This is a genomic window from Propionispora sp. 2/2-37, assembly GCF_001298735.1.
Taxonomy (GTDB): domain Bacteria; phylum Bacillota; class Negativicutes; order Propionisporales; family Propionisporaceae; genus Propionispora.
In genome coordinates, this window is the sequence record NZ_CYSP01000002.1 from 1 (window position 1) to 115,343 (window position 115,343).

Here is a 115,343-nt window from a genome sequence, read left to right on the forward strand (position 1 = left end):
GATTTAGCCTTAAGGGCATGGCCAAGGTGAAGTTAGAATGGGGTCTGCATTGTATAGCCCATAATATGAGGAAATTAGCTGCCGCCAACTCATAGGAGGTGGCCATTTTTTATTTTTACATGAATTCAATCCGAAATTTTGCTAAATACAAAAAGGGACCGTGCTGAAACTCTTACGTTTCAACACGGCCCCTTTAATCGTCATCAAAAATCATAAGGATCTACGCATTCAAAATCATCTGGGGTTAAAAGGTCCTTCTTTTCAAGCATCTCAAAAAAATATCGTATTGTATCTTCTAATGCTTTTTCTATAGTTTCGCCATGACCTACTCCGGCATAAGGGCACCCGTCTTTATCTTTTATTTGGAGATTCGTAAATCCGATAAAAGTACCATTTTGCCTTTCAAAAATTTTCACTTTAAATTTTGAATATGGAGTCTTTACTAGTTCCCCAACATTAAACTCAGCAACGCATTTTTCAATAAAAGCAACACCATCAATTTTGATTTTCTGCCAATCTTCCAATATATTCACCACCCTATCTTTTCCCAAATGATACAATTGTTCCATCAGAAGCTAAATCTATATACCTGCCATTTTTAACATATCTTGTTACTCCAGCTACTGCGCCATCTACAGGAAATGTCTTTGCTCCTCTTAAATTTTGTTTAAAAGCTTCAGCCTTTCTTATATATTGCTCAACATTTTCCGCGCCAACTTCTGCTCCATGCGTGTTATAGTGATAGGCTACAGAGTCCTGCGTAGAACCAAAACTCCCTTGATTCCATGAAGCAACATCTATTCCTTTTTGAGTTAATTCATCAGAAGTCTTCTGCCAACTAGCAGTAATAACCCCCGTACCCGTAGTCGGATTATTCGCCGGATTATCTAATATTGTTCCATTTTTATTATCATTGTTTGAAGTAATTGGAGGAATAGTTGAATCGGGTGAATTAGACTGAATAGGTGGTACAGTTGTTGCGGTTGTTTGACCTCCATTATTAGGAAATACTGTTGTAGTTGTACCTTGACCATAGCTCGTATCTGTACCAGGAGGATAAAGTTGCTTCAATAGCTCTGATTTTTTCGTTTGTAGAATTGTTATATCATTTTCAAGACCCTCTATTATTTTTTGTCGCTCATTGATATCCGTCTGAAGTTGAATTATTTTTTCCTGAAGCTCAGCCGTCTCTGCGGTATCGCTGGCTATTTGGATTTGTAGATCTGCTATCTGTTGTCGCGTATCAGCAATTACTTGTTTAGTATCTCGTATTATATCATTAGCGGATTGTATTGTTACTTCTGTTTTTGATATTTGTATATGAGCTTGTTGAATATAGTTATTAAGTGTATCTATATACTGCTGATTTATCGCAGTTGTTTCTGTAGTTCCTATCCATTTCCCTGCTTCTTCACTCCAGGTAGCTATGTTTTTCCCAGCTTCACCAACTAAAGAAACAGTTCCATCTACTGCTTTTGTCACATTAAAAGCGATCCCAGCAATTACGATTGTAGAAAGAAGTTGAGGATCATTTAGCTTAATGGGTTTACCAAATCCCTGATCATTGTACTTTGTCCCGCTAACTGCAGTAGATCCACCTGCCTGGCCATCTCCATCAACAACTTTAGCGGCTGCCGTACCAATAATATAACTAGCCCATTGCCACATATCCGGGTGGTCCTTAAATTGCTTTTCCAATTCTTTCTGTACTAGCTCATTGACTCCTGCCCCTATAGCTCCTGATGTAAATCCACTGCCTGTAAGTTCAGACATAATACCACCAATCAGGCTATGCAAAGCTACCTTTTCCGGACTGCCATCACCCCAGCCGTTTTTATCACTAAGTTTATGAATTTCCTCAAAGGCTATTTCACCGAATAGGGAAGCTAGCTCTTGCTTTTCCTTAATGGTTTCTTTATCAAATATTTTTCCTAGTGAATTTAATGCATTAGTAGTATCACGACTTAAGCTAGATATGTCCTGATTGGGATTGCTACGAATATCAATCGTACCATTAGAAACAGCTGCTTTTGTCGTACTACTGGAATCTCCCGATGCCGGTGTTCCAATATTAGGAGTTAAACCTTGTTCATTATATTTTTCATTTTTTCTGGTATCCAGATTTACCCCAACGCTGCTGGCGCTGTAATCGGCATGGTTCTCAATGTCCGAGTAAGTCAGCGTATCCGTAGAGAGCTTATTCTTATCCGGCGTAGCCTCGCTGCTAATAACCGCACCCTTCAGGTCGGTATTACCCCCTACGGTGATGTCGAAGCCGCCTTCTCCGGCATAGATGCCGGTTTGTTCGGTGACGCTTTTGTATTCGGAGTCGATGTGGCCCTTGCTGGCGGAAGCGGTGCCGCTGAGGCCTCCGGCGCCGAAGTTGACGGTGCCGCCTGCGGATTTATTGGTTTCTTTGTAGTTGTCTATATCCTGCAGGCTTTCGAGATTGAGGTCGCCTTTAGCATCGACATCGACGGTTTTGCCTTTGACCTGCGCTCCTTTGAGGTTGGTGTCCTGGCCGGATTCGATGGTAACCGTATCGGCTGCGGTGACCTGGGTGTTGGTATGGGTTGCGGTATTACCATTTTCTCTGCCGCTGGACTTACTTCCTTCCACAAAGAAGCCCGGGGCTTGTCCGGCGCTGACGTTGACGCCGATACCGGCCGATTTGCCGCTGGAGGTGGTTTTAGTGCTGGTGGTGTTTTCCGCAGCCGTCAGGTTCACATCGTTGGCCGCGCTGAGATGGATGTTTTGCCCGTCGATGGCGGAGCCGGTGATGTTCAGGTCCCCGCCGCCGATGTGATTACCTGCTGCGTCTTTTTCGCCGGTGGCGGTAATGCTGACGTCACCGCCGGCAGTTACCTGGCTGGGCGTGGCAGTAGCTGCCTCGGCGTTGGTTTCGCTTCGTTTCTTGCTCGTACCCAGGCTGATGCTGACGGACAGGCCGCCATCTTTCTTGGTGCTGCCGTCGGCATTTTTGCCGCGGCTCAGATTGTCCGCCGCTTTGACGGCCTTATAGTCGTAGAGCGCTTTTAAGCGGCTGTCTTCTACTTCACTGGCCCGTTTGGCCGGCTGGTAGACGCCCTGGATATTGTCTATGGCCTGGCCGCCGAGGGCTACGCTGAGGCCGCTTTGTTTGAATTCATAGGTTTCGCGTTCTTTATCGGTATTGTCGGCCGCCTCGATGGTAACGTTCTGACCGGTTATGGTGGTGTCTTTGCCGCTGATGGTGTCGGAAGCGGTGATGGACACGTCTTGGCCGGCACCAATGGTTACCTTACCGCCGGTCGAACCGACAACGCTGCCCACCTGGCTGATGCTGTCCTGGGTATTAGTTCTCTTTTGTTTCTGGCTGCCTATGGTAAATCCTAACCCACCGCCGGAAAAGACGCCGGATTTTTTGACGGATTTTTTGTACTCGCTTTGGCTGGTTTGTTCGGCTGCAGCGATGTCAATATTTTTATCCGCTGTCAGCATGACATCCTGGTCGGCTACAATATTGGATCCGCTGACACTTATGCCTTGTTTGGCACGGATATCGACTTCTTTACCGGAAATGTTGCTGCCTGCTACTTCTTCCCTGGCCTTGTAGTCATAAATCTTGGTTCGTTTTGTTGATAACAATCCGGATTCTTTCTTTTCTTCTTCCAACAGGCTTTCGTGCCGTTCCGTTTCCGAACTTACCGATACATTGTCTTTAGCTTCAAGCCGGATTGTTCCTGCCTCACTAGCCACATTCGATCCCTTGATTTGGATATCGGTTCCGCGGATGTCGATACTTCCGCCGGCTTCTATACTGCTTCCGGCAACGCTTTCATGGTTTTCCTGCCGCCGTCCAAAATAGGTGCCGCCCCGTTTCCCCACTGTTATATCTGATTCGGACAGGTTCTTTTCCGCTGTTAGTTTGACGCCGTGTTCCGCGTCAATCTTGACACTATCTGCGGCTTTTATGGCTGTTCCTTTAACAGCCACACTATCGCTTTTCACCGTTATTTTTTGACCGGTTACTCTGCTGCCTGCATAGGTCTTGTCATAAAGCGACGCACTGGATTTGCGATAGGCAACAGCGACTCGCTTTTCTTGCGAGACACTTTCCAGATCAATTTCGTTTCCGGCCGAAAGGTTCAGCTCTTGTCCGGCACTTAAAACAGCTCCCTGATTTTTTATAGTATCCCGCGCATTGATCCGTACATTTTTATCGGCCACGATGCCGGCGGTATCATTCAGTTTGGTTTGTTCAAGTTCTTTGTAGCGGATTGTACTTGTTTGGCTCTGATTAACGATATTGCCCGCATCCAGTGAGATATCGCCGCCGCTAATCAACCCGCTCCGGTTGGCAATGGTATCCTGGGCCGTCAGGTTTATATCATCCGCCTGAAGTTTTCCGTTGATATTGCTAATGTTTTCAGCCCGAGCCGCCAATGTATGGCCGGCTTTGATGGTTCCAATGTTTTTCAGGCTATCTTGTGCAATTATTTCTACATCATTGCCCGCAATGACAGCTCCCCCGGAGGTAATATCACCTTCCCGCAAGGCAGACAGATATACCTGGGGTACAAGTACCTTTTCGCCATTTACGACTTTTTCCACCAACCAAACCATGTCACTGGTGAGGGCAGCCATTTGTTCCTTGGTCAGGGCAACACCTACAGTAAGATTGTATTCCTGCGCTACTGTGCCCCCATTTCCCATGAGAGCTTTAAATTGTTCAAGATCCGAACCATAATTTTTATCTAAAAGTTTTCTGCCGGTCAACTCTGCTATTTGCTCGGTTACCAGTTTTTGTTCATAGTATCCGTCACCCAGGCGTTTTAATATTTTTTCCGGGTCGGTTTTTACCCGTTCCAGCAGGTAATCACTGGATAGGAAATTTTGGTAATCGGCAAAACGTCCGTCTGTCTCAATTAAATACTTGGCCGCCGGGTCGGTATGGATAGAGAATATTTTACTATTAATAGCACTATTGATACCATTCGCGGTCATTTGGTCCGTAATTTCAAGGGATACTTGTTTTGTCCTGTGCCCTATCGCATCGCCTCCGGCATTATAGGTTTCATTTTCAATGGTGCCGGCATTCAAAGTTACTTTATCACCAGCACTAATAATCCCCAGCCGTGAGGTGTCCGTATCCACTTCGGACCAGTCATAATACGGCAGAGAGGTTGAACCACGTTTCCATTTGCTTCTTCTTAATTTTCTCTTCTTTTTGTATTTCCAGTAATGGGTATCCGTCCCTTTGTCCGTTGTGATTACTGTACCTTGATAACCGGAGTTTTCTATACTGCCCGCCGTTATAGTCATATCTTTTCCGGCAGCTAAAGTACTGTAACGGTTACTGACTTCATCCGCATTTATCGTAATATCTTTATCCGCCACAATCTGCGCTGCCGCCGTCTCTTCCTTGATCTGACCCGTCTTTATTTCTCTGTCAAACCGTCGTGTGGCTTTATAATACCGTTTTTGGTTAAGGTGCGGAATCGGATAGGAAATGTTTTTATGTGCAACGTCCCAATCCGTTTTAAAATCCGCCTTTTCATTCGTCAGCTTTCGGGCCGTTATGTCGATATTGTTTTGGCTTTGGATCTCCGAAGACTGGTTTACAACATTATTGGCCGCCTGCAACGTCATATTGCCGGAACTATATAGTATGGAGTTATCAATGTTCTTTATGTCATTGCTTTTTATATCTGCTGTCCCGCCGGCAGCAATCACTGAGTCATCATTAACGATTTGCTCCTCAGTCCCTAATGTTAAATTTCCCTTGGCAAACAAAGCGGCATCATCTTCATTGCTAATGCTTTTCGCCTGGATATGATAGTCGCCTTCGCTGGACAAAGTTGAACCTTTATTGATGAGCAAATCGCTATGAATATTCGTACTTTTGCTGCTGGAAAGAGCACCACCTTCACTATTCTCCACTGTTGGGGCCGTAATCGTTATATCCTTGTCGCTTTTTATAATGCCTGCTTGATTGTCCACCTTCCCCCGAACGTCAACGGCAATATCTCCCGCGCTGTCAATTAAGCTGTTTGCCTGGTTATATAGCCCGGATCCGGAAATTGACAGATTATCCGTCGTTATAATTCTGCCGTTATTAGTCAAATAGCCGATTGTTGCTATGGATAATTTTTTTGCCCACAGTTCAGATGAGCTATTTAGAAACTGATTGGCGTTAATCATGAGATGATTAGCTGCCGCGGCGTTGATTCCATCGCCCTGAACCCATACGAAACCGTCTAAAGTGGAAAGTGTCGCCTGACTGGTATTGATATAACCGAAACCATTGGCAAAAATCCCGTTGGGATTGGCGATAACAACCCCGGCCTGTTGACCCGCCACTTCCAAAAAACCGTTCAACTTACTGACATTGCCGCCAGAAACTTCATTTAAAATGACTTTTGCACCTAACCCGTTCAGACGATAGTTCTTGTCAATATAACCGCCTAACTGAGTCTTAGTATACTGTGTCGCATTATTTAAAATCAGTCCATCGGGATTTATATTAAAGTCCAGATAAATATTCCGGGAGACGCCCCCCGCTGATGGCGAAGCAATCTGCACCAGCCGGATCCCGCTGGCCGTTTTGTCAATAATCGGCCTATAGCCAACGGGCGCACTTTGATCCGCAGTAATCGGAAGATCGGATTCTTTTTCGACCGGGGTGGATGATGATCTAATCTCCGGAACACCCGGCGAGGAAGGTTGTTTTACTTTATCGGAAGGACCGGCAGGATTCTGTCCTGGTTGCCCGCCGGGCTCCGGCGGAGCAGCAGAAAGGTCTATTTCCTGTCCGTTCACGATTAGTCTTTCCGCGGTTATATCCTCTTTTTCGTAATTAACTTCGTTACCCGACAATACTACGTCCTGCGTGGCACTCAAGGAACCATTGTTTGTCAGTTTTCCTGATGCCGTAATCGCCAGATTGGCAGCTGCACCCGGTATACTAGGCTGCCCTGCCCCTTCTTCATCTTCATCATCCTCTGCATTTTGGGGCGATTCCCCGGCAACTATGTAGCCATGATTCTCTATATTTTTAGCTGAAACGGTCGTGTTTTTCTCAGAAACCAGTTCACCGTTATTGATAATATCATCCGCCGCCGTAATTACCAAATCTTCTTTAGCGAAAATACTCCCCTGGTCGTTCTCCTCGTCTTCGTTTTGGTCCAGGATAATTTTCCCCGCATTGGTTAAAGTGACTTCTTTTTCGCCGTTAATGTCTCCCCGAACATAAACACCCAGCCCTTTTTCCGTGCCAATTAGTTTGATTTTTCCTGCATACATCCCACCTACAGCGCCGACATCCAGTGCGATTTCGGGTTTTGGTCCCGTTGCCTGGGTATCACCAGCAATCTGAAGGGTCTGATAATCAATCTTATTATTGCCGGTAATGACATTGATTTCATCAGCCCAAACTTTCGCGTTGATTTGGGCCGCCCTGGTCAGGATATCCAGCTTGGTAGCCGGAGTGTCCTGACTCAGTCCCTGCCCCTGGATAGCCACATCACCACGGTTTACATTGAAAGAACTCAGGTTACCGTTTTCATCAATATTCGGCGTTCCCGTGACCAGACTGGCCCGGCTGGTATTGATAAAACCAAAGCTATCCCCGGTAATGCCGTTCGGATTGGCGATGATCACGGCTGCCCGGCTGCCGGCCACTTCGAGCATGCCGTTTAAATTGGTACGGTTCGTTCCAGTCACTTCATTGAGTATGATGCTGGCCGCCGTTCCCTGGAAATTGGCATTGGCCTGTATATTGCCGGCCAGCGCGGTATCTACCGGTTGTACTGCATTATTTAAAATAAGTCCGTTGGCGTTTACGTTAAAGTCGGTATACAGGTTATGGGACAGCCCACTGGCATTGGGCGCTGCAATATCCACCACCGGCACATGGTTTACCTCGTTCACTGTCGGCTTATGTCCGGCATCGGCGGCGGGATCTGCCGTAGTATCGGCAAAAACAGTCAGTGACTGAGCCATAAAGCTGACTATTATCAAAATGGAAGTTGCTTTTTTTAATCTCAAACGTAAGGTTGTCTTCATATTTGCACCTCTTATATCCCCATTAGGACCTGAAAACCACAGGCCCGTTTAGCGGTCTTAAATCCGTCCGGTTTTTTTAACGGCCAGCCGACAAACGCGTCATATTGGACGTTTTTCAGACTGCCCCTGATACCGATTGCACTGCCCCACAGTTCCTTGCCCAGCAGATACTCCGTCGACGGTCCCTGTACTCTGCCATAATCTAAGGCCAGGTAGAGTTGATTGTGTTTATCCATGGGCAGCCTTAGTTCATTTTGTACAATCAGACCGTTTTCCGCCGACAGGGTCTGCTCCCCGTCGAAGCCCCTGACTGTATAACGCCCGCCTATGCTGAAGAACTCCGAACCATAGATCAGGTTGTTTGTCCTCTGTCCTCTGATGGTTAGTTCATAGCGGCTCTGTATAGCACCGATTTGCAGCGGGGTATTGATATTAAAATCGATCAGGAACATATTGTACCGGGTGGTCGGCTGTCCGGGCAGATGATCGGTCACCCCGTCCTGCGCGCCAAGCCAGGGCACTCCCTCTTGATACCGCAGCGCGGCGTCCATTACGGTATTGCCGGCATATTGCCTCCGGGTAACGCCTAACCGCAAAGCCGTCGTATCCTGGCGTTGCACCGTGACTTCGGTATCATCGATAAAACTGCGCCGCTTTTTCTTAATCAAGCCGAATTCCATATTGGTTTTCTTGGTTTGATCGCGACTCAACAGATGCGTTACAAGAAACTGATAGTTTTCCGTTTCCCCCGACTGCTGGAACGGCAGCACCGCCGTATGCACCGTTTGATGATAGGAGTAACTGCTTTTACTGAAGGTCAGCGTTTCGTTGCCGGAAGGGATGGAGTAGTAGAAGCTGTTGGCTCTGGTCCCCCGTTTTTCCCCTTCACTGGCGGCATCCTGGTTAAAGGAAATGTTGAAAATATCATTAACAGAGAACAAATTATCGATTTCCAAAGCCGCCGTACTCTGCAGTTTTCCGGTATTCTCCGTGCCGGAATCGTCGATGGAGGCAATGAACTTCCAAGGTTTATTCCGTTTTACAGTTAGAATAATATCGCTCTGACCGGTATTGTCGGCCGGCTGTATCTTGATATCCACGTCTTGCGAGGGAACCCGCTTCATTTGTTCCAGCCCCTGCTCCAGATCACGGATATTCAGCAAGTCGCCGTGACGGACGGAAAAGGCATTTTTCCAGGTTCCCCAGGTATTTTTATCGGCAAACCGGATTTCGCCAATGGTTCCTGCGGCCAGATCAAAAACCAGAGTGCCGCCGGAGATATCCTGTTCTTTCACATACACCCGGGTAGTAACGTAACCTTTATCGACAAGCGCTTCATTAATGCTTTTCGTCAGTAAATTAATTCCCTGCACGCCGATTTTCTGATTCCGGTATTGCTGCAGGTAGTTCTGTACCCAGCCAAATTTTCCGGCATAGACGCCGCGCAACTGTATCGTTTTAATATAAAAGCTGGGAGACTCCTGCGGCAGTTCTATTTTTTTCAGCTTCCGGCTTTCTTTTTTCAGTCGCTCCATGTGCTCCTGTGTACGCTTCCGGTTATCCTCGCTGGCTTCTTTGGCGGCGATGGACTGCTCCTGCTGCCGTAAAAATTCTTCCTGTTTTTTTAAATCATCGGCACTGGGTTCTGCGAACCCGACCTGAGTTGTAACAACACATGCCAACAACAACGTAATTGATTTCTGATAAACTCCCATTGATCCACCCTAAGCGACTATACTATCGAACAATTTTCAAATAAAATTCCAATAACTATAGCTTTTACATTTGATCATATTCACCTTTAGTACTTCCGTCCTATTTGAACGACAAAATTATCTGTTTTTTTACATATTTCTTCGACTTTCTTTCGTATTTTTGTCAGATCGTAGGTTAAACTGTCATATAAGCAAGAAAAAATCCGTCCTTCAGAGGCAGCTTCTGAAAAAACGGATTATTATTATCCCCTTCACAATATCTCAACATACCCTTCGGTTCCATTTACCCGGATATACTGACCGTCTTTAATCAGCTTCGTGGCATTATCAACACCTACGACCGCAGGAAGTCCATATTCCCGCGCAATAACGGCCCCATGGGTCATAAGCCCGCCTACCTCCGTTACCACGCCGCCAACAGAGACGAAAACCGGAGTCCAGCTAGGATCAGTAAAGGCTGTAACCAAAATATCACCATTCTCAAGGTGTGCATCCTCCATCTTTAGGATAACCCGTGCCCGTCCTTCAGCAATACCAACGGAAACCGGTATGCCTGGCAAGGCGTTTTCCGGAATGTGGCCGGAATCGTACTCGCCGGATATAATCTCGCCTTCAGATGTAATTACCCGGGGCGGCGACAGCTTCTCATAGATTTCATAGTCTGCTTTACGCTTGGTTATTATGCTGTAATCCAGATGGTTTGTATTGACTACCTTCTTTAATTCCGCAAAAGACAGATAATAGATATCCTCCTCCTTCCGGATGATGCCTTTTTTCAGGAGCCTGGCGGCTTCTCGCAGCAGAGCCTGCTTGTAAATCCAGTAACGCTGGATGAGCGTGAATTTGGGATATTCCCGAAAACCGGTAAAATTGCGCAAAAGACGTATCATTTTCTTAGTTTTTTGCACCTTTTTGGGGCCGCCGGAGAGCCCGGCCAAACGGGTTAACAGTTCCTGTTCTTTGCGCTTTGCCTCCTGCCGCCCCTGTTCAAATTTAATATTGCTTGCATTGGGGCCGAAGTTTTTCACATTGCTGATAATCATGGGAATGAGGGCGGTCGGATTTTCCCACCACCGCCGCCTGGTAATATCGATTTCGCCGGTACAGCGCATACCGTATTTCTCAAGATATTCCTGCAGAGCGTTACTGACCGTTTCGCCGCCTTCCAGCTTGGCCAAATCCTTAAAAAAGGATTCGTCTCTGGCATGATGAAAATATTCTATTACCGCCGGGTACTCCCGGACAACATCCGCGACATCAAGGAGGTCAAGCCCCATTTCGGATGTGACGTTATTAGGAACCGATTGAGAAAGCGTATCGGCCGCATTTTTTTCCCCCAGCCAGTTTTTCATATTGTTATTGAGCCAGCTCGTTACATATATCCCAAGCATGATCGCGCCAATGCCGCGCGGATCATACATAATTGCCTTTAAGCGTTTATGGTCTTGTTCAATCAGGGAAAACAATTCCTCGCCGGATACGGCGGCAATTCTTTTCTGCAGGTCCTTGATCGATGCCCTGTGCTTGACAATAAGTTTTTGAACAATGGTTGCATCATTTGTAAAATAGAGCTTAATTGTCTGGTAAAAAGCACTCCAGGACAGCGACTCGCTGCCCAGCCGGATGTATCGTTTTCCTCGCGGCAGGGATTTCATAAAGTTTTTATGTTTCATAATGTTCAGGATAGCATTGCGCATCAGCGGGTCGCCCTTGCCCCAGGTCCTGAGTATGATTTCCCGGCCAATGCCTGAAGATAAATCGTAGGTTAGTTCGAAGAACAGCCTGCCTCCGGCACAGTGCAGCGGTATTTTATCAGACAATAATTGGAAGAATGATAACCCCAGCGGTTTAATGGCATCCGTCATCATTTGCTGATGACCGATTGACGTATAGATGCGGTTTTGCCCGTCATTTTCCGGAATAGGGTACAGAGTAGTAATCGGACGGCTTTGCACCATAAAGAAGGCGTCATCGCAAAGGCACCACTCGATATCCTGCGGGCAGGAAAAATACCTTTCAATCCTTCTGCCCATCTGCTCCAGTTGCAAAATCTGTCCATCGGACAGCACCGCCTGATTCTGCCGCTCAGGCTCAACCGTTCTCTCTTCCGTACCGCCTATTTCCAGTGCATAGACGGCCAATTTTTTGGCTGATATCTTCTTGTAGGCAATCCTGCCGTCCCGTACCTTGTACATATCGGCATTCACCAGACCGGACGCCAGCGCCTCGCCAAGCCCGAAACCGGCGTCAATCGATGTTATTTTCCGGTTGCCTGAAACGGGATCAGCTGTAAATAAAATCCCCGCCGCCTGAGGGAAAACCATCCGCTGAACAACGACGGCCAGATACACCTTACGGTGGTCGAAACCATGTTGCAGGCGATAAATTACGGCCCGGTCAGTAAACAAAGATGCCCAGCATTTGCTAATATGCCTGAGAATGGCGTTTATTCCTGTAATATTCAAATAAGTATCCTGCTGTCCGGCAAAGGAAACATTGGGCAAGTCTTCCGCCGTAGCACTGGAACGGACTGCATAGGCATTGCTTTCGCCGAGGTTTGTGTAATGGCGTGCAATTTCTTCTTTTATGTCTGCGGCAACAGGCATTTCTTCAATGCTCCGGCGGATCCTGGCGCTCACTTCGATGACTTCTTTCCAGTCATTCAGTGTAAGCTGTCCCAATCGCGCCAATAATGCATCAAGTTCCGGTTCCTGCTCAATCATTCTTTTATATGCTTCAGTAGTCAGACAAAAGCCTGCCGGAACCTGTATTCCGTCAATCCTGCATAGTTCCCCCAGGTTAGCGCCTTTGCCCCCAACCAGCATCAGCTTGGTTTTATCGATTTCCTGAAAACCAAGTACATAGGAATTCATAACTGCTTTTCCTCCTGCAATTCCTGACTTGATATGTTGAAGCCCTTCCTGAAGACTTTATTCAACAGATAACAAAAGGCTTATGGCAATATGTCATTCTATTTTATGGAAGCTAAATAAAAATATACTACCGGGATAACCATTCGCATTCCATCAGTTAGCATGCTTATCACAAGCAAGCATGCTAAGGCAGGAACCGCAAGGGGGGACAGGATCGCCGGCAAAGGGGTCATAATTACAAGAGCGGCCTAAACCTCCTGCAGACAACAAGAAGTCAGACCGCTCTATAAAAATGAATAAAAAATAAGCAGGCTCTCAGTGTTTGCCTGCCTTCACTCTTTCTGCCGCTCACGAAAAGCCCGGTCCATTTCCCGTTTGGCATCCTTAGCCGCCAGGTCCTGCCGCTTATCGTATAATTTTTTCCCGGTAGCCAGTCCAAGCTCCAGCTTAGCCCTGCCCCGGGTAAAATAGATCTTTATCGGCACCAGCGTATAGCCTTTTTCCTTGGTTTTTCCGATCAGCTTTACGATCTCATACCGGTGCATCAACAGTTTCCGGGTTCGCAGCGGCTCATGATTGAAACGGTTTCCCTGATCGTAGGGACTAATGTGCATGTTATGCAGCATAACCTCTCCATTTTCAATCCGGGCGAACGAATCTTTTAAATTGGCCTTGCCGGCCCGCAGCGATTTAACCTCCGTACCGGTAAGAACCAATCCTGCTTCATAGGTTTCATGGATATGATAATCATGCCGGGCTTTGCGGTTTTCAGTTGCTATTTTTATGCCGCCCTCTTTATTCATTTTGTCACCTCGCATACCGCTATTATGCTTCTCAATTATAGCATATGCCCGCCGGTATATGTTGTATCAGGCAGACTAGGACGGCAATTTTTCCTCTTGTTCCCCAACAATCGCAATTACTTCCTGCGGCGTGGCCGCCGAGCGAAGCGCTGCCAGAAAGGAATCATGGCGGATCATCCGGGCCAGCGTCGATAAGATCTGCAAATTCACATCAACACCGTCAACAGGCACTCCAACCATAAATACCAGATCGGCACCGGCACCATCCACCGCGTTGACATCAATGGGTTTTGACAGCCGCGCTATGGCTACACAGGGATTGGAGACCGCTGCCGACTTGGCATGCGGTATGGCCACGCCATAGCCGACACCGGTAGTTCCCAGGCTTTCCCTGGCCGCCACATCCTCCAGATACTGCTCGGCAATGCTTACCACTCCGGATTGCTGCAGCCTGTCTGCCAGCAGATTCCACGCTTCTTCCTTATTTTTTACATCTAAGTCCAATACGATGCAGTTTTCCAGCAAATGTTCCTTAATCTTCATACGCTTTCCTCCTATACCAATTACTATCGGTAAATCCATATTTTTTCTAGTTTATAGTATATACCAATTACAGTCAACTAAACCCAGTCAGTCGGCAAATGGACTTACGACCTTTAAAGGCACTTCCCATAGTAATAATACTGTGGAAAAAAGCAAAATCCTGCAAAAATATAGTTTTTACAGGATTTTTTGATTTTTCTGCTTTATACGCCGGTATGTGGTTGTGTTTCATTGATTTCCACCGATCCCGGCGGCGACCCGCAATTCCTCCGCATAGGCGTTCAAGCCCGGTTCCCGGATCAGTTTAACCATGTTTTGCAATAACTCTTCCCCTGAACATTCTCAGATTACCTTATACAGTTTCAGCGCCTTATAAATCCCATCTTTGTCCACATCATCCGTTACCGCAAAGGCAGCGGCTTTCAGTTCTTCGGTGGCATTGCCCATCGCGATGCCGTATTTTACCTGCCGCATCATTTCGAGATCATTGCAGGCATCGCCGAAGGCAAAGGTGTCGGCAAAATCAATACCCAGTTTTTCATGCAAAAAACGGACGCCTTTGCCTTTGGTATGTCCGGGCAGATGAATATCCATACGGATGTTTTCCGTTGTGTACACGTCTACCAGCCAATCTTGGGGCAGACAATCCTTGCAGGCTGTCAGCTGTTGTTCGGTCGCAAACATGGCAGTAACCATCCCGGAATGGATCTCCTCCGGCTGCCAGGAAAATAGCCATTCTTCACCGGCTGTTAAAGCCGCTCCGAACAACTCCCTATGACACTGCAGCACAGGATGCTCTGCCGGACTTGACCAGATGCCCAGGCTGCCGTTGAAATTAAACGGCGCATCATATTCCCGGAAAAGCCGCAATAAAAAGGCAATATGCTCGGCTTTAAAGTAATTGTCATATAAGATTTCCTGCCGAAAGGTTATAAAGTTGCCATTGCAGCCGATGAAACCGTCAAAATTAAGTTTCTCCAACGATGCCGGCAGCCTCCCCCGGGCAGAGGCAACCACCGCATAGTGCCCTTTCTCCTGTAACAACCGCACAGCCTCGCAAGTACTGTGCAAGGGCTCATACATGCCTGCCGGCAGATTCAGCATGGTTCCATCAATATCAAAAAACACGATCTTTTTTTCCATGACGGCTTTCTTGTCCTTCCTCATCGAATGTCTCATTCTTTTATATTTGCCCTATATGGTAAAAGTTCCTGCCAGTACCAGAAGTACTAATGCCAGCCGGGGCTCAAATTGCACAGTGCCGCTTCCGGTCCCGCAGCAACCGGGCGGTGTTATGGTGTTTTGCTTTTGTCTGATCACCGCCAGCATGATATAATGGAGCCAAACCAATCCGCATACCGGCAGTGGACAAACCTGCAGAACAAGAGCACTGCCTTACACTAGGAGGTCAATAATGCTTACACGCTGCGCCTGGGTGACTCAGGAAGCCTTATATATTCGCTATCATGATGAAGAATGGGGTCAGCCCTGCTATGATGACCGCAAACTATTTGAAATGCTGATTCTGGAAGGCATGCAGGCCGGACTGAGCTGGATTACCGTTTTGCGCAAGCGGGAAAATTTCCGGGAAGCTTTCGACCATTTCGAAGCATATAACATAGCCCAATATGATGAGGCCGACCTGGAAAGGCTTATGACCAATCCGGGCATCATCCGGAATCGCCTGAAAATCCAGGCAGCCATCCAAAATGCCAAACAGTTTTTGGCCGTGCAGGAGGAATACGGCAGTTTCAGCCAGTTTATCTGGCAGTTTGTCGGCGGCCAGCCCAAAATCAACCATTGGCAGCACATCTCCGAAGTCCCGGCAGCAACCCCGGAATCCGATGCGATGAGCAAGGCACTGCGCAAACGGGGGTTCAAGTTTGTGGGTTCCACCATTTGTTATGCCTTCATGCAAGCAACCGGTATGGTCAACGATCATACCGCCGATTGTTTTTTACATAGCAAATAACCGGACAAGAATAGTTCCCTTTACACATAATAACCCCGTACCATAAACAGTACGGGGTATAATAACAGGTTTATTTCAATATGCCGGCTGCATAACCCAGAATGCCGACGGCAAATAACCCAAAAATAATAACAATCGCATTGACTTTCCGTTTTAGTAAATACATGCAGGCAAATGTCAGCAATAATGGCAATAACCCGGGCATTAACTGATCCAGGATTCCCTGTACGGTAGTTACAACGGTTTTGCCGTCCGGCCCGGTAACGGTGGAGACAACCAGGGGAACGTTAATGCTGGTCCATTTGGAAACAAGCGACCCCATGACAAACAACCCCAGGATGGAGGCACCTTCGGTAATCTTTTGCAGGCGGTTGCCCGACATATCGGAAACAACATCCGTTCCCTTTTCATATCCGTATTGGATGCTGTACCATTTGGTGGCCAAACGCAGTATGTTGAAGGTAACGAAAAATAGCAGCGGCCCTAAGATACTGCCGCCCAGTGCCAGCGAAGCACCTAACGCAGCAGTGACCGGGCGCAGTGTCCCCCAGAAGATGGGGTCGCCGACACCGGCCAGCGGTCCCATTAAGCCGATTTTTACGCCGTTTAGGGTCCCATCATCGATCGGTGCACCGTTGGCCCTTTTTTCCTCCATTGCCGCCGTAATCCCCATAACCGCATTGGCAACGAAAGGCTGGGTATTGAAAAATTCCAAATGCCGTTTCAGTGCCGCTTTTCTTTCTTCACCGTCGTACAATCTTTTGATGATGGGAATCAGCGACACGCAGAAACCCATAGACTGCATTCTTTCAAAATTGAAAGAGGCCAAAAGAAAATTGGAACGGATAAACATATTAAATAAGTCACCTTTAGTTATTTTCTTTTCCGTCATCGTCTCTGTACCTCCTTTTTAAAGTTGATCTAATTCGTCGACCGTATTGTTTGTCTGATGATATTTGGGATGCAATTGCGTATAAAGCAAGGCAAGCACAGTTCCCACTATACCGAACCCGACAAGGTTAAGGCCGGTAAAGGCGGCAAAAACAAAACCTAAGAAAAAGAACGGCATCAGGTGTTTTGCTTCCATCATGTTGATGACCATGGCATACCCGACAACTACGATAAATCCACCGGCAATCTGCAAGCCACGGGTAATGACTTCCGGTATGGAAGCCAGTAAGGCGTCAACTGTATGGGTACCCGCTACGGCCGCCACTAAAGCGGTGGGAACGGCAACCCGGATGGCCTGCAGCATCCAGGCCAGAAAATGGCACATTTCAATGCCCCTTAGATTGCCTTCGGCGGCATATTTATCCGCAAGATGCTGGAAAAAAGTCGTGATTGACCTGACAAAGATGGTAAGCACCTGGCCGGCTGCCGCGATGGGTATAGCAACCGCGATTCCGGCACCAATGGACTGCTTGCCGACAATGACCAGTATGGATGCGATAACGCTGGCAAGAGCCGAATCGGGGGCCATGGAAGCGCCGACATTCATCCAGCCCAATGCCATCAATTCTAAAGTACCGCCTAAAATAATTCCGGTTTTAAGATCCCCTAACACAAGCCCGACCAATGTACACGCAATTAACGGTCTGTGTCCCTGCCCTTCATCCACTACGCTTTCCATGCCCGCATAGGCGGCAACAATGATCAGCAAAATCATTTGAACTTCACTCATGTAAATCCCCCCATATTTATTAATCCCGCCAGGCCAGTATCCTACTCCGTAAACAGTCCCTCAATTTTTTTCATGACATCTTCCCGGGTATCGGCCGCCACTTTTCTCAGTTCCAGCTCGATCCCTCTGGCATGAAGCTTTCTAAACGCTTCTACATCTTCTTTTCCTACCGCTACCGCCCCGGTAATCAGCACTTTTCCCTCCCGGTAGTTCATTCCGCCGACATTAACCGATTTAATATCCACGCCGCCTTCCACCATTCTTAATACATCGGTAGGATTGGTGAACAGGAACAGGGTCTTAAAGTCGCTGTATTTGGGATTTTTATAGGCTTCTATGGCCTTGGCAATCGGCAGAACATAGGCTTTAATGCCCGGCGGAGCCACCTGCAGTACCAATGTTTTTCGCAATGCATCGGCGGCAACTTCATCGCTGCAGGCAATAATTTTATTGCAGCCGACAGCTTTTACCCAGGTTGTCGCCACCTGTCCGTGAATTAACCTGTCATCCACTCGGGCTAAACAAATCTGCATTATAAATCCTCTCCCACATTGATTTCATAATTTGCTTTAAACGATTTTATCGCACTGCTTCCTGCGCCAACTGCAATATCCACTAATTCAGCCAAACCGGAACAGCTTCTTGATCCGTAAATTTCCAAAAGCATTGGCAAATTGACTCCCGATACCACATCCATATTTTGATTTTCTACGGCTATGCGGCTAGCCGCATTATACGGACTGCCTCCGAATAAATCAACCAAAAACAGGACTTCTTCTTTTTCCGTCAGACTAGCTATCGAAGCTTTATACTTCTCTACAAGGTTTTCTGCACTTTCACCCGGCTCAAAGGTTAAATACCGCAAATTTTCCTGTGCCCCGAACATCATTTCCGATGCCCTCACCAACTCTTCTGAAAACTTGCCGTGAGTGCACACGATTAAACCGATCACTCTTCTCACCTCCCCTCGCCCTTTTAAATAAGCAAAATCCATGCCAACTAGCGTATTAACACCTGTTAAGAATTTTCCTAACAAAAGCTGTCGAAATTCCTGGTTTAACTTTGCAGAATACTTGCTATGGAGCAAGGGAAGAATTTTTTTGCGGCAGGCACAAGCGGATCAGAATGAATAGTAATACCATCCGCACCGGAAATCCGGTTTATTTTGATACAAACCGGCAGATTTTGATACACTACACGTCTAAAATTATTCTTTGTTAATACAATAAACACGTAACGGCTTCTGTTTTATCCTTCGATTTGCAATAATTCGCAAATATAATATTTTTCATCTTGGGTTATGCCTATCCTAAGCGCTTTTTCGATACTCTGGCAGGCATGATCCACAATCCGGAAAAGACCTGGGCTAATACGGGTACTGTCCTCCACGTATTTCAGCCCGTCCCGGACAACCATTCGTTCCAGTGCACAGCCCAGGTGCATAATGATCCTGATTTTTTTCGTATTTTCAAATTCGGTATCCAATTCCGTTTCCAGCTTAGTGACGAACTCCAGCAGCATCCCCATGATTTTGGGCGGATTCAAAAAGGTAAGATATTGCTGCAGGTTTTTCGTACATACATCTTTAACAATAACACTTGGCTTAGGCGGCAATACCGTAAATTTCCGTCCCGCCACCATTTGCCGTAAGACCTGTTCTCCCCTGCCGTCCAAAAGCTGCTCCAGGGGAATAAACGGAACGGATGCTTTAGGCCGCTTTATACCAATAACAGCAAATACTTCCTGTTTTTTCTGCAATTCTTTAATCCCCTTATCCAGTTCCCTAACCCCTAAGGTAACCACACGGATAGCCTCCCGGGTAATTTCCGGCAGAATATCTTCGACAAATTCCTGCAGCTTAACGGCGGTGCCGCTGCCGGAAGCGCATACCGTAACAATCACTTTTTCCATGGCGTTGGTTCTGCTGTAAAACTCGTTATTATAACCCCGGAACTCCTGCAGCGAAGCGTATATATCCTCCAGCTCCATGTCAAACACCTTGGATTTCCTAACCGCTTCCAGTACGAGCGGGGTGGAAACCATATCCAGCGTCTTCACCTGGATGCCTGTCCGTTCAATAATGGTCGCTTCAAATTTGAACAAGGAGCCCATATCCACCAAAAGCAGCACGCCCTTGCCTTTATCCATGATTTTGACCTTGTCAATAATGACTTCCAGGATTTCTTTCGGACTTACATCAAGCGGCATATCAACAGCACACAGGAGGGAATCGCCCAAAAGTTTCTGAACAACATCCACCATGCTGCTGGCCGTTCCACCGCCATGAGCGGCTACAACAATACCCACCTGGCCCTGCCGTTCCTCCTCAACCGACTTTAAGAGAATGGCAATATAGGTAACTTCGGCTGCCGGAACGTCCACCTGAAAGGTTTGGCTGATCCGGTTTTTTATTTGCAGTGCCACTTCCAGTTCGTCCTGAATTTGAATGGAATGGTCATTGTAAACGGCATGATTATATTTCTTCTCTTTCATTCTCTTAAAAAATGCGCTTAGATGGAAGCTTAAGGCATACGTAAAGCGCTCGCTGTACTTGCGGTTAAGGTGCTGCTCCGCCAGTTCCTTCATCCTCTCCGCAAACTCCAGTATTTCTCTGTCGATAACCTTTAAAATCCGTTCCCGGTTATCCCGGATAAAGCGGTTATACAGCCTTTTAATACTAATATGCACATCGGTGGTAATGAACTTATCAATATAGTTGTCATCCAGCCCTTCCTGCTTTAACAGGCTTACTTTGTCTTCGATGAGAGTGTATAAATTGAAAGCGGGATCACCGGAATCTTCCAGAAACATTTTGTAACCGTCCGGGCTGATACGCAGCGGCGCCTCCAGTAAATTGCCCAATTCTTCAAATTCCTTATGATTTCTGCCAATCGCAAACAGCCCGTCCTTGATATCCGTGGAAAGCATGCGGAAATCCAGTTCAATACAATCGTTGTTGCTGCTATTGATACTGCCAAGGAATCCCTTGGCACAAGTCAGCTGGATATTTGATTTTAACTGTCCGATATTCCCGTAGGAACCGCTTCCAATCAGTGCCTTCACCACTTCAGGCGATATTTTGATTGGTCTGTTCACACGGTGTGCCTCGTTGGCAAATAGATACTTTATGATATCAATCTTCTCGGCAACCGTCCTTTCCTGCAAGGACGGGATACGGATAATGACGGGTATCCGCCGGATAAAGGTTTTCAGCATATAGGAACTGGGATCTTCTGTGGTAGCACCGATGATCAAAATGCTTGCACTTCTTTTGCGCTCGGTTTCCCCCAGTTTGTTATACGTGCCTGTATCCATAAAATAAAACAGCATTTCCTGCCCCTCCGGCGGAAGACGGTGAATTTCGTCCAAAAACAGGATACCGCCGTGCGCTTTTTCGACCAGTCCCTCCCTATCCTGTTCGGCACCGGTGAAAGCCCCTTTTACATAACCGAAAATATGGGACAGCAAGAGCTGCGGATTACTATAGTAGTCGGCACAGTTAAAAATAATGAAAGGGGACTTATCTGAAAATCGTTTGACAAATTTACCATAGTTGTACATGATCCTGGCAAACAGGGTTTTGCCTACGCCGGTATTTCCCAAAATCAAAGTATGCAGCCCGTCCGGCGGATAAACAATAGCTGCTTTGGCTTGCTCAACCTGATTTTTCAAACTTTTGTCCGCGCCAATAAGATAGTCAAACGGATCATTATTGTCCAGATTATCGAGTAGTTCTTTGATGCTGTCAATTTCAATGCATTGTTCTTTAAGGGAAATATTCAGTTTTTCCTGGACACCTTCCTTATCTAAAAAACGTACCGGACGGCCCTTGATTTTTATAATTTTATCCAGCCGGAACAATTCATTTAGTTCTTTGCTCACGTTATTCCTCAGAATCTTTAGTTCATCCGAAATGGTGTTTGTTTCAAAACTTTTACCGCTCAGAATTTCCTCCGCCGACAACCGCCGCGTATTCTCTTTGACATAAAGGTAAATTCTCTCCATTCTTTTCATATTCATTACCTTCTCCCCTGCCAAATATTGATTGAAAAATATCTCAACATTTTTAATAGCAAAAATCATACCAACATAGTGTATCAAAAAGTTGCCGGCAGCCTATCTTCTGTTTCTCTGTTTCGATACACTCTCAATAAAATTCCAGCTACAGCAGAAGCCAAGCACGGCGTGTGCTTGGCTTCTGTTTGCCTCATATTTAAGAATTTATTTCCCTATTTATTTGTTTTTCTGGATTTTAACATATTTACCAAAAGGGCACTTACCACCGTCCCGGCGGCAATCGCCACAACGTACATAGCCAGATTGCCCACGGCATTGGGAATGGGTAATACGAAGATACCGCCGTGCGGTGCGCGTAAGGTACAGCCAAACATCATGGAAAGAGCTCCCGTAACCGCCGAGCCGGCCATAATGGAAGGGATAACCTTAAAGGGATCGGCCGCGGCAAAGGGAATAGCACCTTCCGTAATAAAGGAAATTCCTAAAACAGCGGCCGCTTTGCCGGCTTCTCTTTCTTCCACCGTATATTTATCTTTAGCCAGATACGTGGCCAAAGCCAGACTTAAAGGAGGTACCATGCCCGCCGCCATGATGGCGGCCATAGGTTCAAACACATTGCTGCCCAAAAGCCCAACCCCGAAAGTATAAGCCGCTTTATTGACCGGACCGCCCATATCAAAAGCCATCATCGCCCCAAGCACCAGTCCCAGCAAGGCCGCATTGGTCGATCCCATCCCCTGCAGTCCCGCAGTCAAAGTGTCCATAATCGCCTTCATCGGCGTGCCGACAACATAGACCATTAACAATCCAACTATCGCACTGGCAAACAAGGGAATAATAAGAACGGGTTTTAAACCTTCCAGCGTTTTCGGCAGTTGGATGGATTTTTTTAAGAATTCGGCAACGTAACCGGCAATAAATCCGGCAATAATTCCGCCTAAAAAACCTGCGCCCAGTTTTGATGCCAGCATCCCGCCGATCAACCCCGGAGCAAGCCCCGGACGGTCGGCGATGGAATAAGAAATAAATCCGGCCAGCACGGGAACCATTAACGCAAAGGCGGCCCCCCCGCCGATATCCATTAGTGCCGCCGCAAGCGTACCTTGTTGTTTAAAGGCTTCAATACCAAAAACAAAGGACAGGGCAATTAACAAACCGCCGGCAACGACTAAAGGCAGCATATAGGACACACCGGTCATAAGATGCTTATACGGGCCGGTCCTCTGTTTAGCTTGCTCCTTCTTGCTATCGGCGACCTGGTCCAGGTAGTTCCCCGGAATTTTTGCCGTCTGCAGAGCGGTTTCGATCACTTCTTTGCCGCTTTTAATGGCGGCTGCGGTCGATGTCGTATATAGCCGCTTACCGGCAAAGCGCTCCGTAGCAATATTAGTATCCGCCGCAATGATAACCACATCAGCATCCCTGATCTCTTCCGCAGTCAATCCATTTTCTACTCCGACCGACCCTGCCGTTTCCACTTTAATGCTGTGTCCCATTTCCTTGGCAGCCTGTGACAATCCCTCCGCAGCCATAAAAGTATGGGCAATACCGGTAGGGCAAGCCGTAACCGCAACAATTTTACTCATGGTATTCTTCCTCCCCATAATCAATATTGTAAAATAGCAACCGGTCTCGTTCTATACTTCCCGTTCGGCAATCACCTCCAAAATTTGCTTGGCATTTCCTGCCGACCGCAGTGCGGTTAAGAAGGCACTATGCATCAGCATACGGGCCAGTTTGGCCAAGGCGTGAAGATGGAGATCCCCTCCGTTGATTGGTGAAGCGATCATGAAAAACAAGTCGGCCTTTGAACCGTCTAACGAGGCAACGTCCACACCGGTTGCCAGCCGGGCCATGGCCAAGGCCGGCGTAACCACCGCCGCTGATTTGGCATGGGGAATGGCTACGCCAAAGCCCACCCCGGTCGTGCCATGGCTTTCCCGTGCCGCAATATCGGCTAAATACTGCCGGACATCACTTACCGCACCGGCAGCTTTCAATTTATCCGTTAAAGCCTGCCATACTTCTTCTTTACTGGCCGCTTCCAATCCTAATACAATACATTCCGGTGCTAAGAGCTCTGTTATTTTCATATAGATTCCTCCTATTCTGCTTATCAGTATTATCTCTTTACTTCCGTGATTTTAACCAGGGACATGATGTGCTCCACATCGCTCATGGTGCAGGCCTGGGTCCCCGGCAGCATGACCGAGGCTACCGCTGTTGCTGTTGCCAGGCGAATGCGTCGTTCCAGCGGCAAACTCTGCGCTTCGCCAAGAACCAGCCCAGCCACCATGGCATCACCTGCCCCCACTGTGCTTTTTACCTCGACATCCGGCGGCTCAGCCAGCCAACTTCCTGCTTTGCTGACGATCATAGCCCCCCGCGCGCCTAAGGAAACCGTAACCTGCTCAATCCCTCCGGCCAGCAGTTCGTCCGCCACCTGCCGGACCTGGTCCACGCTGTCCAGAGAACGGCCAACCATCTGACTCAGCTCATTAATATTCGGTTTAACCGCATACGGCCTGCCTTTAATTCCCTCCTCCAACGCTTTTCCGCTGGAATCCAAAAACACTTTGCAGCCAAAAGTATGCAGCAGATTGATATAGCGGCCGTAAATATCGTCAGGTACTCCCTTGGGCAGACTGCCGGAGAATACAAATAAACCACCCTGTTGTGCAAGTAACCGGATCTCCAGCTCTAATGCCGCCAAATCCTTCGCCTGGCAGGTTACTCCGGGAAAATTGATTTCTGTCACCTCTGCCGTGGATTCATCAACAATTTTCATGTTTACCCGGGTGGACCCATCAACTTTAATAAAATGATCAATAATGCCGGCAGCGGCAAAATAATTTGTAAACGGAACCAGATTATCTTTTCCTAAAAACCCGGTTACCGCCACTTCCTGCCCCAGCGCTTTAATAACCTTAGCCACATTGACTCCCTTACCCGCCGGATCCAGCCGGTTATTTTCCACCCGGTTAAGCTGGCCCACCTGGAAACTCGGAAAATATAATGTGTGATCTACTGCCGCATTTAGTGTAACGGTTAGTACTCTTGTACTCATGCTTATTTCTCCTTTCCTGTGGGAACGACCATTGTACGCACTTGCTCGCCTATCGCAGCAAGTTCCTCCGGGTCCGCTCCATGATCGGTGAGTAATACATCCACTTCTTCTAACTGACAAATCCGGCATAGGCCTTTTATCCCTATTTTCGTGCTGTCAACAACCAGGACCACCTCGGTTCCTGCTTTCAAAAGGTGGCGTTTCGTTTCTGCTTCCGTTAAAAACGGGGTAGTGACCCCGGTCTCGGTACTGACTCCGTTGGCCCCTAAAAACACCTTGTCAAAATGAAGATTCTGCAGGCTGGTATTGGTGATAAAACCTACCAGAGAATGTGTTGTTTTCCGATAGGTACCACCTAAAACCCAGACTTCAACGACCGGATCATCGGTAAATACCTGAGCGATGTCCATACTATTAGTAGCTACAACGACCGGTCTGCCACGCAGCGCTTTAGCGATTTGCAGCGTCGTTGTTCCGGAATCAAGCAGCAGCGCTTCACCATCTTGTACCATGGCGGCAGCCGCTTGAGCAATATCACGCTTTGCATCCAAGCTGCGTATTTCTTTTTCCGTGAAACTAAGCTCCAAACCGGCCCGCGTCGAAATCGCACCTCCGTGGGTTCGTTGGATCAGACCGGAATCTTCCAATTCCTGCAGATCGCGCCGGATGGTCGATTCCGACACGGAAAACTGTTTGCTTAACTCCCCGACTTTAACTGGTCTGCCTGACTGTATCCGTTGTACAATAGCAGCCTTACGTTCTTCTGCAAACATGCTATCTAACTCCTACTCCCTAATGATCGTTTATGAACGTTTTTGCTTATTTGTGTTTATTATATAGATTAGAAGCCGACAAGTCAATAGCAATTGAGCATTTTAACGAAATTTTCTTACTTTTTGCAAAATAACCCGGGCATAAACAAGCAGCTCCTGCCTGATGCACACAGAAGCTGCTTACACTTATCTGTCTTTTGCTTTTCGTTTCATAGCGGGCATTGCTTTTTTTCGTTTTTTATTCCGGGCATAACCCTTGGGTTTTTCGTTTTTCCTGGTCCGGCCCCTCGACTCCTTATCCTTGTCAGGCCGTTTCCTTTCCAGTTTCTTTTGATGCGACAATTCCGCCAAAGCAAAATCAATGGTCCGCCCTTCGGTATTCACCTTGGTCAGCTTGACCTTAACCACATCGCCGATCTGGTATACCTTCCGGGTCCGCTCGCCCAGCAGGGCATACCGTTCCTCCAGATATTGATAGTAGTCGTCATCCATGCTGGAAACATGGACCAGCCCTTCAATCCCGTTATCCAGTTCGACAAATATACCAAACGCCGTGACGCTGCTGATAATGCCGGTAAACTCGTCCCCCACAAATTGTTCCATGTATTCTACTTTTTTTAGATCGACGGTCTCCCGCTCGGCTTCCGCTGCCGCCCGTTCGCGCTCCGAAGAATGAGCGGCGATTTCCGGCAGGACGGCATTCAGTTTTTCTTTGCGTTTGCCGGTAATACGGCCTCCGGCCAGAAAACTTTCCCGCAAAATACGATGAACAATCAGATCCGGGTAGCGCCGGATAGGGGAAGTGAAATGGGTATAAAACTCGGCTGCCAGTCCGAAATGGCTTGCCTGCACGGCATCGTAGCGGGCCTGTTTAAGGGACCGGAGCATAACCGTGCTGATAATGCGCTCCTCCGGCCGTCCGGCAATACGGTTTAATACTTTCTGCAAAGCCATGGGAGTGATTTTATCGGGTTTCCGCAGGCTTTGCCCGAAATTATGCAAGAGCCGGTTCAGCTTGACCATCTTTTCTTCTTCCGGTTCTTCGTGAATACGGTACAGGCTGGGAATATGCCGGAGGTAAAGATGTTCGGCAACCGTTTCGTTCGCTACCAGCATAAATTCTTCAATAATGGATTCCGACAGGGTGCGCACCCGTTTAAGGATATCCAGAGGCCGCCCATTTTCGTCCAGCTTTACCTTAATTTCCGGGAAGTCAAAATCAATAGCCCCCCGGCGCAGCCGCCTGTTTCTTAAGATATGGCACAACTCCCGCATGTCGTTTAAGGCCGGCAGCAGTTCCTGATATTCTTCACATAAGGCCGGTTCCTCGTCGACCAGAATTCGGCGGACAAGGGTATAGGATAAACGTCTTTTTACCCGTATGACACTGGGAAAAATATCATAACTTACTACCTGCCCGCGCGCGTCAATTTCCATTTGTGCCGTCATAGCCAGCCGGTCCTCGCCGGCGTTCAGGCTGCAGATACCGTTTGACAGCCGCTGGGGAAGCATCGGCAGTACCCGGTCGGCCAGATAGACACTGGTGCCGCGTTCCCGGGCCTCCCTGTCAAGCGGCGTATTTTCCCGTACATAGTAGCTGACATCGGCAATATGGACTCCCAGCAGATACCTTCCGTTAGGCAGGCGTTCGATATGGACGCCGTCATCCAGATCCTTGGCATCCTCACCGTCAATCGTAACGATGGGCAACTGCCGTAAATCGCGCCGTCCGTCAATTTCTTCGGCGCTGATAGCCGCCGGTACCTTCCGGGCGGCCTCTTCTACCTCTGGCGGAAACTCCGTCGGCAGGTTATGGCTTTTTATAATCGATAGAATTTCAATGCCGCTGTCTCCCTTATTGCCGAGTACTTCGACGACTTTCCCTTCGGCGCTGCGCTTTTTCTCCGGCCATTTAATAATCTCCACAACAACTTTATTGCCGTTTTTAGCCTCGCCAAAGTCCTTACGGGCAATAAAAATATCACGGGCAACCCGTCCGTCATCGGGTATCAAAAAGCCGTAGCTTTGATTGGCTTCAAACGTACCGACAATGCGGTTATTTGCCCGTTCCAGGATGCGGATGATTTCCCCTTCCCGCCGTTTCCCATCCTGAGGCTGTCCGTGGTTAAGACGGGCAACCACCCGGTCATTGTGCATGGCAGTCAATAAACCGCCGGGGGGAATAAAAACATCCTTGCCGGGTTCGGAAACATCCGGAGCATCAGGGACGACAAAACCAAAGCCTTTACTGCTTAGCGATAAACGGCCAACCACCAGATTCATACGTTCCGGCACGCCGTACTTTCCATAACGGGTACGGATAATCAGCGCCGCCTCCTCCAATTCCCGCAAGGCCTCCCAGAAACCGGACATCTCCTCCCCCTGAAGGTCCATTTCACCGGCCAGTTCTTCCACGGTAAGTGGTTTATAGGCTTCTGTCCGCATAAAGGCAACAATTTTTTCTTTTAAGTCCATTGGCTACCTCTCTCCTATCACCGCCACAGTAGCTTTCCCCTCGGCGGTAACGGTTCCATCCGTTAGTGTGATCTTTCCGGTCATTTCATATAGGTTGCCCCGCTTACGGGCGATACATCCGCTGATGGTAAGCGCCTGACCAATAGGCGTCGGCTGGCGGTAACGCACTTCCAGTCTGGCGGTTACCGCATTTAGGCCTTTACTGTACAAGTAGCGAACCATCGTCTCATCCAGTAAGGTGCTGATGATCCCGCCATGCAGTATACCGTTATAACTTTGATGTTCTCTTCCGGCAGTAAACTCACTGATATAAGTATCTTTCTCTTCCCGGAAGGTCATTTTTAAGCCGATCGGATTCTTCTCCCCGCAGGCAAAGCACCAGCTATCTTCGCTATTCCGGCAATCCTCCATTATTATCACCTCAACCCTCTTTTGCTAAAAAGCCGGCCACTTTTTTAAAGACCTGCTCTTTTTCCACATCCAGCGTAATGATATGTCCCGACTTGTCCAGCCAGGTCAGTTCCTTACTGTGACTGCCTATCCGTTCATAAATATGAAGAGCGCTTTTCGGATTGACGGTATGCTCGTTGCGGGCCTGCATGATCAGCGCCGGTACGGTCACTTGCGGCAGCAAGCCGTCCACATGTTTAATCAGCTTCAGCAGGCTGGCTAAACTTCTGAGCGGCGTACGGTCATAAGCCACGGAATAAACGGGATCAATTCCGGGCAGCTTACGCCTTTTCTTGGGATGATATTTACGAAATGCCCGGTAAACCGGCAATAAATCCAGTCTCTTTTCCGCAATATAGATCGGCGCACACAATGACGCCACTTTGTGCACCGACTGTTCGGCCGCCAGTTTTAAAGCCAGCAGCCCGCCCATCGACAACCCCACAACTGAAATTTTCCGGCATATCCCCTGCAATAAGTGATATCCGTCCAAAACCGATCCATACCATAAATTCCACTCCGTTTTTTCCATCTCTTCCGCACGGGTTCCATGCCCGCATAGCCGGGGGCCTAATACCGTATACCCGGCAGTCTGCAGATGCTCGCCAAGCAGCTTCATCTCCGACGGCGACCCGGTAAACCCATGGATGACCAGTACCCCGTGTTCTCCCCCCGGCAGGAGAAACGCTTCAGCTCCCTTTATGATCAATGGTGCATTCCCTCCATATATAGCACAGCGAATAAAATGGTATACCTATGCTTTCCAGTATGATTATTAACTATTATACCATTTTACGGAAGTGCCTTAAAAGAAAAAAACATCAGACGGAACCCGTCTGATGTTCACCGGCAAGGTTATGTACTGATAAAAAGTCTACCCGGTTAGGATATCCTGGCCAAAACCAGGGTAATGATACCGAATAAAACACCCAGTATCATGGTCAGTCTGGCTAATTGTTCGTCAAGCCCTTTTCGGCGGCCGCCAAATATGGTATCCGCCCCCCCGGCGATGGAGCCGGACAAACCGGCGCTTTTGCCTGGCTGCAGTACAACCGTGATAATTAAAGCGATTGAAATTATTGCGTCGATGATCATTAACGCTGTAACCATTATCTTCACGCACCTCTTTGCCTATTTTCACACTAATCCGCTTTGTTTATTGTATCACAAACAAAACAGCCTTGGCAATCCCGGATCAGACAATGGAAAATCCGTCAACCAGCACGCAGCGTCTAGCCCGGGTAAAGCTGCGCGGCGAAGTCAGTCCCTCCCCGGTAGGTCCGGCAATGGTGAAAGTGCAGTACCCTTCTCCGCCTACACCGATTCCGGCATACGACGGTGCGTTTTTAACGAAAATCGTGGTGTCAATGGCTCTGGCCATTCTGGTTAAATGATCCACATTTTTCGAATGCATCACCGCCGTATGCCGGTTGCCGTGTTCCACCCTGACCGCCAGTTCAATGGCGGCGTCGACATCCTTGACCTGTACTACCGGCAATACCGGCATCATCAGTTCTTCCAGGACAAACGGATGATCGGCCTCCGCTTCGCAAAGGATCACACGGATATCATCCTTAACCGTAACTCCGATCTTGCTTAAAATGCATTGCGCCGATTTCCCGACATAGTCTTTATTAATACCGTAGGTCCGTTTGGTTTTTGCCGTACAACCCTCGGCCATCTTCTCTTCCTTGACCGTCAGCAGAAGATTAACCAGCTCTGCCGTCTGCTGCGGCGTAATCTTGTAAGCGCCGTTGCGCACCATGTAGTCCATCAGCCGGTCGGCAATGGAACCGACGGCAATGACTTCCTTTTCGGCAATGCACGGCAGATTGTTGTCAAAAGAACAACCGGCCACAATATCCTTTGCCGCCTTTTCCAGGTCGGCGGTCTCATCGACAACCGCCGGCGGATTGCCGGCCCCGGCACCAATGGCCTTTTTGCCGGAAGACAATACGGCCTTCACAACACCGGGGCCGCCGGTTGCCACCAGCATATTGACATCGGGATGCTTCATCATGGCATTGGCAACCGCAATCGACGGATTATATACCGTTGTCAGCAAATTAGGCGGGCCGCCGGCCTCCACCAGGGCTTTATTTAATAACTGAATGGTCCAGATGGATGTATTTTTTGCCGTCGGGTGGGGGCTGAAAAATACGGCGTTACCGGCCGCAATCATGCCAATCCCGTTGCAAATGAGGGTTTCCGTAGGATTGGTAGTCGGCGTAATGGCGCCGATAACCCCGTACGGTCCCATCTCTACCAGGGTAAGCCCGCAGTCTCCGCTCCAGGCCCGTGTTTTCAAATCTTCGGTCCCCGGTGTTTTCAGCGCCGCCGTCCGGTTTTTGATAACTTTGTCGCTGTAACGGCCCATGCCGGACTCGGTTACCGCCATCTCAGCCATAATCTCGGCATGATCATAAGCCGTTTTGCGCATAGCCCCGACCAGCTGCTCCCGCTTCTCCAGCGGCAAGGCCCGCAAGCTCTGATACGCTTTTCTGGCCGCCGCAACCGCTCCGTCAATGGAATCAAATACGCCATAATGTTCCGGTACGGCGGCAGCCTGCCCCTGCTGCATTTGGGCAATGACCTGCGCCGTGATTTTAGCAATCAATTCCTGTTCCTGTATCATATCCTGTGTTTCCCCCTTTACACGGTTACTGGAGAGCCGTCAGACCGGCTTTTGCCACCAGCACGTCTTCCTGCACCAATCCGCCGCTTACGCCAAACCCGCCGACCACCATCCCGCTCTCCCGAATCGGCACACCGCCGCCAAATACAATCAGCCGGCCGCCAGCCGCCGTATGTAAACCATACAAAGGTTTTCCCGGCACTGCCAATTCTGCGGCTTGCTCGGTGGACATTTTTAGTGCGGCCGCCGTATAGGCTTTATCTAAGGATAAGGCAATGCTGGCCAGCAGTGATCCGTCCATGCGCTGCTGAGCCACCGGATTGCCCCCTTCATCCACTACACTCATAACCATAGGTACACCAATCTCCAAGGCCTTATATTCAGCCGCCTCCATAATCCGCTTCGCCCGTTCCAGCACCCTGCCGGCCCGGCAGCCCCGGCCGGCTTGTTTATCCTGTAAAGCCCGGCGCACGCCGGCCGTAACTTTTGCAACCAAATCCTGCTGTTCCACACAGCGTGCCAGAACGAATAAAAAATCAGACAGCCGGTTTAGATACAAGGCTACCATTTCCGGAACCGCCTTGCTGCGATGCAGCCGGACGGTACAGCGTTCGGCGCGGCGGACTATCGTTCTGGCCAGGTCAAGGGCCGCACTGGCCGGACACCCGCCCGGCGTTACAAAATATTTCTGCGGAATTCTTTGCTTTTCCAGTTCATCAATCCAGCGCTCCAGATTGGCCACATGGGTCTGGCTGATCCGGTAAACCGCTTCATTTTCCGGCAAATCAGTGGCTAAATCGGCATTCAGGTCAATGAGCTCAACCTGAATGCGCTGCAGCATGGCTTCTGTTTTGGCACAAGTAAGCAGCGATTTAGCCAGGCCCATAGCCGAATTAGCCTCGTCAACCGTGCCGTAGGCATCCACCCGCACATCGTCCTTCCATACCCGTTGCCGGCTTAACAGACTGGTTTGACCGGCGTCACCGGTTTTCGTATACACCTTCATGCTCATGGCTCCTTAAGCAAATCTCGATTGACTTCCATGGTGTCAATAATACCGATAATGGCAGCATCAACCGCAGCCTCCGGGTTCCCCACCACATACCTGGCCGAACTTCCGCCGACAACCAGTACCTGCTCGCCGGTACCGGCACCGATAGCGTCCACGGCGACCACCGGTATGCATTCCTTGTGTTTGGTAAAACTAACCGGCTGGACAATCAGCAGTTTACTGCCGGTAAGGCTCTGATCTTTTGGTGTAGCCACCAGCGTTCCGATTACAGTACCCACCCACATGACTGCACCGCTCCTCTATACATACTCTGTTATTTCCGAACCAGCTCCAGGCCATAATCCCTGGCAAGATCACGCGCCAGCGGAGTGATAATGGCTGCAGCGGGAATCATGATCTGCCGGCAGCCGCTATGGAAAGCAGCCTTTACCGCCGGCGCATCGATAACCGTTTTTTTACTCTTGGCTGCCAAGAAGCATTCTTGCGGCCGGGTTCCCCAGATCGTCTGGCAGGCATTGGCCAGACCTTCAACCGGAACCAGAACCACGCCATAGCTTTCCAGTTTTTTTAAATTTGCCTGCAGCGCCTGCATAAGAGCAGGCGCCGGCTGCCCCATTTGCAGTTTGCACCGCGACGCATCCCGGGGATCGGCCGCATTATAGGCCGCTATCACCGGCTTTCCCGTCATCAACCGCTGCATAATCATGGTGGAGGCCAGCGAATCGGCTAAGGTATTGGCTACTTTAGCGGCCGTATTCTGCGTCAGCACCGGCACCACCAGCACGGCCGCTTCTCTGACCTCCTTGCCCGGATACCGGTCCTGAACCGTTACAATCGGAATGTCACTTCCCAGCGCGGCCTGCACCGTTTCCCTGCCAATGATTTTTTCAGCCGCCGGTGACAAAACAACCGTGACTGCCGCTCCCAGGGCCTGAAGTCTGTTTACTTCCTCCAGACCTGTTTCCATTCCGATAGAACCTCCGGTAAACAGGGCAAGTACTTTTTTTTGTCCATTGCCGCTGTCCCGGGACCGCAAACGGTTCATTACCTCCCGGGTAACCCTTTCAATGATGTGTTCACGTTCCACACCTTTATGCCTCCTTATGCCGAACCAAAACGACCTCGTCTTTGTTTTTTAATCCGACAGCGTTGGCTTCATCCGTATCAATATGAAATTCCAGCCGGGAAGAAGGGCTGACCCGTACCAGCACATTATGGTAAATGCCTCCCCGCTCCCCCCGTATCTCCACCGCTACCCGGTCATTGTCCTTCACGCCAAACCGGCGAGCGTCATCGGTATGCATATGGATATGCCTGGCTGCGCAAATAACGCCCTCGGTCAGGGTGACGGCCCCGCAGGAACCGACCACAACAATCCCGGACGAATTTTGGACATCCCCCGAATCACGCAGGGGAGGCGTAATGCCTAAGCTGAAACCGTCACTGCGGGATATTTCCACCTGGGTGGCCTTACGCACAGGCCCCAGTACCCGCACTCCCCGAATGACCCCCTTCGGGCCGACTAACGTCACGGTCTCCGCTGCCGCAAATTGTCCGGTCTGAGACAGTTCCTTCTGGGGCGTCAGTGTATGTCCGCAGCCGAATAAACTATCCAGATGCCCGGCAGAGAGGTGGATATGGCGGCTGGATATCCCCACCGGAATGGCCAAATTTCCGGCTTCCTGCCGTTTATATTCAGCCAGTGCGGCCACGACCTGTTCCACAACCCGGGCAATCATCTGCTGTTGCATCATCACACCTCATTCTGTCAGCATAATCTAATCCTGCCGTCCTAACCCAGCTTAGGAAGAATTTTTTCAATATCGCTGTGCGGCCGGGGAATGACATGTACGGAAATTAATTCGCCAACCCGTTGGGCCGCTGCTGCGCCGGTGTCGGTAGCGGCCTTTACCGCCCCTACATCGCCTCTTACCATGACGGTGACCAGTCCGGAACCGATTTTTTCATAGCCGACCAAGCTCACATTCGCAGCCTTCACCATGGCATCCGCTGCTTCAATAGCCCCCACCAATCCTTTTGTTTCTACCATACCCAATGCTTCGCCACTCATGTTTCTTCACTCTCCTCACTCGTTTTTCCATAATGCAGGCAATTGTTCCTGGCCTCGCCCTTATTACGCGGGCAGGCCGGATCGCCGCATAAATTGCAGCTAATAGTGCGTGTCTGTGTTCCGTCGGCGCTTTCCTCTCCCGCCGCCTCCCGCGTCTCGACTGCTGCTTCGGCAGAACCGGCGGATTCGGCCGTCTCCGGCACCTCTTTCCCGGCGGAATTTTCCGGCGGATCCGTTACCGGCTTGCTTTCACCGGCGTCATGTTGCTCTTTTCCGCTGCCGGAAGATGCAGACGAGGGCAGCCCGACAGTTGCCCGGCTATAAACCAGGGAAGCAATCTCCGTGTGCGGCCGGGGTATCACCTGTACGGCATATACCTGCCCTACCCCGGCCGCCGCTGCTTTTCCCGCTTCCACAGCGGCTTTTACGGCTCCCACATCACCGGCAACTTTCACCAGCACCATGCCGCCGCCCCGGCTTAATTCATAACCCAACAGGGACACGTTGGCAGCCTTTACAGCGGCGTCAGCCACCGTTACCGCCGTGGATAACCCTACTGTTTCGATCATGCCTAATGCTTGCTGGCGCATGTCTTCACCCCCTCCGTCTATTGTCCATCTCTGCCACTACTTTTTGCACAATGCGCCTGACGACCTGAGTCATTTCCGCTCCCGGATCCGGAACCGGCTCCGGTTCTGTTTTAAAGGGTATGTTTTTTACCAACCGTGCGGCATTATAGCCATAATACCGCCAAATTGCCGGGGCACCGGCGCCGCTGGTCAGAAACAGCGGCTGCTCCGGGGGCAGCTTGGCAAAATGAAGGCAAACACTTCCGGCATCCAGTCCGATACCCACGCCTAAAGGCGATAAACCGGCGGCCTGATGAGCCGTCTGCGCTATAGTGCCTGGCTGGGAAACAGTCAGCACAGTCCAGGGAACGCCTTCTTCCTCCAGACCGGCCTCAATCTCCCGCACTTTGGTTTCCCAGCCGGAATGAGACTGCACGGCAATAACGATACGGGGCTTATTCCTGTCGGTTTGTTCCTGCATAGCCTCCCACCTTTCCGGCGGCATGCGACAACACCAGACCGGTGGCCACCGCATTCCGTGGACCTTCCGTGCCGCGGATATTGCCGCGTCCGCAGACAATGCCGTATTCCGCCAGTGCATCGCTTACCATATCGGCCACTTCAAAATCAAGCGCCGAGCCGCCCACCAGCACGACAAATTCCATGTGGCGGATATTGCCGGTAGGAGCCACCCGGACCAGTGAACGCAAGGCGTTGGTAACAAATACCCGTTTTTTTGCTTCCCGCCGCACATGGCGGATTTTATCCAGCGAATGCTTGGTGGGGATCGGAATCATATCCTGCCCCCGCAAGATAACCACCCGGGCAAAAACCTCCGGATCCAAATGTTGTTCAAAAAACTTGACCGTGCCGTCTTCCAGACGGATATGATACAAGCTTTCCACTTTGGCCAGCGGATACTTTTTGATTTCTTCCGCCAGGTCAAAATCATTAAGTCCCAGTTCGGAGTTAATCAACATGGTGACCATATCCCCCGCACCGGCCAAATGAATGGAAAACACCTGATTGTCACCGGTGACGGTAGCCGCATCGGTCGATCCCCCGCCCATATCCAGAATGGCCAGGGGTTTAGCCGTCCCCGGTGTCGTCAGTGCACCCAGAATGGCCATATTCGCCTCCACGCCGGCAATGACAACCCGGACATGCAGCCTCTCGGTCAATACATCGGCAATCTGCTGCATGGGCAAACGGCTGGTCTTGACCATAGCCGCCAGAGCCACTGCCGTTTCCAGGGCAAATTCCCCGGCCAATCCCCCCTGTACTTTCTGCGGTACGAAGGTATCCACCGCCAGTATGTCCTGAATCTTCATTTCGCTCAGCGGCTGTCCGGTAAGCTCGCCCATAACCTGGCGGACCCGCTCCAGCATGCCGTTTACGTTGGTCCCGGCCTCACCCTGCACGTCGACAACCGGCTGAACGCGCTCCACCGCTTCCATAATTTTAGTGGCACCGGCCTCGACATCCACATCGCTGCGTCCTTTCTGGCCAACTATGCTGACAAAACCGGCCGGGATTGTCCGGGCTTTGACATCTCCCTGCGGTGTCCGGACCACAACGGCCGAACGGTTGCCAATCAGCGCCCGGGCAATGGGCACCACCAGTTTGGTTTCCTCGGCGGATAACTGAAACACCGTGGCGATGCCATAAGGATTAGACAGTGTTTTTACGGTCTGCCCGGCTTCGGCCACTTCCACGGCAGTCAGCATCCCTAAGGGAATTTTGTCAATCAGCAGTACTTCATCAAGCACCGGGATGATCTTGTGCAAACGATTGACAATCAGCACCGCATCATCCTGACAAACAATGGCTCCCTGCAAATCCACGCCGCGCTCCAGCGCGGCATTCAGACCCTTCGCCGCGTCTTCAAAGTCGATGCCGCGCGGTACAACGGCAATCACTTTGGCGCCGGCGGGCGTACCCTGCAGTTCCGAAAATAGTGTGGTCACTCCCACCCCGAGCCCAATACCGCCCGGCGTGGAAGGGTTGTGCCCGATCATCGTCGATTCGGTAATGATAGTCTCGGTTATGGTTTCCATAGCCAGATCGCCGATCACCGGCGTAGCTTCATTCAAACGGATTTCCGTTATATCCCGGAGTGAAATTCCCGCCTGTTTTACCGCTGTTTCCAGGGCAACGATAATACCCGGAACATTATTAACCGTCCCCTTAATCCCGCTTGTTTTAACAATACTGCCGGCAAGAAACTCCATCCGCTGCCCGTCATGTGTCCGGGCCAGGCAGACCTCCGTTGTCGAGTTTCCGATATCCACACCTGCTAAGATAGGCATAAGCGCTCCACCTTAGTTGGCTCTCAAGCGGTTGCGGCGTTCATAGACATCGGCTGCTTCCCTCACCAAACCGGCGCTAATGGAGGCTTTGTACTGTTGTTCCAATTCGTCGGCAATGGCAAGCAGCTCTGCTTTGCTGGAACGGTAAGGGCGGAGTGCATTGTAGATTTCCAGAATGCGATTGTCGGGAATGGCTGTCAGCTCGGCAGCCCGGCGCAGGTTGGCGGCAAACTGTGTCCGTCCCACTCCGTCGGCAATCTCGGCCTGCATCCTCAGCGTGTCCGGACTGATACGGACATCCGCCGGAGTAATATCGCCGCTTAGCACCTTATCCAGAGTAATATCCTCCAGTGTTTTGCCGGTAGGAGTCCGGATTAAATCGAGGCGTTTCGCAGCCAGCGGATAGTCTCTGTCCGGCTGCAATCCGGCGCTGCCCGTCCCGGATACCGCCGCGGCTTTCGGTTCGGCTTGGGGCTGATACATATTTTTTAACACTTCACGGACAAGTTCTTCAATCATTTTTTCCTGAGACATGTTGCTGCACCTCCGTTTACTTAAACGTAACCTTGATTTCCACCGGCCTGGCTCCCGGAACGACATGTTCGGTCTCTTTGATATGCAGGACAGCGGCTTTCGCCTGAAATTTCGGTCTGGCCATTTGGTCATTACGGGTCGGTACCGGTGTCGGCGATTCCCCTTTGGCGTACTTGGCGGCATTACGGCCGATCGCCCGGTAGGTTTCCAAATCAATCAGAGGAGATTGGGAAAATAACTCCAGATTGCTCAGCGGCGGCAGTTCTTTCTGATGGATAACGGTAGTTCCGCGCGATTGTATGCCGATGGCAATACCCGATCCGCTGAGTTTGGTGGCATCATGAGCGGCAAAGGCCACGTCCGAGGTCCGCAGGCTTCTCACCACCCGGGCTGTAAGGCCTTCTTCCTCGATACCGGCAATTACTTCCCGCAATACCTCGCTGTGCGGAATATTGATAATCGTTTTATTTTGGAATTTGCCGAAAGCCGGCGCCAGTGCAATCAGCACTTCATCCGGCCTGGTCCCCGCAGGTGCCTCGCCGGTTTCTTCCAGCACCATGGTACGGCCTGCGGTCGCCCTGAGTGCAGGCACTGCTGCCTGCCCGGCGGGAATTTTCATATCCTGCAAAACCTGCGCAACAATATCCCGAATCATTTGTTCGCTGATTTCCATTACCCTACACCTCTTCCCGTATCAAACATCAAAATCAGACGGCTTTACAGCCTGACTGATGTTTTTAATTTCATCCCAGCGTTCCGGACTCAGGCGGTAGCCGGTTCCCGGTCCTTGATAATCATTACGGTTATTCACCGCACTGATTACATTGAAATCCTTATCCAAAATGGCGGCCGTATGCAAATAATCGCCGGAAATACGTTGTTTCAGCAGATTGAGCACATTGTGAGCCAAATCGGAAAAACCGGCATTGGCCAGCGCTTTGACTACATCCAGTCCGGTAATGCCGCGCTTCATTAAATCCTGAGCAGCCTTCAGGTCCTCGACGATATTGCGGGGCGGCATATCCTGGCTGCCATGGGCATAGGTAGCCGCTTCCACTTCTTCATCGGTAATAGCCGGGAAGCCCAGTTCTTTATAAACGGCCTGCAACGCCCTGGCGGCTTTATTGCGCACGGCAACGACGTCTTCCTCCGCCACCGGGCGTAACCCGCCGTCGACCTGCAGGTCGCGCTGAATAATATTCCAGTCGTCATAATCCTCGACGTCCCAGTTTGACCCGGCAAACATATTGTCATAGTTGGGAACGCCGCTGTAGCCCGAGCAGATGAAATCCGTTCCCGGCAGCATCTGCATCAGGGTGCGGGCAGTGCGGCGGATATCCGAATGGGTGAAAGTCTGGTCATTGCTGGAGGCAACCTCCATATCCAGCAGGGTGGTGCAAAGATTTTCAGCCAGAACGGCCCGGATACCCGAAGGAACGGCGGCCGGTACGCCGATGCAGCTGACCGAACCGTTTTGCAGCCCCTGTACTCCGGCCCCCCGGGTGACCATAATGCAGCGGACTTCCAAATACAGCATGGATTTGCCTTCGGCATAACCCATCTGCACTTCCGAACCGGTTCCGGAAGTAAACCGCATTTTCAGACCCCGCGAAGCATAGGCGGAAGCCAGAAAGGCCTTGGACCAGGGAGTGTCGTCACCGTCGACAAATACGTTTTCCGTACCGTACACCGAAATGGTTTCGGCATAAGCGGTAATCCCGCGCATCCCCAGTTCCAGTTCGGTAGCTTCTTCCAAAGCACACTGTATCAGTGTCCCGGGACGCCCGGTCTGGCCGCCGATCAACAGGGAAAGGGCATTAAAGGGTGCATAGCGGACAACGGCAACGGTGGTTTCCATTTCATCAAAACCCCTGAACGAGGCTTCCGCGCCGTCGGCGGCAATCAACACCGGATTATCCTTTACGTTGGTGATGTGGCACTGGTTGGAAGGTGTTTTACGGGCCCGCATTTTTTGCAGAGCCATCATCATTTCCACCACATTCATGGTATTTAGGACTGCTACAATTTTCGCCGCCGTAAGGCCGCGGAAGATTTTAATCACTTCACTGCGCGGCACGTGAATATCCACCAGCATTCTGGCAATTTCCAGATTATCCATGGCCATGGCTTTTTCCGCAATGCTGACATCAATGGCATAATCCGCGATGAACTGATCGATAAAATCAAATTTCTCCCGGGGAATTCCGTCCATCTCCACGACTTTGCCATGATCCACTTTAATGCTTGGCACCGGGTCGGCCGGGCTGCCCATGGCAATCAGTCCGACTTCCGGCCATTCAACCACAAAACCGTCCTGATTTACAGGGCGAGCTGCCAATGCTTCAAACCGTTTCGACTTCTTCATATTTCTCCCGCCCTTCTGTTTAAATATATGGCTTGGTTGACGACGGCGCCGGACCGGCCATAGTTTCCAGCAATTTCACACCGACATCCTTGGCTGCCAGCACAGCCTGCCGTACCGCCCCCGAATCGCCGGTAATCATTAAAATGACTTCGTTGGAATAACTGGTGCCGCCGGCCGGACTGCCGTAACCGCAAACTTCCACATTGGCCGTTTTTACTGCCACATCGGCGATCAAAACGCCGATCGCGGCCGGAGCGCCGACAATGAGTCCGAAAGCTTTGCCCAGCGGCGCACCGAAGGCCTTATGGATTGCATAGCTGGCGCGGGCGGTATATTGCAGTTCGATGTGTCCGGCGTCATTGCCGTACACATCGCCAAAGGTGCGGTCAAGTTCCTTTAGAGCCACTTCCACGGCCCGGCGGGCATCGGAAACCTCTTCGGCACCAAACAGGATCAGGTTGCCATGTCCGGCCCCTCCCTTGGTATCGCGGGCCAGTTCAATGGCAATAATCTCGGTATTCGTGGCCTTTACCGCTTCATCAGCGGCCATAATATGCGGCCCGGCACCGGTGCGTGCTCCGATAATGCCGATGGAACGGTACTTGGGATCTATTTTCATTTTTTCGTGAAGGATAGGATCAACGTTGGCAATTACCAGGCCAATGGTGTCGCCAATAGCCGTACCGACAAATTCGGTGATGCCGGGATTGGCCATGACGGATTTGGCTTTGGGCTGCGCTGCCGCCTGCCCTTCCATCCGTTTTTTGATTTCATCCATCACTTTATCAATAATTTGCTCTTGCATCGTCTTGCCTCCTCCAAATTAGCATTCTACAGAACCTTGGGCAGAATCTTTTCCACATCGCCATGGGGCCGCGGAATGACGTGAATGGATACTACTTCACCAACTTTTTGGGCTGCTGCCGCACCGGCATCCACAGCCGCCTTAACGGCACCGACATCACCGCGCACCATAACAGTTACCAGTCCCGAACCGATTTTCTCATACCCTATCAGTTGTACATTGGCTGCCTTGACCATGGCGTCCGCAGCTTCAATTGCGCCTACCAGGCCTTTGGTTTCCACCATTCCCAGAGCTTCACTGCTCATTGCTTTCCCTCCCTTCCTCCAGATATTCAATTAATTCTTCCAGCCCTTCTCCGGTTACCACGGAAACAAAAAATACCGGTTTTTTTACTCCGGCCTGCCGCAGGTAGCGGCAAGCCCGTTCCCGGTCGGCATCGGCCCGGTCTACCTTGGTCACGACACCGGCCACCGGTTTGTTGAACATCCCCCGAAAACCGGGCGGAAGAGACAGCATTGCATTGCTGGCATCTTGTAAAATCAGGATCACCGAGGCTTCCATAGCCGTCACCATCAACGACGAATAAAACCTGGGAATTTGCGAATATTCTCCGGGAGTGTCAATGCCTCCGTCGTAAAACTCGATAGTCAGCGTTTTTTCCGTTTGCCTGCCATCTTGGCGCAGCACATGGAGCAGCGTCGTTTTTCCGGCTCCCGCCGCGCCCAGCAGCATAACCTTTTTCATGATTTTGTCAGCTCGGGAACGACAAATCCCAACGTTGCCGCCAGAAAGCAGTTTACCTGCAATAAAGCCGTTTCAACGGCAGACACCGTACCGGTAAGAACCACCGACCCGGTAAAGCGGTCCATAAACCCAATCTCCACTGCCGCTCTTTTTGTTGCCATATCAGCGGCAATAATAGCCGCTTCACTGGGCGTAATCGTCAAAATGCCAATGGCCGAACTGCCTTCTATACCCAGTTTGCCGCAAAGTTCGGCTTTGGGATTAGCGATTACATGTGCCAGTGTCACCTGTTTGCCGGGAACATACTCCTGTACCATTCTCGGTTTTTCCGCTGTCATACCACCCCTCCTGTCATGACCGGACACTTGAATATATTTGGCGTTATTCCCCCTCTCCACCTTGCTTGTATTTTGCTGATCTATCGGATATCCTTGTCCCCCGCTCACCGGAATCCCCCATCCTGAAATTACCATTTTTTATCCGGCAGGACTGTCTTGCTGCCACATGGGCAAACTTTTCCCTGACACGCAAAAAAGGACTGCCTTTTCGCAGTCCTCTCCTATGTTGCTATGAGTTCAGTGCAGTCTCCATACCCACAATAAACTTTTTTGTCTTCTTTTAGTGCATTTTTGCCGCTTTGCTTTTTTCTTCCCGGCTCCTGGCGATGTCACTCCGGTATTGATTAGGCGTCATGCCGCAGGCTTTGCGAAAAGCACGGCAGAAGTAACTGGCATCCTGATAGCCGACTTCCGAGGCGATCCGCACTACGGTATAGTCCTGGTTCTGCAGCAGCTTTTTGGCTCTTTCCAGCCGCACCCGCGTAACAAAATCCGCAAAATTGTAGCCTTTTTCCTTTTTAAATAAACGGCTGAAATAAAACGGACTCAAATGGACGGTCTGGGCCACCTCTTCCAGCAGGATATTCCGCTGGAAATTCTTCAGAATATATTCGCAGGCGCTGTTAATCAGCCTGGTATTAACACTGCTGCGGTTTTCCAGCATATTATCCATAAAATGGTCCACATATTCCATCATCCATTGTTCAATGTGCTCTTTGGTAGCGCAATCCGTCAGACTTTGGATGCAGGTAAAGTTGAGCAGCGTCAGCTGTTCCAGATTGGCTCCGCCCTCCACCGCCGAACGGGACAATACGATCAGCAGTTCCAGAACATAGGCTTTGACGGTTTCCAGTCCGGACCGGTGCGAAAAGGTCTCCTGCAAAAGCTCCCGGAGCGCCGCCTTGGCTGCCCTGCGATCGCCGCAGCGCACCTTCTCCATAACCGTCCGTTCATACTGGAACGGATATTGAAACGGGCTGTCCTGGAAAAACGGTACATCCTCAATATGGATGATCTGATGGTCGCCAAGATAAAAACGCTGCCGCTGCGCACTGAGCGCCTCATGATAGGATTTGTACATATCCCGCGGATCTTCGTAGCACCGGCCGATCCCCACGGTAATATGAACCTTCATGTCCCTGAAGACCGTCTCCTGGATGCTTCCGGCGATCCGGCAGGCATATTCTTTGGCCTCCTCCTGCGTTTTTTCACCGGAAAAATGCAGTAAAATCACCAGACTGTCACTACCGAAGGGAGTTACCAGTGCCGTTTTACCGGCGGACTGAACCACCAGACGGTAAATCTGCTGTTTAAACACCTGCTTTTCCAATTCACTGGCACTGCGGGTGAGCTCTTTAAAGCGGTCAACGTCCACTACCAGAGCGACTGCCGGGTTCGCCTGCAAACCCAAAAAGCCGGCCCTTTCTTTAAAATGTTCCATTTCGGTGATCTGTCCCGAAATCAGATCGTAAACAAAGGACATCTGGATAAACGGCAACGCGGCGGCAATCTGCTCCCGTAAGCGGGCCTCTTCCTGCCGACGGGCGCTCATTTCCCTGATTCTCTGCATCACCGTTTGCAGCGTCTGTAGTAACATTTCCGGCCGCACCGGTTTCAGGAGGTACTCCATGGCACCAAGCTGCAGCGCCTGCTTCGCATAAGCAAATTCATCAAAGGCCGTCAGCATTACGATACTGGTATCCGGCGCAAGCTGTTTGATCGACTGGGCGGCATGCAGACCGTTCATTTCCGGCATGCGGATATCCATGATGACAATATCCGGTTTCAATGCTATAGCCAGCTGTACGGCACTCACGCCGTCACCGGCTTCACCGGCCACTTCAATATCCGGACAATTTCTTTCAATAATCAGCCGCAGCGCCTGCCGTTCCAGCTGTTCGTCATCAACAATCATTAATTTTACCATAATTCCGCCCTCTTCTTGTTAATCATGCTGATAAGGTAGATAGATGGAAACTTTGGTTCCCCGGCCTGGCATGCTGTCCATTGTGAGCCCGTACTGACTGCCAAAAAAATGCTGAATCCGTTTATGTACATTCAGAATTCCCAGCCCGGTTGTATGCCCTTTAGCCAGCTTATTTTTTTTCTCCTGAAAAATTTCCCGCAGCTGGTCTGCCGGTATGCCAGCCCCTGTATCCATTACCTCTATCCACATATCGCCTTTATCCTCGGCCAGCCTGGCTTTTAAATGAATTTCCCCGCCGCTGGCCCTTCCCTCCAAGCCATGAATGATGGCATTCTCCACCAGCGGCTGCAGAATCAGAGGAGGAATCAACGCATCCATCAGTCCGGCCTGAATATCAATAAAGGCTTGAATACGATCGCTGAAACGCATGCGCTGGATATGAAGATAATCCTGAATGGTACGCACTTCTTCTTTTAACTGCCGCAAACGGTCAAGATCCCGCAGGTTGCTGCGCAGTATATCCGCCAGTGCATACACCACCCCCTGCGTTTTCGTCGCTCCCTCCAGCAGGGCCATACGGGCGATGGTATTCAGCGTATTGAACAGAAAATGGGGATTAACCTGCGACTGCAATGCTTTTAATTCAGCGGCCCGCAGCAGATTCTCCAGATCGGCCTTGGCCTGCACCTCACGGGTCAGCTGTTTTTGCATAATGTTGGTTGCTCCGATCTCCACGATATAATTGGACATAATGTAAATCAGATCGGCGGCAGCTTTCAGGCGGCGCTCCGCCACCACATCCACTTTGGCAAAATGCCCCAGCACGGTGGTCTGATCCAGTCCCATATCGGCCACCCGGTTCAGCATGCCTTCCCGGGCGTCATAGTCTTTACGCTCCTGCACTACTTGCCCGGCCAGGAAGGCACCGATATATACTCCTTGTACAATGATGGGCGCTGCCAGATCGGTCAGGCCGGCATGACACAAATAGACAACCGGACTTTTGATCGCCAGTGCCCGGTGCCCGCCGCTGTTGTCGCAGCCAATGCAGCGGGTCAGCCCTTCCGGAAATGAGCGGATATATTGACAAAAAGACGTAAAGTTGCTCGGTTTTGTCACCGGTTCACCCTGAGCATTCACAATCACTGCCGACAATCCGGTCGTTTCCGAAAATTTATCCTGGATTTCCTGCAAAATATCGGTGTTAATAATGCGTTCCAAGGAAAACTGTTCTGCTTTTTGCATGCATCAATTCCCTCATTCTTAGCATTTTTTTGCTTTCTTATATGAGGGATTAGCTATTTTGACTGAAAATTCCTTCAAATAGCCGGCAAAAAAACAAAGGATTTTTCCGGCTTTAGGAAACAGCCGGCACTTCCGTGGCGGCAGGTGGCGTCACTCCCATGTCGGCCAGCCGGGCCATATGCTGCAATGTATACAGCATGGTTTTCAGCATGCCCACCATCAGGACGGCTCCGGTGCCTTCCCCCAAGGCCATATTGGCCCGCAAAACAACATCTTCGGCTACGATATTCCCAAGCAGCAAAGCCGTGGCCATACCCGGTTCTTTTGACATATGTGAAGGGATAGCCTGCCGTTCTACATTTCTGTCAAGGCGGGCGGCGCAAACATAGGCCACGGCGGTAATAAAGCCGTCAATTACAAAAGGTATATGCAGACGGGAACACTCCACCATGCCGGCACAAATCGCCACAATATCAAAACCGCCGACACAGCGTAATATATCTTTCACATCCTTCATATTTTCCCTGTGCAAAGCGACTCCCCTGGCAACAACCGTCCGTTTATGCTTCAAAGCTTCACTGCTATTCAGTCCCGCGCCGCTGCCCACAATAAACTCCGGCATAATCCCGGTCAGCGCATGCAGTACGGCGGACGAGGTCGTTGTATTGCCAATTCCCATTTCCCCAAAGGAAATCAGGTTGTACTGCCCTGCGGCAACCAGGCTGTTCACCATGGCGGTCCCCACTTCCCAGGCGGCTGCAAATTCCTGACGGCTCATGGCTTCTTCCTTCACAAAGTTTTTCGTTCCCAGGGCAACCTTTTTCTGCACCCCGGGAAACGGTTCCGTATGATTGATCCCAATATCGACAACACTGTAAGGAATTTGATGGTAGTGGCAAAAACAGCTGATAGCGGCCCTGCCGGCTACCATATTTTGCGCCTGCAGCCAGGTGATGGACGGCGGGTAGTTGACAACCCCCTCCTCCACCACTCCGTTGTCCGCCGCGTAAATCAGATGATGAGGCCGCAGCTCCTGCTCTACCGTTCCCCAGGACAATAGCAGTTTCTTCACATGTTTTTCCAGCAATCCCAAGCTATTCGGCGGTTTGGCCGCGCCGTTGATCCATGCATCCACCTCTTGTTCAAAATCCATATCGGTTCCTCCCCTGCTTTTTGTTCAACCTGGAAGAAATAAAAATACCTAGCCCAAAAAGGCTAGGTATTTTACCTCCTATCCTTCTGGCATTGCTCCTGGCGCGGAAGCAAATGGCAGCCAAATCAGGCAGGTCTCCTGGCTCCGGATCATCACCGTACTGAACCTTCCCGTTGCCGGTGGCATACTCAGCACGCTTCCCCGATTACAGTGGCGCGACCGCGTCGTTTACAGATGGCGGGCATCTGTCCGAACTTCCCTATTCTCCCCTTCGTAAGAGGCACCTGAATGGTGGCATTTATTATGTAATTCTATAGCTCCATTCTACGTACTGCCGGTAAATTCCTGTGAAATTTTTCAGACAGCAATAAAATGAAACAGGTAGTCATTATAGTCCTATAGTACTAATGAAATAAAAAAACCGTTAACGCTGTGGCCTCCGTCATTTCAATAATCGCCCCGTATACATCTCCCGTAAGTCCGCCCAGCCGGTTTGCGGCGTAATTGGCAAACACTCCCGCCCCTGCCAGCCCGGCCACAGCAGCAACCAGTCCCTGCCAGCCGGCGGCAAATAAGAGGACTGCCGTAAAAACCCCGGCGGTAGGCAGGGTATATCTTCCCGCATATTGAGAAAACGGCTTGCCCAGTCCCTGAGAACGGGCGTAAGGATAAGAGACGATGGCCGCCACCACCGCCAGCCTGGCAATGACCGGCGCCGCCCATAACGCCGCCGGCAGAAGCTCGGGCAAGATAGCGAGCAGCAGCGAATACTTCCATAACAGCAGCAGGCCGAGGGCCATCACCCCGTATGCGCCGACCCGGCTGTCCTTCATTATTGCCAAGGTTCCTTCCCGCGAAGAAGCCGACATGAAACCGTCCCAGGTATCCATATAACCGTCACAATGGAGCCCGCCGGTCAGCATGACCTCCAGCACTATCAGTAAAGCGGCCTGCATATGTATCCCAACGCCGCCGGCCAGCCCCAAGCCGTAGGCTGCGGCTGCCAGCATGCCTCCGATCACGCCGCCGGCCAGCGGAAAAAACTTTACACTGCGGCCAAACTGTAGTTCCGTATAGGGAATCCGGCTCCGGATGGGAAGACGGGTAAGGAACTGTAAAGCAGTAATAACATCCTGCAGCATAGTCATTGCCTCCTGTATGAAAATAGCCGGTACCGCCTGCCGGTCTGAAAGGGCCTCCGCAAAAACTTCTTTCATCCGGTTCTTTCTGTTGTCATAATGGTTTTAGATTACCTTTCTCGCCGGTACCGCCTACTTTCCTGCCCAAACCGGGGTTACCGCAAAATACTCTGGTAATCAGTCAGTATATTCCCATAATGGCTGTACTCCTGTCCGGCCCCGCTTTCTCTTCCGCCGGCACAGGCTGTCCATGCTGTATTGTGTTGCTGTATTGCCTATTCGCGTCCCGGCACTTGCCGTCCGCCTTCCGGCATGATATTTTCAGACTATACAAGTCGAAATCTATCCACTAAGGTCAGGCCTTTATTTTGAGGCTGGCTGCTTTGAGTCAGCCGGCTGCAGAAATAACCAGTGGCTGGGATAGATCAAAAAGAAATTCAACATATACGGAAAATATCAGGAGGCAGGTTAAAAGCATGGCAAATCATAGAAGAATACGGGAATATTTTATGACCCCTGTCAGTCTGTTAGGCGCCGGCTGCCTGAGCGAAATTACCCGCTATATAAAGCCCATGATGTTTCGCAAGGCTTTTATCGTCAGTGATAAAGTACTGGTCGACAGCAAGTTAATCGACAAGCTGACCGATCAGCTCGCTCCGGCCGGGATTCACTACATTCTCTACGATAATGTCGCCCCTAATCCCACCACGGCCCAGGTCAACTACGGCCTGAAATTATACCTGGACAACGGCTGTGATTTTCTCATTTCGTTCGGCGGCGGTTCGCCTCACGATTGCGCCAAGGCCATTGCCCTCTTAGCCACCAATGGCAAATCCATCCATGATTACGAAGGGTTAAACAAGGCCAAACAACCGACTGCCCCCTTGATTACCGTCAACACCACGGCCGGAACAGGCAGCGAACTGACCCGGTTCTGCGTCATTACCGATGAAGAACGTCATGTAAAAATGACCATCACCGACTGGCGGCTTACCCCCCTGCTGGCCATCAACGATGCCGAGTTGATGGTTAATATGCCTCCCTCGCTAACGGCGGCTACCGGCATAGATGCCCTGACCCATGCCGTTGAAGCCTATGTTTCTTTAAACGCCAGTCCGGTCACCGACTGCAAGGCCCTGCAGGCCGTCGAACTGATCGGGGCCCATTTACAGTCTGCCGTGACTAACGGTCAGGACCTTACCGCCCGGGAAATGATGGTCTATGGAGAATATTTAGCCGGCATCGCCTTTAATAATGCCAGCGTCGGCTACGTGCACGCCCTGGCTCACCAGCTCGGCGGCCGCTATAACTATCCTCATGGGCTGGCCAATGCACTGATGCTGCCGGCCGTTATGGCCTTCAACCTGCCGGTGGTGGCAGCAAAATACGCTAAAGTTGCCCGGGCGCTGGGTGTGGACACCAGTGGTTTAACACCGGAAGCGGCTGCAATAGAAGCCGTCCAAAGCGTTAGGAAGTTGATCCGCAATGTCGGCATTGTCAGCGGCCTGCAGCAAATCAAAGGCTTCCGGGAAGAAGACATTCCTCTGCTGGCCGAAAATGCCGCAAGGGATATCTGCGCTGCCACCAATCCCCGCCAGGCCACCCTGGAAGAGCTGGGCATGATTTATCATTGGGCACTGTGATAGTGAGGAACAAATATCAGTGTATCCTCCAAAAAGGAGCTGTCTCCAAATGGATAAATACCATTGGAGATAGCTCCTTTAGTCTTTGAGATAAAAACGAATATATCTTCTAACCTGACTGTTCGTACTTTTGTCGAAACAAAAGTACCAAAAATTCCTGGGCCTGTCTTCCAAAAAGCTTGGAAAATCGCCGGACCGCTTTTTTCCAGAAGGGCCTGGGAAACGAAAAACGTAAAAGTTACACCACTTTATCCTGATCGAAACAGCCTTTTTGACCTGGCTAACCAAAGAGGGCTATGCCCAGAGGTGTAACCAGAAGCGGATGGGGCGGTACCTGGACTTTGCGCCCAAAGGCTTTGCCGAAGGCCTCTGCAAAACCACTTAAATAAGCCGTCCCGCCCACGACATAAACCGGATATTCCCGGCTTTCTTCATGACCGCGCAGCATTTGATTCACAATCGTCGCCATTTTTTCAATAACCGGCAGCACCACCGGCAGTAACTCACGGTGACGAGCCGGATCTTTTTTCATCTGTTCCGCCTGCTCAAAAGGAATTTTGTAAGAACCGGCGATTACCAGCGACACATGCTCACCGCCGGTTGGCTCATCGGCCGTAAACAACAATTTTCCCTCTTTTAATACGGCAATCCCTGTTGTGCCGCCGCCAATATCCACCACGATGCCATGGTCAATCCCCAGCGCCTTAGCGGCCGCCACCGGTTCATCCACCTGGCAGACGGGCTCCAGGCCTGCTCCGGCAATGACATGGCTGCAGGCCGCAGCATTCCGCCCTACCGTTCCCGGCGGAATGGCAGTTGCCCCCTTTTCCAGTGTACAGCCCAGCCGTTCTTCTACTTCTTGCTTTAACTCAGCTACCATCCGCACCGCTCCGCTGAAATCAACTACCAGACCGTCTTTTACAACCGATGCCCAGCGCATGGCCCCCGCAACCGGTCTGCCGTCTTCGTTTGTAACCACCAAAACAATATCCGCTGTCCCTAAATCCACCCCCACCCTATACGGCCCCGGCACAGCTGCTACCGTACGAGTCTGGATTAACCGGTGCAACAACTGAATGTTTTCATACATCCCCCTCACCCTTCCAACTTTCCATAATCAGTGCTGAAACCTTCCTGCCAAGCTTACTTTTCCCCGTGCTTCTTTTTTCTTGCATTCCGGTCACGGCAGGGTACAAATCTTTCCATTTCTATTGTAGCATTATTTTTGCCCCATAAAATAGAAAAATCCCTTAAAACCAAAAGTTTTAAAGGCGAAACTGCAGGATTTCATTAACTTATAAGGATTTCCGCTTTATGACAATCTGATTAATACAAGGTTTATCATACCGAATAAGATACCAAGTATCATAGTTGCCCTGGCGAATTGCTCGTCAAGTCCTCTTTTTTTGCCGCCAAACATGGTCTCGGCACCGCCGGCAATGGAGCCTGACAGTCCGCCGCCCTTCCCTGACTGCAGTATGACAGACAATATCAACGCAATGGACACGATCGCATCTACCACCTGTAAGGCCGTAATCATGACTATACACCCCTGTCAATTATTTGCCTGCTGCTTTCCTACGGTAAAATACCGTAACCATAGTTATGGCAAAACATTATGATATCACCCATGTTCTTATTTTCCCATTTTGCCCAAAGTCTATACCGTTTTTTAGAAAAACAAAGAAGACCGCAGGTTCCCCTGCAGTCTTCTTGATTTCCCTGCTTATTTTTTCAGGTTGTAGAATACGTCGCGGCCTTTATACTGTGCAGTGGAACCAAGCTGTTCTTCGATACGGAGCAACTGGTTGTATTTAGCTACACGGTCGGTACGGGCCGGTGCGCCGGTTTTGATTTGTCCTGCATTGACTGCTACAGCAATGTCGGCAATGGTGGCATCTTCGGTTTCACCGGAACGGTGAGAGATGATAGCCGTATAGCCGGCGCGTTTTGCCATCTCAATAGCGTCAAAAGTTTCGGTCAGACTGCCGATCTGGTTAACTTTTACCAGAATGGAGTTTGCCGTTTCAGCGGCGATACCGCGGCTTAAGCGTTCGGTATTGGTAACGAACAGGTCGTCGCCAACCAACTGTACTTTTTTGCCAAGTTTTTCAGTTAAGAGTTTCCAGCCTTCCCAATCGTCTTCAGCCATACCGTCTTCGATGGAAATGATCGGATATTTTCCAACCAGTTGCGTGTAGAATTCAACCATTTCAGTAGAAGTTTTGACTACGCCTTCGCCTTCCAGGTTGTATTTGCCGTCTTTATAAATTTCGGAAGAAGCTACGTCCAAAGCGATGCAAACTTGTTCGCCGGGTTTGTAACCGGCTTTCTCTACTGCTTCCAGGATAACTTGAATAGCCTGTTCATTGGATTCTAAGTTCGGAGCGAAACCGCCTTCGTCACCGATAGCAGTGTTCAGTCCGCGACCCTTTAAAACGGCCTTCAGGTTGTGGTAGATCCCAGCGCACATGCTGAGCGCTTCGGCAAAGGATTTGGCGCCGACAGGCATAACCATGAATTCCTGAATGTCTACATTGTTGTCGGCATGGGCGCCGCCATTTAAGATGTTCATCATCGGTACAGGAAGCTGTTTGCCGTTTACACCGCCCAGATATTGATACAAAGGCAGGCCTAACGAAGCAGCGGCAGCTTTGGCTACAGCCATAGATACGCCCAGAATGGCATTGGCGCCTAATTTGCCCTTATTCGGAGTTCCATCCAGTTCGATCATAGCGGTATCGATTCCAACTTGATCAAGAGCGTCAAAACCGATAATTTCCGGAGCGATGATATCGTTAACATTTTCTACGGCTTTTAACACGCCTTTGCCCATGTAACGGCTTTTGTCACCGTCTCTGAGTTCCACGGCTTCATACATACCTGTGGAAGCGCCGGACGGAACGGCAGCACGTCCCAGAGTGCCGTCCTCTAAATATACGTCCACCTCAACAGTAGGGTTTCCGCGGGAATCCATAATTTCACGAGCTACAATATCAGTAATAATGGTTGACATTCGTATTGACCTCCTCATATTTATTGAAGCAATTTATTAGCAAGGGCTACCGTCTTTTCAATTAAAGACTGCAACCATATCGCAGGTTATTTTACCAGCAGCGTTTTTCCTGTCATTTCGGTGGGAATATCAATACCGGCCAATTCCAGCAAGGTCGGAGCAATATCCGCCAGTATGCCTTCACGCAGCTTGGCACCGCGATGTTTTTCCGAAACAAGGATAAACGGCACCGGATTGGTGGTATGGGCCGTAAATGGTCCGCCATTCTCCGGATCGACCATCATTTCCGCATTGCCATGGTCGGCTGTAATTAAGGTAATACCGCCCTGATCCCGCATGGCGTCGACAACACGCCCCACACAGGCATCCACCGTCTGTACGGCTTTAACGGCTGCTTCAAACACGCCGGTATGCCCGACCATGTCCCCATTGGCAAAGTTTAAAATGATTACGTCATGCTTGCCGGCTTTAATTTCAGCCACCACTTTATCGGTAACTTCCACCGCACTCATTTCCGGCTGCAAATCATAGGTCGCCACTTTGGGTGACGGAATAAGAATCCGTTCTTCCCCTTCATTCGGTTTTTCCTCGCCGCCGTTGAAGAAGAAGGTAACATGTGCATACTTTTCCGTTTCCGCTATGCGCAACTGTTTTAGACCGGCTGCGGCAAAAACCTCACCCAGCGTATTTTTCAGCACTTGCGGCTTGTAGGCAACTTCCACGTTCAGCGTTTCATCGTATTGGGTCATGGTCGCAAAGTAGAGCGGGAAGAAGCCGTTCCGGCGCTCAAATCCGTTAAATTCTTTATCAACAAAGGTACGGGTAAGTTCGCGTCCGCGGTCAGGACGGAAATTGAAGAAAATGGCTCCGTCATTGGCCTTGATGCCGCAATCACCGCAGCCGTCAATCACGGTAGGCAATACGAACTCATCGGTCTGCTCACGCTGGTAGGAAAGCTCTACCGCCTGACGGGCAGATACCGCCGTTTCCCCCTCGCGATACACCATGGCCGCATAGGCTTTTTCCACCCGCTCCCAGCGTTTGTCGCGGTCCATAGCATAGTAACGCCCTGAAACGGTGGCAATTTTCCCCACTCCGATTTCGATAATCTTAGACTCCAGGGCATCAATAAATTCCAAGGCACTGGACGGAGGAACATCGCGCCCATCCAGGAAGGTATGTACATAGACTTTTTCCAGCCGGTACTTCTTCGCTAATTTCAGCAAAGCATACAAATGCGTATTGTGGCTATGCACGCCGCCGTCCGACAACAGCCCCATCAGGTGCAGCGCCCCGCCGGCAGCTTTGGTCTGTTCTATAATCCCGCACAACACCGGATTGGCAAAGAATTCTCCCTCACGAATGGCTTTCGTAATTCTGGTCAATTCCTGATAAACGACACGTCCGGCACCAATATTCAAATGACCGACTTCCGAGTTGCCCATTTGACCGTCCGGCAAGCCTACGGCCTCACCGGAACAGGCCAGGGTGGTAGACGGGTATAATTCGGTTAACAGCTCCAAGTGCGATGGTTTTGCCTGTACGATAGCATTTGAGGGGTCCTTTACCTTGCCTAACCCCCACCCGTCCATGATGACGAGCGCAATAGGCGATTGCAATTTACTCACGCCATCACTCCCAATTTCCTTTAAGATTTTTAAGATTAGAATTTTACAATTTTGCTGAAGCCGGCGGCGTCGAGGGCTGCACCGCCCACCAAGGCGCCGTCAATATCGCTTTTGGACATCAAATCGGCAATATTGTCGGCTTTTACGCTGCCGCCATACTGGATTCTGACTTTAGTCGCAGCATCGGCGCCAAATTTGTCCGCAATCGTTTTACGGATAAAGGTACAAACCGCATTGGCATCATCGGAAGAAGCGGTACGTCCGGTACCAATAGCCCAAACCGGTTCGTAAGCAATAACCAGCCCGGCAACCTGTTCGGCCGTCAAACCGTCAAGACCGGCTACAACCTGGCCGCCAACGATTTTTTCCGTAATGCCTGCTTCACGTTCTTCCAGAGATTCACCCACGCAAACAATAGGCACAATCCCGTTAGCCAAAGCAGCTTTGGTACGCTTGTTTACGCTTTCATCGGTTTCGCCAAAATATTGGCGGCGTTCCGAATGGCCGACCAAAGTATATTCCGCACCGATGTCTTTGAGCATGCCAGGAGAGATTTCACCGGTATAAGCGCCTTTGGCTTCCCAGTGAATATTTTGTGCACCTAATTTTACGTTTGTCCCGGCAATGGCTTCTTTAACCGCAGCCAACACCGTGAAAGCCGGACAAACAACTACGTCCACGTCTTTGACATCGCTAACCAGGCTGCTCAGTTCTTTTGCCAGGGCAACGCCTTCCGCGGTGGTTTTATTCATTTTCCAGTTACCGGCGATAATCGGTTTACGCATAATCATCCACTCCCATAATTTTTTGACCTAGACACCACAGCTTTACGCTGCGGCGTCTAGGCAATACCTTCGGTTTATTTATCCTGTAGCGCAGCAATACCGGGAAGCACTTTGCCTTCCAGATATTCCAGTGAAGCGCCGCCACCGGTGGAAATATGGGTAATTTTATCGGATAAGCCTACTTTCTGCAATGCGGCAATGGAATCGCCACCGCCGACAACGCTGATGGCATCCGAATCAGCAACTGCTTTAGCCACCGCTTTGGTACCTGCAGCAAAGGCATCCATTTCAAATACGCCCATCGGTCCGTTCCAAACCACGGTTTTAGCACCTTTTAAAGCATTGGCAAACGCTTCGGCTGATTTCGGTCCAATGTCCAGTGCCATCCATTCAGCCGGAATAGCGTCAATGCCGACAACCTTGCTTTCGGCATCAGCGGCAAACTTGTCGGCAACCACCATATCGGTAGGCAGCAGCAAATTAACGCCTTGTTCTTTTGCCTGGGCAATCAAGGATTTAGCCAAATCAAGCTTTTCCGCTTCCACTAAGGATTTACCGGTGGCATAGCCTTGCGCAGCCACAAAGGTATTGGCCATACCGCCGCCAATGATTAAAGTATCCACTTTTTTCAGCAGGTTTTCAATAACGCCGATTTTGTCGGATACTTTGGCACCGCCGATAATGGCAACAAACGGGCGGGTCGGGTTAGCCACAGCCTGCCCGACAAATTTAATTTCTTTTTCCATCAGAAAACCGGCTACCATCGGCAGATGTTTGGTAACACCTTCCACCGACGCATGCGCCCGGTGCGATACGCCAAAAGCATCATTTACACCGATATCGGCCAATTTAGCCAGTTTTTCAGCAAATTCCGGACCGTTCTTTTCTTCTTCCTTATAGTATCTCAGATTTTCCAGCAACAATACTTCGCCCGGTTTCAGGTTTTTAGCCATTTCAACTGCGACCTCGCCAACGCAGTCAGGGGCAAATTTCACTTCCCGGCCTAATAACCGGGAAAGTCTTTTGCCTACGGGAGCTACGGTAAACTCAGGTACCGGCTGTCCTTTCGGACGGCCCAAATGGCAGCCAAGAATTAAAGCCGCACCTTTTTCCAGAAGATAATTGAGTGTCGGCAAGGTAGCGGTGATACGGGTATCATTCGTAATATTGCCTTCTTTGTCCATCGGAACATTGTAGTCAACACGCACAAAGACTTTTTTTCCGGCTACATCGATGTCTCTAATAGACTTTTTATTCACGTTCGTACCTCCTAAAAAGGGTCACAGCATATAGTGTGACCCTCTTTTGGTTAATTAATAATATTTATTGCCGTGGTTGTAACCAACGGTAAGGCCGGGCCTTACATTTCAATTACTTAAGTTCTGCGAAGTATTTAATGGTGCGAACCATTTGGCTGGTATAGCTGTTTTCATTGTCGTACCAGGAAACAACCTGTACTTGTGTTAAGCCATTGTCCATAGGAGCAACCATAGTTTGCGTAGCATCAAACAGCGAACCGTACCGGATACCGATGATATCGCTGGATACCAGTTCTTCTTCGGTGTAACCGAAAGATTCGTTGGTAGCGGCTTTCATAGCGGCATTGATTTGATCTTTCGTTACGGAGCCTTCCACAACGGCAACCAGGATGGTGGTAGAACCGGTAGGAGTAGGAACGCGTTGTGCCGAACCGATTAATTTACCGTTCAATTCAGGGATAACCAAACCGATAGCTTTAGCAGCGCCAGTGGAGTTAGGAACGATATTGATTGCTGCGGCACGGGATCTTCTCAGGTCGCCTTTTTTCTGCGGGCCGTCAAGAGTCATTTGGTCTCCGGTATAGGCATGGATGGTGGACATAATGCCACTCTTAACAGGAGCCAGTTTATGAAGCGCCAAAGCCATAGGAGCCAGGCAGTTGGTGGTGCAGGAAGCTGCGGAAATAACCGTGTCGCTGGCTTTCAAGGTTTGATGGTTTACATTGTAAACGATAGTAGGAAGATCGTTTCCTGCCGGAGCGGAGATAACAACTTTTTTAGCACCTGCTTTAACATGGGCAGAAGCTTTTTCTTTGGAAGTGAAGAAACCTGTGCATTCCAGGACAACGTCCACGCCCAGCTTACCCCAAGGCAACTCTTCCGGTTTAGCCTGAGCATAGATTTTGATTTCCTTGCCGTTAACAGTGATGGAGTCTTCGCCTGCAGTTACTTTGTCAGCTAAAGCGTATCTGCCCTGAGCGGAATCATATTTCAACAAGTGTGCAAGTACTTTGGGACTGGTTAAGTCATTGATTGCAACGACTTCATATCCTTCCGCTCCGAACATCTGACGAAATGCAAGACGTCCAATACGTCCAAAACCATTAATAGCTACTTTTACTGCCATTCTTAAAATACCCCCATACATTTATTTTTTTATACTTAACGATTCCTCGGAAAAGAAACCGCTAACACCGACATAATTTCTGAATGGAACGGGCCGCCGCCTCGTCAGTGACCAGCACATCCTGCTGCCCGGCGCGAATCACCGCCACAATGGCCTCGGCCTTTTCCCGGCCGCCGGCAACGGCGATAACCGTACCAACCCCGGCTAAATCCTCCAGCCGGAGACCGACACTGTTGGTTATATAGACCGGCTCACCCGCTAAGGTACAATAATGTCCCAAGGTTTCCCCCACCGCGCCCCGACGCAGGATTTCGTTTACAATCCGTTTGTCCAGACCGCGGCGCACAGCCATTTTCTTAGCCTGACCAATACTATGTACTAAAATATCGGCTTTTTTGATCATTTGCGCTACCGCCGGCACATTCGGGTCACTGGCTAAAATGGCTTCCACCACTTCTTCGCTGACCCGCTCCGGCATATGCAGCAGACGATAGCGGCCGCCAAGCTTGGTAGCCATTTTAGCGGCGATGGTATTGGCCTGATACTCCATTTTTTCACCCAAACCGCCCCGGGCGGCCACAACGGTCGTTGTGGGCTGTGTCATATAAATGCCTTCAGCCACCATGGCCATGGTGGAGCCTCCGCTGACGGCAATGGTCATATTATCTCCCAAATATTCTCCTAATACACCGGCGGCCACCCGGCCCAGTTCACGTTGCACCAAACTATCCTCATCACTGTCCCCCGGAATGACAATGACTCTTTTAATTCCCAGCTTCCGCGACAATTCGGTTTCCAGAGCGGAAAAACCGTGGAGCAGGTGCACATATTCGCCGATATCCCGTAAACCGGCTTCACCCTCTGAAGTTACCCTCATACCCATTAAAGAAAATTCAACCATGCCTGCTTCTTTCAAAAAATCCACTTGTACCCGTACAGCCCGTTCGCCAACCCCCAGCAACCCCGCCAAGGCGCGGCGGCCGATGGGTTCGTTATAACGGATATGCCTTAGGATGTTATACCGTTCTTCAATAGTATGTATCAGATCAGGTGCAAATTTACGATGCAGCTGTACAATTTTTTCCAAGATTTGTTCCCTCCGGGACTCAATGTGTCCCACCGGTTCATATTGCGTCCCATCATTATCAAAAAAATTTATCCAACTACATAGAAACAATTTTTTCTTTATCTTTTATTCTCATTCGCCACCTGACCAGAAAATCCTGCCTGTATAAACAAAATTTTATAGAGCCTGTAAATATTTTTTCATAAGTACAGCAGGCAACCCGCCGCCTTGGCCGCAGTTTGCCTGCTGAATAAGCTTTACGTGGCTACTTCTTCCGGTTACTAAGCTGAGTGGAAATTACGCGATCGCATTCTTAATCAGTGTGATCGGATGAACGGCTTTGAGACCCGTACCGTGTGTGATTTGCATCCGGCAGGTGCCGCAATCGGAAGCAACCAGATTGACATGGCTTTGTTTTATTTTTTCAAACAGGGCACTGCCGACCTGCATAGAGATATCGTATTTTTCTTCCTTAAAGCCATAACTGCCGGAAATTCCGCAGCAGCCGGCATCGGCATCAATGACTTCCAACCCGGGGATATTTTCCAAAAGATCCACGCTCGGCCGGCCAATTCCCTGTGCCCGCAAGTGGCAGGGCGCATGATATACGATGCGTTCTTTCATCGGCTTAAATTTAAACGGTAATTTTCCTTCATTATATAGGTCCAGTAAAAACTCGGTGGCGTTATACATCTGAGCGGCCACTTTATCGTTGCCGGGAATATCAAACAGTTCCTGATATTCCTGCTGCAGCATCAAATGACAACTGGTACAGCAGGTAACGATCGGATAGCCTTTATCCGCCCATTTGGCCAGTTCCTTAATATTAATGTGCGCATTTTTTTCTGCTTCGTCCAAATAACCGCTGGCCACCATCGGCGTACCGCAGCAAACAAATTCTTCCGGTACAAGCACTTCATATCCGGCCGCCTGCATAACGTCAACAAAATCCATCCCCACCTGCGGGTCATTGTAGTTAATAAAACAGCCAGGATAGAAAATCACTTTATTCTCACCGGGTTTTTGTTTTAGCTTTTTAAAACGCTGATAAAAGGTTCTGCTGGCATAAGAAGGCAAGGAGCGTTTATCCGTCAATCCGATTTGCTTCATGATGGCTTTATTGATCGGGTTGGACAAGGCAAAGTTGGTAATGCCTGCAAACGGGCTGGCCAGTTTTCCCATCGTTTCACCGTGAGCCAGCATCCAGTCGCGCAGACTGTGTTTATGGGTTTTGTAGTACTCCGCTTTTGCCCGGACATTTAATGTGGATATCGGCACACCGGAAGGACAGCTGATATCACAGTTTTTACAGTTGGAGCAATAATCCAGTGAAGGTTCTATATCATTACTGGAATAACGGAATCTTTCCAGCGCCGGGCCAACCAGTTTCGGCCCGCGGAATTTATTGGTAGCGGCCGTTACCGGACAATGCGCGACACACGAAGTACATGAGATGCACTCGTCTGGTAAATGTTGATTTTTTTTCATGATATATTCTCTCCTTAATTTTTAGACCGACATACCGGCATGATAGCCCGAAGCCATAGCCACGCCGTTACCGGATTTTTCAAGGCAATAATCATACCCGGGCAGATTACGGCCTGCCACAAATACATTCTCCAGAATCAGCCTGCCATTTTCATCAACCGGCTGGAGATTATTATCGACTCTGATGCCGATTTGAGCGAAAGGCTGGCCATTTTGCGCAAACAATTTAAGGTCGCCCCAGTTGTCCTGATTCATATCTCCTGCCAGCGGCAACTTGAAAATGGGCTCGCTGGCCGTGCCCGGCCCCGATACCAGTCCGCCTCCGAAGAATCCGCCGGTGGCCAGCACAAAACTTTTGGCGTAAAAAATACGTTCCCGTGCCATGGTGCTGACAACGACTCCTCTACCAATAGCATTTTCCACAATGGAGCCGGTAATATTCACTTGTTCGGCAACAGCCACACCTATTTTTTTAATATAATTCATAAACAGACTGCGCAGCCTATACCCTGTTACTCCCGGCGGCATGCCCAGCAGTTCCACAATCTTACACTGTAAAGCACCCTCCAACTCGTCGCGGACGGCATAACTCGGTTTACTGCCCAGTACCGGCGGTACCAATACCACCGTTCCCGGTTTTACAGCCCCTTTCAACTGGCTGACAAACTGACTGCGTCCATCCGGAGTATCCATCCAGCGGGCCACATCGAGAGCATTAAAATCACGTCCGGGTTCCCCCTGCCTGATATCAATATTAATCATGTCATATTGCTTATCATAACCGGCAATACGGGACAAGCCCTTGGCAACCACCTGCGGATAATAATCCTTCAGTTTTTCAAAACCAACAACCAGAACCCGTTCCGCCGCGGCAATAACCGATGAATCCATAGTCTTGGGAATCAGCCCGGTCGGTTTGAGGGTTCCCGCCGCAGTGGGAAGAAACGAATTTTTCTCCAAACTGCCGGTATATTCAAACCCTTCCGTTTTGCATACATCCAGAAAGAACTGAGCGGCAGCCGCCACTTTTTCCGTTCCCAGACGGGCATACGGATGCGTCGGCGGTAATTTCGCCACTGCGGAATAAAAATCATTCACTATGCTTTTGTCCGGCAAATAACCCAAAAGATCGACTGTCCCACTGCCAAAAGCCACGGCCCCTGTCCCTTTGGCCATGAGCATAACCTTTTTCCCTCGCTTTGCGGCGGCCGCAGCCGCTACCAGGCCGGTCAAACCGGCTCCTATAACAATTACATCATATTCTTTCATGATGAAATCTCCCCATCTATATTTAAAGTCGCCTGATAAATCCCGCGCATGAGTTCCATCTCCCGGAGCTGATTTCCCCATAAGGCGGCACGAATTCCACTCCAGCGTGACTGCAGGAAGCCCTGCAAAAGTTCGGAAGAGTTATCATTATCCAATAATTCATTGGCTACCACTACGCCGACGCTGCGGAAAGCACAGAACGAACCCTGACAGGTTCCCATGCCCATTCTCGTCTTACGGCGGATATCATCCAAATTGTAGCTGGTATTTTCAGCTGCCATTTCCTCGATTTCCGCTAACGTGACCATTTCACATTCACAGACCAACTGCCGTTTTTCCGGTTTTTGCTTCATGCGGTCGACCACATTGTCAAATTTCTCTCCCAGGCGGGAAATAGCCACCTCGGCACCATAAGAGGGAAAATACTTTTTGGCTTCGGCAATTTTTTCCGCCGGCTGGTCTTCCACCAACGGCTCAATTGCCGTACGACATTCTGCGTTTACCTGCAGCTTCTTACAAACAACATCGGCCATTCTTTCGGCCATTAGACGATAGGTTGTCAGTTTCCCGCCAACGATGGTAACCAGGCCTTCCAGTCCATCCTTGGCATGATCAATAATGGTAAAGTTACGGGAAGCCGCCCGTCCGGCCGCATCCGGATTCGCACTATACAGCGGTCTGGTACCGGCAAAAGCGCGCAGGATGCGGTAATGATAAATATCTTCAAATAATCCTTCACCGATCTTTAACAGCTTAATTACGTCTTCGGTGCGGGGGATGGTGTCATCCGGCCGTTCAGCCGCTTCCGAGGTTGTCCCCAGAATGGTAATCGATCCATGGGGCACAAAAATATCGCCGTCGGAAGGAGGACGCAGGCGATTCACTACCCGGCTGGTAAAACGGTGATTAAAAGCAACCAGCGTTCCTCTGTCAGGTTTCACATTCACGCTGAGGCCGGCAAACCCGACGATGTGTCCTACCCAGGATCCCGCTGCGTTGACAATACATTCACAGGCAATTTGATCGGTTTCACCGGTCAGGGTATTGCGCACCTTCACCCCGGTCACCCGGCCATTGGATTGTTCAATGCCAATGACTTCGGTATAGGTCATAACCTTGCCGCCATACCGTTTAGCCGACATGACATTCTGCCAGGCCAGACGGAATCCGTCGATAGCCGAGTCAGGCACCCGGTAAACGGACAAAGCCCGTCGTGTAAGGTTAGGCTCCAGGCGGACGGCCTCCTCCGGAGTAATCTGAATGGTGGAAATCCCCACCTTTTTACAGGCCTCCACCCATTTGGCTTCAAAACTTTCGTCATCCTCAGGGAGGCGCACAAAAAAGCCTTCGGTTTCCTCCACACAATGCCGGCCAATTTTGCGCAAAATCATGTTTTCCTCAATACATTCCTGCGCTGATTCGGCATCTTTTACGGCATAACGGCCGCCACTGTGCAGTAATCCATGAAAACGTGAACTGGTTCCATAGACCAAATCGCGCTGTTCCAGCAAAATGGCCTTTACACCACGCATCGATAAGTCACGTAATACACCTACACCGGTGGCGCCGCCGCCGATAACCACAACTGTCGTCTGCTGCATAATAAGACTCCTTTCATCTGTTTAAGAACTATAAAATTATTAATGAAAAAAGATTTTCAGTCATAGCACTATCTCTATACCTGCCCTATAGTACCATGGCTCAATAGCTTTTTTACTATAGTATAAACTCAGCCGTACCGGTCAATAACAAAAATTCAGAAAAATCATATCAGGACTTATTACCGTAAACAAACTAAATAGAGAAGCCCCCAAATAAGACTATGCCTTCATAGTTTATTAATGGACTTCTCTTTGCTTTTGCGTCCCTGTATAGGTTTACTTGTCCTGCTACATCTATCATATAATAAAAATCTGAATACTGCAATATATTATTTTTAACAAGTGTTAAGCCGCTGAGAAATTGTAAATAATTTTCGCATAAATAGCCGTCCGGCTTCGCCTTCCCTTTCCCGATACAAAGGCGGGGAAAGCCGCTCTTTTTACCAATACCGGAAGAGCTGCTTTCCCCTGTTTTTTAGACTGTCCTTTACTCTTCTTCCCAGTCCATCGAACGTTTAACGGCTTTTTGCCAGCCGGCATACAGCTTTTTAGCTTCCCGGGCGTCCAGTGTCGGAGCAAAGGATTTATCGATCTTCCAGCTTGATCCCAGTTCCTTTTTATCCTTCCACACTCCCACCGCCAAACCGGCCAGATAAGCAGCCCCCAGTGCAGTTGTTTCGATAATTTGCGGCCGGTCGACCGGAACGCCTAAGATATCGGCCTGGAACTGCATAAGAATATTATTGGCTACCGCACCGCCGTCCACTTTCAGCGCCTGCAGTTTGATTCCGGAATCCGCTTCCATGGCGCTAAGGACATCCTTCGTCTGATAAGCCAGTGAATTCAAGGTAGCCCGGACAATATGAGCCCGTTTTACGCCTCGGGTAAGTCCGAAAATAGCACCTCTGGCTTTCATATCCCAATACGGTGCGCCTAATCCAACAAAAGCCGGCACCACATAAACGCCTTCGGTATCTTTTACCTTGCCGGCTACATACTCGGAATCCGGCGCGTCTTCAATCATCCGCAAGCCGTCGCGCAGCCATTGAATGGCGGAACCGGCAACAAAAATACTGCCCTCCAGCGCATATTCCACTTTGCCGTCAATCCCCCAGGCAATGGTAGTAACCAGCCCGTTAGCCGATTTATACACTTTGGAGCCGGTATTCATCAACATGAAGCAGCCGGTGCCATAGGTATTCTTTGCCATGCCTTCTTCAAAACAAGTCTGCCCGAACAAAGCGGCCTGCTGGTCACCGGCAGCGCCGGCAATGGGTACGGAAGCTCCCAGGAACACTTCCGGAGAGGTAGTGCCGTACACTTCGCTGGACGGACGGACTTCCGGCAGCAGGCATGCGGGAACGGTCAAGGCTGCCAGCAATTCTTCATCCCATTTGAGTTCATTAATATTATACATCAACGTCCGGGAAGCATTGGAATAATCGGTAACATGCACTTTCCCGCCGGTCAGTTTCCAAATCAGCCAGGTATCCATGGTACCAAACAGCAATTCGCATTTTTCCGCTCTCTCCCGTACCCCGGGCACATTATCCAAAATCCATTTCACTTTTGTACCGGAAAAATAAGCATCCACAACCAAACCGGTTTTATCCCGGAAAGTCTGCTCCAGCCCCTTGGCTTTTAATTCATCACAAATGCCTGCCGTTTGGCGCGACTGCCAGACGATGGCATTGTATACCGGCTTGCCGGTAGCTTTGTCCCAGATCACGGTGGTCTCACGCTGATTGGTTATCCCGATGGCAGCAATGTCCGTCGCATTTAAACCCGCTTTGGCCACAGCCTCGGCTGCAACTCCGATCTGTGTGCTCCAAATTTCTTCCGCATTGTGCTCCACCCAGCCCGGTTTCGGGAAAATTTGCGTAAATTCCTTTTGCGATACCGCAACTATATTCGATTCATTATCAAAAATAATAGCCCGCGAACTGGTAGTGCCCTGATCCAACGCCATAACGTATTTTTTACTCACACCGATCTACTCCTTCATTTTTTATTAGCATCCGCGAAGATAAGCCTGTCGTCTGCTGCAGCTGAACAGTATCTACTAATTCTCCACGGCAAACCATCATGTGATAATATGATTAAATAATACCGGAAGCTTTGGCAATCACATAAGCAATACCGCCGCCAACCATCGGGGCAACAACCGGAATCCAGGCATATCCCCAATCGGAGGAACCCTTGCCGGCGATCGGCAATACGGCGTGGGCAATGCGGGGTCCCAGGTCACGGGCCGGATTTAAGGCATATCCGGTTGGTCCGCCCAGGCTCAAGCCCAAGGCCCAAATCAATATGCCTACCAGATAAGGACCGACTCCGGGAGGAATCGAACCGGTTGCTTTCGAAAAGATCACCCAGATGCCAAGCATTAACATGGCTGTGGCAATGACTTCACATAAAAAATTGGCCATCGTATTGCGGACTGCCGGACCGGTTGAGAAAACAGCCAGTTTAAGTCCGGGATCATCGGTAATTTCCCAGTGCGGCAGATAAGCCAGCCAAACAATAACGGCACCGACAAAAGCACCGGCCATTTCCGCCGCCATGGTGAAAAGCGCCTGGTCAGTGGCATACACACCGCCGGCCAGTAATTTGGCAAATGTCACCGCCGGATTCAGGTCGGCCTGCGGAGCCCCCGTTGCCTGTGCTGCAAAAACACCCAGAGAAACCGCAAAAGCCCATCCTGCCGTGATGACAATCCAGCCGCCACCGTTACCTTTTGAGTCCTTAAGTAAAACATTGGCAACAACCCCGCCGCCAAAAATAATTAACACCATTGTTCCGAAAAATTCACCAAACAAATTAGTCATTGACGTTCCTCCTTATTAGTATGAATGACTACTGGAATTCCCGAACTGCTCTTTTTCACCTCCTTGATTCTAGTTATATACAAGCAGCGGCAAATATATATAACCACTATTTTCTCCGCTGCTTTGTACAACCTGCTTCTAACAAAAAGAGTCCGAAAAAGAGCCATGGCACAACCATAACAATTTTTCGGACTTCTCTATCTCTAGCGTCCTTGCCTTATAAACTGCAGCCACATTGCTCCAGACTTTTTTCTTACCTTGTTAACAGCGAACTCCTGCCGCTTTATCCACATCCACCAGCCAGCCTTGACCTTTTACAAGCAGATGAAGATTTGCCAACATTCTAATACTATGACTATTCTGTATAATTCTAAATATTCCTGCAAAAATAAATAATTTTTTTTAAAAAGTCCTTTTGTTCTTAGTGTAAACAAAAGAAAAAATGGTTCTAAAAAGCATTTATAAGTAAAAAACGCTCTAGAACCATTCAACCAAACAGAATACATATTTAATTTTTTTATAAAGTTCGCCATCCAAATTATGTACGTACTATTTCTCCTCAGGCACAACAAAATTCCATAATTCCCGTTTGCTGGTACTCACCGAATATACGCCATTGCGCAATGCGGTCAGTACCTCCTCTTCCGTCTGGACCAGACCACCCGCCAGCAGCGGCAAACCGACTTCCGCAACCAGCTTCTTGATAATGTTGCTGGAAACGGTACCGGGTAAAATTTCGATCGCGTCCGGTTTTAAGGTCCGGGCAGCATTGATACCTGTCCGCACAGCCTCCGAGTCCATCAAAAAGAGTCTTTGAATGACAATCATACCATCCTCGTGTGCCATTCTGCCGATCTGAGTCTTGGTCGTAATGACAGCGGAAACTCCCTGCCGCGCTAAAAAATTAATTCCCGCTTTATCCCTGCCGATGCCTTCCAGTAAGTCCAAATGCAGTATCAATCGTTTTTTGTATTGCTTTGCCTGTTCCAATAAACTGGATATTGTATTAATATCCCCGAATAACACGATCACCCCCGGAGCCGCGGTGTGCATCATCGCATGTTTGAAATCCTGAATCGTACGAACTGCCGGAATAATAGGTCCATTGACAATCGTCTTTAAAATACCAGGAACCTGCAATCCTCATCCCCTCACAATCTTCTTTGTTAATAGTATGCATGGACATCAATGAATATAATTATAACGCCAAATTAAGCTTTCTCCAAATGTTTATTGTTTTCCTGCCGTTCAGGCGTCCCGTCAGCAGATACTCGGTGAATATTCTGCAAGGTAGAAATAGTTGCGTTGAATAATAGAAAGAATTTTGCAAAAAATATTGACAATTCCTGGTTGAAATACTATGATCTAATCAGCATCTGTGTTCAGACCTGGAATCTCGTGGCAATATCTTGATCTTTGTCCCTGTTACACCGATTATCCCTAAAAGTCATGTAAAGGAGGAGGTACTATGACGGATAAGAAAAATCAGTTCCAGGATCAAAACAGTTGCAGTACTGCCGGCATGGGCTTTGCCCGTACCGAAGGAGGGGCAAACATAGCACCGGAAAACTGCGGCTTGCCGCAAAGAGGCTTCGCCACTACCGATGCTGCTGAAAAAACCCCGGCTCCGGAGGAAACAGCAGAGGAAAATGACTGCAGCACCGCCGGTATGGGCTTTGCCCGTACGGATAAAACCAAAATAGCTGCCGAGAACTGCGCTTCTCCCGGCAAAGGTTTTGCCACAACCGACTTTGGCAAGAAAAAGTAACGTTCATAAAATCCAATCTTCCTGTTTGCAGGCTGCCGGCTTAGCGGACGATGCCTATGCACGGGGGGCTTGGGTTTTATTATATGTACTATTTTTAAATAAGGAGGTTTCTGGAGATGAAAAAAATCATTAATGTCCCGGAACAAGTGGTCGAGGACATGCTGCAGGGAATTGCTGCCGCGCATCCGCAATACGTCAAACGTCTGGAAGGTGCAAATGTGCTGGTGCGTGCCCAAAAAGCACCAAACAAAGTGGCTCTGGTCAGCGGCGGCGGCAGCGGCCACGAGCCGGCTCATGGCGGTTTTGTCGGCAAAGGCATGCTGGATGGCGCAGTGGCAGGTGCCGTGTTTACCTCCCCGACGCCCGACCAGGTATACGAAGCCGTCAAAGCCGTGGATAACGGCAGCGGCGTACTGCTGATCATCAAAAACTACACCGGTGATGTCATGAATTTCGAAATGGCTGCGGAAATGGCTGCGGCCGACGGCATTACGGTGGAAAGGGTCACGGTCAATGACGACGTAGCCGTGGAAAACAGTACCTGGACCATTGGCCGCCGCGGTATTGCCGGTACCATTTTTGTGCACAAGCTGGCCGGTGCCAAAGCGGAAACAGGAGCCGATCTGTCCGAAGTCAAACGCATTGCCGAAAAAACCATTCAAAATGTCCGCTCCTTTGGTATGGCCCTGTCACCCTGCACTGTACCGGCTGCCGGCAAACCCAGCTTCACCCTGGCGGAAAACGAAGTGGAAATCGGCATGGGCATTCACGGCGAACCGGGCACTCACCGTGAAATCATTCGCACGGCCGATGAAACGGCCGCCACGCTGCTGGATAAAATATTGGCCGATATGCCGGTTGCAGCCGGCGAAGAGGTGGCCGTACTCATTAACGGGCTTGGCGCAACGCCGGCCATGGAGCTCTACATAGTCAACAACAAAGTGGCTTCATTGTTAAAAGCTAAAGGCATTCATACCGTAAAAACCTTTGTCGGCAATTACATGACCTCGCTGGAAATGGCAGGATTCTCCATCACTCTTCTGAAACTGGACAGTGAACTGAAGGACTTGCTGCTGGCACCGGCAGACACCCCGGCTCTGGTTCAATTTTAAAGGAGGTCCTGTTAGACCATGGATAATACACTTTCCGCTCTTACCTGCGCCGTACAGGAAGCTATCAGCAGCCATAAAGACTGGCTGACCTCGCTGGATGCCGCCATCGGGGATGGCGATCACGGAATCAATATGGCACGGGGGTTCGAAGCCGTTACCGCTAAAATAGCCGGGTTACCCGCTGAAACAACGCCGGCGGCTTTACTAAAAACTATCGGTATGACCTTGATCTCCACCGTAGGCGGAGCCTCCGGGCCGCTCTATGGTACAGCCTTTCTCCGTGCCGCCGGGGAGGCTCCCCAGGAGTACGCTCCGCCGGATGCCCAAACGGTACAGGCCATGTTAGGTGCCGCTTTGCAGGGAATAAAAGACCGCGGCAAAGCCGTTTCCGGCGAAAAGACTATGCTCGACGCTCTGGAACCGGCTTATCAGGCCTTTACAGAAGCGCTGGAACAGAACCGGCCGCTGTCCGAATGCCTGGAAGCAGCCTGCGGTGCCGCCTCGCAGGGCGTCGAATATACAAAAACCATCGCTGCAACCAAAGGCCGCGCCAGCTATCTCGGGGAACGCAGCATCGGCCACCAGGATCCGGGTGCCTCCTCCTGTTATCTGATTCTAAGGACTATTACCGATTTTACGAAAAAAAATGCGGAGGTTAGTTAATTTGGTAGGTTTGGTTATTGTATCGCACAGCACGAAAATAGCCGAAGGAATCTGCGACATGGCTTATCAAATGGCCGGTTCCGGCCAGAAAATTATTGCCGCCGGCGGCACGGCTGATGGCGGTATCGGAACCGATCCGGTAAAAATAGCCGCAGCTTTACAGGCCGCCGATGACGGCAGCGGCGTGGTCATTCTGGCTGACCTGGGAAGTGCCGTGTTATCCGCCGATATGGCCCTGGAACTCATTGAAGAGCCATTAAGGAGCCGGGTAAAAATCGCCAATGCCCCCATTGTCGAAGGGGCCGTCAGCGCAGCCGTCCAGGCTTCTCTGGGTTCAGAACTGCCGGAAGTAGTCCGGACCGCCGAACAGGCTCGCAATCTGGAGAAAGTATAACGGAAAAAAAGAGAATGTTGCAATAAGAAAATTGCAGCTGCCCCGTTTCATTCTTCCCGTTCGGCCTTTTCTGGAAAAATACGTTCCGTAGGATGAAAAATTGCCGGCTTACGTTAAGAAATCCGTTTGTTTGAGCGAGCGAGTTTACGGATTTTAGTAAGCCGGCAATTTTTCAAGTATTTTGGAAGACAGGCCTAGCCCTTTTGCTTCTTTTGGGGCGATGCCAAAAGAAGGGTAGTTTACTGCCACTATATTTACATGCTCTTACAAATAAGTAAAAGCATTTTGCGATAGTCCCTTCTATTGTTTCCACTCTTTATTCCATTTCAATATAGTTATTTAATGTAGAACCGGGCATGGTCATCGGCAAGACAAATTCTTTTTTGTAAACCTTGGCTACAATCACCCGCGGTTCCCGTACCGACAGAGCATCGGCAAAGGCTGCGGCAAATCCTTCGGCGCTATCGACGGCGACACTGTTGACGCCAAAGCTTTTGGCATACAGCGTAAAATCCATGCCCGGCGGCAAACAGCACGATGAATAACGCTGACGGTACAGCGCATGCTGCATCTGTCTGATCATACCCAGTCCGTGATTGTCAAAAATAACGGAAATAACCGGTAGACAGTGCGATGCAATGGTATAGAGCTCATTACCGGTCATTTTCATGCCGCCGTCGCCGGCAAGATGGACGACACGTTTTTCCGGGACAGCAAACTGCGCTCCCATAGCGGCGGGCAAACCATAGCCCATAGCCCCCAAGCCACCCGACGTCAGCCAGGTCCGGGGTTTTTCAATCTTAAGGTGCTGAGCCGCCCACATTTGATGCTGTCCGACATCGGTGGCAAACACCACCTTCCGGCCCGCAGTCTGCCGGGCAATATTGTTCATAATCCAGGGAACCGTCAAATAGTCCGCAGTATATCGCGGAGCGAATTCCTCCTGCCAGGAAGAAATGGTATTCAGCCATCGCTCCACCGGGCCCTGCTGAGCATACTCTTCAATGTAAGCCAGGATTTTCTTAATATCACCGGGCAGGCCGATATGGGTTACAATATTTTTGTCAATCTCAGCCGGATCAATATCAATATGAATGACCTGTTTTTGTTCTCCATACCGTTCACGGTCACCGGTCACGCGGTCGCTAAACCGGCAGCCGACAGCAATAATCGTATCCGCATAATGAATGGTGCTATTGGCCGCTTTATGGCCATGCAAACCGGTCAACCCCAAAAAGCGGGGATGTGAGGCGGGGAAAGCACCCAATCCCATCAGCGTACTGACTACCGGCAGGCGGCATTTTTCGGCCAAAGCAAAAACTTCCTGCTCCGCTCCGGCCTGAATAACCCCGCCGCCCACAAGAATAACTGGCCGCTTGGCTTCTTCAATAAGCAGAGCCGCCTCCTTAAGCTTCGTTTCCATACAGGAGGAAATATGCCATTCCCGCAGTTTTTTAGGTGGTGCTTCATAAAAATCCAGTTCTGCGCTTTGCACGTCCCGGGGTATATCGACCAGCACCGGCCCCGGACGGCCGGAAGAAGCAATGTGAAAAGCCTGGCGCATAATTTCCGGCAGTTTGCTGACCTCTTTAACCTGAAAATTATGTTTGGTAATGGCCATGGTCATGCCGACAATATCAATTTCCTGGAAGGCATCCTGGCCAATCACACCGGTCGCCACCTGGCCGGTAATGGCTACCACCGGTATGGAATCCATATACGCCGCAGCTAATCCGGTAACAAGATTGGTTGCGCCGGGACCCGAGGTGGCAATACACACGCCAACCCGCCCGCTGGCCCGGGCATACCCGTCGGCGGCATGGGCAGCCCCCTGTTCGTGAACGGTAAGAATGTGCCTAAGCGAAGCTGCGTCACGCAGCGCATCATAAAGCGGCAGCACCGTCCCACCCGGATAACCGAATACCGTATCCACTCCTTGTTCCAACAAACACGCGATTACCGCTTGCGCCCCGGTTATCATCGCAACCCCTCCTTGCCTCTTACCCGGCATGCTTTCTTTTCGTTATGTTTGGTTATGCCTGCTTTCCGCTGATTTTGTCTTCAGGAACACCGCAGACCGCAATCATTTTATTAATGGCATTGACATAAGCTTTGGCGCTGGCTTCAATTACATCGGTACTCAAGCCGCGTCCACTGAACGGACGGCCGTCACATTCCACCCAGACAATGGCTTCCCCCAGCGCGTCCTCACCGGAAGTAACCGCCTTGATGGCGTAGTCGCGCAGACTAACCTTAAAGCCCACCGCGGCTTCAATGGCCTTAAAACTGGCGTCAACCGGTCCGTCTCCGCAGCTGGCATGCTCCACAATGCCGGCGCTGGTTTCCAGCCGTACGGTGGCCGTAGCCAGCATCCGGTTGCCGCTGACCACATGGTGATAGGACAGCCGGTACCATTCCGGTTTTAAGGTTACCTTTTCATTAACCAGGGCTTCGATATCCCGGTCAAACACCATCTTCTTGCGGTCAGCCAGTTCTTTAAAGCGGCCAAACAATACATTGACGGCATCACTGTCCAGTTCGAAGCCCAACTCCCGCAGCCGGTCTTCAAAAGCGTGACGCCCGGAATGTTTCCCCAAAACAATGGCATTGCGACTGATGCCCACGTCTTCGGGACGCATAATTTCATAAGTCAGTGAATTATTTAAAATACCGTGCTGATGAATGCCGGATTCGTGGGCAAAGGCATTTTCACCCACCACAGCTTTGTTGGGAGGAACCACAATACCGCTTAACGTACTGACCAGACGCGAAGCACGGTAAATTTGTTTGGTATCGATACGGGTATCCACCTTATAGAATTCCTTGCGGGTATGAAGAGCCATAATGATTTCTTCCATCGACGCATTGCCGGCCCGCTCTCCCAGTCCGTTGACCGTACATTCCACCTGGGTAGCGCCATTCTCAACGGCTGCCAGGGAATTGGCCACCGCCATGCCCAAATCATCATGACAGTGAACGCTGATATCCGCTTTGTGAATGTTGGGCACATGTTCGCGGATATATCTGATCAGTGCGCCAAATTCAGCGGGTGTTACATACCCTACCGTATCGGGAATGTTAATGACCGTAGCGCCGGCATGAATCACTGCGGTATACACCTGGCAAAGATACTCCCAGTCCGAACGCGAAGCATCCTCGGCGGAAAACTCCACGTCCTCGACAAATCTTTTGGCATAGCGCACCGCTTCTTCCGCTCTGGCCAATACCTGTTCCCGGGTCATTTTCAGTTTGTATTCCAGATGAATGTCACTGGTGGCGATAAAGGTGTGTATCCGGGGCCGCTCCGCCTGTTTGAGCGCATTGACTGCGGCATCAATGTCTTTTTGCCCGGCCCTGGCCAAACCGGCAATTGCCGGTCCTTTGACTTTAGCCGCAATTTGACTGACCGCAGTAAAATCGCCGGGGGAAGCAATAGGAAACCCCGCTTCAATCACATCCACCCGCAGCTTGGCGAGAGCCTGCGCTATCTCCAGTTTTTCCCCAACCTCCAGGCAAACACCCGGAGTCTGTTCTCCGTCACGCAAAGTGGTATCAAATATTTTGATGACGGGTATATCCATATCCATCCCTCTTTTCCTAAACTGGTATAAATGTGTTGCGTCATGATGATATGAAAACGAAAGTCAAAATACCATCGCAGCATTCATATCCTCATGACGCATTTTACTTACCTAATATAGCGTGTCTTCTGCCGGTCGTCCAGGCCGGTTTATCTGACCGGTACTTATTTTTTCAGCCAGGACATCATGGAACGGAGTTTTGCACCAACCACTTCGATTTCCTGTGCCGCTTCTTTGCGTCTGATGGAAGTAAATTCCGGACGGTTGGCCTGATTTTCCAAAATCCATTTTTTCGCAAACACGCCGTTTTGGATTTCAGACAGAACCCTTTTCATTTCCGTCCGCGTTTCATCAGTTACAATTCGCGGACCGGTCATGTAGTCACCGTACTCGGCAGTATCACTGATGGAATAGCGCATGTTGGCCAGTCCGCCTTCATACATAAGATCGACAATCAACTTCAGTTCGTGGAAGCATTCAAAGTAAGCAATTTCCGGCTGATATCCGGCTTCCACCAAGGTATCGAAACCGGCTTTAACCAGGGCGCTTACACCGCCGCAAAGCACTGCCTGTTCACCGAATAAATCCGTTTCGGTTTCTTCCTGGAATGTAGTGGTAAGAACACCGGCTCTGGTGCCGCCGATGCCGCGGGCATAAGCCAGTGCTGTTTCCTGGGCATTGCCGGTATAATCCTGGTATACGGCCATAACGCAGGGAACGCCCTTGCCTTCGGTATATACCCGGCGGACAAGATGTCCGGGTCCTTTCGGAGCGACCATAAATACGTCTACATTGGCCGGCGGCACAATTTGGTTGAAGTGAATATTGAAGCCATGGGCAAAAGCAAGCGCCGCCCCTTCTTTGAGATTAGGTGCAATTTCCGTTTTGTATACCTGTGCCTGTCTTTCATCGGGAATCAAAATCATGGTGATATCCGCAGCAGCCACAGCATCGGCAACGGTAGCCACTTTAAGGCCGCTTTCTTCTACTTTTGTCCAGGACTTGCTGCCTTTGTACAAACCGACAATAACCTTCACACCGCTGTCTTTTAGGTTGAGGGCATGCGCGTGTCCCTGGCTGCCAAAACCAATAACGGCCACCGTTTTATCCTGAATCATTTCCCAGTTTGCATCTTGATCATAGTACATTCTCGCCATTTCTATCGCTCTCCTCATATTGATAAATTGTATTTTCACCCCGCGCCAGTCCGATAAGACCGGTGCGGATCATTTCCAGAAGTCCGTAGGGAACCAGCAAATCGGCTAATGCATTGATTTTCTCCTCATCGCCGGTAATCTCCAGCGTCAGTGTGGTCTCCTGTACATCCACCACATTGGCCCGGAACACTTCGGCCAGCTTCAGCACTTCCGTGCGTTTATCCCCGGCACGAACCTTTAATAGCGCCATTCCTCTAGTTACGGAAGAAATCTGCGACAAACTTTGTACTGCCACAACCTCCACCAGTTTTTCCAGTTGTTTGGTCACCTGATCAACCACCGACTGATCGCCGCAAACGACAGCCGTAATCCGGGAGTACTCAGTATCCTGGGTAACACCAACAGTGAGGCTGTCAATATTAAAACCCCGCCGGGAAAACATACCGGCAACCCGGACCAATACTCCTGGCTGATTCTGCACCAAAATGGATAAAACCTGCCTCACTTTATCCCTCCTTTGTAAAACTAAAAACCGCCCCCATTGACCTTGCGTCAATAGGGGCGGTTAAACCGCGGTACCACCCTACATTTCACTCACGCGCCGGTAAAATGCAAGCCGACTTCCGTTCAACGCCCGGCAAGCGCCTCTCTCTAACCGGATCAATGCCGGCTTCAAGGGAGGAGTTCATGGGTGAGCTATGGCGACACTTCGCACCGGTTCGCAGCAACCACCGGCTCTCTGCAGCAGGATATGTCGTTTTATCCCAATCATAACCTTTATTTGCAAGCTTACGTTACGCAACTCACTGTCCGCTAAGCCTTAAGTAAGTTTGTAACATTGAATACATTATGCCAATACATCTGTCATTTGTCAATACATTTATGAAAAAAATCCCTGAGTTTTCATCTTTCTTGGCCAAAACCAGGACAGTTACGATTCGCATTTTACCGAATAAATTCCCGGAATGGCGGCCAGTCTGGCCGAAACGCAGTTGACATCCTGGTCTTCAGGAAACTGCAGCACCAGATGAAACAAAATCATATGATTGCTCTCTTCGATTTTAATGTCCCGGATACTTACGCCCAGACTCCCCAGACAGGAGCCGATAGCGCCGATCTGCTCCGGTTTATCGGTACTGGTGACAACCAGATTGACAAACTGCTTGTTATACAATGTGGCTTCCATGCGGGTCAGGATGACTAAAATAGCAAAAATCAAAAAAGTAGCTAACAGCGCGCTGACATAAAAACCCCCGCCTACCGCCAAACCAATACCGGACACCACCCACAAACTGGCGGCGGTTGTCAGTCCTTTAACGGTCAGCCCTTCCTTCATAATGCTACCGGCTCCCAAAAAGCCGATACCGCTGACTACCTGTGCCGCCAGACGTGCCGGATCGGCATTGGTCAGTCCCTGCACCCTTCCATATAAATTGATTGACAGGATCATAATCAGGCAGGATCCAATACTTACCAGCATGTTGGTCCGCAACCCGGCCGATTTGTGTTTGGCCTGTCTTTCATAACCGATAATCCCGCCCAATATGGCGGAAACAATTAATCGCAAGGCTGTTTCTCCATCAGTGATCATACTTGCAATCCCCACTTTTTCTCTTAGCGGTAAGTCATTCTATTGTTAATATATACTAATTATCCGGACAAAATTCCAGAGCCTCTTTGTGTGCAAACCAGGAATCGCTCTTTAGAAAAAGAAAAGACCCCTGCCGTCTTTTTAACAGAAGTCTTCAGTTATTTTTTTCAGCCGGACTTTTTGCTGTAATTGTCGCAGTTTATCCACCGCCTGCAGAAAATCGGCGGCAGCCATTTTAATTTAATATCTTTTGCGCTTACCCGACGCCGCAATCCCCATCTCTTCACGGTATTTGGCCACAGTACGGCGCGATACCGCAATTCCCTTTTCTTTCAGTATATCGGCCAACGCCTGGTCACTGAGCGGCCGGGTGGCATCTTCTTTATTGATAAGTTCTTTCATTTCCCGTTTGACATTGGCGGAGGCAACATCCTCGCCATCGGAACTTTGAACACCGGCAGTGAAGAAGGACCGCAAACTAAACACACCAAACGGGGTATCCACATATTTATTGGCGGTCGCGCGACTGACGGTTGATTCATGCACGCCAATCTGATCGGCCACTTTTTTCATCGTCAGGGTTTTTAATAAATGCGGCCCCTCTTCAAAAAATTCCTTTTGAAAATGAACGATGGCCTGCATAACACTGATCAGCGTATTACGCCGCTGCTCAATGCTTTTGATCAGCCAGACAGCCGCATTAACCCGGTTTTCAACAAACTTCTTCGTGCTGTCGTCCGCATCACGGACTGCCCGCCGGTAATAAGGACTGATGGTCAGATGAGGAATATCGTCATGAATCAAAATCACGTATTCACCGTTGACCTTTTCCACGCTGAGATCGGGCACAATGTAAGTCGGCTGGCTGCCGCCGAAAGCCCGCCCCGGTTTAGGATCAAAGGTACGGATCAGATCCACGGCCTGTTGAATCTGCTGCACACTGCAGTTTAGTTTCTCCGCAATGAGTTTAAATTTGCCGGCTGCCACTGCATCCAGATACTCCTCAATAATCACCCGAACAATCTGATTATCTATACCATTAGCAATATTTTGAAAACTATTGTTAATAGTACGCTGCTCCAGCTGAATAATCAGGCATTCCCGCAAATCACGCGCTCCAATACCCGGCGGATCAAAGCTTTGAATCAGCGCCAGCACCTGCTCCACAATCTCCGGGCTCAGTCTAAATGCTTCGGAAGTCTCCTGAATGGTCGCTGTCAGATAACCGTTTCCATCAATACAGCCGATTAAATACTTGCCGACCTCCAGTAATTCCGGCCGCCGCAGTGACAATTGGAGCTGCAGTTCCAAATGCTCCTGCAAAGAAACGGTGTTAGCCACGTAAAATTCCAGCGATGGTTTTTCCTTCGCTGCCGGGGAATTATAGCCGGGATCGGTGCCGTCATTAAAAAATTCCGCCCAATCAAAATATTCACTCAACGTTGCATCGTTGTCAGCCGTTTTTTCCGCCTGCTCATAAGCACTGTCTATCTCATGTTCCGCCGGTGTCCGGCTGTCTACTTCCAACATAGGATTTTCCAGGATGGCTTGTTCCACCATGGTGGACAAATCCTGCGAAGACAACTGCAATATAGTGATTGCCTGGCGCAGTTGCGGCGTCATAACCAGTTTTTGTGTCGTTTCCAGTTTCAGACCAAAATCTAAATGCATATCCTCCCCCCTCTACTTCAAGACCCGCTGACCGGAATACGCGGCGCTGAACACCGGCTGACCGGCCTGGCGCCCGGCCTTCCCATGGGCAACTTGTCCCGGGCAGACCGGACATCGGCTCCTGCTGTCGCGGCCTGACAACCGTGTGAGATCATTGGCCAGGGCGGCTCCAACTTTGTCTATTTGCTTATTTTCGACAAAATAATCTATTTCCCTGCATAGCGGATAAATAGACAGTAATCCGGCCGGCTGCCGTAGCTTTCTGTTATCATACCTATGCCGAACAGCTTGCCGGATATACCGTATATTTTCCCTTTCGTCAGCTTTTCATCCGCGGTTGGAATCATGTTGTTTCTGTTCGATCATCGCAAGTTTGGCCTGAATCATCAACGCACATTCAATCCGTTTTTTCTGCAATGCGCAGCCGAGAGCGTAAGGTTTGTCGATGCTGCCATTAAAGGCATGGGCATTGGCATGGCAGCCGCCGCTGCAGTAAAATCTGGCCCAGCAGTTCCGGCATTCATTCTTCTTTAATACATGAGTCTGGCGGAAGCGGAGCGGCAGTTCATTATTTTTCACCCCGTCATAGATGTTTCCCAGCAGAAATTCTTCCCGACCGACAAACTGATGGCAGGGATACAATTCCCCGTCGGGGGTGACCGCAAAATATTCATGGCCGGCGCCGCAGCCGCTTAAGCGCTTGGCAACACAGGGGCCGTTATGAATATCCATGTTAAAATGGAAAAAGTTAAAACCCCTTCCTGCCAGCCTGCGGTTGATATATTCCTTAGCCAAAAGTTCATATTGTGCAAACAAAACCGGCAAATGCTCCTCCTGCAGGGCATATTCCCCTTCTTGGCTGACCACCGGCTCAACCGACAATTGCCGAAAGCCCATATCGGCCATGGCCAGCACATCGGCGGCAAAGTCCAGGTTATGAGCCGTATACGTACCACGCACAACATAATCCTGACCATTACGGGAGTCCACGGTACGGCGCAGATTGGCCAGAACCCGGTCAAAGCTGCCGGAGCCTCCGGCAAACGGCCGCATCCGGTCATGAACCTCGCGGCGGCCATCCAGACTCAGCACCAGGCTGATATGATTTTCATTCAGAAACCGGTTGATTTCATCCCGCAATAATACACCGTTAGTCGTTAAGGTCAACTTAAAAATCTTTCCAGTCTCGGCTTCCCGCCGCCGGACATAGGCAACCACATGTTTTACCGTTTCTATATTCATCAGCGGTTCGCCGCCAAAAAAGTCAATTTCACAATGGCGGCGCGGACCGCTGTGTTCAATGATAAACTCTACAGCCCGCTCCCCTATCTCTTTGGGCATCAAACTGCGTCCGTGGCCGAAATCACCCGTTCCGGCAAAACAATAGCCACAACGCAAATTGCAGTCATGGGCCACATGCAGGCAGAGCGATTTAACAACCGGTTTTTCACTGAAGGTCGGCGGCACCTCAAGTTCCGGTGAAAATAAAAGTCCCTGCTCCTTCAATGCATGAAGTTCCTCCAGAATATCCTCTAGATCTGCTTTGGCATACCTGTCACCAAACCGGTCCATCACCATCTCATCATTGTCGCCGGTAAACACATCCAGAATGTTATATACCATCTCATCAATCACGTGTACCGCTCCGCTGTTGATATCCAGAAGAACATACGTATCATTGATCAAAAATTTATGAATTAAATGATTACCTTCCATATTTCCACCTTTTTACGCATTATTTACTGCCGGATTCCGCAAGACCGGACATAAAGTAAGTCCCCTGCCGTAACGGCAAGGGACTATCTGTCAACAATTATTTCTGGCAGACCTGATTGCTAACCGTGCAGGACGTTTTGCATGCTGACTGGCAAGAAGTCTGACATTCTCCACAGCCGCCGGTATGTACGGTATTTTTCAGAGAAGCAGTATTCGCTGTAAAAATATGTTTTGCCATCGTAATCCCTCCTCAACAAACAATATGCTTTACCTATCTATTGTATATGCTTTTCGACACTTAATCAAGTCCAAACATCGCTGCTTCACGACAAAACAGCAGCCTGCGCTCTCCCGGCAGGAAGGCTCAGCTTATGTATCTTTAGGTTTGACATACTATTTGTCTTCTTCCGGCACCAGCAACAGTTTTACCGGCAGATTGGACGCCCCCGGCGGGCTGAAGGTCAGCCATAACGACTGACCGGCATCATAGGTACCGATTAAGGCGGCTTCCTGTTCCGTACTTTCACCGATAAGCAGTTTATCCGCCGGTGTATCTACCGGGGCCAGCACGGTATGACGGTATTTAACTCCCATGGATCCCGCATATACCCCGCCCCGCGGATTTAAGTAACAGGAAATTTTACCTTTCGGCTCCGATGGCAGATACAGCTTATACACTACTCCGTAATTTCCATAGTTTTGTACTTTGGAACCATCCGTGGCATCAATGCCCCAGGCGTAGCGGTCAATTTGATTGTCGGCCAGCGTCAGGGCAACAGGGCCGTCCTGGCCGGGACGATACACTTTTTCCGGAATAAACAGCCGGTCACGTCCCTCAAAAGTTCCCCGCAAGCGGTACTGATCGGCCGGCAATACCTTAGCCCCGGCAGCGAATGTTTTCACACTGGCGTTCGTCGGCATCATCAGCACGGTGACCATTACCGGTTTATCGGTTTTAAAATCGTACATGCCGTTAAGCAGCATGTCGGGCTGCACCACTTCGTCAACCAGGCTGACGGCTCCCTGGGCCGGAGCTTTTAGAACATGGATGTCCAAGCCCTTCATATATTCCGTCTGTACGGCTTTGCCAATTGCCAGATAGTTAAGTCCCGGGCCGCTGATTCCCTTCTGATAAACAGTAATCGCAGCAGGTTCCGTCCCCTTATTTTGGAAAAGCACGATGATCCGTTTATTTTGTTTGGTTGCATTGACATGATGGAAAAACAGCCGGGCATCGCCATTCACCACATCCTGATACATAATGCCGTCTTCCGACACCATTTCCGGACTGTCCGACAATATCAGCTTACCGCCATAGACGGATGCCATCACCTGCCACTCCGGCTTTTGCAACAGATTGGCCTGCAGGTTGACGGATTGTCCGGACGGTGGTGCGGCGAAAACACTTCCCCCTGTTAACAGCGCAGTTAGTACTACAATTCCCGCTAAGTTACTGTATGTCCTCACTCTGTACCTCCTATAAGCAATATTAGAACCATTATAGCAAGATTTTGAAATTATGTAAACTAAATGTTCAGTTTACTATAAATGTCAGCCCGCAACAGACGCAGCCGGAATTCCCACAGCCCCCATTTGGGATGGGGTATGTTAATCCGCTTCAAGGCATAGGCATGATCCGTTCCCTGGTTAAGACCGGGTTCGCCGCTGCAGGCACCGATATAGCCGGCCTCCCGGAGAATATCCTCGGTTGCCTGATCATACCCGCCATAAGGATAGGCCAAAAATTCCACCGGCACCCCAGTATGCTGTTCCAGTAGCGACTTTGATTCTACAATTTCCTGCCGCCTTTCCTCCAGGCTGATTTGATCCAGCTGCACATGGCTGGCCGTATGCGATCCGATTTCCGTGCCTCTTTGCAGCATGTCCGCAATCTGGGGCCACGAAAGATACCCCGGATAGGCTTCCACATAGCCGCTAACCACAAAGACCGTACCATGCATACCGTATTTCTCCATAATCGGCAGCGCCTGCAGATAATTGTTATCATACCCGTCATCAAAGGTAATAATCACCGGCTTATCCGGCAGCTGCCGCTCCCCGGAAGCTGCCGCAAAATAATCCCGGAGTGAAATAGCCGTGTAGCCGTGCTCCGCTAAATAACGCATCTGTTCCTCAAACTCGCCGGGCGAAACGGCATACAGATTATCTTCTTCACACACCTTATGGTAGGCCAGAATCGGCACCCCGGGTGCAGGATAAAGCAGCCAGCCCAGTGACAATATAAGAACGACTGCCAAGGCAGCCGCCGTTTTAGTTCTGCGATTCATCTTTTCCTCCATGTAAAAGCCCGCAGGCAATTTCCTCCAGTTTGCGCAGCCGGTGATTCATGCCGGATTTGCCGACTATGCCGCCTGCAGCATCCACCAATTCATTCAGGGTAGCATCCGGGTATTCCAAACGCAGTTTTGCCGTGTCCTTTAAATTCTGCGGTAATTTATCCAAACCGATCGTTTCCTGAATCCGCCGGATATTTTCTACCTGGCGGACGGCGGCATTCACTGTTTTTTGCAGGTTAGCCGTTTCGCAGTTCACCAGCCGGTTGACCTGATTGCGCATCTCCTTGACTACCCGCACATTTTCAAATGCCAGCAGGGCATTATGGGCACCAACAATCCGCAGCAGGGAGGAAATGGCATCTCCGTCTTTTAAATAAACGATATAATCATGCTTGCGTTCGGTCATCCCAACCGGCAAGCCGCTGTTTTTCAGTAAACGCACCAGTGTTTTGGCAAAATCCTGATTACCTGTAACCAGCTCCAGATGATAATCCCCCTCCGGCTTATTTACCGACCCTCCTCCTAAAAAGGCGCCGCGCAAATAAGCCCGCCGACAGCAGGACTTGCGCAAAATACCGGTATCCCGCCCCACATTGATATTGTCATCCCGCATGATGCCCAAAGCAGACAGCAGACTGGTCACAACCGGCGAAGGAACCACCTTCAGCAAATAGGAATTGTTTTTCTTAAGACGCCGCCCCCGGGTAACCACAACTTCGGTTTTCAAATTGAAACCATTTTTTATCAGGGACAGTACCTTACGGGCTACAGCGGCGTTTTCCGTAGTAAAGGTAATCCCCAGATTGCTGTTGCCGCCGATCAGCATCGTCCCCCCCATGCGCATCAGCGATGCCAGTTCGGCGATGTGACAACAGCTTTGTTCCCCCACTACCCGGGCCAGTTCATTTTTTACTTCACTGGAAAAAGAAGACACTTACCGTCACTCCGCTCTATTTTTCCAAGTCTTTTAGTTCCTTTATGTTTTCACCAATCAGATAATAATCCAGCAGGCGCATCCGTTCCGAATTGACCGTCAGTTTGTAAATCATCGAAACAATGGTACGCGACAATTTTAACGGATCATGGCGCACCAAGTTGGTTTCACTGATCACATTGGCCTTGATCACCTTAACCCCCAGCGCCTCAATCGCCTCGGCGTCCGGAAGAACCGGATAAGCTCCCTGGCTGGCGTACACTTCCTGCAGGACCGGTGCGATTTCCTGCGAATTGACGACAACATAGTCAATCACTCCCGGACCGATATGATCAATCAGCGCCCGGACGTGGTCCGCTGCCGTAAAGCCGTCGGTTTCACCCGGCTGGGTCATTACATTGCAAATATATATTTTAACGGCCTGCGTCTGCCGCAGCGCTTCTCCAACCCCCTTGACCAGCAGGTTGGGCAAAACACTGGTATACAAACTTCCCGGACCTAAAACAACCGCATCGGCTTCCCGGATGGCTTCCAGGGCACCTTCCACCGGCACGGCATCCTCCGGGCTGATAAATACCCGTTTTACCCGCTGGTTAGCCAGCGGAATATTGGATTCGCCCTCAACGATGCTGCCGTCAGCCATTTCAGCCAGCAGGCGGATGGTCTGCACCGAAGAAGGCAGTACTTTCCCCCGTACCGCCAATACCTTGCTGGATTCCCTCAAAGCCTGCTCGACATCCCCCAGCACCTCGGTCATGGCGGCAATAAACAAATTGCCGAAACTATGCCCGGCCAGGCTGCCTTCGCCGCCAAAGCGGTGCTGAAAGAGTTTTTCCATCAGAGGTTCGGTATCGGCCAGAGCCACCAGACAGTTGCGCAAATCCCCCGGCGGAATGATCCCCAGGTCCGATCTCAGCCGCCCGGAAGAACCACCGTCATCGGCTACCGTAACAATCGCCGTTACATTGCTGGTCACGCTTTTTATGCCGCGCAGCAACACCGACAAGCCGGTGCCGCCGCCGATTACGGCTACCGCCGGTCCCCGGTTCAACTTGCGTTTTTGAAAAATAATTTCCACCAGCCGGTCATGGCCGTCCGGTACCAGCACGCTGATGACCGAGCGGATAATCTGCCTGGTAGCAAAGGTCATCACCAGCAGCCCCAAAGCCACAACCAGGGTTCCGGCGATGGTCGTTACGGCATAATAATAATTGCCGGTAGTCAGATATACCATCCGGAAAATAGCTTCTTCCAAAGCCCCGACATATTTATAGTTAAAAATGATAGCCAGCCCGAGACTTGCCGCCATTACTCCCACAGAAAACAGCAATAGCCAGCGCTTCAACTTCATTCCCGGATACAACCATTTTAAAAAATGCATAATCGCATTACACCTCTGCTCTTTACCAGCTAATTCCAATTATTCATCCGGCCACTAATACCGTATCAACCATTATCCTACCGTTTTAAGGCTGACACACTACTAGCAGGATTCATGATGGAGTTCCACTTCATTGCGTGAGACATCCCGATGTTCAATGTTGACTTTATAGCCCTTGCTGCGAAGATTTTCATACAGCCTATGGGCGACAAACACCGAGCGGTGCATCCCCCCTGTACAGCCGATCGCGATGACCAGGTTGCTCTTGCCTTCTTGAATATAATTAGGAACTAAAAAATCCACCAGGCCGAGCAATTTTTCCATGAACTGCTGAGTAATGGGCCATTTCCAGATATAATCGCCAACCTCCCTTACTGTGCCACTTTTCCGCCGCAATGATTCAACATAAAAAGGATTTGGTAAAAAACGCACATCAAATACCATATCGGCATCCAGCGGCATGCCATGTTTAAACCCAAAGGAAACAACCGTAATTTGCATGCGTTCCTGAGTACATTCGCAGGCAAATAAAGAAACTACCTTATCTCTAAGTTCAGCCGTGGTGGTAACCGAAGTATCGATAATATGATTGGCCCGGCCCCGGACCTGTTCCACCCGCACGCGCTCACTGGCAATACCGGAGCTGATGCGGCCATGCGGCGCCATCGGGTGACGGCGGCGGCTTTCTTTATAACGCCGGATTAATGTTTCATCCGACGCCTCCAAAAACAGGATTTCATACACATACCCCTGGTTTTCCATTTCTTCCAGCACCTGAAGCAGGGTGTCAAAAAACTCCCGCCCCCGGATATCCACCACCAGGGCAACTTTATTCACCTGGCCGGCAGACTGGGTGCAAAGTTCGGCGAATTTGGGAATCAGCGCCGGCGGCAGGTTATCGACACAAAAATAACCGATATCCTCCATCGTACGGACAACCTGGGTTTTGCCTGCTCCGGACATTCCGGTGATAATGACCAGGCGTACATCTTGCATGCATATCACCTCTTTCTGCAATGATTCGCTCTTATATAATTACATTACGACAGGGCGCAGGCGGTTCTGACGCCGGGACAAGTGCGCAATGATTTTTTCAACCGAAGAATTTAGCATATCCCGCTCCGCTACTCCGTTTTCCTCTAAAAGCGCCAGGGCCGCTGCGAAATCGCCAATATGGTAGGCAAAATGACTATCCGTTCCCACAATCATTTTCGCTCCGTATTGTTTGGCTAATTGTATAATCCGGCTGCAATAAGGGCGGCTGCCCTGACGTGAACGCACCAGGGAACTGTTGTTTACTTCCAGCGCCACGTCATACTGGGCTGCGGCTTTTACCACCGCTTCGGCATCAATCTGAAAACCGGGATTGCCGGGATGAACAATAACATCCACCCAGGGATTTTTAACGGTATTGATCATAGTCTGCGTATTTTCTTCCACGGAAGCGGCATGGTAACTTTCGCTGTGAAAACCGGCCATAACCAAATCCAGCTTTTTCAGCCGTTCATCACTTAAGTCAATACTGCCGTCCGGGCCAATAATATTGGCCTCGATTCCCTTTAAGACCCGGACACCAAACAATTCATCCGGTATGGCGACCAGGTTGGCAAAATGATACTCATGCGGCCCTCCCAGCATCCTGGGCCCATGGTCCGTAATGGCAATCATCGCCAGTCCTTTATCGGCCGCCACACGGGCGTTTTCCAGAACGGTACTGTAGGCATGGCCGCTGGCAACCGTATGAATATGCAAATCTGCGACAAGACTCATACTGCTTTTCTCCTCCTTAACACCCCTGCAAACTAAATTTCCTTATATCTACCGCCAAATATTCCACCCAAAAAATCAGGCCGGCGATAATCATCAGTCAAACAACAACAAAACCTCTCATGCCTCTACATATTATATGGCAAAATAACCGAAAAAGCAAAAAATGAAACAGCTGCCAGCCACCGGATTAATCCTCCGGTTTCTGTCAGCTGCATGGTATTTACCGCCGCAAAACATATTTTTCGATCGCTTCCGCCACACCGTCTTCGTCATGCCCCCGCGTCACGGCCTGCGCTGCTGCTTTTACTCTTTCCGAGGCATTACCCATAGCTACACCCCAGCCGGCATATTCAATCATGTCCAGATCATTCTGCGAATCACCGACAGCCATAACCGACTCAGGACCAATGTTCAGCTTTTGCGCCAGAAAATGCAAGGCCCAGCCCTTATTCACACCGAGCTGCGTCATTTCCAGATACTGCGGTTTGGAGACGGCCATACTCAGCCGGCCGGCAAAACGTTTTCCCATAACCTTCTGAATCTCTTGTATGGTGTCCGCTTCCGCAATGGTCAGCATTTTGCTCGCTTCGCCGGGAATGGTATAAAACCGGTCGCCGACAACCTCCGCTTTGACACCGGCGGTTTCTTCATACAGCCGTACCCGGTCATTATATTCTTTGACATACAGCACATCGTCAATATGCAATTGCAGGTACCAGCCCTTTTCCCGGAACAAAGCCAATATCTCGTCCATCACCTGCCGCGGTACCGGGCGGTTTGACAAAACTTCCCCCGACAGGCTGGCTTTAATCAGCGCTCCGTTATAAGTGATAATCGGCACATCCAGTTCCAGCTGCTTTGCATAAGGAAGCGCCGAAGAATGCATGCGCCCGGTTGCCACCGTTACCATGACGCCCTGCGCAACCGCTGCCCGTATAGCCTGTTTTGCCCGGGGTGATACCCTTCGCTTGGAATCCAGCAGGGTATCATCCAAATCTAATGCAACTAATTTAATGGTCATCCCAATTCCTCCAATTTATATAGCTAGCTTAATTATACCCCGGCAGCCCGTGCCCGACCAGCTTATTTCCGGATTCCGCTTCCGGTATCTGCGTTGATTCCAGCAATAGCAGGGCCCTCTTCATGTCCAGTCCGCCGCCGAAACCGGTCAGGCTGCCATTGCTCCCCACCACCCGGTGGCAGGGAACAATAATCGGAGTCCGGTTGATGTGTAAAGCGCCGCCGGCCGCCCGTGCTGCTTGCGGCGAGCCGGCGGCCGCCGCCGCCTGACGGTAGGTCCGGGTCTGTCCGTGAGGAATAGAAGCCGTATACATCAACACTGCTTTTTGGAAAGGCGTATACCCCTGCCAGTCAATAGGCAAAGTAAACTCCACCGGAAAACCCTGCCAGTATACATTCAGTTCCTGGCGCAGGGCTTCACTCAATTCATGTAAAGCATGACCATTTTCCCAGCCGGGCGGCAGGTCGGCCACGGCTTCTTCCCGGGTTTGATAGGGAAAACTGATGGCCCACAGCCCTCTGTCCGACCAGGCTGCTGCCATAAATCCCCAGCGCGTGTCGATCATATTGTATTGCATAACATGCCCCTTTCTTCCATCCGACAAAATCTATTAAATTTTTTCGCCACTCCTGTTTTTAACTCCTGCTTAATGCATGAAATTGTTCCAATCCGTTCATGCTATACATTACCAACGCATTAATTCCGCTTTTAATGCGTCTACAGCCGGGGGAATGCACCAGGCAAAATTTTATCGGGGGGATGCACCATGTCATTACTGGATAGAGTTAACTCGGAAACACGCAACATCTTTAATATGTTCTTCGACAAAGAGCCGCTTAATTATTTGGAAGCTGCCAGTCTGTACGGCGTTGTAGGCCAGGGAAGACTCAATATTGTCATCTTGGAAATTATGTATAATCACGCCCAGGATGCCGAGTTAAAGAAATTGATTAAAGAGGCCATTGAATCTCATACCGGCTCTCTTATTGAAGAATCGGAAGCATTTCTGGAAAATAGCGGCGCCGAAGTGCCCAGCCTGCAGTTTCAAAAACGCACACTGCACCGCTCACCTATGGAAATCCCGGAAGATGCCCGGGCCAGCGACCGGGAAATCGCCCTGACCTTAGCCACCTTGGCCAAGGCTTCGCAGACCGCCTTATTAGGTGCGCTGCATCAATCCTATCAACTGGATGTGGCGTTGCTGTACCGGGAAATGCTGGACAAAGGTCTGGACTGGGATTACCGTCTGCTGCAACTGGCGCTGGACCGCGGCTGGCTGCCGCACCTGGCCAAAATCACCCAGCATTAAAACGGTTAGCGGCCGCCAGCACATATCCGTAAAAAAAGCTTACCGCAGCAAAGGCTGCGGCAAGCTTTTTATATGTACTTATTGTTGTTCAAATTGATCTTTGCCAACCCCGCAAAGCGGGCAAACCCAATCTTCCGGAATGTCCTCAAAACGAGTTCCCGGCGCAATACCGCTATCCGGATCGCCTTGTTCTTCGTCGTAAACATAATTACATACTGTACATACCCATTTTGCCATGACTACCATCCCCTTTTTTTACGATTTTTTAAGTTATAGGTAGTACGGCCTGTACTATAACAGCGCAGGCCATACATAACTATCCCGGTTTACCTGCAGATTACCACTGGCGGTTGGAGCCTCCGCCCCCGCCGGAACCGCCGCCAAATCCGCCGCGGCCTCCCGGACCGCCTCCTCCACCGCCGCGGAACCGCAGCAGCGACAACAGCAGCCAGGTAATATTTCCTCCCAGGAAAACCCAGTCAAAGACCAAAACTCCTATGACCATGGCCACACCGACGGCCTTCATCCACCACGGCAGTGTATCAAACCAGGAACCCTGCTGTGCGGGAGCAGGCTTGGCAGTCTGGCCCCCGGTTGCAATTTCCGCGCCGTATTCGGCCGCTACCACCTGTGTCAGCGCCACGTACCCGTTTAAAATACCCCGGTCGTAATCGTTTTGGCGAAAAAACGGCAGCATGTACTCATCCTGCAGGCGGCCGGTTTTTGCATCCGGTAAAGCCCCTTCCAAACCATAACCTACTTCAATGCGGGATTTATGGTCATCAACGGCTACCAGCATGACCACGCCATTATTCAGTTCTTTGTCTCCCACACCCCATTGACGCAAAACCGCCAAGCCATACTCATCAGGGGTTGAATCCCCCAGTGTCTTGACAGTAACCACCACAATCTGCGCTTTGGTCTTAGCCGCTAGGCGGCTGCCAAGGTCATTAATGCGCTGCTCGGTAGCGCTGCTTACGACATCGGCATAATCTTGTATATAAATACTGTGGGTGGGTGCAGGCGGTACTTGCGGCTGGGCCCAAGCTACAGCCGCAATAAATAAATATAATCCCGCTGCCAGCCAGGCCAGCCATTTTTTCATCACAATCCCCCTGCCCTATTTAAAACTGGACTGCAGGCACCTGAGACGCCCCCTCTGCCGCTTTAAAATACTCTTTGGGCCCAAACCCAATGATACCGGCAAATATGCTGGTCGGCAAAGAACGGATTTTCACATTGTAAACCTGAACCGAGTCATTGTAGTCCTTGCGGGCCACAGCAATACGATTTTCCGTACCGCTCAGTTCATCCTGCAACGCCCGGAAATTCTGGTCGGCTTTTAAATTCGGATAATTTTCCGCAATCACCAGCAACCGGCTCAGCGCACTATTCATATCCGCATCAGCCTGTGCCTTGGCGGCAGGCCCCTGCGCCCCGGCCAGTCTGGCCCGGGCATCGGACACAGCCTGAATGGCCGACTGCTCATGCGCGGCATAGCCCTTCACCGTATTCACCAAATTCGGAATCAGATCCGCCCGGCGCTGCAACTGGTTTTCTATCTGACTCCATTTACCATTTACCTGTTCATTTAAGCTGATTAAACCGTTATAGGAACTTACGCCCCATACCGCCAGCAACGCAATCAATACAATTACAATCCATCCTGCTTTATTCATATAATGGAAAATAGCCCTCCTTTATAATGTTCTCCATAGGACATCTTTATTTTACTACGATTTCAGCATCCTTGACAATGACAAGTATCACCACAGCTAGTTTACCCTGCTCCTCACCCGTTATGCATCAAGGGACGGTTCTCCCGCTTCCCCACAGGTTTTGCCACCGCCACGCCTTGAAAGCAATCTTCCGGTTCCCCCTCAAAGGCGGTTATTGTAAAACTCGCCTGCAGGCATTGGGAGGCAAACCTCGTCAGGCCTGTTCTTTGGCATTCTCTTCTCCAAGCTACCCTTCTTTGAACATCTCCACAAAGCGGGCGGCGACAGAAGACAGGGTGCGCTTTTTGTCCCAAATCACGGCCCGCGTAGTGGTAATCACCGGCTGCGCGATAGCGGAAACCATCAAAGACGGGCTGCCAAAAAGCCTTACTGAAGACTCCGGCACAATGGCCACCCCAATGCCCAGCTTGGCCCAGATCAACAACGGCGTAATATCATCGCTGGTACATAATATATTAGGGTCGAATCCCATCTGATGGCAATACTCAAGAATAATAGCCTCATGGCGGCGGTGGATTAGCAAAGGCTCGCTCCTCAGCTGATCCAGTTGCAAATTTTCCCCGGAAATTCCGGCAAAAACAGCCGGGACGGCGACAGCTACCATGGGTTCTTCAGGCAAGGCGATAAAATCGTATAAATTAAAATCAAAAGGAAAGCGCACAATACCCAATTCAATAATGCCGGCGTGCAGCAGCTCCAGAATTTTTCTGGTTTCCCCCTGCCGTAAATCAAAAGAAACTTTCGGATACAATTTATGAAACTGCTGAATATGTTCCGGGATAATGGATCTGCCGGAAGAAGTAATGGTTCCAATGGTCAGCTTCCCGCTTACCCCCTCGGCAACCTCCTGAATTTCATTGACAGTTGCTCTCATCAGTTCCAGTACCTGTTCCGCCCTGTTGCGCAGAGCATACCCTGCCTCCGTCAAACTAAGCTGCTTCTTATTCCGCTCTATCAGCTTGACGCCCAGCTCCCTCTCCAGTAAGATCAATTGCTGGCTAAGGGGCGGCTGCGTAATATTCAAACGTTTTGCAGCTTTGGTAATCTGCCTTTCTTCCGCTACTGCCAAAAAATACTTTAATTGACGAAACTCCATAAACAGCATCCCCTTACCATTCGAAAATCGAATATAAAACAGATAAAATAAATATTTTTCATATATTTTATTCTTTGCTATAATTTTACTTGAAACAACACATCCCTGTCAAAGATCTTTTAGGTTATCCTTGTATATTAAATACATTATACAAGAATAAAGATTATCGGCATCAACAAAGTGAGGAGAAACTTATGAAAATGAAGCCTGTTATTATTCATCATCTGGTAAAGGGGGCAGACCTGAATCATCATGAAACCTTGTTTGCCGGCCGCGGTGCCGAATGGCTTGTCGAAGCCGGGTTCATTGCTGCCGCCAGCTTAACCCATCCCGAAAATATTGTCTGCTTAAACATTCATGGCATGATCTTTACCCGTCCGGTAAAAAAAGGCAGTCTGCTGAAATTTGAAAGCAAAATTGTTTATGCCGGCAAATCAAGCCTGGTTGCTTATGTACGAGTCGTTTTCAGCCAGACGGAGGAATTTGTCGTAGAAGGCTATCTTACGTTCATCCACGTTGTCAGTGGCAAACCCGTCCCCCACGGTATTGTTATCGAGCCGGAGACACCGGAAGAAACGGCATTATATGAAAAAGGCAAGCATTTAAAAGAAACCGGCCACAAAAACAGCAAAGCTTCTTAGTACCTTATCCTATCTAAAAGCACAGATTGGTTCGCGAGGATTTTCCGCACTGTGTTAAACCGCCGCACATTGCAAAAAGCCTCGTGAACCAATCGAAGGTTTACATATAAATAAAATGAGGTACCAGCCTTTTTGTGCTCTTATGGCGCTCTTACCCCGCTATGCCTTGAAAACGATGCTCTGGTTGATGCCCAGCACCCTGGCAATCTGCCGCTGCGTAACCCCTGTAAACTGCTTTATCTGCCTGATAACCGCGTCCCGCTGTTCCTTTTCCATGGTCTTTAGCATCATCACCGGCCTCCCGCCAAGCAAGGCTTCAATCTCCTGGCAAAGACCGTCGTCACTTTTCCGCACCTTCTCCACGACATCTAAAAATATATCGCTGTTTTCCTGTCTCATATAGTCTTTAAATTTCCCCCGGGCAATTTCTTTGTGCTCATCCAATAGCTTCAAAACAAATGAAGTATTGGCAACAGCCGAAGGAGTATCATAGGTTTCACCGTAATACATTTTACAACTGCTCCACGGGTACTCTTCCGCAACGCTCACCATCCTGGACTTCACCGGATTATTATGTATGTAACGCAATACGCTTAATAAGTAAGCATTGTCTTCCACTGGCTGGCTTTGATAGCGGTCCTGAAAAATGTGTCCGTAATGGTCATATTTCTTATTATACCACCAGGCATAAGTTACACCGATGCGCTTCATGATGTTGCCCAGTTCTTCTTCCTTTTCCTGCAAAAGCAGATGTACATGATTGTCCATTAAGCAATACCCGTATATTTCGGCTCTTCCATCCTCTTTGGTCCGCTGAATGGCATCCAGATAGCATTGATAATCCTCCTGATCAAAGAACAACCCCTGCCGGTTGATGCCCCGTACCATCGCATGATATATCCCGCTGGCGGATTTTTTTCTGGCACTCCTTGGCACACTGTCCCCCCCTTTATTACGTGTAGTTATATCTTACAACACTTCGGAAAAAGAAGCAAGAGAACCGTCCCACTTGGTTTGCTGGACTCCGCAACCGAAACAAGCGGCAGTGCCGAAAAAATAACAGTTATTTTCTTAGCACTTCTCTTACCGGGACGTGATCCTTTAATGCAGCCAATGATATTGCCGTAACCATCGCGGTGAACCAAATGATACCTCGGCCGACAAAGCCTGTTCCTGTTGGTTAGTATGGCTTATAATGGAAAGAAAAGGCAGTGGAGGAGACTATTATCATGAAAATCGGAATCATCGGTCTGGGCAATATCGCGCAAAAAGCTTATCTGCCGGTAATAACGGCAAAACCAAATATTGAACTGGTGCTTTGCACCAGAAACCGGTCTGTATTACTGGCTGCAGCTAAGAAATACCGTATTTCTCAGGCTGTGCCAACGCTTGAGGAGCTTATCGCAGCCGGTGTACAGGCCGTCTTTGTGCACACCGCCACCGAAGCCCATAAGGAAACGATCACCAAACTCTTGTCAAAGCATATTCATGTCTATGTGGATAAACCGATTTCCTACTATTACGAAGAAGCTGTCGAACTGGCAGAACTGGCAAAACGGCAGGAAAAATTCCTCATGGTCGGCTTCAACCGCCGCTTTGCTCCCATGTATGCCGGTCTTAAAAAACAGCAGCCCCCGCATATGGTAATCATGCAAAAAAACCGTTTTGCAGAACCGGATGAGGTCAGGCACTTTATTTTTGACGACTTTATTCATGTCGTTGATACCCTTCGTTTTCTGTCCGGCATGCCGGCAGCCGATTTCTCCGTAAAGGTCCTAAAACAAATGGGCAAACTGTCTAATGTCACTTTGGAGCTGTCCGGCAGTCATTGTACCGCTTTGGGAATTATGAACCGGGCCAGCGGTATCAATGAAGAAATTCTCGAATATATGTGCCCCGGCCATAAGTTTACAGTTGAGGATTTGAATCTGACACAACATGCCGCCCAAAATACCAAACAGATTGTAAAATACAATGACTGGGATACCATCTTATACCGGCGCGGGTTCGAGCAAATTATTGACCATTTCCTGCGCTGTGTGGAAACCGGCCAGCCTCCTGCGGTATCACTGGAAGATGCGCTGCTAACGCATGAAATCTGCGAAAACATCGTACAGCAACTGATCAGATAAATTGCTGATAAAAAAATATCTCCTGAAAGATTGCAGCGGAAGGGACAACTCTTCCTGCAGGCTTCCAGGAGATATGAGGGGAATCAAAGTGAATTGCGCATGAACGCTTTATTTCGTCTCGTTTGTAAATTGTTGCTGTTTTATTTTTCCATATTCTACAATTTGGCCCGCTTCCACCCATTTCACAGGAATAGGATAATTATCTTTCACCGTTTCTCCCCGGGCCGCTTTATCCAACACATCAATAACCGTTTTTCCAATCATATAAGAATCCTGGTCCACAATACCGGTAATCAAGCCGTCTTTAATGCCATTTTCCCAGGTTGGCGTATAATCGAAACCAAAATGATAAATTTTACCGGCCTTACCCTGTGATTTTATCGCCTCCATGACACCGGTATCCGGTCCTTCAGACCCTAGGGAAAAAACGGCCACCATATCCGGATTGGCAGTAATCTGCCCTTCCAACTGACGTTTCGATTCCGAGGCCTGGTCATTATCCTGGATGGCTTCCAGCCAGGTAAAATTGGCCGAATCGGTCCCCATTACCGCTTCGAAACCTTTTTTTATTCCCTCTAGCCTGTAAGTCATGGTTGTTTGCGTGAGATTTACCGCAGCCAAGGCAAGTTTACCGCGGGTAACACCCTTGCTTTTTAAATACTCCGCCCCCCGCCTTCCCAATTCCTCTCCCGCCAGACGGTTATCCGTTCCCACATAAGCCACCCGGTTATCCGTACTTTTTACATCGGCATCAAAAGTAACAATAGGTATACCGGCTTCTTTAGCTTCCCGGACTTTTCTATCAAACATATCGGGGTCCATGGGGGCAATGGCAATACCTGCCGCCTGATTGGTTACCGCTTCCTGCAAAAAACCAATATGTTTCTCATTCTTTTGTGATTCCGTGGGCGGGGAAGTTTTAAACACTAAATTATACCCCAACTCCTTAGCATGATCTTCAGCCGCTTTCTTCATCGGCGACCAGTAGGCACCCGTATCGACAATCGGAATAAAATACAGTGTTTTTTTGCCTGCCGTACTATTCGCCGGAGAGTTAGTTCCCGAACATCCGGCCAGCCCCGTTGCCAAAGCGGCAATCATTAAAAAAATTATTATTTTGTTTTTCATGCCATGACCCCCAATTCGTTTAGAATCACCTTACCCAAGAATCTCCTGTAAGCAAACTGCAGCATGTTTACCCGTCATCTCCCCTTTTATTTTATCTACCGTCGGCGGCGGTAGTAGTCAACAACAACCGCTACGATAATAATAGCGCCGGTAACCGCCTGCTGAATAAAAGAATTTAGCCCCAATACGGCCAACCCGTTGCGAAAAACCTCCAACGTCAGGATCCCGACAACCGCCCCTGCCATGGTTCCGATACCACCGCTAAAAGCCGCGCCGCCAATAATAGCCGCCGCTAAAGCAAACAGCCCTACCCCGGCAGCTTCACTTGGCGCCCCTACATTCAGGTTGGACATTAGCAACAGTCCGGCCAAGGCTGCCAAAGTTCCTTCCAGCATGTATACTTTTACCAGGTGCCGCCGGATATTAATCCCCGACAAGCGGGCAGCTTCCGGGTTGGAGCCGACCGCATAGCAGTAGCGTCCAAAACGGGTGTTTTTCATAACGTAAGCCAATACAAGTACAACAACTACCAAAACCAGCGTATTGCTAAACAGAAAGTTAACGCCTAGTTTGGTATTGGACAGGCTATAGAACCAGTCCGGCACTCCCTTGATGTAAATACCATTGGTAAAAAACAGCAGGATTCCCCGGATCATATAGTCTGTGCCAAGGGTTAATATGAACGAGTCGAGATTGAATTTGGTAATGAAAAATCCATTGACCAGCCCCCATAAAGCCCCGATAAGCAGGGCCGTCAGGATAACTACCGGTGCGGAAAATCCCTTAACGGCCAAAAAAACCGCAGCCGTTCCGGCAAAAGCAGCTATACTTCCGGCGGATAAGTCCACCTTGCCGGTTATCAGAAGCATAGTAACACCGACAGTGACAATCCCTACCGTAGGAATCTGACGAAAAAAATTGCCAATATTGGCCTGCCCCAAAAACATAGGACTGATTAGGGAAAAAGCGACAATTAACCCGGCAAGAACAATATAAACGGAATATTGCAGGAAGATATCTTTCCAATCCAGCTTTGCCGGTAAAAATGCTTCATTGAGCCTTACTTTCACTTTGCTGCCCCCCCAGTGTCGCAACAGTTATAATTTTCTCTTGTGTCGCTTCGTCACGGCTAAATTCACCGGTTAACCGTCCCTCGCACATGACATATATACGGTCCGCCATCCCCAGCAGTTCGGGAAGTTCGGAGGAAATCATGATGACGGCTTTGTTTTCCTTGACCATCTGATTCATAATCCCGTAAATTTCCGCTTTCGCTCCCACATCAATTCCCTTGGTCGGTTCATCAAAAATAAAAATTTCCGCAGCCGTATTCAGCCATTTGGCCAAAACAACCTTTTGCTGATTCCCTCCTGACAAAATGCCTGCGGGAGCATCCAGCGAAGAGGTTTTGATGCGCAGGTTCCGGACAAATTTTTCGGCAGTCGCCTTCAGCTTTTGCTGTTTGAGGATGGCATTTTCCAGGTTGGTGATAGTGATATTTTCGGCCACTGACATAAGCAGCGAAAGCCCCTGCCGCTTCCGGTCCTCCGTCAGTAAACATAAACCATGGCCGATCGCATCCCGCGGCTCTTTTATCGTAACCGGCTGTCCATTGATCCGCAGCTGTCCCTTTCGGATTGCATCAGCACCAAACAGCAGCCTGACCAGCTCAGTCCTGCCCGAACCTACCAAACCGGCAAAACCGACTATCTCCCCTCTTTTTACTTGAAACGAGACGTCCCTGACCTTGCCGCCGTAATCGGAAAGGTCTTCTACCTCCAAACAGGTTTCACCGGCTTGTCGTACTACTTTAGGAAACAATTCGTTAACATCCCTGCCAACCATCATCCTGATTAAGGTGTTTTGTGAAACGGCCTGAACCTCAACAGTCCCAATATACTGTCCGTCCCGCAAAATGGTGGCATGATCGCATATTTCAAAGATTTCTTTCAACCGGTGGGATATGTAAATGATGGCCGTTCTTTCCTGCTTAAGGGAGCGGATTACCCCAAAGAGAAGGGCAACATCCGCATTTCCCAATGCCGTCGTCGGTTCATCAAAAATGATGATCTTCGCTTGCTGGCTGATCGCTTTGCCGATTTCCAATAACTGTTTCTGAGCGGTAGAAAGGTCGTTTACGATATCGGTTGCCTTTACCTTAGCCCCCAGTTTCCGAAGTATTTTTTCCGTGTCGCTATAAAGCTTTGGATAATCAATAATCCCCAGGCGCTGGTTTTTATAGGGAAGCCTGCCCATATACAGATTTTCGGCTACACTTAACGCTTCCGCCAGATTAAGTTCCTGGTGGACAAAGCCCACGCCCATCTTTTGGGCCTGTTCCGGAGTCATCACCGTACAATCGACACCATTGATCACAATCTCACCGGCGTCCTGACGGTAAATTCCCCCCAGCACCTTCATCAAGGTCGATTTTCCCGCCCCATTTTCCCCAAGGAGGCCATGGACCTCGCCGGCATTAACAGCCAAACTTACCCCTTTTAGGGCATGGACTCCTGGAAACGATTTTTCAATATGTTTCATTTGCAGATACGCCCGGTCCAAACCGCTCCCCCCCAATATCGTCCGGTTTTTGTTTTGCACCCACTTATGTGGCCATCCCGGGCTCAATATTCCAGTTCTCTGGCCTCTCCTATTAGTTCCACTACCGCTTTTTGCACATTTTGCCCGGTAAGCAGACGGCTTCTCTCATCGGGCTGGCTCCCGCCCACAAAGATTTCAAATTCGCCCGGTTCCAGCACACATTTGCCTTCATCGTCGATCAGGGCAAACTGCCTGGGGGTTAATACCCATGAGACTGTTTTTGTCTCGCCCGGAGTCAAGTGTACTTTTGTAACCCCCTTGAGTTCCCATCTCGGAAGTCTCACCCGGGCTTCTACATCACGAATATACAATTGCACCGTTTCCTCTGCGGTATAATTTCCGGTATTTTTTACCGTCACCGCGCAGGAAATATTCTCATTGCCGGAAAATTTCGCCGCACTAACCTGTAATTCACTATAAGCAAAGGTTGTATAGCTAAGACCGTAGCCAAACGGATACAGGGCTTGCCGCTCCATATAGCGGTAAGTACGGTTTTCCATCGCATAATTACGAAAATCCGGCAGTTCCTCCGTCGTACGGTAAAAAGTAACCGGCAGTTTTCCCGATGGACTATAATCTCCAAAAATAAGGGATGCAATCGCCGCTCCGCCTTCGGCCCCCGGATACCACGCCTGGATAATTGCCGGCACATTCTCATCAGCCCAGGACACTGCTAGGGCACTCCCGGCAAGCAAAACAAGAATAATCGGCTTCCCTGTCCGGTGAATGGTCTCCAGTAATTCTTGCTGCAATCCGGGAAGGTTCAGATTAGGTTTATCGCCACCGGTATACTCGTTGGAAACATCGCCTTCCTCCCCCTCAATACTGGCATCCAAGCCCAGGCACAGCACCACTACATCGGCTCTTTCCGCGGCCGATACGGCTTCAGCAAACCGGTCTTTCTTCTCTGCCAGATTCTCTACCTTATCTTTGAATAAATGACAGCCCTGTGCATAATATACGGCGGTATCCGCCGGAACGGCCCGCCTGATTCCCTCTAAAACAGTCACATAGCAGGAGGGTGTGCCGTAATAATTGCCGATCAGTGCTTTCCTGCTGTCGGCATTGGGGCCTATGACTGCGATGGCTTGGATCTTATCACGGCCGAGCGGCAACAGCTGCTTATCATTCTTTAACAAAACAAGTGTCTTTTTCGCTACCTCAACGGCAAAATCGCGATGTTCCCGGCAGGCATTTTTCTCGTAAGGAATGTTGGCATAAGGAACCTGGCGGTCATCATCGAACAGTCCCAATTTCATCCGGGTAGTCACGAGCCTGGTCACGGCAGCCGTAATTTCCTGTTCGGAAACTAACCCTTCCTGATAGGCAATCAGCAAATTCAGATACATATTGCCGCAGTTTAAATCACACCCGTTACGTAAAGCCAATGCCACCGATTCCGGCGCCGTACTGGTAACGCCATGGCCTTCATGAAAATCTTTGATCGCCCAGCAATCGGATACGACATGTCCCGTAAAACTCCACTCCGTTCGCAGAATCTGTTTTAACAGCCTGTCGCTGCCGCAGCAGGGCTCGTCATTTACGCGGTTATAGGCTCCCATGACCGCCTCCACCTCAGCGGTTTTAACACATTCTCTAAAGGCCGGCAAATAAGTTTCCCGTAAATCCTTTTGCGAAACGACAGCATTAAAACTATGGCGTTCGGCTTCCGGGCCGCTATGAACAGCAAAATGTTTGGCACAGGCGGCCACCTTCAAATACCGCGGATGGTCTCCCTGCAGCCCCCTAATATAAGCAACCCCCAGCTTCCCGGTAAGATAGGGATCTTCGCCAAAAGTCTCGTGCCCGCGTCCCCAGCGGGGATCCCGGAAAATATTGACATTGGGCGACCAAAAGGTCAGTCCCTTATAAATTCCGTGATCTCCCTTCCTTTGAAACTCATGAAACTTGGCTCTGGCTTCCGTCGAAACTATGTCAGCAACCTGCTGCAGCAATCTTTTATCAAAAGTCGCCGCTAAGCCGATAGCCTGTGGGAACATGGTAGCCACTCCGGCGCGCGCCACACCATGCAGGGCCTCATTCCACCAGTTATAGGCGGGAATCCCCAGGCGTGGAATAGCCGGTGAATTGTACACCATTTGACTCACTTTTTCTTCCAGTGTCATTTGGGCTACCAGGGCTTTCGCCCGTGCCTCAAAATCTAAATCCGGCTCCCCGGACATTTGAACCGTCATCGCTTAGTCCCCTTTTCCACAAAATTCCTTATTTATAGCTTAAGTATAGAGCAAGGAATATTTGAAATCTTCTCATTTTTTGCTATAATATCTTCACTTTTTGCTCTGAATTATGTTACCATTGAAGAGCAAATGTTCATTTATTATCAGGTACCGGCTGGAGGACTGTGAGCATGAAGAGAGAGCAGGCTGTACTGGATGGACTGCAGGAAAAAAACATTTTTACGGAAAGCTATCCCTTCCGCCTTCTTCTGAATACCTGGGAAAACTTTGACTGGCCGATGCACTGGCACCATGCGGTGGAGCTGGTATATCCGGTAGAAAATAATTATACCGCAACTGTCAACAACCATGAATACAGACTGTCTGAAAGAGATATTTTATTCATCGCCGGCGGTGACATTCATGGTTTTAAAACCACCAATAATAAGGGGAACCGTTTTTTTATCCAGTTTGATATTTCCACACTGGATGTCTTTGGCCAGATTCAGAACTTTACTCCGCTGCTGTCATCTACCAGGCTTATTTCCCGGCAGCAAGACCATGAGCTCCATCGCCATCTGGAAAAACAAATTCTCGAATTGATAAACGAATACGACCGGAAGTCTTTGGCTTATACCTTGTCACTCAACGCCCGGGTATTTGATATTCTGGTATTGCTGGCCCGTAGCAGTTTAAACCATGTGGACTTTAAAAACATCAGCAGCAACAAAAGATTTTTTACCTTAGAAAAACTAAACCTGGCTTTCCAATTTATCGAAAAAAATTATCAGAAAGACATTTCCCTTAAGGATGTTTCCTGTGCAGCCGGCTTTAGTGAATACCATTTTTCACGCATTTTTAAGGAGTTAACCGGCCATAACTTTCTCAACTACCTAAATGAACGACGTATCAAAAAAGCCATTAAGCTGCTGACCATTCACGATCTTTCCATTATTGAAGTCGCCCATCATTCCGGCTTCAACAGCATAGCCACCTTCAACCGAACCTTTAAAAAAATAAAGGGCTGCACTCCCTTAGAATACAAACGAATACAGCATACTTAGCTTCTTGAGTTTGCCAGACAGACAGCAAAAGACGGCTCTCTTGCTTCCTGCGGAGCAAAAGAACCGTCCCCATTACAGCAACAAAAGAACCGCCTGAGTTGCAAAACTATAAATAGAAAGAGCCCGCAATGATCTTCGCTCCGGCCAATACCGCTAATTACATACCTATACGCAATCTTTCGACAACGCACAAGCATTACACCAACGATACTGACCTTTGCCCGACCGCCCAAGATACCTGCCGAACCTACTGCAATCGTTAAACTGCAATAGACCCTTCTTACCAGTCTCCCGGTGACCCTCCGGCACCCCTGGCGATCTTAGCTCGACCGGCATACATTTCTTTCGACCATACGACAACAGTTGGGCTGCCGCACAGCCATAGGAGACATATACCGATCTTCCCGCCGACTGATACCGAGCCGCCGGACCCGATACCAATCTTTGGCCGACTAATACCGAACTTATTTAAATCCGGCACCAGTCTTGGCTCAACCATTGCGAACCCTTACAAATATAGTATGGCAGCTGAACTGGACGGCATACGTGGAAGATGCAGGAATTCATCAGGCACAGACATGATGTTATTTAGCCGGATCACGCCGAAAAAATTCATAAACGGCTTCAGCAGCCGGGCGGGTCATCCCCGGTGCCGCCGCCAGTTCTTCAACCGAAGCCTGTTTGATTTTTGCCAGACTGCCGAATGTGCTCCACAATGCTTTGCGGCGTTTTTCCCCAATCCCGCCGATATGGTCCAGTATCGATACCATGTTGCGTTTAGAACGCAATTTCCGGTGATAGGTGATGGCAAAACGATGCGCCTCATCCCGGATGCGCTGTACCAGGTAAAGTGCCTGTGAATGGCGCGGCAGGATCAGGGGATCGCTTTCCCCTTCCCTGAAAATGTGCTCAAACTCCTTGGCCAGTCCCACCACCATAATATCCGCTAAACCAACGCCGCGGATTACTTCCAGAGCGGCACTGAGCTGCCCCTTACCGCCGTCAATAATGATCAGGTCCGGCAGCGGTGCGGCGGCTTCCCGGTAGCGCCGTAACAGCACTTCCTGCATGGATTTGAAATCATCCGGCTTGCCTTCCACCGTACGCAGTTTGAAGCGACGGTAATCATCCTTTTTGGGCAGTCCGCCCTCAAATACCACCATGGACGCCACCGTCTCCGAACCTTGCGTATGCGAGATATCAAAACACTCCATACGCTCCGGTAATCCCTCCATGCCCAGATATCTGCCCAGTTCCAGGACAGCCCCTTCCGTCCGGTCGGCACGATCCTGAATTTTAATAGCCTGTTCCTCCAGCACCAGCGCCGCATTGCCGGCTGCCATATTGACCAGGTCTTTTTTCGTTCCCCGTTTAGGAATTTCCACCAGAACTTTACCGCCCTTCAAGCTGGTCAGCCATTCGGCCAGCAGCGGCTGCTCAGCCACCTCCATCGGCAAAAGCACTTCCCGCGGGACAAAGGTTGTACGGCTATAATATTGCTTCAGGAAAGCGGCCAGAATATCCGCATCTTCCTCATCGTCACCGCCGGTTAATAAGAAATGATCCCGTCCCACCATCTTGCCGCTGCGGATGAAAAAGACCTGCACGCAAATGCCGGCAGCCGAACGGGCCAGACCAATAGCATCCTGATCGCCCGATCCGGTCACAATATTTTGCTTTTCCGTAATTTTTTCCACGGCTATAAGCTGGTCGCGCAACCGGGCAGCCTGTTCAAACTCCAGGTTATCCGCTGCCGCTTCCATCTGCCGCCGCAGGCTTTTCGCCATATCCTCACTGCGTCCTTCCAGAAACAGGCAAACCGCTTTGATCATTTCCTGGTAGGTGCTTTCCGAAACTTTACCGGCACAGGGCGCCAGGCACCTTTTAATATGATACTGCAGGCAGGGACGCGGCGCATCCAGCCGGCGGCAGGTCCGCAGCGGAAACAGTTTCTTTAACAGCCGCAGCGTCTCATGCACCGCTCCCGCATTGGTATAGGGACCAAAATAGCGGGAACCGTCTTTTTGCACTTTACGGGTGGCATATACCCTGGCAAACGGCTCATTGACCGTTACTTTAATATAAGGGAAGCTTTTGTCGTCCCGCAGGCTGATATTATATTTAGGGCGATGTTTTTTGATTAAATTGCACTCCAAAATGAGTGCTTCCATCTCCGAGGCCGTTACAATATATTCCAGATCGGCAATACGGGACACCATGGACCGTACTTTCGGCGAATGATTGCGGCTGGACTGAAAATAAGAACGTACCCTATTTTTTAATACCACCGCTTTACCGACATAGATAATTTTTCCCTGTTCATCTTTCATCAGATAAACACCGGGCTTATCCGGCAAATGTGCCAGTTTTTCCTCTAGCTCCTGCTTCATTGCTCATCCTCCGTCACATATATCCTTTGATTACCGGATAAGTTCATTGTATACTTATATAAAATAGCTTGTGTAAATGCCGTTAATCATCTATAATGTCACCATTAGCGTCTAGTTGCGAAATAACAACTGGGCAAACTAAAACTGCAAATGGGAGGTCTATACCGATGTTCAAACGATTATTAATTGCCAATCGCGGTGAGATCGCGATCCGAATCATCCGGGCCTGCCAGGAGCTGGGGATAGAAACAGTCGCGGTTTACTCCGATGCGGATGCCAATGCACTGCATGCTCAGTTGGCGGACCAGGCTCTTAATATTGGGCCGGCTGACGCCACCCGGAGCTATCTGAATATCGCAGCCATTTTGGATGCTGCGCAGATAGCGGAGGCGGATGCCATTCACCCCGGTTATGGCTTTTTATCCGAAAATGCCGATTTTGCCGAAGCAGTCACCGGCGCCGGCATGATTTTCGTCGGCCCCCGTGCCGACACCATTCGTAAAGTGGGAAATAAAGATGCGGCGCGCGAGCTGATGAAACAGGCCGGGCTGCCTATGACAGTCGGCAGCGATCCGGTCAACAGTGTGGCTGAAGCCTTATCCACGGCTCAGGAAATCGGCTATCCGGTTATCATTAAACCGATCGCCGGCGGTGGCGGCAAATCCATGTTTGTAGCCAAAAACGATGCCGATATCCAGTGTGCAGCACATAAAATTGACTTTTCCACAGGCGGTTTTTATTTGGAAAAATATATTGCCGACGCCCGTCACATCGAAGTACAGATTGTGGCCGACAATTACGGCGATATCATCCATCTGGGGGAACGCGAATGTTCCATTCAGCGGCGCAATCAAAAGATCCTGGAAGAAGCTCCCTCGGTTGCCGTAACGCCGGAAATGCGCCAGAAAGTCGGTGCCCTGGCCATTCGCGCCGCCAAAAGCGCCCATTATACCAATGTGGGTACCGTAGAATTTTTAATGGACAAACACACCGGTGAGTTTTATTTTATGGAAATTAATCCGAGAATTCAAGTGGAACATGCCATTACCGAACGTACAACAGGCATTGATTTAGTAAAAACGCAGCTAAAAATCGCCTCCGGCGAACCGCTGCACATCCGCCAGGAAAATGTGCGTTTCATCGGTCATGCCATTGAATGCCGTATTAACGCGGAAGACCCGCACAATTCCTTCCTGCCGTGTCCCGGCCAAATTACATTTTATCATCAGCCGGGCGGTCCCAACGCCCGCGTCGACAGCGGGGTATGTGCCGGCTCAATCGTTCAGCCGCACTACGATTCGCTTATTGCCAAAGTCATTGCCCATGGCAATACCCGCGGCGAAGCCATCAAAGTAATGCAGCGGGCATTGGCCGAATACCGGATTACCGGTATCTGTACCACCATCGGCCTGCATATGCAGATTCTGAAAAATCCGTATTTTTGCAGCGGTGATATTGATACCCAGTTTGTTGCCAAACACATGTCATATTAAAGATAAGGTAGGCTGATTGCCTACCTTTTTTATATGCTTGTGCCTTTATTAAGCGGCTTATGCTTCCCGGACTTCCCTGATTCCCCGCTTAAGCACCGGCGCTAAAAACTGTCCGGTATAGGATTCCGGCACGGCGGCAATCTCCTCCGGAGTCCCTTTGGCGACAATGGTGCCGCCGCGGGCGCCCCCTTCCGGTCCCAGATCGATAATGTAATCGGCGGTTTTGATCACATCCAGGTTATGCTCAATAACCACAACGCTGTCGCCGCCGTCCACCAGCCGCTGCAGGACTTCCAGCAGACGGTGAATATCGGCGGTATGCAGACCGGTTGTCGGTTCATCCAGGATATACAGCGTCTTACCGGTACTGCGGCGGGCCAGTTCGGTCGCCAGCTTCACGCGCTGCGCCTCGCCGCCGCTTAAGGTGGTTGCCGGCTGTCCCAGTTTGATATAACCCAAACCGACATCCTGCAGGATTTGAAGCTTGCGGTGGATTTTAGGGATGTTGCGGAAAAACTCCACCGCTTCGTCAACTACCATATCCAGCACCTGGGCAATGCCTTTTCCCTTGTATCTTACCTCTAGCGTCTCACGGTTGTAGCGTGCGCCCTTGCATACCTCACACGGAACATAGACATCGGGTAAAAAGTGCATTTCGATCTTAATAATGCCGTCACCCTTGCAGGCTTCACAACGGCCGCCCTTCACATTAAAGCTGAAACGCCCGGGTTTGTAGCCGCGCATCTTTGCCTCCGGCGTCTGACTGAACACTTCGCGGATGATATCAAACAGGCTGGTGTAAGTTGCCGGATTGGAACGCGGTGTCCGGCCAATCGGTGACTGATCAATATCAATAATTTTATCAATATACTCAATTCCCCTGATTTCACTGTACTCACCCGGCCGCTGGCGGCTGCCGTAAATCCGGCTGTGCAGTCCTTTGAATAAAATTTCATTGACCAGCGTACTTTTACCGGAACCCGATACGCCGGTAACGGCGGTAAATACCCCCAGCGGGAATTTCACATTGACTTTTTTCAGGTTGTTCTCCCGGGCCCCGATGACTTCCAGCCATTTGCCGTTGGGCTTGCGCCGTACGGCAGGCACAGGGATGTATCGTGCGCCGCTCAAGTACTGTCCGGTAATAGATTCCGGGCATTTTTTAATATCGGCTACCGTCCCCTGGGCCACGACTTGTCCACCGCCCGATCCGGCCGCCGGACCGATGTCAACAATATGGTCGGCAGCGTACATAGTATCCTCGTCGTGCTCAACAACCAGAAGTGTGTTGCCCACATCACGCAGATGCTTAAGCGTTGCCAGCAGGCGGTTATTGTCCCGCTGATGCAGTCCAATACTGGGTTCGTCCAGAATATACAGGACACCTACCAGCCCGGAACCGATCTGGGTGGCCAGACGGATGCGCTGCGCCTCGCCGCCGCTTAGCGTACCGGCGGCCCGGTCCAGCGTGAGGTAATCCAGGCCGACATTCAGCAAGAATCCCAGCCGGGCATTGATTTCCTTTAAAATCTGCCGGGCAATGGTCTGTTCCCGCGGAGTCAGCTGCAAGTCGGAGAAAAATTCCTGGCACTCCGCAATGGTCATCCGGGTGACCTGATAAATATTTTTATCCCCTACCCGGATGGCCAGCGTCTCCGGCTTCAGCCGCGCGCCTTTACAAGTCGGGCAGGGCTTAGAACTCATATACTCTTCCGTTTCCTCCCGCGACCAATCCGATACCGTTTCGCGGTAACGGCGGTTGAGCAGCGGAATGACGCCTTCAAACGGTAAATGATAGGTCCGGTTCTCGCCATACATATTTTCATAGGAAAAAGTAAATTTTTCATCCTGCGACCCGTACAAAATGAGCTGCTGCAGCTCTTCACCCAGGCTTTCCCAGGTATTGTAGAGCGACATGCCGTATTTATCCAGCACGGCCTCCAGCTGGCACATGAAGTACGAATTTACATTTTTGCTGAGCGGCGCAATGGCCCCGTCAATTAAGGCCTTGCCTGTATCCGGGATCACCAGCGCCGGATCAATTTCCATATTGCTGCCAAGACCGGTACAGTCCGGGCAGGCGCCAAAGGGACTGTTAAACGAAAACATCCGTGGCGCAATTTCCGGCAGGCTGATGCCGCAGTCCACGCAGGCAAAATTTTGGCTGAAGCTGATTTCCCGGTCTCCCACCAGTTCCACATGGACCAAACCGGCACTCAGGTTGAGCGCCGTCTCCAGGGAATCGGCCATGCGCTGTGCAACGCCTTCACGCACTACCAGCCGGTCCACAACCACTTCAATCGTATGCTTCTTATTCTTTTCCAAACGGATTTCTTCGGCCACGTCCTGCACCTGGCCGTCGATGCGAACCCGTACATAACCGTTTTTCCGGATATCCTCCAGAATCTTCTGATGTTCGCCCTTTTTCCCGCGCACCACCGGGGCCATCAGGATCAGTTTGGTGCCTTCCGGCAGTTCCGTCAGCTGATCGACCATTTGTTCCACCGTCTGCTGGCTGATGGGCTTGCCGCATTTCGGACAATGGGGACGCCCGGCCCGGGCAAAGAGCAACCGGAGGTAGTCATAAATTTCGGTGACCGTCCCTACCGTCGACCGCGGATTGCGGCTGGTCGTTTTCTGGTCGATCGAAATAGCCGGTGATAAACCTTCAATATAATCCACATCCGGTTTGTCCATCTGTCCGAGAAACTGACGGGCATAGGCCGACAGCGATTCGACATAACGACGCTGCCCTTCCGCATAAATAGTATCAAAAGCCAGTGAGGATTTACCCGATCCGCTCAGCCCGGTGATGACCACCAGCTGATCGCGGGGAATTTCAATATCAATATTTTTCAAATTGTGCTGTCTGGCACCCTTGACAATAATCTTTTCTTTCACGGCATATTCCTTTCCCTGTCTATAGAATAAAGCAAAGAATGTACTGACACCAAAGTGACAGGTGTTTATTTTTATTGGATGACTGTTTGAACAGAGCGGGTTTCAGGAAATAAAAATAAACACCTGTCACGGAACCTCTGGCCAAACACGGGTCCAATTTGCTAAAGACTATTTCTTCTTTTTCTTTGATGCCGTTGCCTTCGGCTGCCCGGCACGCTCCCTGAGTTCCACAATCATATCGCGAAGTTCGGCCGCCCGCTCGAATTCCAGCTTGCGGGAAGCTTCACGCATTTCTTTTTCCAGTTTGACGGCCAGTTCCTGCATTTCCCGTTTGGACAAATTGCTCACACGGTCGACTTTATATTCCCCGGCCGGTTCCGCCACCTTGGTTGTTTCGATCAGTTCCTTCACCCGTTTTTGTACGGTTTTCGGCGTAATGCCGTACTTGGCATTATAGGCCTGTTGTATATCGCGGCGCCGGTTGGTTTCCGATATGGCCCGCCGCATGGAGTCGGTGATGACATCGGCATACATAAGCACTTTGCCGTTCACATTCCGGGCCGCCCGTCCGATGGTTTGAATCAAGGCGGTTTCCGAACGCAAAAAGCCCTCTTTATCCGCGTCCAGAATGGCCACCAAAGACACTTCCGGCAAATCCAGCCCCTCACGCAGCAGGTTGATGCCAATCAGCACGTCAAAAACCCCGGCCCTGAGATCGCGAATAATTTCCCCACGTTCGATCGTGGCAATATCGGAATGCAAATACCGGACACGGATTCCGGTCTCTTTTAGAAACTCGGTTAGATCCTCCGCCATTTTTTTAGTCAGAGTCGTAATGAGTACCCGCTCAGCGTCCGCAACCCTGAGTTTAATCTCACCCAACAAATCATCCATTTGCCCTCTAATCGGACGCACTTCGATTTCCGGATCAACGAGGCCGGTAGGCCGGATAACCTGCTGGGCAACCTGGACGGCATGCTCCATTTCATAAGCGGCCGGTGTAGCCGATACATAGATAACCTGATTAATCCGTTCTTTAAACTCTTCAAACCGCAACGGCCGGTTATCAAAAGCCGAAGGCAGCCGGAAGCCGTTATCCACCAGCGACGTCTTGCGGGAACGGTCCCCGGCATACATGGCCCGCAGCTGCGGCAGGGTGACATGTGATTCATCAATGACTAGCAGAAAATCCTCCGGGAAATAGTCCACCAGCGTAAACGGCGACTCACCGGCTTTACGCCCGGTCAGATGGCGGGAATAGTTTTCAATCCCCGAACAATAGCCCATTTCCTGCATCATTTCCAAATCATATTTCGTCCGCTGCTCCAGGCGCTGCGCCTCCAGCAGTTTGCCCTGTGCCTGAAACTGTTTGAGCTGCTGATCCAGTTCGTCTTCAATGTCCGTCATGGCGCGCAGCATATTCTCGCGGGAAGTAACATAGTGAGAGGCCGGATAGATGGCAATATGCTTGCGCTCCGCCAGCACCTCGCCGGTAAGCGTATCAATCTCCAGTATCCGTTCCACTTCATCGCCAAACAGTTCCACCCTCACCGCTTTTTCGCCATAAGCGGCCGGGAAAATTTCAATTACATCGCCACGTACCCGGAATTTGCCGCGTACGAAGTTGACATCGTTACGTTCATACTGAATGGCAACCAACTTGCGCAATATGTCGTCGCGGTCACGCTGCTGCCCCTGGCGCAGCGACAATACCAGATTGCGGTACTCGTCCGGCGAACCTAAGCCATAAATACAGGACACACTGGCCACAATGATGACATCGCGGCGCTCAAACAGCGAACTGGTCGCGGAATGGCGAAGCTTATCAATTTCATCATTAATGGAAGCGTCCTTTTCTATGTAAGTGTCCGTATGGGCAATGTAGGCTTCCGGCTGATAATAATCATAATAACTTACAAAATATTCCACCGCATTATGGGGGAAAAATTCTTTAAACTCACTGGCCAATTGCGCCGCCAAGGTTTTATTGTGGGCAATCACCAGGGTGGGTTTTTGCACCTTGGCAATGACCTGGGCAATGGTAAAGGTTTTTCCTGTACCGGTAGCCCCCAGCAATACCTGACAGGGATCCCCCCGCTCGATACCCGACGCTAATGTGTTAATGGCCTCGGGCTGATCGCCCGTCGGCATAAAAGGCGCCTGGATCGCAAAAGGAATGCCCCCTTCGTGGTGCACTGTATTTAACTTTGGAACAACTGCCATTTTTATCACCCTACATGAAGTATCACTATCCGTTGACAATTATTATATCATGTACCGAACAAACTTTCTATATGCGCTTTCTGGAAAACTTCGGTAAGGGAATTTCTTTTGCTGATAAGCTGGCAGCACGAATCAGGTATGTTCCATGGGTCTGCCGATTTTACGCAATGCAGCGTTGCCGCCCGCTAGGCCGGTTGCCCTATTCCTCTGCCTTGGCGAAACTGACAAAAAACGGCGGAATATCCGCCGTTTTCTCACATTTTACTTTTTATGACCTCTATGGCTTTTTCCAGTTGAAGATCGGTAGTCTGAACTTTATCCTCCGGCAATTCCACCTTCACATCCGGTTCAATTCCCACTCCGTTAATGGAACGGTCGGCCGGAGTAAGATATTTGGCAATGGTCAATTTGATGCCCCCGCCGTTTAAGCGCAGCAGTGTCTGTACCGAACCCTTGCCGTAGGTTTTCGTTCCGACCAGTGTGCCGGCACCGGTATCCTGGACTGCGCCCGCGACAATTTCCGAAGCGCTGGCACTGCCGCCATTCACCAGAACAACAGCCGGATATTTAATGGCCGTCAAATCGGAATTGTGCGTTTCCCGGTTGCCCTGCCGGTCCACAACCGATACTACCGGACCTTCGGGTACAAATTTCGAAGCAACCTTTACGCTTTCCGTTAATAAACCGCCGGGATTATCCCGCAAATCCAGAATCACGGCTTTCATCCCCTGTTGCTCCAGTTCCTGATATTTTTGCACAAAGTTATTGCCGGTATTCTCATTAAACATGGAAATACGAATATAGCCGATCTGATCCGGCAGCATTTTGCCGGCCACCGTCTTAATCTGAATATTGGACCGGGTCAGCGTATAGTCCTGTTCTGCCGCGTTGCCGCGCCGGATGGTCAGTACCACCTGCGAACCTTCCGGTCCGCGGATTTTATTCACCGCTTCGTCCAGCAGCATTTCTTTGGTATCCTGCCCGTCAATCTTAACAATCAGATCGCCGCTTTTTATGCCGGCCTGCTCTCCCGGTGTCCCTTCAATTGGCGATACTACCATCAGCATCTTATCCTTCACACCGACAACAATGCCAACCCCGCCAAAGGTCCCTTCGGTTTCGATCATAAAATCTTTATACATTTTAGGGTCCATATAAATAGAATGCGGATCACCCAAAGAAGCCACCATTCCCTTAATCGCCCCGGCAACCAACGTATCGGTCGATACCGCTTCCACATATTTGTTCTTCACAATCTGCATAGCATGGAACACCCGCCAGGTACCTGCCAGATCAGCCGCATTGACATTCAGCAGATACAAAAAACCTCCTGTTGTCGCCAGAAAGGTGATCAACACCAGCAGGACGGCTCCTGCAATGACTTTACGCCGACTCAATACCAACACCTCAATTCGCCTCAAGGAAAGTTCGAGGCCGAATAGCAGAGCCACTACTTAGCCTCGAACTCTCATGTAAACAATCTTATGCACTACAAATCAAATTTATACATTTTACGGCAAATACGCCAGGGGATCTGTCGGGCTGCCGTTTTCCCGGACTTCAAAATGCAGATGCGGCCCTGTAGAGTAGCCGGTGGATCCCACCCGGGAAATGGCTTGTCCCTTGCTCACCCGCTGCCCTTCACTGACCAGCAGCTCGGAATTATGCCCATACAGGGTTGACAAGCCATTGCCATGGTCAATAATCACGGCCTTGCCATAGCCGCCCATCCAGCCGGAAAAGATAACCACGCCGCTGTCGGCAGCTGCCACCGTATCACCGTAATCAGCCCCGATATCCAAGCCGCTGTGATAGCGGGCCGTTCCAAAAATCGGATGCGTCCGCCAGCCATACGGCGAAGTAATCGGACCGTGCGCCGGCCACATAAAGATACCTGACCCGCCTCCGGAACCGTAATTGCCGGCCTGGCTGCGAATCATCCGCTCAATCCGCTCGGAATCCTGCAAGAGTTCCTGATAAGCACGTTCAGCTTCATCCCGTTCACTGACCGCAGACTCCAGTACCTGTTCCTGCTGCTGCTTGCGGGCGGTGATCAAGTTTTTTTTCTCCTCCGCCGCCTTTTGCAGCTCCACAATGGCAGCCTTGTTGGCTTCCAGTTCAGCCTTCTTATCCAGTATCAGCTGGCGTTCGGCCTTGACCTTGTCCACCAGGCTTACATCCTGCCGGGCCACACGCTTCAAGATATCCATCCGGGTTACAAAATCATTGAAGTCATTTGCCCCCAGCAGCACATCCAGATAGTTAACCTGTCCGTTTTTGTAGATATCCCGCATCCGTTGGTTCAAAATCTGACTGCGTTTAGCCAGGTCCTTCTCCGCTTTGGCTAAAAATTCGCTGTTGACCTCAATTTTTTGTTCGGTTTCTTCCAACTGCTGCTGGATATCGTTATACTCCTTCTCAGCCACATCCAAATCGGTCTGCAACAAGCGTAAACGTTCGGAGACGCTGTCGACCTGGTTTTGTGCCTGCGCAGCCCGCTGTTGCTGACTCTGCATTTGCTGGCGGATGTTTTGCAGCTGCTGTTGACTGTCATCAGCCAGAACCGGAGAAACAGCAAGGGCAAATACGAGCAGCGCCAGCAGTATGGCCGTGTAACGGCGCATGGTAACCAATGGTATCCCTCCCACAACTATACCTTCATGAATTTTTTCAAAGATATCGTACTGCCCAAAGCTCCGATGGCCGTGCCCACCACCAGGAGAAACAGACTAATATTCGTAATAAAGGGGTATTTAGGAATAATCGGCAAAAATGCCAGGGACTGGTACACCTGCGAAACAAGCGCTCCGTAGCTCTGACTTAACAGCAGCACGGCGATCAGAGCGCCACCAAAGCCTAAAATCATGCCTTCAATTAGGAACGGCCAGCGAATAAACCAGTCTGTTGCCCCCACATATTTCATAATGCCAATCTCGCGGCGGCGGGCAAAAACGGTAATACGGATGGTATTGGAAATAATAAACAGCGCGGCCAGAGCCAGGAAGACGATCAGAATCAAACCGAAAATACGGATCATTTTAGCCAGAGTAAAGACATGTTCCACGACTTCCTGCCCGAATTTGGCATTTTCCACGCCTTTCAATTCGTTAACGGCCTGCGCCACCGGCTTGACCTGTTCCGGCTTGTCCACCTTCACCTCAAAGGCATCCGGTAAAGGATTGGTATCCCCCAGAGCCGCCAGCATGCCCTGTTGATCACCCAAACGTTGTTTAAAGCGCTCCATCGCCTCGCTCTTGCTCACAAACAGCACCTGATTAACACCCTGCATCTTGGTAATCCGGGTTCCGATTTCCCTGATCTCCAGATCACTGAGATCGTCCTGCAGATATACCGAAATTTCCACCTGCGATTCCAGCGCCTGGGCCATATTGTTTAGATTAAGCACCATAACCAAAAACATGCCCAAAATCAGGAGGGATAAAGCTACCGTACTGATGGAGGCAAAACTCATCAATCCGTTGCGGCGCATGGAAGTAACCGCTTCACGGATAAAATACTCCGCTGTTCTAATCTTCATAGCCGTATACCCCCCTGGCTTCATCGCGGACAATACGGCTCTTCTCGATAGCAATTACCCGTTTGCGCATACCGTCAACAACCGTTTTGTCATGGGTGGCCATGACAACGGTTGTCCCATTTTGATTAATACGGTCGAATATCTTCATAATTTCCCAGGAAGTCTCCGGATCCAGATTGCCGGTCGGTTCGTCGGCAATCATGATGACCGGATTGTTCACTATTGCCCGGGCAATAGCCACACGCTGCTGTTCACCGCCCGACATCTGCTGCGGATAATGCCGTGACTTGCCGCGCAGCCCCACCAGATCCAATACGTGCTGTACCCGTTTTTGTATTTCCCGGCGCGGCGCCTCCACCACCTGCATGGCAAAGGCCACATTATCATAAGCCGTCTTATTCGGCAATAAACGGTAATCCTGAAATACGATACCTAAACTGCGCCGCAGATAAGGCACCTGCGCAGGCGCCAAATTTCCCACATTACGTCCGTTTACAATCAGCGATCCCTGCGTCGGCAATTCTTCCCGGAAAATCAGTTTGATGAAAGTCGATTTTCCTGCTCCGCTCGGCCCTACAACAAAGACAAACTCCCCTTTTTGAATCTCCACATTCACATTCGAGAGGGCGACAGAACCGTTGCTGTATACCTTGGAAACGCCATTCATATTGATCAATAGTCACTCCCCCTTCATTAGTCTGCTATACAGAAAAAGCGTCACTTTTTTGCTCATACCTTTTTTAAAATTTGACGCTTTTGGTAAAAAACCTTCTTTTTTTGCAGTATTTCTAAACATTCCTGACATTTATTCTCAGTTGTGCAGCAAATCGGCAATATATAGTGTCATAACTCCCAGCACCGACAATAAGCCCAGGTACCAAAACAGCACCGCCAGCCGCTGCCGCAGTGTCAGGTCATAATAACTGCCAAGTACATCGCCTTTCCATAAGCGGAGCAGGGAAACTACGAGAATAACAAACAAAAAAATATTTTGCGTATAACAAAACAACGCGCCCACGCTAAAACTGCCAACCCACCACAGGTTGGGTGAAATCGCAGCCGCGATGCGTCCCCCATCCAAAGGCTCGCAGGGAATCAGGTTAAATAAATTGAGCAGGCAGGCCGCATAGGCAACAACCAAGATAAGTATATCATCCGTCCAGAGGTAGAGGGCCAGGCACACCAGCGCACTCAGTGTTCCGGCTGCCGGACCGCCGATAGCAATGTTGGCCTCCATTTTTGCATTATATGGACGCTGTTTTAAACTGATCACCGCCCCAAGGAAAGGAATGAACAAGGGCTTGGAAACATGCAGTCCGACAACACGGGAAGCAAAAAAATGCCCAAATTCATGGACAAACAACAACAGGACAAACCCAATGGCAAAGCTAAGACCGAAGGCAAATGCATAAGCGGCCAGCGAAACCAGCATGGACACAGCCATAAAGCTTATTGAACCGAATTTACATACTGCCACGATACCGACCAGGCCGGCTGTCAGCCGCCGGACCACTTGGCGGCCAAAGCATAACACACTCCATGGTCCCACAAGTTCCCCTCCCGTCCAGCCAATCATAAGCGCCTATATACTGGATTAAGCTTACCTGCGGAGGGGCGGGTGTTTATTTTTTATTGGATGACTGTCCGAAAAAGCGAGTTTTTAGAAAATAAAAAATAAACACCCGTCCCGGAGCCTCTCACATTCAGCCCATAAAAAAACGACTCTTTCTATGCATATGCACGCAAGAGCCGATTTATTTGCTAAATCCCTCACCCAAAACCTCGTGGGCATCCGCCACGATGACAAAAGCTTTAGCATCCAACTGCGAGACCAGTTCTTTAAGCCGGGTGACCTCACTGATGCTGACGACACACATCACCACTTCTCCGTTCTGTTTTGTATAGCCTCCCCGCGCCGAGAAGAAGGTCACCCCGCGGGACAGTTCCTGCATAATGGCCTCAGCCACTTGCTCCGGAATGGCTGTTATAATCAAAAAAACTTTGGCTGAACTGGGGCCTTCCTGGACCAAATCAATAATTTTGCTGGTTACAAACAGTGAAATCAAGGCATATAATGAAAGCTCCGCGCTTTTAAAGGCGATGCCGGCAGAGGCTATAACGAAAAAATCCACCATCAAGAGCGCCTGACCAACCCGGATGTCAAATAATTTGCTGATAATGGCCGCCACCTGATCCGTGCCTGCCGTCGTCCCTTTGGAACGGAAGACCAGACCCAGCCCGATCCCGGAAATCACACCGCCATAAAAAGAAGCCAGCAGCAAATCATGCGTTAATACCGGTATATAGGGAGCGCTGATATCCACCGTCACGGCCAGCAGCGCCGCCCCGAACAGCGTATTGATGCCAAAACGCGGTCCCAGTATTTTCAGGCTGACTAAGAGCATAGGTATATCAAAGGCAATCATCGTCATCCCGACCGGGAAACCCAGCACATGATGCAGCACCGTAGCCAGACCGCTGATTCCGCCGGCTGCGATCTTATTGGGAATTAAAAACATATTCAGCCCCAAAGCAGTAATCACGGCTCCTGCTGCAATCCCCAGGTAATTCCACACCGTACCTCGTTTACTCATGGCTTCTACCCCTGTGTCTTACCAATTAATTCCATAGCCAGTTCAGCACTACGAAAAGCCTGCTTATGCAGCCTGGCCATGCGCTCCTCTCTTTGCCGGTTAGGACGCTGAATCTCAGGCCACAATTCCCTGACTTTATCTATTAGCGTATCCACCGTTATGGTTTTTAATGTACCCACCGGACTTTCACCCAGACATTCTAGAAAACGGTCAATTTTAGGGTCGTAGGAGATACCGGCCAGAGGAACGTGCATAACGGCAGCAAAAATCAGTGCGTGCAAACGGATACCA

Annotated in this window: 101 protein-coding genes, 1 riboswitch and 1 other annotated feature (1 of these 103 running past the window's edge); of the genes, 11 read left to right on the top strand and 90 right to left on the bottom strand. The window is 50.0% G+C overall.

What is annotated here, in order from left to right; genetic code table 11:
• Positions 1-203: 203 nt before the first annotated feature.
• From P22_RS01850 to P22_RS01880, 7 genes are all read right to left on the bottom strand, one after another.
• Positions 204-524 carry a hypothetical protein gene (locus P22_RS01850; RefSeq protein ID WP_069972743.1) on the bottom strand — a complete coding sequence of 107 codons (321 nt, stop codon included), beginning with the start codon at positions 522-524 and terminating at the stop codon, positions 204-206.
• 13 nt (positions 525-537) lie between these two features.
• Positions 538-8,046, bottom strand: a complete 7,509-nt coding sequence (locus P22_RS01855; RefSeq protein WP_054258515.1) for a two-partner secretion domain-containing protein — start codon at positions 8,044-8,046, stop codon at positions 538-540.
• 11 nt (positions 8,047-8,057) lie between these two features.
• Positions 8,058-9,761 carry a ShlB/FhaC/HecB family hemolysin secretion/activation protein gene (locus P22_RS01860; protein WP_054258516.1) on the bottom strand — a complete coding sequence of 568 codons (1,704 nt, stop codon included), beginning with the start codon at positions 9,759-9,761 and terminating at the stop codon, positions 8,058-8,060.
• Positions 9,762-10,012: 251 nt separating this feature from the next.
• Positions 10,013-12,634, bottom strand: coding sequence for a phosphoenolpyruvate synthase (ppsA, locus tag P22_RS01865; RefSeq protein WP_054258517.1), 2,622 nt, complete (start codon positions 12,632-12,634; stop codon positions 10,013-10,015).
• 332 nt (positions 12,635-12,966) lie between these two features.
• The gene (gene smpB / locus P22_RS01870; RefSeq protein ID WP_054258518.1) at positions 12,967-13,437 is read right to left on the bottom strand and encodes an SsrA-binding protein SmpB; all 471 of its coding nucleotides are present in this window, start codon (positions 13,435-13,437) and stop codon (positions 12,967-12,969) included.
• 75 nt (positions 13,438-13,512) lie between these two features.
• Positions 13,513-13,980 (bottom strand): PTS sugar transporter subunit IIA, encoded by a 468-nt coding sequence (locus P22_RS01875; protein ID WP_054258519.1) that lies wholly within the window; start codon positions 13,978-13,980, stop codon positions 13,513-13,515.
• Between the two features lie 342 nt (positions 13,981-14,322).
• Positions 14,323-15,147, bottom strand: coding sequence for a Cof-type HAD-IIB family hydrolase (locus P22_RS01880; RefSeq protein ID WP_054258520.1), 825 nt, complete (start codon positions 15,145-15,147; stop codon positions 14,323-14,325).
• 247 nt (positions 15,148-15,394) lie between these two features.
• Between P22_RS01880 and P22_RS01885 the strand changes: the two genes are divergently transcribed.
• Positions 15,395-15,952 (top strand): DNA-3-methyladenine glycosylase I, encoded by a 558-nt coding sequence (locus tag P22_RS01885; RefSeq protein WP_054258521.1) that lies wholly within the window; start codon positions 15,395-15,397, stop codon positions 15,950-15,952.
• Between the two features lie 70 nt (positions 15,953-16,022).
• Here P22_RS01885 and manZ read toward each other — a convergent pair whose 3' ends face one another.
• From manZ to cobS, 33 genes are all read right to left on the bottom strand, one after another.
• Positions 16,023-16,844 carry a PTS mannose transporter subunit IID gene (gene manZ, locus P22_RS01890; protein WP_054258522.1) on the bottom strand — a complete coding sequence of 274 codons (822 nt, stop codon included), beginning with the start codon at positions 16,842-16,844 and terminating at the stop codon, positions 16,023-16,025.
• Between the two features lie 18 nt (positions 16,845-16,862).
• On the bottom strand, positions 16,863-17,633 hold the full coding sequence (locus P22_RS01895) for a PTS mannose/fructose/sorbose transporter subunit IIC (RefSeq protein ID WP_054258523.1): 771 nt from the start codon (positions 17,631-17,633) through the stop codon (positions 16,863-16,865).
• Positions 17,634-17,674: 41 nt separating this feature from the next.
• Positions 17,675-18,166: a mannose/fructose/sorbose PTS transporter subunit IIB gene (locus P22_RS01900; protein WP_054258524.1), complete on the bottom strand. Its 492-nt coding sequence runs from the start codon at positions 18,164-18,166 to the stop codon at positions 17,675-17,677.
• Positions 18,166-18,585, bottom strand: a complete 420-nt coding sequence (locus tag P22_RS01905) for a PTS sugar transporter subunit IIA (RefSeq protein ID WP_054258525.1) — start codon at positions 18,583-18,585, stop codon at positions 18,166-18,168. The genes P22_RS01900 and P22_RS01905 overlap by 1 nt, the downstream gene beginning before the upstream one ends.
• 296 nt (positions 18,586-18,881) lie before the next feature.
• A complete protein-coding gene (locus P22_RS01910; RefSeq protein ID WP_235814529.1) occupies positions 18,882-21,653 on the bottom strand; it encodes a sigma 54-interacting transcriptional regulator in 2,772 nt (923 codons plus the stop codon).
• Positions 21,654-21,862: 209 nt separating this feature from the next.
• Positions 21,863-23,236, bottom strand: coding sequence for a fructose-specific PTS transporter subunit EIIC (locus P22_RS01915; protein ID WP_054258526.1), 1,374 nt, complete (start codon positions 23,234-23,236; stop codon positions 21,863-21,865).
• Positions 23,237-23,287: 51 nt separating this feature from the next.
• Positions 23,288-23,743: a PTS sugar transporter subunit IIA gene (locus P22_RS21070; RefSeq protein WP_054258527.1), complete on the bottom strand. Its 456-nt coding sequence runs from the start codon at positions 23,741-23,743 to the stop codon at positions 23,288-23,290.
• A 29-nt stretch (positions 23,744-23,772) separates the two neighbouring features.
• Complete coding sequence (gene pfkB / locus P22_RS01925; RefSeq protein ID WP_054258528.1) at positions 23,773-24,717, bottom strand: 1-phosphofructokinase; 945 nt, start codon at positions 24,715-24,717, stop codon at positions 23,773-23,775.
• Between the two features lie 2 nt (positions 24,718-24,719).
• A complete protein-coding gene (locus P22_RS01930) occupies positions 24,720-25,490 on the bottom strand; it encodes a DeoR/GlpR family DNA-binding transcription regulator (RefSeq protein ID WP_054258529.1) in 771 nt (256 codons plus the stop codon).
• Between the two features lie 186 nt (positions 25,491-25,676).
• Complete coding sequence (gene rnr, locus P22_RS01935) at positions 25,677-27,965, bottom strand: ribonuclease R (RefSeq protein ID WP_054258530.1); 2,289 nt, start codon at positions 27,963-27,965, stop codon at positions 25,677-25,679.
• A gap of 3 nt (positions 27,966-27,968) precedes the next feature.
• Positions 27,969-28,376: a PaaI family thioesterase gene (locus P22_RS01940; RefSeq protein ID WP_054258792.1), complete on the bottom strand. Its 408-nt coding sequence runs from the start codon at positions 28,374-28,376 to the stop codon at positions 27,969-27,971.
• Positions 28,377-28,386: 10 nt separating this feature from the next.
• The gene (locus P22_RS01945; protein ID WP_054258531.1) at positions 28,387-29,124 is read right to left on the bottom strand and encodes an alpha/beta hydrolase; all 738 of its coding nucleotides are present in this window, start codon (positions 29,122-29,124) and stop codon (positions 28,387-28,389) included.
• 173 nt (positions 29,125-29,297) lie between these two features.
• Complete coding sequence (gene secG, locus P22_RS01950; protein ID WP_054258532.1) at positions 29,298-29,525, bottom strand: preprotein translocase subunit SecG; 228 nt, start codon at positions 29,523-29,525, stop codon at positions 29,298-29,300.
• Between the two features lie 85 nt (positions 29,526-29,610).
• A complete protein-coding gene (locus P22_RS01955; RefSeq protein ID WP_054258533.1) occupies positions 29,611-31,050 on the bottom strand; it encodes an aldehyde dehydrogenase family protein in 1,440 nt (479 codons plus the stop codon).
• A gap of 25 nt (positions 31,051-31,075) precedes the next feature.
• On the bottom strand, positions 31,076-32,056 hold the full coding sequence (locus P22_RS01960; RefSeq protein ID WP_054258534.1) for a cob(I)yrinic acid a,c-diamide adenosyltransferase: 981 nt from the start codon (positions 32,054-32,056) through the stop codon (positions 31,076-31,078).
• A gap of 2 nt (positions 32,057-32,058) precedes the next feature.
• Positions 32,059-32,346, bottom strand: coding sequence for a EutN/CcmL family microcompartment protein (locus P22_RS01965; protein ID WP_054258535.1), 288 nt, complete (start codon positions 32,344-32,346; stop codon positions 32,059-32,061).
• Between the two features lie 29 nt (positions 32,347-32,375).
• Complete coding sequence (locus P22_RS01970; RefSeq protein ID WP_054258536.1) at positions 32,376-33,149, bottom strand: flavoprotein; 774 nt, start codon at positions 33,147-33,149, stop codon at positions 32,376-32,378.
• Between the two features lie 4 nt (positions 33,150-33,153).
• Entirely contained in the window at positions 33,154-33,819 is a 666-nt protein-coding gene (gene pduL, locus P22_RS01975; protein ID WP_054258537.1) for a phosphate propanoyltransferase, read from the bottom strand.
• Between the two features lie 35 nt (positions 33,820-33,854).
• Complete coding sequence (eutM, locus tag P22_RS01980) at positions 33,855-34,133, bottom strand: ethanolamine utilization microcompartment protein EutM (protein ID WP_054258538.1); 279 nt, start codon at positions 34,131-34,133, stop codon at positions 33,855-33,857.
• Entirely contained in the window at positions 34,130-34,723 is a 594-nt protein-coding gene (locus tag P22_RS21430) for a BMC domain-containing protein (protein WP_054258539.1), read from the bottom strand. The genes eutM (P22_RS01980) and P22_RS21430 overlap by 4 nt, the downstream gene beginning before the upstream one ends.
• Positions 34,724-34,727: 4 nt before the next feature.
• On the bottom strand, positions 34,728-35,183 hold the full coding sequence (locus tag P22_RS01990) for a glycerol dehydratase reactivase beta/small subunit family protein (protein WP_054258540.1): 456 nt from the start codon (positions 35,181-35,183) through the stop codon (positions 34,728-34,730).
• Positions 35,158-37,011, bottom strand: a complete 1,854-nt coding sequence (locus tag P22_RS01995; RefSeq protein WP_054258541.1) for a diol dehydratase reactivase subunit alpha — start codon at positions 37,009-37,011, stop codon at positions 35,158-35,160. The genes P22_RS01990 and P22_RS01995 overlap by 26 nt, the downstream gene beginning before the upstream one ends.
• A 12-nt stretch (positions 37,012-37,023) precedes the next feature.
• Positions 37,024-37,545, bottom strand: a complete 522-nt coding sequence (locus P22_RS02000; protein ID WP_054258542.1) for a diol dehydratase small subunit — start codon at positions 37,543-37,545, stop codon at positions 37,024-37,026.
• Between the two features lie 16 nt (positions 37,546-37,561).
• A complete protein-coding gene (locus P22_RS02005) occupies positions 37,562-38,218 on the bottom strand; it encodes a propanediol/glycerol family dehydratase medium subunit (protein ID WP_054258543.1) in 657 nt (218 codons plus the stop codon).
• A 21-nt stretch (positions 38,219-38,239) separates the two neighbouring features.
• Positions 38,240-39,910 (bottom strand): propanediol/glycerol family dehydratase large subunit, encoded by a 1,671-nt coding sequence (locus P22_RS02010; RefSeq protein WP_054258544.1) that lies wholly within the window; start codon positions 39,908-39,910, stop codon positions 38,240-38,242.
• Between the two features lie 19 nt (positions 39,911-39,929).
• Positions 39,930-40,715, bottom strand: coding sequence for a propanediol utilization microcompartment protein PduB (gene pduB / locus P22_RS02015; RefSeq protein WP_054258545.1), 786 nt, complete (start codon positions 40,713-40,715; stop codon positions 39,930-39,932).
• 26 nt (positions 40,716-40,741) lie between these two features.
• Entirely contained in the window at positions 40,742-41,020 is a 279-nt protein-coding gene (gene eutM / locus P22_RS02020; protein WP_054258546.1) for an ethanolamine utilization microcompartment protein EutM, read from the bottom strand.
• The gene (locus P22_RS02025; RefSeq protein WP_054258547.1) at positions 41,010-41,459 is read right to left on the bottom strand and encodes a EutP/PduV family microcompartment system protein; all 450 of its coding nucleotides are present in this window, start codon (positions 41,457-41,459) and stop codon (positions 41,010-41,012) included. The genes eutM (P22_RS02020) and P22_RS02025 overlap by 11 nt, the downstream gene beginning before the upstream one ends.
• The gene (gene eutS, locus P22_RS02030; protein ID WP_054258548.1) at positions 41,456-41,797 is read right to left on the bottom strand and encodes an ethanolamine utilization microcompartment protein EutS; all 342 of its coding nucleotides are present in this window, start codon (positions 41,795-41,797) and stop codon (positions 41,456-41,458) included. Before eutS ends, P22_RS02025 begins: the two co-directional genes overlap by 4 nt.
• Positions 41,798-42,077: 280 nt before the next feature.
• Positions 42,078-43,724 carry a response regulator transcription factor gene (locus P22_RS02035; RefSeq protein ID WP_054258549.1) on the bottom strand — a complete coding sequence of 549 codons (1,647 nt, stop codon included), beginning with the start codon at positions 43,722-43,724 and terminating at the stop codon, positions 42,078-42,080.
• Positions 43,725-43,742: 18 nt separating this feature from the next.
• Positions 43,743-44,969: a sensor histidine kinase gene (locus P22_RS02040; RefSeq protein WP_054258550.1), complete on the bottom strand. Its 1,227-nt coding sequence runs from the start codon at positions 44,967-44,969 to the stop codon at positions 43,743-43,745.
• A 112-nt stretch (positions 44,970-45,081) separates the two neighbouring features.
• Positions 45,082-46,122 (bottom strand): nicotinate-nucleotide--dimethylbenzimidazole phosphoribosyltransferase, encoded by a 1,041-nt coding sequence (locus P22_RS02045; RefSeq protein ID WP_054258551.1) that lies wholly within the window; start codon positions 46,120-46,122, stop codon positions 45,082-45,084.
• A 110-nt stretch (positions 46,123-46,232) separates the two neighbouring features.
• A riboswitch (cobalamin riboswitch) is annotated at positions 46,233-46,425 on the bottom strand.
• Positions 46,426-46,526: 101 nt separating this feature from the next.
• Complete coding sequence (cobS, locus tag P22_RS02050; RefSeq protein WP_054258793.1) at positions 46,527-47,264, bottom strand: adenosylcobinamide-GDP ribazoletransferase; 738 nt, start codon at positions 47,262-47,264, stop codon at positions 46,527-46,529.
• Between the two features lie 473 nt (positions 47,265-47,737).
• Between cobS and P22_RS02055 the strand changes: the two genes are divergently transcribed.
• Positions 47,738-48,904, top strand: coding sequence for an iron-containing alcohol dehydrogenase (locus P22_RS02055; protein ID WP_054258552.1), 1,167 nt, complete (start codon positions 47,738-47,740; stop codon positions 48,902-48,904).
• Positions 48,905-49,184: 280 nt separating this feature from the next.
• Here the strand turns inward: P22_RS02055 and eutJ are convergent, their stop codons facing one another.
• The 14 genes from eutJ to P22_RS02125 form a co-directional block, all read right to left on the bottom strand.
• Positions 49,185-49,994, bottom strand: a complete 810-nt coding sequence (eutJ, locus tag P22_RS02060; protein WP_054258553.1) for an ethanolamine utilization protein EutJ — start codon at positions 49,992-49,994, stop codon at positions 49,185-49,187.
• Positions 49,995-50,216: 222 nt separating this feature from the next.
• The gene (gene secG, locus P22_RS02065; RefSeq protein WP_054258554.1) at positions 50,217-50,444 is read right to left on the bottom strand and encodes a preprotein translocase subunit SecG; all 228 of its coding nucleotides are present in this window, start codon (positions 50,442-50,444) and stop codon (positions 50,217-50,219) included.
• Between the two features lie 186 nt (positions 50,445-50,630).
• Positions 50,631-51,920 (bottom strand): phosphopyruvate hydratase, encoded by a 1,290-nt coding sequence (gene eno, locus P22_RS02070; protein ID WP_054258555.1) that lies wholly within the window; start codon positions 51,918-51,920, stop codon positions 50,631-50,633.
• 86 nt (positions 51,921-52,006) lie between these two features.
• The gene (gpmI, locus tag P22_RS02075) at positions 52,007-53,548 is read right to left on the bottom strand and encodes a 2,3-bisphosphoglycerate-independent phosphoglycerate mutase (RefSeq protein WP_054258556.1); all 1,542 of its coding nucleotides are present in this window, start codon (positions 53,546-53,548) and stop codon (positions 52,007-52,009) included.
• Positions 53,549-53,583: 35 nt separating this feature from the next.
• A complete protein-coding gene (gene tpiA / locus P22_RS02080; RefSeq protein WP_054258557.1) occupies positions 53,584-54,333 on the bottom strand; it encodes a triose-phosphate isomerase in 750 nt (249 codons plus the stop codon).
• A gap of 74 nt (positions 54,334-54,407) precedes the next feature.
• Entirely contained in the window at positions 54,408-55,592 is a 1,185-nt protein-coding gene (gene pgk, locus P22_RS02085; protein WP_054258558.1) for a phosphoglycerate kinase, read from the bottom strand.
• 112 nt (positions 55,593-55,704) lie between these two features.
• A complete protein-coding gene (gap, locus tag P22_RS02090; RefSeq protein WP_054258559.1) occupies positions 55,705-56,718 on the bottom strand; it encodes a type I glyceraldehyde-3-phosphate dehydrogenase in 1,014 nt (337 codons plus the stop codon).
• Between the two features lie 61 nt (positions 56,719-56,779).
• On the bottom strand, positions 56,780-57,805 hold the full coding sequence (locus tag P22_RS02095; protein ID WP_069972736.1) for a sugar-binding transcriptional regulator: 1,026 nt from the start codon (positions 57,803-57,805) through the stop codon (positions 56,780-56,782).
• 276 nt (positions 57,806-58,081) lie between these two features.
• Entirely contained in the window at positions 58,082-59,272 is a 1,191-nt protein-coding gene (locus P22_RS02100) for an anaerobic glycerol-3-phosphate dehydrogenase subunit C (RefSeq protein ID WP_054258560.1), read from the bottom strand.
• Positions 59,273-59,293: 21 nt separating this feature from the next.
• Complete coding sequence (gene glpB / locus P22_RS02105; RefSeq protein ID WP_054258561.1) at positions 59,294-60,541, bottom strand: anaerobic glycerol-3-phosphate dehydrogenase subunit GlpB; 1,248 nt, start codon at positions 60,539-60,541, stop codon at positions 59,294-59,296.
• Entirely contained in the window at positions 60,538-62,142 is a 1,605-nt protein-coding gene (gene glpA, locus P22_RS02110) for an anaerobic glycerol-3-phosphate dehydrogenase subunit GlpA (protein WP_054258562.1), read from the bottom strand. Before glpA ends, glpB begins: the two co-directional genes overlap by 4 nt.
• Positions 62,143-62,629: 487 nt before the next feature.
• Positions 62,630-64,129: a glycerol kinase GlpK gene (glpK, locus tag P22_RS02115; protein WP_054258563.1), complete on the bottom strand. Its 1,500-nt coding sequence runs from the start codon at positions 64,127-64,129 to the stop codon at positions 62,630-62,632.
• Between the two features lie 112 nt (positions 64,130-64,241).
• Positions 64,242-64,970, bottom strand: coding sequence for an MIP/aquaporin family protein (locus P22_RS02120; RefSeq protein WP_054258564.1), 729 nt, complete (start codon positions 64,968-64,970; stop codon positions 64,242-64,244).
• A gap of 549 nt (positions 64,971-65,519) precedes the next feature.
• Entirely contained in the window at positions 65,520-66,110 is a 591-nt protein-coding gene (locus P22_RS02125; RefSeq protein ID WP_054258565.1) for a glycerol-3-phosphate responsive antiterminator, read from the bottom strand.
• Positions 66,111-66,438: 328 nt separating this feature from the next.
• Here P22_RS02125 and P22_RS02130 point away from each other — a divergent pair, with 328 nt between their 5' ends.
• The 4 genes from P22_RS02130 to dhaM all read left to right on the top strand — a co-directional run bounded on the left by P22_RS02130 (position 66,439) and on the right by dhaM (position 68,907).
• Entirely contained in the window at positions 66,439-66,738 is a 300-nt protein-coding gene (locus P22_RS02130; protein ID WP_054258566.1) for a hypothetical protein, read from the top strand.
• Positions 66,739-66,854: 116 nt separating this feature from the next.
• Positions 66,855-67,850 carry a dihydroxyacetone kinase subunit DhaK gene (dhaK, locus tag P22_RS02135; protein WP_054258567.1) on the top strand — a complete coding sequence of 332 codons (996 nt, stop codon included), beginning with the start codon at positions 66,855-66,857 and terminating at the stop codon, positions 67,848-67,850.
• A gap of 18 nt (positions 67,851-67,868) precedes the next feature.
• The gene (gene dhaL, locus P22_RS02140) at positions 67,869-68,513 is read left to right on the top strand and encodes a dihydroxyacetone kinase subunit DhaL (protein WP_054258568.1); all 645 of its coding nucleotides are present in this window, start codon (positions 67,869-67,871) and stop codon (positions 68,511-68,513) included.
• A gap of 1 nt (position 68,514) precedes the next feature.
• Positions 68,515-68,907, top strand: coding sequence for a dihydroxyacetone kinase phosphoryl donor subunit DhaM (gene dhaM / locus P22_RS02145; protein WP_054258569.1), 393 nt, complete (start codon positions 68,515-68,517; stop codon positions 68,905-68,907).
• Positions 68,908-69,223: 316 nt separating this feature from the next.
• On the opposite strand, the gene ilvB is transcribed toward dhaM, so the two are convergent.
• The 16 genes from ilvB to P22_RS02220 form a co-directional block, all read right to left on the bottom strand.
• Positions 69,224-70,885 carry a biosynthetic-type acetolactate synthase large subunit gene (gene ilvB, locus P22_RS02150; RefSeq protein ID WP_054258795.1) on the bottom strand — a complete coding sequence of 554 codons (1,662 nt, stop codon included), beginning with the start codon at positions 70,883-70,885 and terminating at the stop codon, positions 69,224-69,226.
• Positions 70,886-70,940: 55 nt separating this feature from the next.
• On the bottom strand, positions 70,941-72,488 hold the full coding sequence (locus P22_RS02155) for a 2-isopropylmalate synthase (protein WP_054258570.1): 1,548 nt from the start codon (positions 72,486-72,488) through the stop codon (positions 70,941-70,943).
• 164 nt (positions 72,489-72,652) lie between these two features.
• Positions 72,653-73,645, bottom strand: coding sequence for a ketol-acid reductoisomerase (ilvC, locus tag P22_RS02160; protein WP_054258571.1), 993 nt, complete (start codon positions 73,643-73,645; stop codon positions 72,653-72,655).
• Positions 73,626-74,150 carry an acetolactate synthase small subunit gene (ilvN, locus tag P22_RS02165; RefSeq protein WP_054258572.1) on the bottom strand — a complete coding sequence of 175 codons (525 nt, stop codon included), beginning with the start codon at positions 74,148-74,150 and terminating at the stop codon, positions 73,626-73,628. Before ilvN ends, ilvC begins: the two co-directional genes overlap by 20 nt.
• Positions 74,151-74,199: 49 nt before the next feature.
• Positions 74,200-74,426 (bottom strand) — a binding site (T-box leader).
• A gap of 150 nt (positions 74,427-74,576) precedes the next feature.
• Positions 74,577-75,236 carry an MgtC/SapB family protein gene (locus P22_RS02170; protein WP_054258573.1) on the bottom strand — a complete coding sequence of 220 codons (660 nt, stop codon included), beginning with the start codon at positions 75,234-75,236 and terminating at the stop codon, positions 74,577-74,579.
• A 240-nt stretch (positions 75,237-75,476) separates the two neighbouring features.
• Positions 75,477-76,907 (bottom strand): RNA polymerase factor sigma-54, encoded by a 1,431-nt coding sequence (gene rpoN / locus P22_RS02175; RefSeq protein ID WP_054258574.1) that lies wholly within the window; start codon positions 76,905-76,907, stop codon positions 75,477-75,479.
• 327 nt (positions 76,908-77,234) lie between these two features.
• Positions 77,235-78,623, bottom strand: a complete 1,389-nt coding sequence (gene scfB, locus P22_RS02180) for a thioether cross-link-forming SCIFF peptide maturase (RefSeq protein ID WP_054258575.1) — start codon at positions 78,621-78,623, stop codon at positions 77,235-77,237.
• Positions 78,624-78,720: 97 nt separating this feature from the next.
• Entirely contained in the window at positions 78,721-78,861 is a 141-nt protein-coding gene (gene scfA, locus P22_RS19880; protein WP_069972737.1) for a six-cysteine ranthipeptide SCIFF, read from the bottom strand.
• Positions 78,862-79,016: 155 nt separating this feature from the next.
• On the bottom strand, positions 79,017-80,090 hold the full coding sequence (locus P22_RS02185) for a copper amine oxidase (RefSeq protein WP_069972738.1): 1,074 nt from the start codon (positions 80,088-80,090) through the stop codon (positions 79,017-79,019).
• A gap of 59 nt (positions 80,091-80,149) precedes the next feature.
• On the bottom strand, positions 80,150-80,911 hold the full coding sequence (locus P22_RS02190) for a polysaccharide deacetylase family protein (RefSeq protein ID WP_054258576.1): 762 nt from the start codon (positions 80,909-80,911) through the stop codon (positions 80,150-80,152).
• Complete coding sequence (gene whiA, locus P22_RS02195) at positions 80,895-81,854, bottom strand: DNA-binding protein WhiA (RefSeq protein WP_054258577.1); 960 nt, start codon at positions 81,852-81,854, stop codon at positions 80,895-80,897. Before whiA ends, P22_RS02190 begins: the two co-directional genes overlap by 17 nt.
• Before the next feature lie 16 nt (positions 81,855-81,870).
• Positions 81,871-83,235, bottom strand: coding sequence for a gluconeogenesis factor YvcK family protein (gene yvcK / locus P22_RS02200; RefSeq protein ID WP_054258578.1), 1,365 nt, complete (start codon positions 83,233-83,235; stop codon positions 81,871-81,873).
• A 102-nt stretch (positions 83,236-83,337) separates the two neighbouring features.
• Positions 83,338-84,231 (bottom strand): RNase adapter RapZ, encoded by an 894-nt coding sequence (gene rapZ / locus P22_RS02205; protein WP_054258579.1) that lies wholly within the window; start codon positions 84,229-84,231, stop codon positions 83,338-83,340.
• Positions 84,232-84,270: 39 nt separating this feature from the next.
• Complete coding sequence (locus tag P22_RS02210) at positions 84,271-85,005, bottom strand: phosphatase (RefSeq protein ID WP_054258580.1); 735 nt, start codon at positions 85,003-85,005, stop codon at positions 84,271-84,273.
• A gap of 220 nt (positions 85,006-85,225) precedes the next feature.
• Positions 85,226-86,026: a Cof-type HAD-IIB family hydrolase gene (locus P22_RS02215; protein ID WP_054258581.1), complete on the bottom strand. Its 801-nt coding sequence runs from the start codon at positions 86,024-86,026 to the stop codon at positions 85,226-85,228.
• Between the two features lie 28 nt (positions 86,027-86,054).
• On the bottom strand, positions 86,055-86,603 hold the full coding sequence (locus P22_RS02220) for a methylated-DNA--[protein]-cysteine S-methyltransferase (protein WP_054258582.1): 549 nt from the start codon (positions 86,601-86,603) through the stop codon (positions 86,055-86,057).
• Between the two features lie 189 nt (positions 86,604-86,792).
• Between P22_RS02220 and P22_RS02225 the strand changes: the two genes are divergently transcribed.
• Entirely contained in the window at positions 86,793-87,335 is a 543-nt protein-coding gene (locus P22_RS02225) for a DUF3231 family protein (protein WP_054258583.1), read from the top strand.
• A gap of 78 nt (positions 87,336-87,413) precedes the next feature.
• On the opposite strand, the gene rd is transcribed toward P22_RS02225, so the two are convergent.
• The 4 genes from rd to P22_RS02245 all read right to left on the bottom strand — a co-directional run bounded on the left by rd (position 87,414) and on the right by P22_RS02245 (position 90,170).
• On the bottom strand, positions 87,414-87,572 hold the full coding sequence (gene rd, locus P22_RS02230; RefSeq protein WP_054258584.1) for a rubredoxin: 159 nt from the start codon (positions 87,570-87,572) through the stop codon (positions 87,414-87,416).
• Positions 87,573-87,672: 100 nt separating this feature from the next.
• Entirely contained in the window at positions 87,673-88,440 is a 768-nt protein-coding gene (locus P22_RS02235) for a TPM domain-containing protein (protein WP_054258585.1), read from the bottom strand.
• A 19-nt stretch (positions 88,441-88,459) separates the two neighbouring features.
• Entirely contained in the window at positions 88,460-89,014 is a 555-nt protein-coding gene (locus P22_RS02240) for a LemA family protein (RefSeq protein WP_054258586.1), read from the bottom strand.
• 286 nt (positions 89,015-89,300) lie between these two features.
• A complete protein-coding gene (locus P22_RS02245; protein WP_054258587.1) occupies positions 89,301-90,170 on the bottom strand; it encodes a LysR family transcriptional regulator in 870 nt (289 codons plus the stop codon).
• A 194-nt stretch (positions 90,171-90,364) separates the two neighbouring features.
• On the opposite strand from P22_RS02245, the gene P22_RS02250 reads away from it, so the two are divergent.
• Entirely contained in the window at positions 90,365-90,811 is a 447-nt protein-coding gene (locus P22_RS02250) for an acyl-CoA thioesterase (protein ID WP_054258588.1), read from the top strand.
• Positions 90,812-90,970: 159 nt separating this feature from the next.
• On the opposite strand, the gene P22_RS02255 is transcribed toward P22_RS02250, so the two are convergent.
• On the bottom strand, positions 90,971-91,747 hold the full coding sequence (locus P22_RS02255) for a transposase (protein WP_054258589.1): 777 nt from the start codon (positions 91,745-91,747) through the stop codon (positions 90,971-90,973).
• A 293-nt stretch (positions 91,748-92,040) separates the two neighbouring features.
• On the opposite strand from P22_RS02255, the gene P22_RS02260 reads away from it, so the two are divergent.
• Positions 92,041-92,943 (top strand): Gfo/Idh/MocA family protein, encoded by a 903-nt coding sequence (locus tag P22_RS02260; protein ID WP_054258590.1) that lies wholly within the window; start codon positions 92,041-92,043, stop codon positions 92,941-92,943.
• Positions 92,944-93,051: 108 nt separating this feature from the next.
• Here the strand turns inward: P22_RS02260 and P22_RS02265 are convergent, their stop codons facing one another.
• The 4 genes from P22_RS02265 to P22_RS02280 all read right to left on the bottom strand — a co-directional run bounded on the left by P22_RS02265 (position 93,052) and on the right by P22_RS02280 (position 98,867).
• Positions 93,052-94,071: a sugar ABC transporter substrate-binding protein gene (locus P22_RS02265; RefSeq protein ID WP_054258591.1), complete on the bottom strand. Its 1,020-nt coding sequence runs from the start codon at positions 94,069-94,071 to the stop codon at positions 93,052-93,054.
• Between the two features lie 95 nt (positions 94,072-94,166).
• Positions 94,167-95,141 (bottom strand): ABC transporter permease, encoded by a 975-nt coding sequence (locus P22_RS02270; RefSeq protein ID WP_054258592.1) that lies wholly within the window; start codon positions 95,139-95,141, stop codon positions 94,167-94,169.
• Positions 95,122-96,633 (bottom strand): sugar ABC transporter ATP-binding protein, encoded by a 1,512-nt coding sequence (locus tag P22_RS02275; protein ID WP_054258593.1) that lies wholly within the window; start codon positions 96,631-96,633, stop codon positions 95,122-95,124. Before P22_RS02275 ends, P22_RS02270 begins: the two co-directional genes overlap by 20 nt.
• Before the next feature lie 62 nt (positions 96,634-96,695).
• Positions 96,696-98,867, bottom strand: coding sequence for a glycoside hydrolase family 3 C-terminal domain-containing protein (locus P22_RS02280; protein WP_054258594.1), 2,172 nt, complete (start codon positions 98,865-98,867; stop codon positions 96,696-96,698).
• A gap of 173 nt (positions 98,868-99,040) precedes the next feature.
• Between P22_RS02280 and P22_RS02285 the strand changes: the two genes are divergently transcribed.
• Complete coding sequence (locus P22_RS02285) at positions 99,041-99,913, top strand: AraC family transcriptional regulator (RefSeq protein WP_054258595.1); 873 nt, start codon at positions 99,041-99,043, stop codon at positions 99,911-99,913.
• Between the two features lie 280 nt (positions 99,914-100,193).
• On the opposite strand, the gene P22_RS21080 is transcribed toward P22_RS02285, so the two are convergent.
• Together P22_RS21080 and uvrC are read right to left on the bottom strand one after the other, a co-directional pair.
• Positions 100,194-100,412: a hypothetical protein gene (locus P22_RS21080; protein WP_069972739.1), complete on the bottom strand. Its 219-nt coding sequence runs from the start codon at positions 100,410-100,412 to the stop codon at positions 100,194-100,196.
• Positions 100,413-100,497: 85 nt separating this feature from the next.
• Positions 100,498-102,303: an excinuclease ABC subunit UvrC gene (gene uvrC, locus P22_RS02295; RefSeq protein ID WP_054258596.1), complete on the bottom strand. Its 1,806-nt coding sequence runs from the start codon at positions 102,301-102,303 to the stop codon at positions 100,498-100,500.
• Positions 102,304-102,470: 167 nt separating this feature from the next.
• On the opposite strand from uvrC, the gene P22_RS02300 reads away from it, so the two are divergent.
• Positions 102,471-103,796, top strand: coding sequence for an acetyl-CoA carboxylase biotin carboxylase subunit (locus P22_RS02300; RefSeq protein WP_054258597.1), 1,326 nt, complete (start codon positions 102,471-102,473; stop codon positions 103,794-103,796).
• 57 nt (positions 103,797-103,853) lie between these two features.
• On the opposite strand, the gene uvrA is transcribed toward P22_RS02300, so the two are convergent.
• From uvrA to csaB, 9 genes are all read right to left on the bottom strand, one after another.
• Positions 103,854-106,697, bottom strand: a complete 2,844-nt coding sequence (uvrA, locus tag P22_RS02305; RefSeq protein WP_054258598.1) for an excinuclease ABC subunit UvrA — start codon at positions 106,695-106,697, stop codon at positions 103,854-103,856.
• Between the two features lie 168 nt (positions 106,698-106,865).
• Complete coding sequence (gene uvrB / locus P22_RS02310; RefSeq protein ID WP_054258599.1) at positions 106,866-108,920, bottom strand: excinuclease ABC subunit UvrB; 2,055 nt, start codon at positions 108,918-108,920, stop codon at positions 106,866-106,868.
• A 254-nt stretch (positions 108,921-109,174) separates the two neighbouring features.
• Positions 109,175-110,317 carry a S41 family peptidase gene (locus P22_RS02315; protein ID WP_054258797.1) on the bottom strand — a complete coding sequence of 381 codons (1,143 nt, stop codon included), beginning with the start codon at positions 110,315-110,317 and terminating at the stop codon, positions 109,175-109,177.
• A 114-nt stretch (positions 110,318-110,431) separates the two neighbouring features.
• Complete coding sequence (locus P22_RS02320) at positions 110,432-111,544, bottom strand: murein hydrolase activator EnvC family protein (RefSeq protein WP_054258798.1); 1,113 nt, start codon at positions 111,542-111,544, stop codon at positions 110,432-110,434.
• A 26-nt stretch (positions 111,545-111,570) separates the two neighbouring features.
• The gene (gene ftsX / locus P22_RS02325; RefSeq protein WP_054258600.1) at positions 111,571-112,458 is read right to left on the bottom strand and encodes a permease-like cell division protein FtsX; all 888 of its coding nucleotides are present in this window, start codon (positions 112,456-112,458) and stop codon (positions 111,571-111,573) included.
• Positions 112,448-113,134: a cell division ATP-binding protein FtsE gene (gene ftsE / locus P22_RS02330; protein WP_054258601.1), complete on the bottom strand. Its 687-nt coding sequence runs from the start codon at positions 113,132-113,134 to the stop codon at positions 112,448-112,450. The genes ftsX and ftsE overlap by 11 nt, the downstream gene beginning before the upstream one ends.
• A gap of 135 nt (positions 113,135-113,269) precedes the next feature.
• Positions 113,270-114,007: a site-2 protease family protein gene (locus P22_RS02335; RefSeq protein WP_156318830.1), complete on the bottom strand. Its 738-nt coding sequence runs from the start codon at positions 114,005-114,007 to the stop codon at positions 113,270-113,272.
• A gap of 205 nt (positions 114,008-114,212) precedes the next feature.
• Positions 114,213-115,052 carry a YitT family protein gene (locus P22_RS02340; protein WP_054258603.1) on the bottom strand — a complete coding sequence of 280 codons (840 nt, stop codon included), beginning with the start codon at positions 115,050-115,052 and terminating at the stop codon, positions 114,213-114,215.
• Between the two features lie 5 nt (positions 115,053-115,057).
• Positions 115,058-115,343, bottom strand: the final stretch of a protein-coding gene (gene csaB, locus P22_RS02345) for a polysaccharide pyruvyl transferase CsaB (RefSeq protein ID WP_054258604.1). 824 nt of this gene lie beyond the right edge of the window; 286 of the gene's 1,110 nt are visible here — the last part of the coding sequence; the start codon falls outside the window, past its right edge — the gene reads right to left on this strand; it ends in the stop codon at positions 115,058-115,060.

What these genes read in the sequence shown, in the direction of transcription:
- P22_RS01855 (WP_054258515.1), bottom strand. Translation starts at nt 8,046, where the DNA reads ATGAAGACAACCTTACGTTTGAGATTAAAAAAAGCAACTTCCATTTTG.
- P22_RS01860 (WP_054258516.1), bottom strand. Translation starts at nt 9,761, where the DNA reads ATGGGAGTTTATCAGAAATCAATTACGTTGTTGTTGGCATGTGTTGTT.
- ppsA (WP_054258517.1), bottom strand. Translation starts at nt 12,634, where the DNA reads ATGAATTCCTATGTACTTGGTTTTCAGGAAATCGATAAAACCAAGCTG.
- smpB (WP_054258518.1), bottom strand. Translation starts at nt 13,437, where the DNA reads ATGAATAAAGAGGGCGGCATAAAAATAGCAACTGAAAACCGCAAAGCC.
- P22_RS01875 (WP_054258519.1), bottom strand. Translation starts at nt 13,980, where the DNA reads ATGAAGATTAAGGAACATTTGCTGGAAAACTGCATCGTATTGGACTTA.
- P22_RS01880 (WP_054258520.1), bottom strand. Translation starts at nt 15,147, where the DNA reads ATGAGGAAGGACAAGAAAGCCGTCATGGAAAAAAAGATCGTGTTTTTT.
- P22_RS01885 (WP_054258521.1), top strand. Translation starts at nt 15,395, where the DNA reads ATGCTTACACGCTGCGCCTGGGTGACTCAGGAAGCCTTATATATTCGC.
- manZ (WP_054258522.1), bottom strand. Translation starts at nt 16,844, where the DNA reads ATGACGGAAAAGAAAATAACTAAAGGTGACTTATTTAATATGTTTATC.
- P22_RS01895 (WP_054258523.1), bottom strand. Translation starts at nt 17,633, where the DNA reads ATGAGTGAAGTTCAAATGATTTTGCTGATCATTGTTGCCGCCTATGCG.
- P22_RS01900 (WP_054258524.1), bottom strand. Translation starts at nt 18,166, where the DNA reads ATGCAGATTTGTTTAGCCCGAGTGGATGACAGGTTAATTCACGGACAG.
- P22_RS01910 (WP_235814529.1), bottom strand. Translation starts at nt 21,653, where the DNA reads ATGAATATGAAAAGAATGGAGAGAATTTACCTTTATGTCAAAGAGAAT.
- P22_RS01915 (WP_054258526.1), bottom strand. Translation starts at nt 23,236, where the DNA reads ATGAGTAAAATTGTTGCGGTTACGGCTTGCCCTACCGGTATTGCCCAT.
- P22_RS21070 (WP_054258527.1), bottom strand. Translation starts at nt 23,743, where the DNA reads ATGAAAATAACAGAGCTCTTAGCACCGGAATGTATTGTATTAGGATTG.
- pfkB (WP_054258528.1), bottom strand. Translation starts at nt 24,717, where the DNA reads ATGAGTACAAGAGTACTAACCGTTACACTAAATGCGGCAGTAGATCAC.
- P22_RS01930 (WP_054258529.1), bottom strand. Translation starts at nt 25,490, where the DNA reads ATGTTTGCAGAAGAACGTAAGGCTGCTATTGTACAACGGATACAGTCA.
- rnr (WP_054258530.1), bottom strand. Translation starts at nt 27,965, where the DNA reads ATGGACTTAAAAGAAAAAATTGTTGCCTTTATGCGGACAGAAGCCTAT.
- P22_RS01940 (WP_054258792.1), bottom strand. Translation starts at nt 28,376, where the DNA reads ATGGAGGATTGCCGGAATAGCGAAGATAGCTGGTGCTTTGCCTGCGGG.
- secG (WP_054258532.1), bottom strand. Translation starts at nt 29,525, where the DNA reads ATGGTTACAGCGTTAATGATCATCGACGCAATAATTTCAATCGCTTTA.
- P22_RS01955 (WP_054258533.1), bottom strand. Translation starts at nt 31,050, where the DNA reads ATGATACAGGAACAGGAATTGATTGCTAAAATCACGGCGCAGGTCATT.
- P22_RS01960 (WP_054258534.1), bottom strand. Translation starts at nt 32,056, where the DNA reads ATGAAGGTGTATACGAAAACCGGTGACGCCGGTCAAACCAGTCTGTTA.
- P22_RS01965 (WP_054258535.1), bottom strand. Translation starts at nt 32,346, where the DNA reads ATGTGGGTGGGTACTGTAATCGGAACGCTGGTGGCTACACCAAAAGAT.
- eutM (WP_054258538.1), bottom strand. Translation starts at nt 34,133, where the DNA reads ATGAGTGGCGAAGCATTGGGTATGGTAGAAACAAAAGGATTGGTGGGG.
- P22_RS21430 (WP_054258539.1), bottom strand. Translation starts at nt 34,723, where the DNA reads ATGCGCCAGCAAGCATTAGGCATGATCGAAACAGTAGGGTTATCCACG.
- P22_RS01990 (WP_054258540.1), bottom strand. Translation starts at nt 35,183, where the DNA reads ATGCAGGAACAAACCGACAGGAATAAGCCCCGTATCGTTATTGCCGTG.
- P22_RS01995 (WP_054258541.1), bottom strand. Translation starts at nt 37,011, where the DNA reads ATGCCTATCTTAGCAGGTGTGGATATCGGAAACTCGACAACGGAGGTC.
- P22_RS02000 (WP_054258542.1), bottom strand. Translation starts at nt 37,545, where the DNA reads ATGTCTCAGGAAAAAATGATTGAAGAACTTGTCCGTGAAGTGTTAAAA.
- P22_RS02005 (WP_054258543.1), bottom strand. Translation starts at nt 38,218, where the DNA reads ATGGAAATCAGCGAACAAATGATTCGGGATATTGTTGCGCAGGTTTTG.
- P22_RS02010 (WP_054258544.1), bottom strand. Translation starts at nt 39,910, where the DNA reads ATGAAGAAGTCGAAACGGTTTGAAGCATTGGCAGCTCGCCCTGTAAAT.
- pduB (WP_054258545.1), bottom strand. Translation starts at nt 40,715, where the DNA reads ATGCAAGAGCAAATTATTGATAAAGTGATGGATGAAATCAAAAAACGG.
- eutM (WP_054258546.1), bottom strand. Translation starts at nt 41,020, where the DNA reads ATGAGCAGTGAAGCTCTGGGAATGGTGGAAACCAAAGGCCTGGTAGGC.
- P22_RS02025 (WP_054258547.1), bottom strand. Translation starts at nt 41,459, where the DNA reads ATGAAAAAGGTTATGCTGCTGGGCGCGGCGGGAGCCGGAAAAACGACG.
- eutS (WP_054258548.1), bottom strand. Translation starts at nt 41,797, where the DNA reads ATGACAGCGGAAAAACCGAGAATGGTACAGGAGTATGTTCCCGGCAAA.
- P22_RS02035 (WP_054258549.1), bottom strand. Translation starts at nt 43,724, where the DNA reads ATGGTAAAATTAATGATTGTTGATGACGAACAGCTGGAACGGCAGGCG.
- P22_RS02040 (WP_054258550.1), bottom strand. Translation starts at nt 44,969, where the DNA reads ATGCAAAAAGCAGAACAGTTTTCCTTGGAACGCATTATTAACACCGAT.
- P22_RS02045 (WP_054258551.1), bottom strand. Translation starts at nt 46,122, where the DNA reads ATGGATTTTGAACAAGAGGTGGATGCATGGATCAACGGCGCGGCCAAA.
- cobS (WP_054258793.1), bottom strand. Translation starts at nt 47,264, where the DNA reads ATGCTGCAGGATGTTATTACTGCTTTACAGTTCCTTACCCGTCTTCCC.
- P22_RS02055 (WP_054258552.1), top strand. Translation starts at nt 47,738, where the DNA reads ATGGCAAATCATAGAAGAATACGGGAATATTTTATGACCCCTGTCAGT.
- eutJ (WP_054258553.1), bottom strand. Translation starts at nt 49,994, where the DNA reads ATGTATGAAAACATTCAGTTGTTGCACCGGTTAATCCAGACTCGTACG.
- secG (WP_054258554.1), bottom strand. Translation starts at nt 50,444, where the DNA reads ATGATTACGGCCTTACAGGTGGTAGATGCGATCGTGTCCATTGCGTTG.
- eno (WP_054258555.1), bottom strand. Translation starts at nt 51,920, where the DNA reads ATGTCAACCATTATTACTGATATTGTAGCTCGTGAAATTATGGATTCC.
- tpiA (WP_054258557.1), bottom strand. Translation starts at nt 54,333, where the DNA reads ATGCGTAAACCGATTATCGCCGGTAACTGGAAAATGAATAAAACCACC.
- gap (WP_054258559.1), bottom strand. Translation starts at nt 56,718, where the DNA reads ATGGCAGTAAAAGTAGCTATTAATGGTTTTGGACGTATTGGACGTCTT.
- P22_RS02100 (WP_054258560.1), bottom strand. Translation starts at nt 59,272, where the DNA reads ATGAAAAAAAATCAACATTTACCAGACGAGTGCATCTCATGTACTTCG.
- glpB (WP_054258561.1), bottom strand. Translation starts at nt 60,541, where the DNA reads ATGAAAGAATATGATGTAATTGTTATAGGAGCCGGTTTGACCGGCCTG.
- glpA (WP_054258562.1), bottom strand. Translation starts at nt 62,142, where the DNA reads ATGCAGCAGACGACAGTTGTGGTTATCGGCGGCGGCGCCACCGGTGTA.
- P22_RS02120 (WP_054258564.1), bottom strand. Translation starts at nt 64,970, where the DNA reads ATGACTAATTTGTTTGGTGAATTTTTCGGAACAATGGTGTTAATTATT.
- P22_RS02130 (WP_054258566.1), top strand. Translation starts at nt 66,439, where the DNA reads ATGACGGATAAGAAAAATCAGTTCCAGGATCAAAACAGTTGCAGTACT.
- dhaK (WP_054258567.1), top strand. Translation starts at nt 66,855, where the DNA reads ATGAAAAAAATCATTAATGTCCCGGAACAAGTGGTCGAGGACATGCTG.
- dhaL (WP_054258568.1), top strand. Translation starts at nt 67,869, where the DNA reads ATGGATAATACACTTTCCGCTCTTACCTGCGCCGTACAGGAAGCTATC.
- P22_RS02155 (WP_054258570.1), bottom strand. Translation starts at nt 72,488, where the DNA reads ATGGATATACCCGTCATCAAAATATTTGATACCACTTTGCGTGACGGA.
- ilvC (WP_054258571.1), bottom strand. Translation starts at nt 73,645, where the DNA reads ATGGCGAGAATGTACTATGATCAAGATGCAAACTGGGAAATGATTCAG.
- P22_RS02170 (WP_054258573.1), bottom strand. Translation starts at nt 75,236, where the DNA reads ATGATCACTGATGGAGAAACAGCCTTGCGATTAATTGTTTCCGCCATA.
- rpoN (WP_054258574.1), bottom strand. Translation starts at nt 76,907, where the DNA reads ATGCATTTAGATTTTGGTCTGAAACTGGAAACGACACAAAAACTGGTT.
- scfB (WP_054258575.1), bottom strand. Translation starts at nt 78,623, where the DNA reads ATGGAAGGTAATCATTTAATTCATAAATTTTTGATCAATGATACGTAT.
- scfA (WP_069972737.1), bottom strand. Translation starts at nt 78,861, where the DNA reads ATGGCAAAACATATTTTTACAGCGAATACTGCTTCTCTGAAAAATACC.
- P22_RS02190 (WP_054258576.1), bottom strand. Translation starts at nt 80,911, where the DNA reads ATGAATCGCAGAACTAAAACGGCGGCTGCCTTGGCAGTCGTTCTTATA.
- yvcK (WP_054258578.1), bottom strand. Translation starts at nt 83,235, where the DNA reads ATGCATTTTTTAAAATGGTTGTATCCGGGAATGAAGTTGAAGCGCTGG.
- rapZ (WP_054258579.1), bottom strand. Translation starts at nt 84,231, where the DNA reads ATGCAAGATGTACGCCTGGTCATTATCACCGGAATGTCCGGAGCAGGC.
- P22_RS02210 (WP_054258580.1), bottom strand. Translation starts at nt 85,005, where the DNA reads ATGAGTCTTGTCGCAGATTTGCATATTCATACGGTTGCCAGCGGCCAT.
- P22_RS02215 (WP_054258581.1), bottom strand. Translation starts at nt 86,026, where the DNA reads ATGACCATTAAATTAGTTGCATTAGATTTGGATGATACCCTGCTGGAT.
- P22_RS02220 (WP_054258582.1), bottom strand. Translation starts at nt 86,603, where the DNA reads ATGCAATACAATATGATCGACACGCGCTGGGGATTTATGGCAGCAGCC.
- P22_RS02225 (WP_054258583.1), top strand. Translation starts at nt 86,793, where the DNA reads ATGTCATTACTGGATAGAGTTAACTCGGAAACACGCAACATCTTTAAT.
- rd (WP_054258584.1), bottom strand. Translation starts at nt 87,572, where the DNA reads ATGGCAAAATGGGTATGTACAGTATGTAATTATGTTTACGACGAAGAA.
- P22_RS02235 (WP_054258585.1), bottom strand. Translation starts at nt 88,440, where the DNA reads ATGAAAAAATGGCTGGCCTGGCTGGCAGCGGGATTATATTTATTTATT.
- P22_RS02240 (WP_054258586.1), bottom strand. Translation starts at nt 89,014, where the DNA reads ATGAATAAAGCAGGATGGATTGTAATTGTATTGATTGCGTTGCTGGCG.
- P22_RS02245 (WP_054258587.1), bottom strand. Translation starts at nt 90,170, where the DNA reads ATGGAGTTTCGTCAATTAAAGTATTTTTTGGCAGTAGCGGAAGAAAGG.
- P22_RS02250 (WP_054258588.1), top strand. Translation starts at nt 90,365, where the DNA reads ATGAAAATGAAGCCTGTTATTATTCATCATCTGGTAAAGGGGGCAGAC.
- P22_RS02260 (WP_054258590.1), top strand. Translation starts at nt 92,041, where the DNA reads ATGAAAATCGGAATCATCGGTCTGGGCAATATCGCGCAAAAAGCTTAT.
- P22_RS02265 (WP_054258591.1), bottom strand. Translation starts at nt 94,071, where the DNA reads ATGAAAAACAAAATAATAATTTTTTTAATGATTGCCGCTTTGGCAACG.
- P22_RS02280 (WP_054258594.1), bottom strand. Translation starts at nt 98,867, where the DNA reads ATGACGGTTCAAATGTCCGGGGAGCCGGATTTAGATTTTGAGGCACGG.
- P22_RS02285 (WP_054258595.1), top strand. Translation starts at nt 99,041, where the DNA reads ATGAAGAGAGAGCAGGCTGTACTGGATGGACTGCAGGAAAAAAACATT.
- P22_RS21080 (WP_069972739.1), bottom strand. Translation starts at nt 100,412, where the DNA reads ATGGTTGAGCCAAGACTGGTGCCGGATTTAAATAAGTTCGGTATTAGT.
- uvrC (WP_054258596.1), bottom strand. Translation starts at nt 102,303, where the DNA reads ATGAAGCAGGAGCTAGAGGAAAAACTGGCACATTTGCCGGATAAGCCC.
- P22_RS02300 (WP_054258597.1), top strand. Translation starts at nt 102,471, where the DNA reads ATGTTCAAACGATTATTAATTGCCAATCGCGGTGAGATCGCGATCCGA.
- uvrB (WP_054258599.1), bottom strand. Translation starts at nt 108,920, where the DNA reads ATGGCAGTTGTTCCAAAGTTAAATACAGTGCACCACGAAGGGGGCATT.
- P22_RS02320 (WP_054258798.1), bottom strand. Translation starts at nt 111,544, where the DNA reads ATGCGCCGTTACACGGCCATACTGCTGGCGCTGCTCGTATTTGCCCTT.
- ftsX (WP_054258600.1), bottom strand. Translation starts at nt 112,458, where the DNA reads ATGAAGATTAGAACAGCGGAGTATTTTATCCGTGAAGCGGTTACTTCC.
- P22_RS02340 (WP_054258603.1), bottom strand. Translation starts at nt 115,052, where the DNA reads ATGAGTAAACGAGGTACGGTGTGGAATTACCTGGGGATTGCAGCAGGA.